98 protein-coding genes and 4 pseudogenes are annotated in these 112,537 nt (G+C 69.3%); 48 read left to right on the top strand and 54 right to left on the bottom strand.

Annotated elements, in window-relative coordinates:
* Positions 1 to 397 precede the first annotated feature (397 nt).
* Together ACZ7M3_RS38270 and ACZ7M3_RS38265 are read right to left on the bottom strand one after the other, a co-directional pair.
* A complete protein-coding gene (locus ACZ7M3_RS38270; protein ID WP_472069706.1) occupies positions 398 to 1,378 on the bottom strand; it encodes a 3-hydroxyacyl-CoA dehydrogenase NAD-binding domain-containing protein in 981 nt (326 codons plus the stop codon).
* Positions 1,379 to 1,465: 87 nt separating this feature from the next.
* Complete coding sequence (locus ACZ7M3_RS38265; protein WP_095857007.1) at positions 1,466 to 2,017, bottom strand: HdeD family acid-resistance protein; 552 nt, start codon at positions 2,015 to 2,017, stop codon at positions 1,466 to 1,468.
* 362 nt (positions 2,018 to 2,379) lie between these two features.
* On the opposite strand from ACZ7M3_RS38265, the gene ACZ7M3_RS38260 reads away from it, so the two are divergent.
* The 7 genes from ACZ7M3_RS38260 (at position 2,380) to ACZ7M3_RS38230 (ending at position 13,366) form a co-directional block, all read left to right on the top strand.
* A complete protein-coding gene (locus ACZ7M3_RS38260; protein ID WP_472069704.1) occupies positions 2,380 to 4,902 on the top strand; it encodes a lysylphosphatidylglycerol synthase transmembrane domain-containing protein in 2,523 nt (840 codons plus the stop codon).
* Between the two features lie 185 nt (positions 4,903 to 5,087).
* Entirely contained in the window at positions 5,088 to 7,775 is a 2,688-nt protein-coding gene (locus ACZ7M3_RS38255) for an AAA family ATPase (protein WP_472069702.1), read from the top strand.
* Between the two features lie 110 nt (positions 7,776 to 7,885).
* Positions 7,886 to 10,555 (top strand): AAA family ATPase, encoded by a 2,670-nt coding sequence (locus ACZ7M3_RS38250; protein WP_472069700.1) that lies wholly within the window; start codon positions 7,886 to 7,888, stop codon positions 10,553 to 10,555.
* A gap of 72 nt (positions 10,556 to 10,627) precedes the next feature.
* Entirely contained in the window at positions 10,628 to 11,623 is a 996-nt protein-coding gene (locus ACZ7M3_RS38245) for a LysR family transcriptional regulator (RefSeq protein WP_472069698.1), read from the top strand.
* 146 nt (positions 11,624 to 11,769) lie between these two features.
* Entirely contained in the window at positions 11,770 to 12,423 is a 654-nt protein-coding gene (locus ACZ7M3_RS38240; protein WP_472069696.1) for a BON domain-containing protein, read from the top strand.
* A gap of 112 nt (positions 12,424 to 12,535) precedes the next feature.
* A complete protein-coding gene (locus tag ACZ7M3_RS38235; protein WP_054228490.1) occupies positions 12,536 to 12,796 on the top strand; it encodes a hypothetical protein in 261 nt (86 codons plus the stop codon).
* 189 nt (positions 12,797 to 12,985) lie between these two features.
* Positions 12,986 to 13,366 carry an SsgA family sporulation/cell division regulator gene (locus tag ACZ7M3_RS38230; RefSeq protein ID WP_472069694.1) on the top strand — a complete coding sequence of 127 codons (381 nt, stop codon included), beginning with the start codon at positions 12,986 to 12,988 and terminating at the stop codon, positions 13,364 to 13,366.
* Positions 13,367 to 13,371: 5 nt separating this feature from the next.
* Here ACZ7M3_RS38230 and ACZ7M3_RS38225 read toward each other — a convergent pair whose 3' ends face one another.
* A complete protein-coding gene (locus tag ACZ7M3_RS38225; protein WP_472069692.1) occupies positions 13,372 to 13,827 on the bottom strand; it encodes a hypothetical protein in 456 nt (151 codons plus the stop codon).
* Positions 13,828 to 14,024: 197 nt separating this feature from the next.
* Between ACZ7M3_RS38225 and ACZ7M3_RS38220 the strand changes: the two genes are divergently transcribed.
* Positions 14,025 to 15,416: an NAD(P)/FAD-dependent oxidoreductase gene (locus ACZ7M3_RS38220; protein ID WP_472069690.1), complete on the top strand. Its 1,392-nt coding sequence runs from the start codon at positions 14,025 to 14,027 to the stop codon at positions 15,414 to 15,416.
* Positions 15,417 to 15,469: 53 nt separating this feature from the next.
* On the opposite strand, the gene ACZ7M3_RS38215 is transcribed toward ACZ7M3_RS38220, so the two are convergent.
* The 4 genes from ACZ7M3_RS38215 to ACZ7M3_RS38200 all read right to left on the bottom strand — a co-directional run bounded on the left by ACZ7M3_RS38215 (position 15,470) and on the right by ACZ7M3_RS38200 (position 20,579).
* Positions 15,470 to 16,921 carry an alpha-amylase gene (locus tag ACZ7M3_RS38215; protein WP_472069688.1) on the bottom strand — a complete coding sequence of 484 codons (1,452 nt, stop codon included), beginning with the start codon at positions 16,919 to 16,921 and terminating at the stop codon, positions 15,470 to 15,472.
* Positions 16,918 to 19,605 carry an MGH1-like glycoside hydrolase domain-containing protein gene (locus ACZ7M3_RS38210; RefSeq protein ID WP_472069686.1) on the bottom strand — a complete coding sequence of 896 codons (2,688 nt, stop codon included), beginning with the start codon at positions 19,603 to 19,605 and terminating at the stop codon, positions 16,918 to 16,920. Before ACZ7M3_RS38210 ends, ACZ7M3_RS38215 begins: the two co-directional genes overlap by 4 nt.
* Positions 19,606 to 19,631: 26 nt before the next feature.
* The gene (locus ACZ7M3_RS38205; protein ID WP_472069684.1) at positions 19,632 to 19,943 is read right to left on the bottom strand and encodes a WhiB family transcriptional regulator; all 312 of its coding nucleotides are present in this window, start codon (positions 19,941 to 19,943) and stop codon (positions 19,632 to 19,634) included.
* A 165-nt stretch (positions 19,944 to 20,108) separates the two neighbouring features.
* The gene (locus ACZ7M3_RS38200; RefSeq protein WP_054228495.1) at positions 20,109 to 20,579 is read right to left on the bottom strand and encodes a DUF1003 domain-containing protein; all 471 of its coding nucleotides are present in this window, start codon (positions 20,577 to 20,579) and stop codon (positions 20,109 to 20,111) included.
* Between the two features lie 367 nt (positions 20,580 to 20,946).
* On the opposite strand from ACZ7M3_RS38200, the gene ACZ7M3_RS38195 reads away from it, so the two are divergent.
* From ACZ7M3_RS38195 to ACZ7M3_RS38185, 3 genes are all read left to right on the top strand, one after another.
* On the top strand, positions 20,947 to 21,423 hold the full coding sequence (locus tag ACZ7M3_RS38195) for a hypothetical protein (RefSeq protein WP_351297299.1): 477 nt from the start codon (positions 20,947 to 20,949) through the stop codon (positions 21,421 to 21,423).
* A 1,452-nt stretch (positions 21,424 to 22,875) separates the two neighbouring features.
* Positions 22,876 to 25,701, top strand: coding sequence for an AAA family ATPase (locus ACZ7M3_RS38190; RefSeq protein WP_472069681.1), 2,826 nt, complete (start codon positions 22,876 to 22,878; stop codon positions 25,699 to 25,701).
* A gap of 146 nt (positions 25,702 to 25,847) precedes the next feature.
* Positions 25,848 to 27,062 carry a PucR family transcriptional regulator gene (locus ACZ7M3_RS38185; protein ID WP_472069679.1) on the top strand — a complete coding sequence of 405 codons (1,215 nt, stop codon included), beginning with the start codon at positions 25,848 to 25,850 and terminating at the stop codon, positions 27,060 to 27,062.
* Positions 27,063 to 27,798: 736 nt separating this feature from the next.
* Here ACZ7M3_RS38185 and ACZ7M3_RS38180 read toward each other — a convergent pair.
* Positions 27,799 to 28,377: a TetR/AcrR family transcriptional regulator gene (locus ACZ7M3_RS38180; RefSeq protein WP_472069677.1), complete on the bottom strand. Its 579-nt coding sequence runs from the start codon at positions 28,375 to 28,377 to the stop codon at positions 27,799 to 27,801.
* 85 nt (positions 28,378 to 28,462) lie between these two features.
* On the opposite strand from ACZ7M3_RS38180, the gene ACZ7M3_RS38175 reads away from it, so the two are divergent.
* Positions 28,463 to 29,344 (top strand): SDR family oxidoreductase, encoded by an 882-nt coding sequence (locus ACZ7M3_RS38175; protein WP_472069675.1) that lies wholly within the window; start codon positions 28,463 to 28,465, stop codon positions 29,342 to 29,344.
* A 281-nt stretch (positions 29,345 to 29,625) separates the two neighbouring features.
* Here the strand turns inward: ACZ7M3_RS38175 and ACZ7M3_RS38170 are convergent, their stop codons facing one another.
* From ACZ7M3_RS38170 to ACZ7M3_RS38140, 7 genes are all read right to left on the bottom strand, one after another.
* Positions 29,626 to 30,624, bottom strand: a complete 999-nt coding sequence (locus ACZ7M3_RS38170) for an NAD(P)H-dependent flavin oxidoreductase (RefSeq protein ID WP_472069673.1) — start codon at positions 30,622 to 30,624, stop codon at positions 29,626 to 29,628.
* Between the two features lie 299 nt (positions 30,625 to 30,923).
* Positions 30,924 to 31,085: a hypothetical protein gene (locus tag ACZ7M3_RS38165; protein ID WP_472069671.1), complete on the bottom strand. Its 162-nt coding sequence runs from the start codon at positions 31,083 to 31,085 to the stop codon at positions 30,924 to 30,926.
* A 502-nt stretch (positions 31,086 to 31,587) separates the two neighbouring features.
* On the bottom strand, positions 31,588 to 31,779 hold the full coding sequence (locus tag ACZ7M3_RS38160; RefSeq protein ID WP_472069669.1) for a hypothetical protein: 192 nt from the start codon (positions 31,777 to 31,779) through the stop codon (positions 31,588 to 31,590).
* 707 nt (positions 31,780 to 32,486) lie between these two features.
* Positions 32,487 to 33,278 (bottom strand): MerR family transcriptional regulator, encoded by a 792-nt coding sequence (locus ACZ7M3_RS38155; RefSeq protein ID WP_472069667.1) that lies wholly within the window; start codon positions 33,276 to 33,278, stop codon positions 32,487 to 32,489.
* A gap of 15 nt (positions 33,279 to 33,293) precedes the next feature.
* Complete coding sequence (locus ACZ7M3_RS38150) at positions 33,294 to 33,440, bottom strand: hypothetical protein (RefSeq protein WP_472069665.1); 147 nt, start codon at positions 33,438 to 33,440, stop codon at positions 33,294 to 33,296.
* Complete coding sequence (locus ACZ7M3_RS38145; protein ID WP_472069663.1) at positions 33,437 to 33,988, bottom strand: ABC transporter ATP-binding protein; 552 nt, start codon at positions 33,986 to 33,988, stop codon at positions 33,437 to 33,439. The genes ACZ7M3_RS38150 and ACZ7M3_RS38145 overlap by 4 nt, the downstream gene beginning before the upstream one ends.
* Before the next feature lie 476 nt (positions 33,989 to 34,464).
* Positions 34,465 to 35,388, bottom strand: a complete 924-nt coding sequence (locus tag ACZ7M3_RS38140) for an SDR family NAD(P)-dependent oxidoreductase (protein ID WP_472069661.1) — start codon at positions 35,386 to 35,388, stop codon at positions 34,465 to 34,467.
* Between the two features lie 133 nt (positions 35,389 to 35,521).
* On the opposite strand from ACZ7M3_RS38140, the gene ACZ7M3_RS38135 reads away from it, so the two are divergent.
* Positions 35,522 to 36,409, top strand: coding sequence for a helix-turn-helix domain-containing protein (locus ACZ7M3_RS38135; protein ID WP_472069659.1), 888 nt, complete (start codon positions 35,522 to 35,524; stop codon positions 36,407 to 36,409).
* Positions 36,410 to 36,544: 135 nt separating this feature from the next.
* On the opposite strand, the gene msrA is transcribed toward ACZ7M3_RS38135, so the two are convergent.
* On the bottom strand, positions 36,545 to 37,057 hold the full coding sequence (gene msrA, locus ACZ7M3_RS38130; protein ID WP_351297335.1) for a peptide-methionine (S)-S-oxide reductase MsrA: 513 nt from the start codon (positions 37,055 to 37,057) through the stop codon (positions 36,545 to 36,547).
* Positions 37,058 to 37,414: 357 nt separating this feature from the next.
* Here msrA and ACZ7M3_RS38125 point away from each other — a divergent pair, with 357 nt between their 5' ends.
* The 12 genes from ACZ7M3_RS38125 (at position 37,415) to ACZ7M3_RS38070 (ending at position 51,072) form a co-directional block, all read left to right on the top strand.
* Positions 37,415 to 39,526, top strand: a complete 2,112-nt coding sequence (locus tag ACZ7M3_RS38125; protein WP_472069657.1) for a DUF8189 domain-containing protein — start codon at positions 37,415 to 37,417, stop codon at positions 39,524 to 39,526.
* Positions 39,527 to 39,712: 186 nt separating this feature from the next.
* On the top strand, positions 39,713 to 41,005 hold the full coding sequence (locus ACZ7M3_RS38120; protein WP_472069655.1) for an ABC transporter substrate-binding protein: 1,293 nt from the start codon (positions 39,713 to 39,715) through the stop codon (positions 41,003 to 41,005).
* Positions 41,006 to 41,007: 2 nt separating this feature from the next.
* The gene (locus ACZ7M3_RS38115) at positions 41,008 to 41,907 is read left to right on the top strand and encodes a carbohydrate ABC transporter permease (RefSeq protein ID WP_355312317.1); all 900 of its coding nucleotides are present in this window, start codon (positions 41,008 to 41,010) and stop codon (positions 41,905 to 41,907) included.
* Positions 41,904 to 42,827, top strand: coding sequence for a carbohydrate ABC transporter permease (locus ACZ7M3_RS38110; protein WP_388525725.1), 924 nt, complete (start codon positions 41,904 to 41,906; stop codon positions 42,825 to 42,827). Before ACZ7M3_RS38115 ends, ACZ7M3_RS38110 begins: the two co-directional genes overlap by 4 nt.
* Positions 42,824 to 44,935 carry an alpha-galactosidase gene (locus ACZ7M3_RS38105; RefSeq protein WP_472069653.1) on the top strand — a complete coding sequence of 704 codons (2,112 nt, stop codon included), beginning with the start codon at positions 42,824 to 42,826 and terminating at the stop codon, positions 44,933 to 44,935. Before ACZ7M3_RS38110 ends, ACZ7M3_RS38105 begins: the two co-directional genes overlap by 4 nt.
* Positions 44,936 to 45,011: 76 nt before the next feature.
* Entirely contained in the window at positions 45,012 to 45,770 is a 759-nt protein-coding gene (locus ACZ7M3_RS38100) for an SDR family NAD(P)-dependent oxidoreductase (protein ID WP_472069651.1), read from the top strand.
* Positions 45,771 to 45,819: 49 nt separating this feature from the next.
* Positions 45,820 to 46,581 carry a FadR/GntR family transcriptional regulator gene (locus ACZ7M3_RS38095; RefSeq protein ID WP_472069649.1) on the top strand — a complete coding sequence of 254 codons (762 nt, stop codon included), beginning with the start codon at positions 45,820 to 45,822 and terminating at the stop codon, positions 46,579 to 46,581.
* A complete protein-coding gene (dgoD, locus tag ACZ7M3_RS38090; RefSeq protein WP_472069647.1) occupies positions 46,578 to 47,723 on the top strand; it encodes a galactonate dehydratase in 1,146 nt (381 codons plus the stop codon). Before ACZ7M3_RS38095 ends, dgoD begins: the two co-directional genes overlap by 4 nt.
* Positions 47,717 to 48,514 (top strand): hypothetical protein, encoded by a 798-nt coding sequence (locus ACZ7M3_RS38085; protein WP_472069645.1) that lies wholly within the window; start codon positions 47,717 to 47,719, stop codon positions 48,512 to 48,514. The genes dgoD and ACZ7M3_RS38085 overlap by 7 nt, the downstream gene beginning before the upstream one ends.
* Positions 48,515 to 48,540: 26 nt before the next feature.
* Positions 48,541 to 49,176, top strand: a complete 636-nt coding sequence (locus ACZ7M3_RS38080; RefSeq protein WP_472069643.1) for a bifunctional 4-hydroxy-2-oxoglutarate aldolase/2-dehydro-3-deoxy-phosphogluconate aldolase — start codon at positions 48,541 to 48,543, stop codon at positions 49,174 to 49,176.
* A complete protein-coding gene (locus ACZ7M3_RS38075) occupies positions 49,173 to 50,078 on the top strand; it encodes an SMP-30/gluconolactonase/LRE family protein (protein WP_472069641.1) in 906 nt (301 codons plus the stop codon). Before ACZ7M3_RS38080 ends, ACZ7M3_RS38075 begins: the two co-directional genes overlap by 4 nt.
* A gap of 10 nt (positions 50,079 to 50,088) precedes the next feature.
* Positions 50,089 to 51,072: a sugar kinase gene (locus tag ACZ7M3_RS38070; RefSeq protein ID WP_472069639.1), complete on the top strand. Its 984-nt coding sequence runs from the start codon at positions 50,089 to 50,091 to the stop codon at positions 51,070 to 51,072.
* Between the two features lie 42 nt (positions 51,073 to 51,114).
* On the opposite strand, the gene ACZ7M3_RS38065 is transcribed toward ACZ7M3_RS38070, so the two are convergent.
* The 4 genes from ACZ7M3_RS38065 to ACZ7M3_RS38050 form a co-directional block, all read right to left on the bottom strand.
* The gene (locus ACZ7M3_RS38065) at positions 51,115 to 52,371 is read right to left on the bottom strand and encodes a low temperature requirement protein A (protein WP_472069637.1); all 1,257 of its coding nucleotides are present in this window, start codon (positions 52,369 to 52,371) and stop codon (positions 51,115 to 51,117) included.
* Between the two features lie 17 nt (positions 52,372 to 52,388).
* Complete coding sequence (locus ACZ7M3_RS38060) at positions 52,389 to 53,345, bottom strand: SDR family NAD(P)-dependent oxidoreductase (protein ID WP_472069635.1); 957 nt, start codon at positions 53,343 to 53,345, stop codon at positions 52,389 to 52,391.
* A gap of 76 nt (positions 53,346 to 53,421) precedes the next feature.
* Positions 53,422 to 54,315 (bottom strand): MBL fold metallo-hydrolase, encoded by an 894-nt coding sequence (locus ACZ7M3_RS38055; RefSeq protein WP_472069633.1) that lies wholly within the window; start codon positions 54,313 to 54,315, stop codon positions 53,422 to 53,424.
* A gap of 99 nt (positions 54,316 to 54,414) precedes the next feature.
* The gene (locus ACZ7M3_RS38050; protein ID WP_383120571.1) at positions 54,415 to 55,398 is read right to left on the bottom strand and encodes an aldo/keto reductase; all 984 of its coding nucleotides are present in this window, start codon (positions 55,396 to 55,398) and stop codon (positions 54,415 to 54,417) included.
* 100 nt (positions 55,399 to 55,498) lie between these two features.
* Here ACZ7M3_RS38050 and ACZ7M3_RS38045 point away from each other — a divergent pair, with 100 nt between their 5' ends.
* A complete protein-coding gene (locus ACZ7M3_RS38045; RefSeq protein ID WP_472069631.1) occupies positions 55,499 to 56,086 on the top strand; it encodes a TetR/AcrR family transcriptional regulator in 588 nt (195 codons plus the stop codon).
* Between the two features lie 319 nt (positions 56,087 to 56,405).
* On the opposite strand, the gene ACZ7M3_RS38040 is transcribed toward ACZ7M3_RS38045, so the two are convergent.
* The 4 genes from ACZ7M3_RS38040 to ACZ7M3_RS38025 form a co-directional block, all read right to left on the bottom strand.
* Entirely contained in the window at positions 56,406 to 57,902 is a 1,497-nt protein-coding gene (locus ACZ7M3_RS38040; RefSeq protein WP_472069629.1) for a long-chain-fatty-acid--CoA ligase, read from the bottom strand.
* A gap of 231 nt (positions 57,903 to 58,133) precedes the next feature.
* On the bottom strand, positions 58,134 to 58,913 hold the full coding sequence (locus ACZ7M3_RS38035) for a crotonase/enoyl-CoA hydratase family protein (protein ID WP_472069627.1): 780 nt from the start codon (positions 58,911 to 58,913) through the stop codon (positions 58,134 to 58,136).
* A 42-nt stretch (positions 58,914 to 58,955) separates the two neighbouring features.
* Entirely contained in the window at positions 58,956 to 60,173 is a 1,218-nt protein-coding gene (locus tag ACZ7M3_RS38030) for a CaiB/BaiF CoA transferase family protein (RefSeq protein ID WP_472069625.1), read from the bottom strand.
* An 82-nt stretch (positions 60,174 to 60,255) separates the two neighbouring features.
* On the bottom strand, positions 60,256 to 61,545 hold the full coding sequence (locus tag ACZ7M3_RS38025) for an acyl-CoA dehydrogenase family protein (protein ID WP_472069623.1): 1,290 nt from the start codon (positions 61,543 to 61,545) through the stop codon (positions 60,256 to 60,258).
* 606 nt (positions 61,546 to 62,151) lie between these two features.
* Between ACZ7M3_RS38025 and ACZ7M3_RS38020 the strand changes: the two genes are divergently transcribed.
* The 4 genes and pseudogenes from ACZ7M3_RS38020 to ACZ7M3_RS38005 all read left to right on the top strand — a co-directional run bounded on the left by ACZ7M3_RS38020 (position 62,152) and on the right by ACZ7M3_RS38005 (position 64,036).
* Complete coding sequence (locus ACZ7M3_RS38020; RefSeq protein WP_472069621.1) at positions 62,152 to 62,592, top strand: nuclear transport factor 2 family protein; 441 nt, start codon at positions 62,152 to 62,154, stop codon at positions 62,590 to 62,592.
* A 234-nt stretch (positions 62,593 to 62,826) separates the two neighbouring features.
* A complete protein-coding gene (locus ACZ7M3_RS38015) occupies positions 62,827 to 63,546 on the top strand; it encodes a hypothetical protein (protein ID WP_472069619.1) in 720 nt (239 codons plus the stop codon).
* A 59-nt stretch (positions 63,547 to 63,605) separates the two neighbouring features.
* Positions 63,606 to 63,908, top strand: a pseudogene (locus ACZ7M3_RS38010) (aldo/keto reductase); the annotation flags it as partial.
* Between the two features lie 17 nt (positions 63,909 to 63,925).
* Positions 63,926 to 64,036 carry a hypothetical protein gene (locus ACZ7M3_RS38005; protein WP_452976184.1) on the top strand — a complete coding sequence of 37 codons (111 nt, stop codon included), beginning with the start codon at positions 63,926 to 63,928 and terminating at the stop codon, positions 64,034 to 64,036.
* Positions 64,037 to 64,132: 96 nt separating this feature from the next.
* On the opposite strand, the gene ACZ7M3_RS38000 is transcribed toward ACZ7M3_RS38005, so the two are convergent.
* Both ACZ7M3_RS38000 and ACZ7M3_RS37995 read right to left on the bottom strand, forming a co-directional pair.
* Complete coding sequence (locus tag ACZ7M3_RS38000) at positions 64,133 to 64,684, bottom strand: TetR/AcrR family transcriptional regulator (protein ID WP_382260704.1); 552 nt, start codon at positions 64,682 to 64,684, stop codon at positions 64,133 to 64,135.
* 107 nt (positions 64,685 to 64,791) lie between these two features.
* On the bottom strand, positions 64,792 to 65,013 hold the full coding sequence (locus ACZ7M3_RS37995; RefSeq protein ID WP_472069617.1) for a hypothetical protein: 222 nt from the start codon (positions 65,011 to 65,013) through the stop codon (positions 64,792 to 64,794).
* Between the two features lie 67 nt (positions 65,014 to 65,080).
* Here ACZ7M3_RS37995 and ACZ7M3_RS37990 point away from each other — a divergent pair, with 67 nt between their 5' ends.
* On the top strand, positions 65,081 to 65,605 hold the full coding sequence (locus tag ACZ7M3_RS37990; RefSeq protein ID WP_472069616.1) for a hypothetical protein: 525 nt from the start codon (positions 65,081 to 65,083) through the stop codon (positions 65,603 to 65,605).
* An 87-nt stretch (positions 65,606 to 65,692) separates the two neighbouring features.
* Here ACZ7M3_RS37990 and ACZ7M3_RS37985 read toward each other — a convergent pair whose 3' ends face one another.
* A complete protein-coding gene (locus ACZ7M3_RS37985) occupies positions 65,693 to 68,491 on the bottom strand; it encodes a SpoIIE family protein phosphatase (RefSeq protein ID WP_472069615.1) in 2,799 nt (932 codons plus the stop codon).
* Positions 68,492 to 68,874: 383 nt separating this feature from the next.
* Between ACZ7M3_RS37985 and ACZ7M3_RS37980 the strand changes: the two genes are divergently transcribed.
* Positions 68,875 to 69,294, top strand: coding sequence for a winged helix-turn-helix transcriptional regulator (locus ACZ7M3_RS37980; RefSeq protein ID WP_472069614.1), 420 nt, complete (start codon positions 68,875 to 68,877; stop codon positions 69,292 to 69,294).
* A gap of 526 nt (positions 69,295 to 69,820) precedes the next feature.
* On the opposite strand, the gene ACZ7M3_RS37975 is transcribed toward ACZ7M3_RS37980, so the two are convergent.
* On the bottom strand, positions 69,821 to 70,267 hold the full coding sequence (locus tag ACZ7M3_RS37975) for a nitroreductase family deazaflavin-dependent oxidoreductase (protein WP_261687984.1): 447 nt from the start codon (positions 70,265 to 70,267) through the stop codon (positions 69,821 to 69,823).
* 120 nt (positions 70,268 to 70,387) lie between these two features.
* Entirely contained in the window at positions 70,388 to 71,002 is a 615-nt protein-coding gene (locus ACZ7M3_RS37970; RefSeq protein WP_472069612.1) for a flavodoxin family protein, read from the bottom strand.
* A gap of 207 nt (positions 71,003 to 71,209) precedes the next feature.
* Between ACZ7M3_RS37970 and ACZ7M3_RS37965 the strand changes: the two genes are divergently transcribed.
* Entirely contained in the window at positions 71,210 to 71,812 is a 603-nt protein-coding gene (locus ACZ7M3_RS37965; RefSeq protein WP_472069610.1) for a TetR/AcrR family transcriptional regulator, read from the top strand.
* 237 nt (positions 71,813 to 72,049) lie between these two features.
* On the opposite strand, the gene ACZ7M3_RS37960 is transcribed toward ACZ7M3_RS37965, so the two are convergent.
* Positions 72,050 to 73,039 (bottom strand): MFS transporter, encoded by a 990-nt coding sequence (locus tag ACZ7M3_RS37960; RefSeq protein WP_472069924.1) that lies wholly within the window; start codon positions 73,037 to 73,039, stop codon positions 72,050 to 72,052.
* Here ACZ7M3_RS37960 and ACZ7M3_RS37955 point away from each other — a divergent pair.
* Positions 72,984 to 73,286 (top strand): hypothetical protein, encoded by a 303-nt coding sequence (locus ACZ7M3_RS37955; RefSeq protein ID WP_472069608.1) that lies wholly within the window; start codon positions 72,984 to 72,986, stop codon positions 73,284 to 73,286. The genes ACZ7M3_RS37960 and ACZ7M3_RS37955 overlap by 56 nt on opposite strands.
* A gap of 401 nt (positions 73,287 to 73,687) precedes the next feature.
* Here the strand turns inward: ACZ7M3_RS37955 and ACZ7M3_RS37950 are convergent, their stop codons facing one another.
* From ACZ7M3_RS37950 to ACZ7M3_RS37940, 3 genes are all read right to left on the bottom strand, one after another.
* Positions 73,688 to 74,296 carry a TIGR03086 family metal-binding protein gene (locus tag ACZ7M3_RS37950; RefSeq protein WP_472069606.1) on the bottom strand — a complete coding sequence of 203 codons (609 nt, stop codon included), beginning with the start codon at positions 74,294 to 74,296 and terminating at the stop codon, positions 73,688 to 73,690.
* Between the two features lie 332 nt (positions 74,297 to 74,628).
* On the bottom strand, positions 74,629 to 75,537 hold the full coding sequence (locus ACZ7M3_RS37945; RefSeq protein WP_472069604.1) for an MBL fold metallo-hydrolase: 909 nt from the start codon (positions 75,535 to 75,537) through the stop codon (positions 74,629 to 74,631).
* A gap of 489 nt (positions 75,538 to 76,026) precedes the next feature.
* Entirely contained in the window at positions 76,027 to 76,185 is a 159-nt protein-coding gene (locus ACZ7M3_RS37940; protein WP_472069602.1) for a hypothetical protein, read from the bottom strand.
* 94 nt (positions 76,186 to 76,279) lie between these two features.
* Here ACZ7M3_RS37940 and ACZ7M3_RS37935 point away from each other — a divergent pair, with 94 nt between their 5' ends.
* The 3 genes from ACZ7M3_RS37935 to ACZ7M3_RS37925 all read left to right on the top strand — a co-directional run bounded on the left by ACZ7M3_RS37935 (position 76,280) and on the right by ACZ7M3_RS37925 (position 78,348).
* Complete coding sequence (locus tag ACZ7M3_RS37935; RefSeq protein ID WP_472069600.1) at positions 76,280 to 76,981, top strand: SDR family oxidoreductase; 702 nt, start codon at positions 76,280 to 76,282, stop codon at positions 76,979 to 76,981.
* 54 nt (positions 76,982 to 77,035) lie between these two features.
* Positions 77,036 to 77,188, top strand: coding sequence for a hypothetical protein (locus ACZ7M3_RS37930; protein ID WP_472069598.1), 153 nt, complete (start codon positions 77,036 to 77,038; stop codon positions 77,186 to 77,188).
* A gap of 95 nt (positions 77,189 to 77,283) precedes the next feature.
* Positions 77,284 to 78,348 (top strand): patatin-like phospholipase family protein, encoded by a 1,065-nt coding sequence (locus ACZ7M3_RS37925; protein ID WP_472069922.1) that lies wholly within the window; start codon positions 77,284 to 77,286, stop codon positions 78,346 to 78,348.
* A gap of 232 nt (positions 78,349 to 78,580) precedes the next feature.
* Here the strand turns inward: ACZ7M3_RS37925 and lpdA are convergent, their stop codons facing one another.
* The 8 genes from lpdA to ACZ7M3_RS37885 all read right to left on the bottom strand — a co-directional run bounded on the left by lpdA (position 78,581) and on the right by ACZ7M3_RS37885 (position 87,805).
* Positions 78,581 to 79,978: a dihydrolipoyl dehydrogenase gene (gene lpdA / locus ACZ7M3_RS37920; RefSeq protein WP_472069596.1), complete on the bottom strand. Its 1,398-nt coding sequence runs from the start codon at positions 79,976 to 79,978 to the stop codon at positions 78,581 to 78,583.
* Positions 79,979 to 80,029: 51 nt separating this feature from the next.
* Positions 80,030 to 80,728, bottom strand: coding sequence for an SDR family oxidoreductase (locus tag ACZ7M3_RS37915; RefSeq protein ID WP_472069594.1), 699 nt, complete (start codon positions 80,726 to 80,728; stop codon positions 80,030 to 80,032).
* A gap of 403 nt (positions 80,729 to 81,131) precedes the next feature.
* Positions 81,132 to 82,073, bottom strand: coding sequence for a D-2-hydroxyacid dehydrogenase family protein (locus ACZ7M3_RS37910; RefSeq protein ID WP_472069592.1), 942 nt, complete (start codon positions 82,071 to 82,073; stop codon positions 81,132 to 81,134).
* A gap of 565 nt (positions 82,074 to 82,638) precedes the next feature.
* A complete protein-coding gene (locus ACZ7M3_RS37905) occupies positions 82,639 to 83,838 on the bottom strand; it encodes a hypothetical protein (protein WP_472069590.1) in 1,200 nt (399 codons plus the stop codon).
* A gap of 270 nt (positions 83,839 to 84,108) precedes the next feature.
* Complete coding sequence (locus ACZ7M3_RS37900; protein WP_472069588.1) at positions 84,109 to 84,897, bottom strand: enoyl-CoA hydratase/isomerase family protein; 789 nt, start codon at positions 84,895 to 84,897, stop codon at positions 84,109 to 84,111.
* Between the two features lie 32 nt (positions 84,898 to 84,929).
* Complete coding sequence (locus ACZ7M3_RS37895; RefSeq protein ID WP_472069586.1) at positions 84,930 to 85,823, bottom strand: alpha/beta hydrolase; 894 nt, start codon at positions 85,821 to 85,823, stop codon at positions 84,930 to 84,932.
* A gap of 60 nt (positions 85,824 to 85,883) precedes the next feature.
* Positions 85,884 to 87,068 carry an alpha/beta fold hydrolase gene (locus ACZ7M3_RS37890; protein ID WP_472069584.1) on the bottom strand — a complete coding sequence of 395 codons (1,185 nt, stop codon included), beginning with the start codon at positions 87,066 to 87,068 and terminating at the stop codon, positions 85,884 to 85,886.
* Positions 87,069 to 87,076: 8 nt separating this feature from the next.
* On the bottom strand, positions 87,077 to 87,805 hold the full coding sequence (locus ACZ7M3_RS37885) for a flavin reductase family protein (protein ID WP_472069582.1): 729 nt from the start codon (positions 87,803 to 87,805) through the stop codon (positions 87,077 to 87,079).
* A gap of 77 nt (positions 87,806 to 87,882) precedes the next feature.
* Here ACZ7M3_RS37885 and ACZ7M3_RS37880 point away from each other — a divergent pair, with 77 nt between their 5' ends.
* Positions 87,883 to 88,332 (top strand): 2-dehydropantoate 2-reductase N-terminal domain-containing protein, encoded by a 450-nt coding sequence (locus tag ACZ7M3_RS37880; protein WP_472069580.1) that lies wholly within the window; start codon positions 87,883 to 87,885, stop codon positions 88,330 to 88,332.
* 95 nt (positions 88,333 to 88,427) lie between these two features.
* Positions 88,428 to 89,024 carry a maleylpyruvate isomerase N-terminal domain-containing protein gene (locus ACZ7M3_RS37875; protein WP_472069920.1) on the top strand — a complete coding sequence of 199 codons (597 nt, stop codon included), beginning with the start codon at positions 88,428 to 88,430 and terminating at the stop codon, positions 89,022 to 89,024.
* Between the two features lie 234 nt (positions 89,025 to 89,258).
* Here the strand turns inward: ACZ7M3_RS37875 and ACZ7M3_RS37870 are convergent, their stop codons facing one another.
* A complete protein-coding gene (locus ACZ7M3_RS37870) occupies positions 89,259 to 89,711 on the bottom strand; it encodes a MarR family winged helix-turn-helix transcriptional regulator (RefSeq protein WP_472069578.1) in 453 nt (150 codons plus the stop codon).
* Between the two features lie 62 nt (positions 89,712 to 89,773).
* Here ACZ7M3_RS37870 and ACZ7M3_RS37865 point away from each other — a divergent pair, with 62 nt between their 5' ends.
* Complete coding sequence (locus ACZ7M3_RS37865) at positions 89,774 to 90,142, top strand: VOC family protein (protein ID WP_020549970.1); 369 nt, start codon at positions 89,774 to 89,776, stop codon at positions 90,140 to 90,142.
* A 60-nt stretch (positions 90,143 to 90,202) separates the two neighbouring features.
* A pseudogene (locus tag ACZ7M3_RS37860) lies at positions 90,203 to 90,403 on the top strand (ISL3 family transposase); the annotation flags it as partial.
* Between the two features lie 450 nt (positions 90,404 to 90,853).
* On the opposite strand, the gene ACZ7M3_RS37855 reads toward ACZ7M3_RS37860, so the two are convergent.
* Positions 90,854 to 91,711: an MBL fold metallo-hydrolase gene (locus ACZ7M3_RS37855; RefSeq protein ID WP_472069575.1), complete on the bottom strand. Its 858-nt coding sequence runs from the start codon at positions 91,709 to 91,711 to the stop codon at positions 90,854 to 90,856.
* 262 nt (positions 91,712 to 91,973) lie between these two features.
* Between ACZ7M3_RS37855 and ACZ7M3_RS37850 the strand changes: the two genes are divergently transcribed.
* Entirely contained in the window at positions 91,974 to 92,822 is an 849-nt protein-coding gene (locus ACZ7M3_RS37850) for an MBL fold metallo-hydrolase (RefSeq protein WP_472069573.1), read from the top strand.
* A gap of 152 nt (positions 92,823 to 92,974) precedes the next feature.
* Entirely contained in the window at positions 92,975 to 93,580 is a 606-nt protein-coding gene (locus ACZ7M3_RS37845; protein ID WP_472069571.1) for a CGNR zinc finger domain-containing protein, read from the top strand.
* Positions 93,581 to 93,664: 84 nt separating this feature from the next.
* Here ACZ7M3_RS37845 and ACZ7M3_RS37840 read toward each other — a convergent pair whose 3' ends face one another.
* Complete coding sequence (locus ACZ7M3_RS37840) at positions 93,665 to 94,318, bottom strand: hypothetical protein (RefSeq protein WP_472069569.1); 654 nt, start codon at positions 94,316 to 94,318, stop codon at positions 93,665 to 93,667.
* Positions 94,319 to 94,550: 232 nt separating this feature from the next.
* A complete protein-coding gene (locus tag ACZ7M3_RS37835; protein ID WP_472069567.1) occupies positions 94,551 to 94,778 on the bottom strand; it encodes a hypothetical protein in 228 nt (75 codons plus the stop codon).
* 269 nt (positions 94,779 to 95,047) lie between these two features.
* On the opposite strand from ACZ7M3_RS37835, the gene ACZ7M3_RS37830 reads away from it, so the two are divergent.
* The gene (locus ACZ7M3_RS37830; RefSeq protein WP_472069565.1) at positions 95,048 to 96,154 is read left to right on the top strand and encodes an alkene reductase; all 1,107 of its coding nucleotides are present in this window, start codon (positions 95,048 to 95,050) and stop codon (positions 96,152 to 96,154) included.
* A gap of 430 nt (positions 96,155 to 96,584) precedes the next feature.
* Here ACZ7M3_RS37830 and ACZ7M3_RS37825 read toward each other — a convergent pair whose 3' ends face one another.
* The 6 genes from ACZ7M3_RS37825 to ACZ7M3_RS37800 all read right to left on the bottom strand — a co-directional run bounded on the left by ACZ7M3_RS37825 (position 96,585) and on the right by ACZ7M3_RS37800 (position 102,662).
* Complete coding sequence (locus ACZ7M3_RS37825; RefSeq protein WP_472069563.1) at positions 96,585 to 97,064, bottom strand: ester cyclase; 480 nt, start codon at positions 97,062 to 97,064, stop codon at positions 96,585 to 96,587.
* A gap of 90 nt (positions 97,065 to 97,154) precedes the next feature.
* Entirely contained in the window at positions 97,155 to 98,024 is an 870-nt protein-coding gene (locus ACZ7M3_RS37820; protein WP_472069561.1) for a carbohydrate ABC transporter permease, read from the bottom strand.
* Complete coding sequence (locus tag ACZ7M3_RS37815) at positions 98,021 to 98,986, bottom strand: carbohydrate ABC transporter permease (RefSeq protein ID WP_472069559.1); 966 nt, start codon at positions 98,984 to 98,986, stop codon at positions 98,021 to 98,023. Before ACZ7M3_RS37815 ends, ACZ7M3_RS37820 begins: the two co-directional genes overlap by 4 nt.
* Positions 98,980 to 100,329, bottom strand: coding sequence for an ABC transporter substrate-binding protein (locus ACZ7M3_RS37810; protein WP_472069557.1), 1,350 nt, complete (start codon positions 100,327 to 100,329; stop codon positions 98,980 to 98,982). The genes ACZ7M3_RS37815 and ACZ7M3_RS37810 overlap by 7 nt, the downstream gene beginning before the upstream one ends.
* Complete coding sequence (locus ACZ7M3_RS37805) at positions 100,326 to 101,324, bottom strand: GNAT family N-acetyltransferase (RefSeq protein ID WP_472069555.1); 999 nt, start codon at positions 101,322 to 101,324, stop codon at positions 100,326 to 100,328. The genes ACZ7M3_RS37810 and ACZ7M3_RS37805 overlap by 4 nt, the downstream gene beginning before the upstream one ends.
* Before the next feature lie 141 nt (positions 101,325 to 101,465).
* Positions 101,466 to 102,662 carry an exo-beta-N-acetylmuramidase NamZ family protein gene (locus ACZ7M3_RS37800; protein ID WP_472069553.1) on the bottom strand — a complete coding sequence of 399 codons (1,197 nt, stop codon included), beginning with the start codon at positions 102,660 to 102,662 and terminating at the stop codon, positions 101,466 to 101,468.
* Positions 102,663 to 103,231: 569 nt separating this feature from the next.
* Between ACZ7M3_RS37800 and ACZ7M3_RS37795 the strand changes: the two genes are divergently transcribed.
* The 3 genes and pseudogenes from ACZ7M3_RS37795 to ACZ7M3_RS37785 all read left to right on the top strand — a co-directional run.
* The gene (locus ACZ7M3_RS37795; RefSeq protein WP_472069551.1) at positions 103,232 to 104,176 is read left to right on the top strand and encodes a LysR family transcriptional regulator; all 945 of its coding nucleotides are present in this window, start codon (positions 103,232 to 103,234) and stop codon (positions 104,174 to 104,176) included.
* Between the two features lie 103 nt (positions 104,177 to 104,279).
* Positions 104,280 to 105,014: a YoaK family protein gene (locus ACZ7M3_RS37790; protein WP_472069549.1), complete on the top strand. Its 735-nt coding sequence runs from the start codon at positions 104,280 to 104,282 to the stop codon at positions 105,012 to 105,014.
* A gap of 452 nt (positions 105,015 to 105,466) precedes the next feature.
* Positions 105,467 to 105,589: pseudogene (locus tag ACZ7M3_RS37785) on the top strand (IS630 family transposase); the annotation flags it as partial.
* Positions 105,590 to 105,776: 187 nt separating this feature from the next.
* On the opposite strand, the gene ACZ7M3_RS37780 reads toward ACZ7M3_RS37785, so the two are convergent.
* Entirely contained in the window at positions 105,777 to 109,151 is a 3,375-nt protein-coding gene (locus ACZ7M3_RS37780; RefSeq protein WP_472069547.1) for a GH92 family glycosyl hydrolase, read from the bottom strand.
* Positions 109,152 to 110,257: 1,106 nt separating this feature from the next.
* Positions 110,258 to 110,848, bottom strand: coding sequence for a chorismate transformation FkbO/Hyg5 family protein (locus ACZ7M3_RS37775; protein WP_472069545.1), 591 nt, complete (start codon positions 110,846 to 110,848; stop codon positions 110,258 to 110,260).
* A 554-nt stretch (positions 110,849 to 111,402) separates the two neighbouring features.
* On the opposite strand from ACZ7M3_RS37775, the gene ACZ7M3_RS37770 reads away from it, so the two are divergent.
* On the top strand, positions 111,403 to 112,080 hold the full coding sequence (locus ACZ7M3_RS37770; RefSeq protein WP_472069543.1) for a helix-turn-helix transcriptional regulator: 678 nt from the start codon (positions 111,403 to 111,405) through the stop codon (positions 112,078 to 112,080).
* A 69-nt stretch (positions 112,081 to 112,149) separates the two neighbouring features.
* Here the strand turns inward: ACZ7M3_RS37770 and ACZ7M3_RS37765 are convergent.
* Positions 112,150 to 112,311: pseudogene (locus tag ACZ7M3_RS37765) on the bottom strand (DUF1684 domain-containing protein); the annotation flags it as partial.
* Positions 112,312 to 112,537: the final 226 nt, after the last annotated feature.

Raw genomic sequence — 112,537 nt, 5'->3', positions numbered from 1 at the left:
GGGGAAGGCGCGGAACGATGAGAGCACCATGTCGAACAGCAGCCGGCTGGGGCTTCTGTAAAGTGACTGACCGCCGTACCACGCACGGGATTGTCGGCGAACTTCGCCGAGTGGACTGAACGGCTTCTGGCAGTACGTGCATTGCCGGCCATGGAGCCTGGTCGTGCAACCGCCCTTCGGGCCGTCCGGGCGCCGGACAGCGGGTTGGTTCCTTGGCGCGGAGGAACACCACCGTACCCAGTACGGTGTGCCGCGAGGACGGGGACGATCATCAGTGAGCGTGTGTCGTGCTCACGGATCGTCCGCGCCCGCGCGGGGTCATCGGCGGGTCAAGTGCCTGGAGCGGCGTCAACCGTCAGGGAGTTCCCGCAGGGAAAGCTGCTCGGTCATCGCATGCTCACTGCTTTCGTGCGGGCTCGATGGCGAGGGACGGTGCGGATACCGCCTGCAGCACCTTGATCTGAGCCTCGTCGCGTGCGCCCTCCAGTTCCTCGATGCTCGCACCGAAACTGGCTTGTCCGGAGAGGAGTTGGACCGTTGACTCGTCGAGTACCGGGGTACCGAGATCCCGCCAGAGGCTCTCGAGGCCGGGGCCGAGGTGTTCGAGGAAGTGGGGCAGGCCGCCGGAGCCGCCACCGAGGTGGAAACCGCGGAACGGACCGGCGACAGCCCAGCGCAGGCCGACGGAGGAGGTCACGATGGTGTCGAGTTCCGACTCGGTCACCACGCCCTGTACGACAAGGTTGACGGCCTCGCGAAACAGCGCCGCCTGCAGCCGGTTGGCGGCGAATCCCGGCACCTCCTTGCGCAGGACCTGCGGCTTCTTGCCGAGCGACGTGTAGAAGGCGACAGCGCGCTCGACCACCTCCTGACTGGTCTTCTCGCCCGGGACGACCTCTACCAGCGGGATGAGGTGCGGCGGATTGAACGGGTGCCCGATGACGAGTCGTTCGGGCTCCCGCAGCGCTTGTGCGATGTCGGTGGCGCGAATGCCCGAGGTGGAGCTGAGCAGCAGGGCGTCGGGACGTGCGGCGTGCTCGATCCGGGCGAAGAGGTCTTGTTTGACGTCCAGGCGCTCGGGGCCGTTCTCCTGCACGACGTCCGCGTCCGCGACCGCCTTGCCGAGATCGGCTTCGAAGCGCAGGTTGCGGTCGAGGTCGGCGGTGGGAAGTCCGAGTGCGCGAAGGGTGGGGATGGCCCGCTGAAGTTGGTCGTGTACCTGCCGATCCATGTCGGGCAGGGGGTCGGTGACGGTGACGGTCAGGCCCTTGGCGAGGAACAGGGCGGTCCATGAGGAACCGATGACCCCGGCCCCGACCACGGTGACGCGCCGATGGGCGTCCAGAGTGCCGTGGGTGGTGACGTGCTTTTCGTTCATGATGGCTTTTCCTGGGTATGCGGGCCGGAGGACTTCAACCGGCCAAGGGGACGTACCGGGTGATGGTGTGTCAGGAGTGATGTCGGCTCAGGTGTGTGCCGGCTGCGTACCGCCGGTGTCCTTGAGGACGCGACGCTCCTGGAAGGACGCGACGGTGCCCGCGGTGCCGTAGAAGATGCTGAACAGCCCGAAGACGCTGGCCAGCGAGACCGCGCCGATGTCCGGCCGGACGAAGAGCACGAAGGCCAGCGCGACCGACACGAGACCGGTCAGCACGAACAGCGCCCGCTCGCCCGGCTTTTCCCCGCGCTGGAATGCCAGGGCGATCTCCATGGCGCCCGTAGTCAGCGCCCACGCGCCGATCCAGATCGTCAGAGCCAGGGCCGTGATGCCGGGCCACGCCAGCGCGACCACACCGGCGACGACCGACAGCAGGGCGAGCAGCAGCCAGCCGAAGACCGGGCCCACCCGGTCGCTGCTGAAGGCTCGCGCGCTGTCCGTCGCCGCGCCGATGAACGCGTAGACGGCGAACAGAATGACGAATGCGCCGATGGTGATGCCGGGCCATGCCACGGCGACCACTCCGACGGCGATCGCCAGCAGGCTGCGCCAGAGCAGTGCGTTGGGCGAGTTGAGCATCGTGATCTCCCAGGGTGAGGGTGTTGTCTCGTTCCTGACAGGAAGCGAGGGAGAGGCGAGGCATGCGTGCCGGTGCGCCCGACCTTGCTCGAGGTCGCCTTCTCCCCGTCGGACGCTAGGCGGGCCGGCCCGGATGGGGATCCGTCATCCGACTGCGGTCCCTACCTCGGCACTGCGTGCCGGCAGGCGGACCGGACCATGAGCGCGTGGCGGCCAACTGTTACGGGACGCAATGCAGTCATGTGACGGATGCGCGAACCACGTTCCGGAGACAGCATTCGGTGCCGCCCGAGTGGGGGAGGAGGCTTGGAGGGGGGTGCGGGTGCCGCATCCTGGCTTTCGGCCCGTCGACGAGGAGCCGCGTGATCAAAGTGATCGAAGACCATGGCAGCCAGTGGGCTTCGGACGCCGTTGGCGCGTCGGAAGGCTCCTCGGCGCCGGTGATCGATGTTCCGCCCCGACGGGCCGTCCGCCGGACGGCCGATCTGTGGCGGCTGCTGGTGTCGCTGGCCTCACTGGTGGTGACGGTGCTGCTGGCGGTCGCGACGCGCGATGTCGCCCGTGCGGTGCAGCAGGGACTGCTCAGCACGGCGACCGCGCTGCCTCCGGCTCTACGGGACGGTCTCGTGGGAACGGTGCAGGTGGTGGCCATGCTCGCGCCGATCGCCGCCGTGGCGGTGTGGTCCGTACGGCGGCGGGTCGACCCGGTTCTGCGGGTCGTGCCCGCGGCGGCGCTGGGCGCACTGGTCGCGTGGTCGCTCACGCACCTGGCGTTGGTGCGCAGCAGGCCGGACGCGTGGCCGGAGGTGCTGGTCGGCCGGGGCGGTCTGGTGCAGGCGGGCTGGCCGTCGGCCGTGTACCTGGCGGCCTGCGCGGCGGCGGCCTGCGCGGCGGGCCCATGGCTCGGGGCGCGTCGGCGGCGGGCGCTGTGGACGCTGACCTTCGCGTGTGCCGTGTTGAGCGTCGCTGCCGCGGGGATCGTGCCGCTGGACGCCGTCGCCGCACTCGCCGTGGGCGGCGCGGCCGGGTCGGCCGTGCTGCTGCTGGCCGGGGCTCCGGCCGACCGCCCCGCGGCGCAGGCGGTCGCCGACGCCCTCGTCGTCTCCGGAGTCCCGGTGGCCACCCTGCGTGAGCTGCCCGCCGACGAGCAGAGGCCGGGGGAGGGGACCGTCTACCGAGCCGAGACCACCGCCGGCTCCCGGCTGGCGGTACGGGTGCTCGCCGCCGAGGACCACAACCGTGATCTGTTCCACCGGCTCGCCCGTCGGACGCTCCTGCGCCATCCGGCCGACGCGACCGCCCAGTCACCGCTCGGGGCGGCCGAGCACGAACTCCTCATGCTGGTCTTCGCGGCCCGCACCGGCGCCCGGGTGGACGAACCCGTCATGGCGTATCCGGTGGCCGGGGGCGGCGCGCTCGTGGCGACCGTCGAGAAGGACGCCCGTCCGCTGTCCGCGCTGACGGACGAGGAGATGACCGACCACGTCCTCATCGGGGTGTGGACGTCAGTGGCCCGCCTCCAGGACCACCGACTGGGACATGGGGCACTGCGCCCGGAGCACGTCCTCGTCGAACCGGGCGGTGAGAGCCGGCTCTCCGCGTTCGCGCGCGCCCAGCTCAATGCTCCGCCCGAGGTGCTCGGCAGCGACATCGCCGAGCTGCTGGCCACGACCGCGGTACGGATCGGCTCCCAGCGTGCCACCGCGTGCGCACTGGCCGGCCTGGGACCGGCACTGCTGGCGACCGCCCTGCCCTACCTGCAGCCGCTCGCGCTGATGGGCCCTGCGCGGCGTGAGGTCGCCCGGTACGACCAGGCCCGCGCACGGGCGGCCAGGGAGAGCGCCCAGCGGCGAACACTGCGCGCAGGCGGTCGTCCCAGTCTGCTGCGAGATCTCTCCGACGAGGTCCAGACGGCCGGCGGCGCACAGCCGGTTCCGCTCGCGCATCTGGCTCGCTTCACCTGGAAGAGCGCCCTGGGCCTGGCGGGCGCGTTCCTGGTTCTCCACCTTGTGCTCCCGCAGTTGGCCAACGCTCCTGCGGCCGTCGACGCGCTGCGCGACGCGAACTGGTGGTGGGTACTCGCGGTGCTGCCCGTCACCTTCGTCTCGCAGGCGTTCTCGACCTGCCTGCAATGGGGCACCATCCCGGACAGGCTGCCGTTCGGCCCCACCTACCAAGTGCAGTTCGCCAGTTCGTTCCTGAACAGGATCACTCCGAGCAACGTGGGTGGCATGGCGCTCAATCTGCGCTACCTGCAGAAGACGGGGATCGAGACCGGGGCCGCCACGGCCTCCGTCGGGTTGCAGAGCCTGGCCGGTGCGGTCTCCAACGCCGTCGTCGCCGCTGTCTTCTTCGCCTGGGCGGGACGGCGCCACTCCGGAGTGCATCTGGACCTGCCCGCGAGCCGGTATCTGCTGTGGGCCGTCGCCCTGGCGCTCGCCGCCGGGGGCCTGCTCGCCTTCACCCCGCCCGGCCGTCGCTTCCTGCACGACAAGGTATGGCCGTTCCTGCGTGCGGCCGGGTCGACCGTCACCGGGATCGCGGCCCAACCGGCCAAGGTCGTCATGGGCGTCACCGGCGCTCTCGGCCTGCCCCTCATCCAGATCGTCGGTCTGGCCATGAGCCTCCACGCGCTGGGCGGCGACCTTCCCTTCATCCAGGTCGGTGCCGTGTACATGGCAGCCCGCCTGATCGCCAACGCGGCTCCCGTGCCGGGCGGTCTCGGCGCGCTGGAGGCCGGACTCATCGCCGGTCTGACGACGCTCGGCGTGGCGGCCGGGGCGGCCACGTCGGCCGTGCTCGTGTACCGGCTGCTCACGTTCTGGCTGAACGTCCCGCTGGGCGCCCTGGCCCTGAGCGTGGTGAGGCGGCGAGGCTACGTCTGACGTGTGGGTTCGGCGATGGGTGCCGACGCGGCGTTCAGGGCGCACCCGCGCGTCGTACGCTGCGTGGTCTCGGTATCGACGCTTTGTGGTTCTGGGTCCCGTCACATGACTCAAGCCCTGCCGCCGTGGTTCACCTACGATCCAGCTGAGAAGGCGTGACGCCTACCGGAAGACTGGGGAGACGCGTGTACGAGGCCGGGCTCCTTGGCCGCGATGAGCAGTTGAGAGTCCTGCAGGAACTGATGGGAAGGCTGCCCGATGCCGGTGGCGCCATGGCACTGGAGGGCGGCCCGGGCGTCGGCAAGTCCGCGTTGTTGCGGGCCGCGGCCGATCGCGCCCGGAGGATGGGATGGCAGACGCTGGAGGTTGCCGGGCGCTCCGGTGACACCCCCTTCAGCGGTCTACGCGAGTTGTTGGGGCCGGTCCTCGACACGGCGGACGCCCTGCCCGCGGATCAGGGCGGGATCCTGCGTACGGCCCTCCAGATCGGTTCCGGGCCACCGCCGGAGACCTCAAAGGTGGCCCTGGCCGCTTTCAACCTGATCACCACGAGGGCGGCCGAGCAGCCCATGGTGCTGATCGCCGACGATCTGCAGTGGCTCGACAGGCCCACCCGAGACGTATTGGCGTTCATGGCGCGCAGGGCGAGCGACAACCCGATCGTCGTCCTCGTTGCACTCCGCAGAGGGCGGAACATGCCGGATGTGGCCGTACTGGACGTGCCGGTGCTGGACGAGCCCTCGGCGCGACGGCTACTGGCCCGGCATGCGGCCATGCTGCCTCCTGCCGTTCGGGAGCGGATACTCGCGGAGGCGCTCGGCAACCCGCTCGCGCTGGTTGAACTCCCCGCAGCGTGGCGCCCGTCGGGGCCGCCGGGTTCGTGGGCCCACCTGCCGGTGAGCTCCGCCTTGGCGACGGCGTTCGCAGCCGGGCTCGGCGAGCTGCCGGCGCAGGCCAGGGACGCCCTGTTGGCCGCGGCCGTCGACCAGGTCGGAGACCTCGCGGAGATCCTGGCAGCCGCCTCGGTCCTGGCAGGGCGCGCCGTCTCGGTGGACTTTCTCGACCGCGCGGTCGAGGCCTCGTTGATACGAATCGACAGGACGACGCTGCGCTTCCTCCATCCGGTGGTCCGGTTCGCGGTGCTGGAGGCGGAGACCCCGGCCCGCCGGCAGGCCGCCAACGCCGCCATGGCGCGGGTACTGGCCGAGCACCCGGACCGGCGCACCTGGCATCGTGCCCAGTCCGTGAACGGCCCCGACGACGAGCTGGCGGACGAGCTGGCGGATGCTCACGCTTCCTTGCTCCGGCGTCACGGCGTCGTCGCGGCCATCTGGGCGTTCGAGCGGTCGGCGCAGCTCACCGCGGACTCCGCCACCCGGGGTCATCGGTTTCTGTGTGCGGCCGAGCATGCGTACGGTCTCGGCCGCACACGACTGACCCACTCCCTGATCGACGAGGCAGACCGTCAGGACCTCAGTGATGCGGACCGGGCGAAGGCCTGGCGGCTGCGGGACATCTCGGACGCTGACCCGCAGCCCGCTTCGGCCCGGACGCGCGTGCGGGACATCACCGAGCTGTCGGCAGGCGATCCCGACCTGGCTCTCGACGTGCTGCTGAGCGCGGCGCTCCGTGCTCACAGGACCGGTGCCGACCCCGCTCTGCGGGCCGGCATCGTCGCGGCCGCCGAGCAGCTGACCGGCACGAGCGACCCACGGCACATCGCGGCTCTGGCGCTGGCTGAACCCGTGCTCCGCGGTCGGGCGGTGGCCGACCGGCTGCCTTCGAACGAGACGGTGTGGTACCTCCCTGACGCCGACGGCCTCCGGCTGTTCGGCATGGCCGCGCACGCGATCGGTGATCCGGTCCGCGCGGTCGACCTGCTCGGCCGGGCGGAACCGATTCTGCGTGAGCAGGGCCGGCTCGGTCTGCTGTCGGAGACACTCCTCACCGAAGCTGCCGACCTGCTGCTGCTCGGGGACTGGCCGCGTGCCGCTCATCTCACCGAAGAAGCGCGCAGGATTCTCGCCGAGACTCGACAGCCGGCCCTGGTCGCCGCGCTCACCGGCACGGACGCGGTCGCCGCCGCACTGCGCGGGCAAGCCGAGATCGCCGTGGAGCTGGCCGACACCGTGGCAGCATGGCAGCGCGCCGATCTCGTCCCTACGCTACGGCTGGCCCGCGGCGTGGCGCGGCTCGGTGAGGGACGGTACACCGAGGCGTACGAAGAACTGAGGCCGCTCGTCGACCAGCCGCACGAGGGCCTGCGATGGCAGGGCTTCGCCGCGGTGATGCCGTTCGTCATGGCAGCGGATCGTGGCAGCAGCCGTCATGAAGCCGCGCACATACTTGCGGTCCTGGAGGAAGCGGCACGCGTGACTCCCGCCCCGCTGCTGCACGTCCAGCTGCCGTACGCGCGAGCCGTGCTGGCCGCCGACGCGGCGGCCGAGGAACTGTACATGGTCGCGTTGGGGCAGGACCTGGCCCGCTGGCCGCTGGTCAAGGCACGGACGGAACACGCCTACGGACAGTGGCTGCGGCGCCGTCGGCAGGCCACTCGCTCGCGCACGATGCTGCTCTCGGCACGGACCGCCTTCGAGCTCATCGGAGCCTCCGACTGGGCGGGCCGCAACGCTGCTCAAGCAGCTGACAACCCGCCGCCGTCCGTCACGGAGCTGTTGTCACCCCAGGAGACACTGATCGCCCGGCTGGCTGCGGAAGGGCTCTCCAACCGGGAGGTGGCGGAACGACTGCATCTGTCACACCGTACGGTCGCCGCCCATCTGTACAGAGCCTTTCCCAAGCTCGGAATCACCTCGCGCAGTGAGCTGGCGCCGCTGTTGAAACTGCCGGAGTCGGCCGCGCGCGACCACTGAACCTGCGCTCGCCGCACCGCAGGATGCGTGGGCGGGATCAGTCAAACGACGCAAGCCGCCGATGGTCCGGAGTGATTAGCGTGGAGGCTCCGGGGAGTTGGGAGGGAGCCATGGGCGCGGCGGTGCTGGTGGGAAGGGATCGGGAGATCGCTGTGCTGGCGAGGCTCCTCGAACGTACGCCGCCGAGCGGTGCGGTGCAGCTGATGCTCGGGGACCCGGGTATCGGCAAGTCGTCGCTGCTGCATGAGGCGGAGACCAGGGGGCGGGCCCGGGGTTTCCGGGTGCTTCGGCTGGCGGGTGTTGAGAGCGAGGCGAGCTTTCCCTTCGCTGGGTTGCATCAGATGGTCGATCCGGTGCTCGATCATGTCCCGCGGCTTCCGCGGCACGAGGGGGAGGCGTTGTTGGTGGCGTTCGGCCTGGTCGAGGGGCCGGCACCGGATCCGTTCCTGATCGCGCTGGCGGTTGTGGACCTGCTGGCGGCCGTGGCGGTCGACGGGCCGGTGCTGGTAGTGGCCGACGATGTGCAGTGGCTGGATCCGCAGTCGCATGAGGTGCTGACGTTCGTCGGACGGCGCGTGGCGGGACCCGTGGTGATCATCGCCGTGATGCGTCGTGGCCATACGGGCCCGTTCCTCCAGGCCGGCTTTCCGGAGCTGACCGTGGGCGGCGTGGACGACGATGCGGCAGCGCAGATCCTGTCCGCCCATGCTCCTGGCTTGACTCCGGCCGAGCAGCGGCGCATCCGGCGAGAAGCGCTCGGCAATCCGCTGGCGTTGCGCGAGTTGCCGATCGCGATGGCGGCCGTGCCTTCCGGTGGACTGCGTCCGCTGACCTTGTCCGACCGGCTGGAACACGCGTTCGCGGGGCGCGGGGCCGAACTGCCCCCGGCGACCCGGGACGCCTTGCTCGTCGCGGCCGTCGACCCGGCGGACGACCTCGCCGAAATCATCGCCGGGACCTCGGCCCTGCGCGGCGAACCGGTCACTCCTGAGGTGTTCGACCGGGCGCAGGCGGTAGGGCTGGTGACTGTGGAAGAGGGCCGGGTCGCCTTCCTGCATCCCCTGGTGCGTTCGGGAATCCTCCAGGCCGAAAGCCTGGCCCGGCACCAGTCGGCCCATCGGGGGCTGGCGGACGTACTGGAGGATGTGTACCGGCGGACCTGGCACCTCGCTGAGTCCATCGTGGGTCCCGACGACCGGATCGCCGACGCTCTGGAGGCCAATGCCGCGCAGGCGTTGAGCCGCGGCGCGGTGTTCTCGGCGATCAACGATCTCGAGCGGTCGGCCCAGCTGACGAGTTGGTCGGCGCTGCGCGGGCACCGGCTGCTGATGGCCGCCGGGCACGCCTTCGGAATGGGCCGGGAGGACGTCGTCCACGAGTTGCTGCAATCGGCCGCGAGGACCGACCTGACCGACCTGGACCGGGCGCGTATGGAATGGCTCAGCGAGATGTTCGACCGCACTCCTGGGGGCGCCGCGCGGGTGAACGAGTTGTGCGACCTCGCCCTTCGGTCCGCGCCTGCCGATCCCGATCTGGCGCTCGACATTCTCCTGGCGGCTGCCTTGCGAAGTTGGTGGGGCGACACCGGGCCGGCCGCCCGGGCTCGTGTCGTTGCCTGCGTCGACCGGCTGCCCGAGATGGCGGGTGACCCGCGCTACGTCTTGGCCCTGGCGGCGGGGGAACCGGTGCTGCGCGCTCGGCAGGTCGTCGAGGCACTGGCCGGGATGCCTCCCGGCGGCGATGCGGACGCATTGCGGCTCTGGGGCATTGCCGCGCACGGGGTAGGGCACATGGCCTTGGCGGCCGAGCTGCTGGCCCGCTCAGAGGGGACATTGCGTCGGCAGGGCCGACTGGGACTCCTCTCGCATGTGCTGACCACGCAGTCGTTTACGTACGTGCTGCTCGGGGACCTGGTGTGGGCGGCCGACACGGCCGAGGAGGGGAGGCGGCTGGCAGCGGAGACAGGGCAGCCGGCGTGGGGAGTCACACAGCTCGTGTGCGACGTCATGCTGAAAGCGTTCGTCGGTGATGCGCAGGAGGCACTGCGGGGGGCCATCGAGGCCGAACTGGGAGAGGCTCGCGGCCGGAACGTGATGCTGTCGGCGCTTCAACTCACCCGTGGACTGGTGTCATTGGCAGCCGGGCGGAACCGGGACGCCTACCGGACGTTGCGGGCGATATTCGATCCGGCCGAACCCAGCTTCCACCAGCGGCACGGTTTCCTGAGCCTGATGTTCCTCGCGGACGCGGCCGTACGCGCCGGACACCGGGAAGACGCCCGAGAGCTGGTGGCGGAGCTGGAGGTGACAGCACGGGAGACGCCGTCGCCGATTCTGCACGTCCACCTCTCGTACGCCCGCGCCGTCCTGGCCGCCGACGGGGACGCCGAGGACTTCTACCTGACGGCGCTGCGGCAGGACCTGTCGCGCTGGCCGTACGCCCGCGCGAAGGTCGAGCTGGCATACGGCTCCTGGCTGCGCCGCCGGAACCGGCTCCACGAGGCACAGTCGCTGCTGACCTCGGCGCAGTCCACCTTCGACCGGATCGGCGCGCTCCCGTGGGGTGACGAGGCACGACTCGAACTGCGTGCAACGGGCGCCCCGATCGACTGGCCCGAGTCGTCCGCCGAGCGGCTGAGACAGATCACCGAGCTGTCCGCCCTGCGGCTCGCGGACGACGAGATCGCCGAGCGGCTCAGCCTGCGCAGGGCGGTTGTGGCGATGTATCGCGGTAGGGCACGGCCCGACACCCCCGGTGAGGACATCGCGGCAGTCGGATGACGCAAGCCCGGCAGTGGGACCTCCGGCAGCATGACATGAGTCCGCTTCTCTCGAGTGGCCGGATGGGACTGCATGGAAAAAGCCGAGAACGGATCGATTTCCTCACTCGATTCCGATAATTCGGCACCCCAGGGTGTCGAACTGCGCCACCTGCGCTATTTCGTGGCAGTGGCGGAGGCAGGAACCTTCACACATGCGGCGGAGCGCATGTATGTCGGGCAGCCAACACTGAGTCAGCAGATTCGGCGGCTGGAGGAATTCGTCGGCACGCCGTTGTTGCAGCGTCGGCGTGAAGGAGTTCGGCTGACCGAAGCCGGCACCGTATTGCTGGAGGAGTCCCGGGCCGTTCTCTCCCTCGTCGATCACGGCGTCAGTCGAACCCGACGGGCGGCGGGTCTTGGCCGGTCGCGCCTGCGTTTCGTCGTTCAGCCGTATTTGCCGCCCACGCTCGCCGCGGAGGTCGTCTCGCGGTTGCGATCCGCGGCCCCCGAGGTCGATGTGACCTGGTTGGAGACGTCGCTGGACGCCGATTTCTCTTCGATCCTCCAGAGGCGGGCCGACGCCGCTCTGGGCTGGATGAGCCCGGCGAACCGTGCGCTGCCGGACCCCCTCGACGTGATGGACATCGGGTCCTTCGAACCCGACGTCTGGATTCCGGCACCGCACCGGGGGGCGGCGAACGGGGCCATCGGCCTCGACGAACTCGCCCGCATGCGCATCATCCACGGTCCTCGTCACGCCGACCCCGGAACGTACGACGCATGGCGTTCGGTGCTGCGGACCAGGAACCCGTCCTTCGACTTCATCGACCCGCCCTTTTGGCAGTCGCTGCCCATGACGCTGGCCTTCGCCGCGACCGGGAGAAGGCCGAGCGCCGTCCTGACGGGGCCGTGCCGCCTGGTGGGGATCGCTCCGCAGTCGACGGCGGATGCAGGCGGTCACCAGATGGTGCCCGTTCGCGTCGAGGGGTCCTCGCTGACCGCCACCGCCGGTCTGGTGTGGAGCACGGACCTCCCTCGTGAATTGCAGCAGGTACTCTTCGAAATCGCCGAAAAGATTGCCCCCTGAACCGCTACCCGGCCTCTGCCATGGAATCCATAGCGCAGACCAATACCAGAATCGTTCCCATCGCTTTTACTGGCACCGAGGTTTCGCGATGAACTGATGACGAAGCGGAAATTCGCCGCTCTCACCGGAACGGAAGGATCCCCCCGATGAGCAAGACAAAGGACATTCGCCAGTCGGTCGACGCGGAACTCGTCTTCGACCCGCTGGTGGACGCGACGGACATCACCGTTCACAACCTGGCGGGTGAAGTAAGGCTCACCGGCACCGTCCCGAGCTACCTCCAGTACCTGGAGGCCGCCGCTGCTGCGCAGCGTGTGTCCGGCGTCACCAAGGTCCACAACAACCTGGAGGTGGTGCTGCCGGCCGCGCACGAGCGCGGCGACGCGACGCTGGCCGAGACGGCGAACAGCGTGCTGCTGATGAACATCGCCGTGCCGGTCGGTGTCGAGGCGACCGCGAGCAACGGCAACCTGAAGCTGACCGGCGTCGTCCGGTACGGCTCGGAGCGGCAGGCCGCGGAGAACGCGGTCGCCGGACTCACGGGAGTCCGCGGTATCAAGAACAAGATCGAGATCTCCGACGACGCCGACCCGCTCGACGTCACCCTGCTGGTGTCGGACGCACTGGACCGCAACGCGCTGATCCTCGACGACAGTGAAGTCGCCGTCACCACCGAGGGGAACACGGTGATCCTCACCGGCCATGTCCGCACGTGGGCGGAGCACGACGCCGTGATCGCGGCCGCCTGGATGGCGCCGGGCGTCTACGACGTACGCGACGACCTGTACATCACCGGCTGACACCGAGCCGCATCAGGAGCTTCACAAGGGCCGGTCCTTCGGGAAACCCCGCGGGACCGGCCCGCTCCTCTTCTCAGGACCATCCGAACCCGACCGAGAGGCACAGGACGCCATGCACGACGCGGCTCGATCCACGAAGAAGGGCACCGGCCGGTTCCGCGAGCCGGCCGCCGAGCTCGAAAACCTGCTGCGGGACGCCCTGGCGGTGGTCGCCGGTACGAAGGCGGTCTCCCGCACACCTTCCCACCCTCACTGGTTCCGGGACGCTCCGCGCCACAGGCTCACCCGCTCCGCGGGCCACCTGTTCGGCTACGCACTGCTCGGCTACATCGTCGTCCACCAGCGGCGGAGCCTGAAGAACCCGGCCGTCTGACGAGGGAGCCGGCTGCCCGGCGCGGCGCGAGGGGCACATCCTCAGGCCGCGCCGGGCGCTGCTCACGCGCCCCGGCACAGCTCAGCAAAGAAAGGCAAACACATGGCCCGCTCGCACAACGAACCAGCCAGGGACGTACGTTCCTCAGAACAGGGCTGCGCGGATCTCTCCCTGAGGATGTGGCGGCACGTGTCCCTGTACGAGACACTGCCGATTCAGGCCCGCTTCAGCTACGACCACGCCCAGCCCCTCGAAGTGCGCGTCGAATTCTTCAACGACGTCGGGGGTGCCGTCACCTGGGTGCTCTCGCGAGACCTGCTCGTGATCGGCCTGCACCGACCGAGCGGTGACGGCGACATACGGATCTGGCCGCCGTGCCAACACCATGGCGGGGACAGCCTCTGGATGTTTCTCGAGGGACGGACCGGCGTGGCACTCCTCGAAGGCCGCGTCGAACCCCTGCGCGCCTGGCTCGAAGAGACGCTCAGATCCGTGCCCTTCGGCACGGAAGGCCTCTCGATGGACTGGGACGAGGCATTCGCGCACGTTCTGGCACAGCGGGACCGCTGACGGTCCTACGGTGCCCAGTAGGGTGCCACGCCGTCGACGGCCTGGGCTCGGTGACGCAGATCCAGGCCATCGACAAGGGCGGAGTCGGACCGGCGCATCCGCCCCTCGCGGGTACGCAACAGGGCGAGGACGATCTGGTCGAGTCCGGTGCGCCGGGGCAGCACGTCGACCAGTCCATGACGCACTGCCCGCACAAGCTGGGCGCGCCCCACATACTGAGCCACCAGCACGATGCGCGGCCGCCCCTGTTCCCCGCACACACCGCGCATGAGCGCGAGTGCCTCCTCGTCGAGCTGCGTGGCCAGGACGAGCAGGGCCTCCGCGCGTGCCTCCTGCTCCGGTCGCAGCAGGCACAGGCGGGGCCGGGCGCGCAGGGCGGTGGAGATGTCACAAGCAAGCCGGAGGTCGCCGGACTTGACGGCCACGGTCACTGGAGAGGCCACTCGTTCCGTTCTTCTCATGATTGCGAAGCTAGGCGGCCGGCGGCCTGTCGGGCTTCCGTCGGACGACTGCCCGACAGGCCGTACGGCGGTCGTGCGAGCCGTGCCCGTCGCGCGGTAGGCGTTTGCGTCATGCGACGGAAGCCGCTGTTTCCCCACCCGGACCACGATGGCGGCCCGCGGCCCCTCGGCCCTGCTCAGCCGCTCGGAGGAAGTTCATGACCAGTCCGATCAAACCGACCCGTCCCCGTGTCCTGATCGTCGGCGGCGGCTTCTCGGGCGTCGCCTGCGCCCGTCGGCTGGAACGGGTACTGAAGGCCGACGAGGCGGACATCATCCTGGTGACGCCGCTCGACTACGAGTTGTACCTGCCGCTGCTGCCACAGGTGGCGGCCGGGGTGCTGACACCGCAGTCGGTCGCCGTCTCGCTGCGCAGGGTGCTGCGCCGCACCCGGATCGTCCCCGGTACCGCCCTGGGCGTCGACCTCGACTCCCGGGAGTGCGTGGTGCGGTTGATCACCGATCAGGAGGTCCGGGAGGGATACGACATCGTGGTACTGGCCAGCGGGAGCGTGACGCGCTCGTTCGACATCCCCGGCGTGCCGGAAATCGCCCACGGCATGAAGAACCTGGCGGAGGCCGTGGCCATGCGCGACCACGTCATCGCCCAACTCGACCTGGCCGACGCTGCCGTGTGCCCGGCGGAGCGGGACGCGCGGCTGCGGTTCGTCGTCGTGGGCGGCGGATACGCGGGCACCGAGACCGCCGCCCATCTCCAGCGACTCACCGTCGCGGCGACCTGCCGCTACCCGGGGCTGATCCGGCAGTCGATCGAGTGGCACTTGGTCGACGTCTCGCCCCGGCTGATGCCGGAACTGGGCTCTCGACTGGGTGACAAGGCGCTGGCCCGGCTGCGACGGCGCGGCATCGAGGTCTCCCTCGGCGTGAGCGTGGCAGCGGCCGGGCCCGGCTGGGTCGAACTCACCGATGGTCGCCGACTTCCCACCCACACCCTGGTGTGGACCGCGGGGGTCGCGGCGAGCCCACTGGTCGCGTCGACGGGGGCGAAGACCGTACGGGGGCGGCTCGCGGTCACCGCGGAGCTGACCCTGCCGGGCCACGACGAGGTGTTCGCCCTCGGCGACGCCGCCGCGGTACCGGACCTCGCCGCCGGCGGGTACGCGATCTGCCCGCCCACCGCGCAGCATGCCCTGCGGCAGGGCAGGACGGCCGGCAACAACGTCGCCGCGCGGTTGCGCGGCCGGAGTCCGAGCCAGTACCGGCACCGCGATCTCGGCCTGGTCGTCGACCTGGGCGGCCTGGGTTCCGTCGCCCGGCCGCTGGGCATCCCGCTCAGCGGCCTTCCGGCACAGCTGGTGACGCGCGGCTACCACCTGCTGGCGCTTCCCACGCTCGTGGCCAGGATCCGCGTCGCCACGAACTGGATGCTGCACGCGGTGGCGGGAGACGATTTCGTCCGCACCGGATTCCTCGCCGGACAGCCGAGCACGATCCGGGCGATGGAACATACCGACGCCCATCTGACCGCTGATGAGGTCCACGCCGCCGCCGACCCCGAGAAGCCCGCAAGGACACGACAGGCGTCATGAGCGTCATGAGGAGGAGGCTGGCCCCGGCGGCCCAGCCGCAAGGGCCCCGTCGCCTACCGGCTCAGCGAGAGCAGGTGCCAGTGCCAGGCGTCGAGGGCGACGAACAGGCCCGGGTCGACCAGTTCGTCGCCCTCTCGTTCGTAGGTGTTCTCGGCGAGCAGTTCGGTCAGTTTGCATGACTGCCCGTGAAGGTCGGTCCAGGGCAGTGGAACCCGCCCCTCGGCGGGCCGGTCGGAGTAGTTGATCACGACGAGGTACCGTTCCCGGCCGCCGGTCCAGGACCAGGCGAGCAGGTTGTGGTGGGTGTCGTTGTCCGGCCACCCCGTGCAGGTCAGCAGCTCCCAGTCGCCCTCGCGGACGGGGGCCGCGGCGGTCACCAGGCGGTCGTAGAAGTCGTGCAGGGACGCGTCGGCCGGTTCCTGGGGCCGGCGAGAGAGGAACACGGGCGGGCGTACGCGGCGCCCTTCGAACTGGCCCTCGTGCCAGAGGGTCGCGCCGGGCAGGGTGGCGACAACCACGGCCGCGGCGCGTTCCCGTCCGTCGGGCAGGGTGGCGGCGGCCCGGGGTTCGTCGTGGTTCTCCAGGAAGCGGACGAGCCGGCGCTGGTAGGACAGGCTGGCGCCGAGGTGGGCGCGGACGGAACCGGCACCCTCGTGGACCAGGCGGTCGTAGAGCCGTTTGTCGTAGCAGTGGTCGAAGCCCTGCTGCTGGAGGTCCCATTCGAGGTCCCAGTACGCCTCCGCGACGAAGAGGAGATCCGGGTGGCGCTCCCGCACACGGGGGATGACGTACGGCCAGAAGTCCTCCGTGGGGCCCGTTCCCGCGAGGTCGCCCCATGTCTTCGCGAACACGTCGTTCATGAGGAGCATCGCCATGTCGCAGCGCACTCCGTCCGCCTGGTCGCCGATCGCCGCCAGGGTGTCCACCGCCGCCGCCCGCAGGTCGTCACTGAAGGCGTTCAGCTGCACGACGTCCGGCCACGGCGGGAAGTACGGGTCACGGCCGCGCGCGTACACCTGCCCGCCCGCCTCCAGGAAGGCCTCGGGTGCGCGGGCCAGGTCGTTCGGCGTGCCCCGGACCAGGCAGTCCGGGCGCTCGGCGAGCCAAGGATGGTCGGGGGCCACGTGATTGGGGACGTAGTCCAGGATCAGGCGTAGGCCCCGCGCGGCGAGTTCGGCCCGTGCCGCGGCCAGTCCCTCGCGGCCGCCGAGGCTCTCGTCGACGACGTAGTCGCGTACGCAGTACGGGGACCCGGCGATGTCCGCCGGGGTGAGGTCGGGCAGGGCGTCGCGGAAGGAGGCGAGCAGACGGTCGTCCCGCAGGGCGATGCCAAGTCCCGCCGGGCTGCGCTCCCATACTCCCATCAGCCATACGGTGTCCACACCCGGCCGAGCGACCCCGTCCCAGACCTCGCCGGGCACGTTGCCCAATGCGACGGGGCGTCCGTACCGATGCCCCAACTCGCGAAGCCAGACCATGGTGTTGATCTCATGTATCACCGTCATGACAGGGGTTCCTCCCTCAGGGCGCCCCAGTCACCGTCGCCGACGAGATGGAACAGGGTGGCGGTGACCGCGGCCAGACCGGTCCAGCCGGTCTGGTGGGAGGCGCCGAGGCCGGTGCCGGTGTCTCCGTGGAAGTACTCGTGGAACAGGATCAGATCGCGCCAGTGCGGGTCCTTGGCGAACTTCGGCTGAGCGCCGTGCACCGGGCGGCGGCCCTCGGCATCGAGCAGGAAGGTGGCGGTGAGCCGGTCCGCGATCTCGCGCGCGACCTCGTAGAGGTTCATCCGTCGGCCGGAGCCGGTCGGGCACTCCACGGTGAAGTCGTCGCCGTGGTAGGCGTGCAGGTTCAGCAGGGCACGGACGAGGAGGAGGTTGACCGGGAACCACACCGGGCCACGCCAGTTGGAATTGCCCCCGAACATGCCCGAGTCCGACTCGGCGGGCAGATAGCCGACCCCGTACGGCTCGCCGTGCACCTCGAAGGTGTACGGGTGCTCGGCGTGATACCGCGACAGCGAGCGGATGCCGTGCGGGCCGAGGAACTCGTCCTCGTCGAGCATGCGGGACAGGATGCGCCGCAACCGGTCCTCGTCGAAGAGGGCGAACAGGTGATGCCCCGCCGCGCCCGGCCCGAGGACGTGGTGGGAGGAGACAAGGGCTTCGACGGCCGGGTGCCCGCGCACGAACTCCCGTGCGCCCTGGACCAGCTCCGGGAAGCGCCGATCCGTCCAGCCGCCGATCACGCTGGTCGCGGCGAGCGGGATCAGCCCGACCAGGGAGCGGACCTTCAGCCGGGTCGCGCCGCCGTCGGGCAGGCGCAGGACGTCGTAGAAGAAGCCGTCCTCCTCGTCCCACAGGCTCTGGTTGTCGTCGCCGATGTGGTTCATCGCGACCGTGATCCAGGCGAAGTGCTCGAACAGGGTCTGTGCGTGCTCGACGTAGACCCGGTTGTCGTCAGCCAGTTCGAGGGCGATCTCCAGGAGGTTCTGGCAGTACAGGGCCATCCACGCGGTGCCGTCGGCCTGGTCGAGGTGGCCGCCGGTGGGCAGCGGGGCGCTGCGGTCGAAGACACCGATGTTGTCGAGACCGAGGAAGCCGCCCTGGAAGACGTTGTTGCCGTCGACGTCCTTCCGGTTGAGCCACCAGGTGAAGTTCTTCATCAGCTTCTGGAAGGCGTTCTCCAGGAAGGTGCGGTCGCCGCGGCCCGTGCGGTGTTTCTCCAGCTCGTAGACGAAGAGGACGGCCCAGGCGTGCACCGGCGGGTTGACGTCACCGAAGTTCCATTCGTACGCCGGGATCTGGCCGTTGGGATGCAGATACAGGCGCCGCAGCAGCAACTCCAGCTGGGACTTGGCGAAACCGATGTCGACCATGGACAGGGAGATGGCGTGGAAGGCGAGGTCCCAGGCCGCGAACCAGGGGTACTCCCAGGTGTCGGGCATCGAGATGACCTCGTCGTTGACCATGTGGTACCAGGAGCTGTTGCGGACACGGGGGTCGGCGGCCAGCGGGTCGACGCCGTGCTCGGCGAGCCAGCGCTCGACGTCGAGGTAGTAGTACTGCTTGCTCCACAGCATTCCGGCGAGCGCCTGCCGCACCATGCGCCGTTCGTCCTCGGCCAGCCCCTCGGGGACGACGCCCTCGAAGAACACGTCGGCCTCGGTCCGTCGCGTGTCGATCACCTGGTGGAACTCGGCCCACGGGTCCGCGAGTTCGGTGTCGGTCAGGCGCAACCGTACGGTGGCGCTGTCGCCGGCGGGCACGGTGAGCACGTGGTGGACGGCGGCCTTCGTGCCGGTCTGCTGCGGGTTGACGGCGCCGGTCTCGTCGTGGACGACGTACCGGTCGATGCCGTCCTTGACGTACGGGGTGGTGTTCGGACTGCCGAAGACGCGCTCGTTGTCGGTGTCGTTCTCGGTGAACAGGGTCTCCGTCTCGCCGGTGAAGTACAGCCACCGCGTGCCGAGTTCGTCGTGAACGGCGCGGATGGCGCCCGGGGTCCGCCGCAGGCCGGGCACGGCGGTGCCGCCCGCCCACGACCACGTGTGCCGGAACCACAGTGTCGGCAGCAGGTGGAGGGTGGCCTCGTCGGGGCCGCGGTTGTACGCGGTGATCTCGATCAGCAGGTCCTCGGGGCCTGCCTTGGCGTACTCGACGAACACGTCGAAGTAGCGGTCCTCGTCGAAGACACCGGTGTCGAGGAGTTCGTACTCGGGATCGTGCCGCCCGCGGGACCGGTTGACGGTCACGAGATCGTCGTACGGGAAGGCGCCCTGCGGGTACTTGTAGAGGTACTTCATGTACGAGTGGGTGGGGGTCGAGTCGAGGTGGAAGTAGTACTCCTTGACGTCCTCCCCGTGATTGCCCTCGGCGTTGGTCAGGCCGAACATCCGCTCCTTGAGGATCGGATCCCGGCCGTTCCACAGGGCGAGCGCGAAGCACAGCCGCTGCTTGTCGTCGCTGACGCCCGCGATGCCGTCCTCGCCCCAGCGGTAGGCCCGTGAGCGGGCCTGGTCGTGGGTGAAGTACGACCAGGCGTCACCGCCGGGGCTGTAGTCCTCGCGGACCGTGCCCCACTGCCGCTCGCTCAGGTACGGCCCCCAGCGCCGCCAAGCCGCCCGCCCCGCGTCGGCCTCCGCCAGCCGCAGTCGCTCGGGGTCCGCCGCACCGCTTTTCGCTGCCATCGAAATGCCCTCCCCACACAGCACCTTCACTCAAGAATCGGACTTTCCGGACTCGGTCGCAATGATTCCGCGGGTCGGAGCTGCCGAAGCCGTCTGCGTTCCCTCTCGGACATGCCTCCCCAGACGCCGTACGGTTCAGGACCGCTCATCGCGGTCCAGGCACAGGCCTCGATCACTGGACAACGCCCGCAGACGGCCTGGGCCTTCTTCTCCCGGGCCTGCTTCTCGGCACCCTGCTCGCCGGACGGAGAGAAGAAGACGGAGCTGTCCATGCCCCGGCAGCGTGCGTGCTGTTGCCAGTCCCAGTAGGAGAGAAAAGGGCGATGTCGCTGGATCATGACGCTTACTCCCGGTGACAGGTCGATCCGGTGCAGGTCATCGTCACCGCTGGGTGGGCGTCGTGGCTTCAGTCGATTGGCTCATTGGCGGACGGTACGGGGATGCGGGCGGGGGAAGGAGGGCGCCGGCTCACGCTGCGGCTCCACGCTTCTGCCTCACCGCATCTATGGAGATGACTGTTCAGTGCCGCTCATCTTCGCCTGGTTCTGCGCGAGGAGGGTCTGCACCTCCTGTTCGACCTGCGTGGGGTCGACTCCGAGGGCATGTCCGATGTGAGCCGACCACACCTCGGAGCGGATATTGGTTTCGAAGTCCAGGTCGGCGCGGACCTTCTCGCGCATCGCCTGGCGGTTCTGGCTCACCATGACGAAGGTGGACAGAAAGATCGCCTCAAGGCTGACGATCATGGTGAGCAGTCCGAAAGGGTACGGGTCCCAGACCGCGGAGTGGCCGAACAGCCCCTCGTTGAAGGCAATCCAGACCGTGAACCACGCCGCGTGGATGTACACGAATTGCATCGTTCCGGCGAAGGTGGTGATCGCGTCCGCGATCCGGTCCTGGGTCCCGCGCATCCGTGCGAGAACGGCCTGTTCGTTCGGAAGACGTACGTCGAACCCATTGTTGCCAGGGGCCATGGCCACTCCTTGATCCGCTGTTCACGAGAGACGGCCGCCAGCGTACGCGCGGGGCAGGTGCCTCCCTTGGGTCAATCGACTGCCCCCAAGGCCGAATGCTCGTCCGTACGTCGTTCATTGAGTCGATTGACCCAAGCGAGCCGAGTCGGCCCTGCGGCAGAGTCACGGCAGCGCCGCTTCCGCCAACAGTGACCGCATCGGCCCGGTAGCCGGGTATCTGCTCCTCGCCGCTCTGTCCTTGGCCGCGGCTTTCGGCTCGCTGACATGGCCGGGGAGGCGACCCGCCCGGTCCCACTGATTCCCCCGGGATGCACCTCAGCACGTCCTGTCATCGCACAGCACACATCCGTCAAGGAAGGGATGAATCATGTCAGACCCGACGCCGCAGAAGAACCAGGCGCCTGGCACCACCTCGGACGGCCAGGTCGGCCGCCTCGACGAGCTCTCGCAGAAGGCGCAGGAAGCGCAGCGGACCGTGGCGGCAAGTGTCGCGGAGGACCGGCAGAAGCTGTCCGCCGCGGTGGCCAACGCAAAGGACAAGGCCGATCAGGGCGCGCAAAGGCTGCAGGCGAATGGGCAACGGGCGAAGGCGAACGTCGCCGGCACCTGGAACCAGGTGCAGACTTCCTGGCAGGAGCATGTGGACTCGGTCCGCGAGAAGCTGGAGGAGCGTAAGGCGGAGCGTGACGTGAAGCGTCTGCAGAGCGCCGCCGACGACGCCGAGGAGTACGCCGCCGCCACCATAGACTTCGCGATCGCGGCCATCGAGGAGGCCGAGTACGCCACGCTGGACGCGGTTCTGGTACGGGCGGAGGCGGACGAAGCGGCCGACGCCGCGAAGTAGTCGGTTTCTGACGTGCCTGCGGGTGCGAGCGGCTGAACGGCCGGGCAGCGGGTCGTGGGACAGTGCCACGACCCGCTTCCTGTTGGCCGGTTGGTGCGGCGAAGCGTCGCCCCCCGGCCCGATCGCCCCGCGACAGTCCCGACGGTGACTCGGTGGTGGCGCGCCAGAACGCGGATGGCATTGAGCACGCGCAGTCGGTGAGCGGGAGCCTGGCCCCGGAACGGTCGGCCATCACCATGAAGCCGAGCTCTGTCGCTCAGCGCAACGGGATCGCCGTCAGTCACTTGCTGACGAAGCGGGCGAGACATCCGTGGTGGCGACAACGAAGTTCACCCGCGCCCTCGCCGGCCCCGGGCCGACGACCTTCGGGCAGCTGAACGAAAGCGCCCGGCGGGGGAGAAGCGGCGTCTCGGCGGGGCGCTGACGGGACCCTACGGACCGTTCAAGAGCATGCCCGGCTCGCCGCGCCGATCCTTGGCGATGCCTGCGAGCGCGTCGTCGCCACGCGCATCAGGCCGTGACCCGGGAGCTGACCCGATACGCGGGCAGGTCCGGCCAGGCGCAGTTGAACGCCATCGCCGCGTCAACCGTCAGTTGCCTGGCGAGATCCGGATCGGCCATGCCCAGCGCACCTGATGCCCCGCGGCCGGTTCGGGGCCGCAGCGCAGACCGGTGGGTTGATGTGCGCGACGCGAGGCGGCAATGAGGGAAAGCGGATCCCGTCCCCGCTCAGCACCCTGCCGGTCGGGATGTCCCAGATCACGGTGGCCTTGTCCAGGGCCGTGATGCGGCCGAGCTCTGTCGGCCTGCGGAGCGTGTGCGCAATCGGAACGCTTGGCCCCGCCCGGCGAGCGCTCGTGATCAGCTCCTGTGGGGCGGGGCACGGTCTGCGTGGTGCCGCGGGGCCAGGAGGTCCCTGAAGCCGCTGCTGACGCTGAGCGTCAAGGGAGCTGATTCGGCCTCCGCTGGCGCATTTCATTGCCATCCGCCGGATATGTCTACGATCCCCGGTCGGATGCCTCGTGGTGACCATGTGGCCGGCCACTGCCGCGGTCGCCGATTGCTGTGGCCGCGAACATCGACCACCGCTCCTCAATTCGAGATGATCTTGTTGTCGATGTGCAGCGGACGTGTGCCCGCATGGGGGCGGTTCTGCCTGCTGTGGGGTGCGCGTGTTGCAGGGCTGCGCCTGTCCGTGGTCGCTGCGAGAGGAAGTGAACCTGAACCCTGCTCCGCCATGGCGTTACGCGAGGACATCGTTGTCAGCGCATGAGTCGATGTCGGGGGTGGTCGGCGTCGCTGAGCCTGGTGGCCGGGCCGAGGACCGACTACGAGCCGGGTCTTGATCGTCACAGTTGGAATAAATCATAAGGATGCTCTTTCTTGTCAATCCATCATAATTTTTCCGGCAACCAATCTGATGGCGGGAAGTCTGCGAACTCACGGGCACGAGTGGACCTGGCTGGGCGCACGGCCGAGCTGGAACTGATGAACTCGCTGTTTGCCGGACACGATCGGGGCGGCACCAGCCTGCTGCTGCGTGGCGCCCCGGGGGTGGGAAAGACGGCGCTGCTGGATGCCGCCGCGGAACGGGCCGCAGACGTCGGAATGCGGGTACTGCGCGCCTCCGGCGTGGAGTTCGAGGCCGAGATGAACTTCTCGGCGCTGCACCAGATGCTCTGGCCGTTGCGCCGGCATGCCGACCGGCTCGCCGGCCACCAGCGAGACGTCCTCGACCGGATCTTCGGTCTCGCCCCGGGACTGTCGCCGGACCCGCTGGCCGCCTCGACGGCGGTACTCGCGCTGCTCGGCGAGGTGACCGTAGAGCGTCCGCTGCTGATGATCGCCGACGACATGCCGTGGATCGACCGCGCCAGTGCGACCGCGCTGGGCTTCGTCGTCCGCAGGATCAGCGACGACCCGGTCGTCTTCCTTGCCGCCGCCCGAACGGGAACCGAGGGCCTCTGGCGCCAACTCCAGCTGCCCGTACGCGAGATCGGGCCGCTGGCTGCGCAGTCGGCGGCCGAGCTGCTGGACGCCCGCTGGCCCGGACTGGCGCCCACGGTACGGCGGCGGTTGCTGGCCGAGGCTGCGGGCAACCCGCTCGCGCTGCGGGAGCTGCCGGCGGCGTTGAGCAGCCGACAGCGGTCAGGCCGGGACCCGCTGCCCGCGCTCCTGCCTCTCTCCGGGCGGCTGGAAGCGGCCTTCGCCTCTGCCGTCGAAAGGCTGCCTGCGCCAACCCGAGAGGTGCTGCTCGTGGCTGCGCTGCACGCCGCCGCCGACCTGGCCACGATTCGGAAGGCCACGCAGGATTCCACGGGCGTCGACGACCTCGCCCCGGCGCAGCAGGCGAACCTGGTAGATGTCGATGCGGCCGTCGGCCTCATGTCGTTTCGCCATCCGTTGATCCGCGCCGCGATCGTGCACTTGGCATCCCCTGGTGACCGCCGGAGCGCGCACCACTCCCTGGCCGTGGCCCTGGCCGACTTCCCTGACCGTCGGGCGTGGCATCTGGCCGAGGCCGCGACCGAACCGGACGAGGCGGTGGCCCGGGCGCTGGACGAAGCGGCCCTGTCCGCCTGGCGTCGCGGCGCAGTGTCCGGCGACGCGGCCCGGGCCTCGGACGAGGCGGCCGTCTCCGACCGGCGGCGCGGCGCCGCGTCCGCCGCGGTGGCCGCGCTCATGCGGGCCGGTGAACTCAGCCCGCATCCGGGCGACCGGTCCCGCCGACTGGTCGAGGCCGCCTACCTCGCGACCTTCACCGGTCAACTCGAAGACGTTCCAAGGCTGTTGGCCGATGCCGGTCAGGCACTCGACACGCCGACCGGGCTGGTCTTCGCCGCCACCGCCCACCTCCTCACGAACGATGAGGGCAATGTCGATGCCGCCTACCGGCTCCTGACCCGGGCGCTCGACGACAACACCGACACCGCCAAGAACGACAACTGGGATCACTACGGCATCCTGTACGCGTTGCTGCTCGTCAGCCTGTATGCCCTCCGCCCCGAGCCGTGGCAGCTTCTCAAGACCGCAATGGCCCGGTTCGAACCGGCCGCGGTATCACCGTTCAGGCTGTGCCACGACGCGTACGTCGACCCCACTCGCGCCCCCGATGCGTTGCGGATGGGCCTCGCCGACGCCTTCGCGGCACTGCCTGCCGACGCGGCACCCTGGCAGCTGATCCCCCTGGCCTTCGCGGCGGTCGCGATGGACACCCTGTCCGACTACAGGTACCTGGTCTCTCGCGTGATCGAACGGGAACGTGACGGCGGCGCGATCGCCATGGTCATTCCCGCTTTCATGCTGCTCTGCCACGACTCCTACGTCCACGGACAGTGGGACGAGGCCGAGAGTCTGGCGCAGGAGGGGCTGGACCTGGCAGTGGTCTACGGCTACCACTTCTGGGAACGACAGATTCGGGCCCTGCTGGCATCAGGCGCGGCTCTGCGTGGCAACGCTGAGCTCGCCCGTACTCGCAGCGAGGAGACCACGACCTGGGCGGCGCCCCGCGGCATCGAGGTGACGGAGGGGTATGCCCGGTCGGCCCGCCACCTTGCGGCCATGGGCCAAGGCGACTACGAGGAGGCCCACGTCCAGGTGGCCAGGGCCGATCCATCCGGCGCACCGTGCTCCGGTATTCCGGGCAGGTGGATGGTCCTGGACCTGGTCGAGTCGGCGGTCCGTACCGGCCGCATGGACGAGGCTCGCGCCCACGTCGCCGCCGCGCAAGAGGCAGGCATCCACCGCATATCCCCCCGCGTCGCGATGATCACCGCCGGGGCCGCGGCTGTGGCTGCCGGTGAGAAGGAAGCCGGCCCCCTGTTCGAGGCAGCCCTGTCTCTGCCCCAAGCGGCCCGGTGGCCGTGGGAACACGCGCGCATCCAGCTCGCCTATGGGCAGTGGCTGCGCCGCACCCGCGACCCCCGCGCCCGCCTGTACCTGAGCGCCGCCCTCGAAACCTTCGACCGGATCGGCGCGAAAGCCATGGCCCAGCGGGCCCGCAACGAGCTACGCGCCACTGGCGTCGCCACCACCACCGGGCCGGACGCACCGACAGTCTCGTTGACCGTGCAGGAACGCCAGATCGCCGAGCTGGCGGCCATCGGCCTGACCAACAAGCAGATCGGCGAGCGGCTGTTCCTGTCCCACCGCACGGTCGGCTCCCATCTGCACCGGCTGTATCCCAAGCTCGGTATCACCTCACGCGCCGCGCTTCGCGCCGCCCTGGAGGCGATGGCACCCGGCGAGGACCAACCCCGTTCGGCCACGCATGACTGAACGTCACCGAACCGCATAACTGGTTGGTCCGCATACTCATCGTTACGGCATGTCGAGTTGGTCCATGGTGACTCGGGCACGGTGCGAACCGACGCTCCGGCGGTACTGTAGAGGAAAGACTCCTGATCGGTGAGCCGGAGAAGACCTTGGTCGAGAAGGAGATCAACGCCTTGGCGACCGTGTTGCTCGAACGCGTCGGGCAGCTGGCGAAGGAGATGGCGGCGCGGATCCGTGCCGGCTCGCGCGACCACCACTACGACGTGGTGCCCGCGGAAGAGCTGGAGGAGGCTTGCCGGACCCACCTTGGCAACGCGCTCCGGGCGCTGACCGGACAGGTACCCGTGGACACCGAGGCCGCGGCCCGCATCGGCCGCCGCCGCGCTCTGCAGAATGTGCCGCTTCCCGCCGTGATGACGGCCTACCGCATCGGCGTGAAGTACTTCTGGGAGGCTGTACTCGCCGAAGCCACCACAAACCCCGAGGTGGGGAGCGACATGCTGGTCGCGGCGGCCTCGGCGATGTGGGTGCTCCAGGACGGCATCACCGAGGCCATGGTCTCCGGATACCACGACGCGGTGGCCGAGCGGCTCGTCGCCCATGAGCATGAGCGTTCGGCGCTGGTGGAGGCGCTACTGGAAGGCAGGAGCATGGACGCCGACGCCGCGTGGTCCGCGGCGGAGGTTCTGGGTGTGCCGCGCAAGGGCCCGTTCGCCGTGGTCGCCGCAGAGGTACCGCACGTCGGTCGGCAGGCACTGCCGGAGGCTGCGGCCCTCCTGAGTCGGCGCGGAATTCGGTCCGCCTGGCGGCTGCGCCCCGATATGCAGCTGGGCATCGTGTACCTGCGTACCCCGCGGGACCTGAACGACCTCGCCGAGGTGTTGCGGCAGCACACGAAGCAGCGGGTTGGGGTGAGTCCCTCCTATGACGACCTGTGCCGCACGGGGGAAGCCCTGCGCTTCGCCAAGGTCGCCATGCGCGGCGGCGACGCGGAGAGCGGCGCCGTGACCGTCTTCGACGACTCCCCGGTTGCGGTCGCGTCAGCCGGCGCCCCCGACGTCATGGCCCGCGTCGCCACCAACGTCCTCGGCCCGATCGAGGCCCTGCCGGCCGGCGATTGTGAGTTGCTGTTGGACACGCTGGACGCCTGGTTCGACTGCGGTGGATCGGCCGAGGAGGCCGCCAAGCGTCTGTACGTTCATCCCAACACGGTGCGCCTGCGCCTGCGCCGCATCGCCGAGCGTACGGGCCGCTCCCTTACCGATCCGCGCGGCATCACCGAACTCGCCCTCGCGCTGCGTGCCGTGCGTCAGACGCCCAAGCCCCCGTTCTCGACCGGCACCGCGGATACGGCGGACAACTGAGCCGAACGGTGCCACGGAGGGAGTTGCCCCTGCATCCTTGCCGCGTTCGTGAACTGCTTGTCCGTTGATGCCGTCCAGGGCCGCTGACGGACTGTCTCCTCATCCCCCTGCTCAGCTTGTTCGTCTATTTCATGGGGTTCCTCGATGAGACGCGGGGGAGCCGGTGGGCCCGCTGATTCCCTCGGGAGGGGCACAGCCACCGCGCCGGGCCGCGGTAGAGCCGGCCCGAAAGCGCGGCGACGCCCCGAGGCATGGCATTGATGAGCTTGCCGCCGTCGAAGCCGTGGCTGTCGGATCCAACGGTCCAGCCGTGAGGTGGCCTCGGCCATGCCCTACCGCGAACCGACCTCACTCGCTGGATCGTCCTCGCCCCTGAGGCATGCGAGCTGTATGCGGACCGGGGAAGATCGTGGCGGAGATGAGCGCGTCCTGCGTCTGGACGTCGGCCGTCATCCCGATTCCTCTGTCTGCCCGCCTCGGACCGGACCTCGCAGGAAGCCTGGCGACTGTCGGCCGGCTGGAACGCCCGCGAAGCCGGCGCACGACCCCATGCAGCGACAGGCGTGCGTGCGCCTGTTCCGGCGGATCAGAGGGGGGATCGGGAAGCCTTCGTGTGGGTCCCGCTATCGCGGAGGGCCCACCGCGACGACGCCAACGGCTCCGGAAAGTGCGAGGACTCTGGAATACGGCTGTGACCGCAGTTCTGTGAACGACGGGTGAGGTTTGTCCCGGTCGGTCAGCCCAGCGATGCGCTCGCCGAGCGCAGCTCGTCCAGGGCCGCCAGGGTGTACTCGGCGAGTCCGTCCTTGGCGTCGCGGTCGCCCTCGGACCATTCGGCGTACCCCCGTTTGAACGCGAGGACGCCCAGCTCGCCCGCGAGAGCCGCGGTCGGATCGGGTACGCCGCGGGCGACCAGAGCGACTGTCATCGCGGCCGCGAGGCTGACGCTCTTGAGGGCGTCACGTTCTTGAAGTTCGGCGCTGGCGGCGACGGCCGCCTTCAGGCGCGGGGCGAGCTCGCGATTCATGGGGCCCATCGCGCTCGAGGCACGCTCAAGACCGGCAGCGACCGCCTCGAGCGGGCTGGCATCACCGGGCGCCTCGGCGATCCCCTCGGACAGCAGCCGGCTCAGCGTCTCCTGTCCGGCCACCAGCAGCTCGCGCTTGTCGGGGAAGTGCCGGAAGAAGGTGCTTTTGGTGACTCCTGCGCGCTCGGCGATCTGCGCGACCGTCGTGGCGTCGTACCCCTGCTCGGTGAACAGGTCGACGGCGGCCATGACGAGGCGTTCGCGTGCGCCTGGTTCCCATCGACCCATGGGGCCATCGTACGTGATGGGACTCTTGTCCCATCGCCCTGCTATGGTGATGGGACAAGAGTCCCATCACTTTGGGGAGAGTTTCATGCGCGTCTTTGTCACCGGTGGCACCGGTCTGATCGGTTCCGCCGTCGTCGCCGAACTGCTCGGCAACGGCCACACCGTCCTCGCGCTCGCCCGCTCCGACGCGTCCGCGCTGGTCGCCGAGGCGGCCGGCGCCGAACCGCTCCGGGGAGGTCTCGCCGATCTGGACGTCCTTCGCGCCGGAGTTGCTCAGGCCGACGGGGTGATCCACCTGGCATTCGCCAACGACTTCAGCAGCCCCGACGCCCTCGCAAAGGCGGTGGCCGAGGAAAGTGCGGCCCTCGCGACCCTCGGCGAGGAACTCGTCGGCAGCGACCGCCCCTTGGTCACCGTCTCGGGTACGCCCTACGCGCCGGGCCGGGTCTCCACCGAGGCCGACCCGCTGCCGACCGACGGGCCGGTCGGTGGTCGCGGTCGCGCGGTCACGGCGGTCCTGGGCTTGGCCTCGCGCGGAGTCCGAAGCACGGCCGTACGCATGCCGCGCACGGTTCACAACCAGGGCACGGGCGGGTTCGCCGGTCTGCTGACCGGCATCGCACGCCAGACCGGAGTGTCCGGCTACCCGGGCGACGGCGCACAGCGTTGGCCGGCCGTGCACGCGCTCGACGCGGCAGTCCTCTTCCGGCTCGCCCTGGAGCAGGCGCCGGCCGGTACCTCCTGGCACGCCGTGGACGACGAGGGAGACAAGGTGCGGGACATCGCCGCGGTCATCGGCCGACGGCTGGGCCTGCCCATCGAGGCGGTCCCATCGGAGACGTACGGCCCTCTCGGCCCGATCTTCGCGACCGATCAGCCCTCGTCCAGCACCCACACCCGGCAGGCACTGGCCTGGGAGCCGAAGCACCCGCGCCTCCTGGAGGACCTGGAGAACATCCAGCCCTGACCGGCGACAGGGAAGATCGGGCAGACCGCTGCCGACGTTCACGCCGGCAGGGGAAGACCCTCACCTACGTCGGCTCTGTTTCCGTGGCTCCGTGGATCCCCAGGTGAGCGGCGAGAACGGGGGGATCGTTTCGCGGATGATCGCGGTCCTGGAACGCATTCGCGTGGCCACGCGCGCTGACCAGCGGGCATGTGTCTGCCACGGCACCGTGACCCTTGGTGTCAGCGCCACACGGTTTGGGCGTGTGCGGCCGTTTCCGTCGGGGTCGGCTGCCACGCCGATCAGGTTGTCGGTCGGCCGAGTAGCGAGCGAGGCCGCGAAACCAGGATCGCTTCGGCCTCGTCGCTGATCACGCGGACCACGTCGGCGGCCGGGCGTACGCCATCGACGAAGGACGCCGACTGGCCGTAGATGATCTCACCCGTGTCGGGGTCGGGCGGGGCCCCGAAGGGGTTGGCAGCTTCCTCAGGCTTCAATTCCTCCGCACGGTCCCGCAGGGTTGATTCGCGCTCCGCCCACTCGTCGGTGAACCGGTTGCGTCGGACGCGTTCACCGATACCGGTCGGCCACGGCAGCCCTGACACGATGTCGTAGGCCCGTGTCCATACGGTGTCGCCGCCGTCGCTCTCGACGATCAGGCGCTTGTGGATGTCGTGCACCTCGACCGCCTCGGGTGTGGCAAGGAATGCCGTGCCCAGCCAGGCACCGTCCGCGCCGGCGGTGAGGACGGCCGCGAGCGTTCGTCCGTCGCCGATGCCGCCTGCGGCCAGCACCGGGACATCGGGATACCTGCGCACGATCCCGGTCAGGAACGGCAGCAGACCCATCGTCCCGGTGTGACCGCCGGCCTCGTTGCCCTGCGCCACGAGGACATCGGCCCCCGCGGCAACCGCCGCCTCGGCGTCCTCGTAGTTCTGGACCTGGCACATCACCCGGGCTCCCGCGTCCTTGGCCCGGGCAAGCCACGGCTGGGGATCGGCGAACGACAATGCGACGACCGCCGGCCTCTCCTCCAGCGTGGCGTCGAACAGCGGCTCGGTGAAAGGGAGGAACGGCGTGATGAACCCGACTGCGAACGGCCGGTCCGTCGTGGCACGGATGGTCGCGATCTCCGCACGGATCCAGTCGGGTCCCTGCCAGGGATGTGTACCCCCGAAACAGCCGAGGCCGCCGGCGGCGGAGACCGCGGCAGCGAGTGTCCCGCCGCTGTGCAGGGCCATGGGGGCCGACATCACCGGATGAGCAAGCCCGAACATATCGGTGAATCTCGTCTGCAACATGGCCGCACACTAGCGGACTGACGAAGCGCCAACGGGCGGCATGCCAAGACGGCCGTTGGATGTCCGAATCGAATGCGACCCATCGGACACGTCCTGGCTCCGCCTGGGTACACCCAGGTCGCCGTCTCCCTGATTGACGCAGGTCGGCGCGGGCACGCGGACGGTGGACTGGACCAGGAACTGTGTGCCCCGCGCTCCTGGACCTGCGGCCCAGACCGCTGTTCGGGATGCCGGAGTTGGCGAGGAGATCGCCGTCACGACCGAACCGGAATTGGCCACCCGCATGATGGGCCGGTTCCTCACGCCGACCACCACGCGTCGTGGACCACCGGCGACGAACGGTATCCGCCCTGCCGGGTGTAGTTGGTGCGCAGCTTGCCGTGCACGGTCGTATCGACGGCCCATTCGACCTGGTTCGGGGTCGGTTGCAGCGCCTGCGCGTTGACGTCGTCGCGGGACACGGAGCATCAGCGGTCGCCGCGGTGCGCGTACCAGAGATGAGGACCGGGTCGTGAACAAGGCGGCTGCCGTGTGCGTTGACGTGTTGCACGAAGGGGCGAAGTAGGCCAGCGACGCCGTGCACGGCAGCCTTGTCACATGCCCAGTGACCAGGTTGACGACGGCGGGCGCGGCCTGGACCGGATCGCCGGTCAGGACCGCGCAGGCCACAGTGGCTTCTGCTGCTGGGCTCGCATGCGAGGGCGACTCATGTGCGTCGTCAGTCGTCGATCAGCCGGAGGGAGACGGACCTCAACGGTGCCTTGATCAGCCGGTGTTCAGGCACGAGCGCGGGGCAGCGCACCCCTATGGGTCCACTGGGCGCGTTCTATGGCGGAGCAGCCTCTGATTGCCTCTCAAGGCCCCACTGAAAGGCGAAGAGCTCAACTGAGACCAGTAGTGCGCCCGGGTTTCCATGCCGTGAGACAGTATGGAGCCCTGGGCTTGCGGCTGGTGCAGCGCTGTCTAGTTGCAGTTCGTCGAGTCTCGAACAGCGTTGACGAGGTACATGCTTGAGCTTGAGGTGTTCTTCATCAGCGCGGTGACCGTGCCGGAACCGCCGTGGGCGCGGTAGACAGGTCCTGCGTACTGGCTGAAGTTGCACTCGTCACTCGCACAGCCCTCTGCCGTGTAGTTCGAGCAGAGCTTGAGCTTCATCCACTTCGCGCCACTCGTGTTGTTATCGAAGATGGCGCACGTAGGAGCGTGCGGCTGCTACGACTGCAGCGGGATTCTCCGCTGCAATTGCCCTGGCGTTCTTGTCGGCCTTGGCCGAAATGCTGGGAATCGGCCGGTCGGCTGCCGCGACCTGCGGAGCAGTCAGGCCGAGTATGCCCAGGTTGGCTGCGGCCGCTGAAAAGAAGATTCATGCTGCGTGCCGGCTTCGCACGGTCATGAGATCCCCCTCTGGAAATCATTCAAGTTGCCGCCCAAGAAACTCAAGAAACATGGATGGGCGAAGCGAATAACAGCGGTGAGAGCCAATCAGATCGCCCCTCGTGCTGTCTACGTGGATTTCTGAGAGGAAACGGATGCTGTTGTTCCGCTGTGACCCTATGCGCGTGGACCTTCCTCTCTCGAGGGGAAGAATCAGGCAATCGTTCGACCGGCTAGTTACCCGTAGTCCCGACCGGGAGGTGAGTTGAGTGGTGCACGTCACGTCAAGGGAGAAGCTGCCGGCATGCCTGTTTTTGGCCATTGGCCGAAGGTCGGCGGAAGTTCGCCACCACTGATGCCAGGCGTGGATGTCAGGGCAGGAGCAGGGGCCTCGGACAGCGCCCTGCCAGGCGATCTGCACGGCAGGATGCCGCCCCGGCCGGCACGAGCACCCCCGAACAGCGTCACACCAGGTCACTGACCTGCCTTCAAGGTGGCGGCAGTTCAGTGTTGAGCCTGTCGGCAGGCACCCGCTCGATGCGGGTCCAGCCCCTCCAGCCACGCTCCTCCAGGATCGCCAACACCCGCTCGGCACCCGGTGAGGACTCGACCATGGTTGAGTCCAGCAGGTCGACGAACTGGTCGTCGAAGCCGTCGGCACCCACCTCGCCGGCCTCCACGGCGCGAATCCTCAGGCGCTCCAGGATGTCGGCGACCTCGACGACCCGCGGATCGTCGGCCGGCCAGTCGAGCGCTCCTCTGAGAAAGCTGTAGAGCCTCACCATGTCGGGGTCGTCCAACTGCTCGTGCTTCTTGGCGATCACGGCGTCGATCAGGTGCGGCACCTGGGCGGCGATCATGATCCAGGCATCCCGCTCCAGCTCGATGTACCGCTCCTCGACATCGAGACCGCGCAGCCGGTCAAGGTAGTCCACGACGCTCTGGGGGAGCGCCAGTTGCTCTCCGGCCGCGAGCCGGGCGAGCCGTCTGCGTGTGCCCTGCAGCCGCCGGATGTCGGCACGCAGGTCCTTGTCGATCTCCTGGACGCCATCGGCGAACTCCTCCGGGCCGGCGTCGAGGAGTTCCTGCACCCTGGCCAGCGGTACGCCGGCGTCTGCCAGGGTGTGGATCCGGATCAGTCGCACGACCGCGGCAGCGTCGTAGGTCCGGTACCCGGACCGGTCGCGTGCGGGCTCCGGCAGCAGGCCGATCTGGTGGTAGTGGCGTACCGCCCGCACTGTCACCCCGGCGTACGCCGCAAGCTGGCTGATGGTGAGCATGGGTCTCAGACTGCCTCAGGCGATCTTCCGGCGATAGGCGACCATCGCGAAGACGTACGCCACGACGAGGATGCCGACGCACCACACGAGTGCGATCCAGATGTCGTCGCCGACCGGCTTCCGGGCGAACAGGTCGCGGATCGTGTTGACGATCGACGTCACCGGCTGATGCTCGGCGAACCAGCGCACCGGGCCAGGCATGGTCTCCGTGGGGGCTCGTCCAGGAAGATCACCGGCGAATTCCCGATGAGGCTCATCGCGATATCCAGCCGGCGGCGCATCCCACCCGAATACGTCGACACTCTGCGCGCGCCCGCCTCGGTCAGCGAGAAACGCCTCAGCAGGTCGTCCGCGATCGTGCCCGGGTCCTTGAGGTGGCGCAGCTTGGCGACGAGTACGAGGTTCTCCCGACCGCTGAGGATCTCGTCGACCGCCGCGAACTGCCCCGTGAGGCTGATGGACTCTCGCGCGTTCCCCGGTTGGTTGGCGATGTCGAAGCCATTGACGCTCGCCGTCCCCGCGTCGGCCTTGAGGAGCGTGGCGAGGATCCTCACGGTCGTGGTCTTGCCCGACCCGTTGGAGCCGAGCAGGGCGAAGATGTTGCCCCGCGGCACGTCGAAGTCCACGCCGCGCAGCACTTCGAGCTTTCCGTACGACTTCTCGAGACCCTGCACGCGAATCGCCGGACCGGCGATCGATGGGGCTGTCATGGTCACCTGCCTCCTTTGCGGAGCTGTTCCATGCGACTGCGAGGAAGCTCCTGCCGGAAGGATGGAGGGTTGACCCGGCGTCAGGGTCAAGCCCGCTCCGACCACGGCATCCGGGCCGTCGGCGCTGATGCGGGTCGTCCCGTGATTCGTTCCCATCGGGCAACGGCTGGGCGTAGCTTCTCCAGCGTCGAAGAAGTCCGCGATCAGTGCGAACGTCGCCTCGGGCGAGGGGCGGCGGCGGATCACGAGGTCGATCACCTGCTGGCTCAGCGCGATCGTGCCACGCCTAGCTCGCAATTGTTCCAGCGTCTTTCAGAGTCAGGGTCCGTCATGAGCCGGATCGTAGGAGCGGCACCGGCGACGATGAGCGGAATACCCCGAAACCGCCCTGCCAGACGATCTGCACGGCAGGCTGCCGGCCCCGGCCGGCACGAGCCCCCCGAACAGCGTCACACCAGGCTCCTGACCTGCGAAGGTCAGCGGACGATGTCGCTCGCCAGTTCCCACAGGCGCTCGGCGTTCGCAGGGTCCAGTGCGTAGGGGGCCACACCGGGGACGCCCAGCTGGGTGGGTCGTGCGTGGACGAGAGGGGCCTCGTTGACGTCCTCGAAGTAGCGGCCGCCGACGCCTTCGACCAGCGAGGAAGCGGCGAGGAACACGGTGGTCGCGGCGCCCTGCTCGATCGTCTTGCGGTAGGGCTCCGGGGTCCGCAGGCCTCCGGTGTGCCGCTGGAGGTTGGTGGCGATCGCACCCGGGTGCAGGGAGTTGGCCGTGATGCCGTCGCCGGACCAGCGGCGCTGCGCCTCGACGGCCAGGAGGACGGCGGCGGTCTTGGACTGGCCGTAGGCGATGAGCGCGTCGTACGGGCGGAAGCGGAAGTCGATGTCGTCGAAGACGACGGGAGAGAAGAGATGGCCGCTGGAGGAGACCGAGACCAGGCGCGCTCCGTCGCCGTCGGCGAGGGTGCGGTGCAGCCCCAGGGTCAGGGCGAAGTGCCCCAGGTAGTTGGTGGCGAACTGCTGCTCGTGGCCGCCGATGCCCCGCTCGAGCTCCGGCGGCATCATGATGCCGGCGTTGTTGATCAGGATGTGCAGCGGACCCTGCCAGTCGGCGGTGAACGCTCGCACCGATTCCAGGTCGGCCAGGTCCAGGCGGGCGACGTGGATCGCGTCGTTCCCGGTGGCCTTGCGCAGGTCGGCAGCGACCTGCTCGCCGGCTTCCGGACGGCGGAGGGCGAGCGTGACCTCGGCACCGCCTGCCGCCAGAGCGCGGGCGGTCTCGACTCCGATGCCCGAGCTCGCGCCCGTGACGATCGCCCGCCTGCCTGACAGGTCGACGCCTTCGATCACCTCCGAGGCGGTGCTGTCGCGGCCGAGCGGGGTCGTGAAGAGCTGGGACATGTGATGCATTCCTCCGGTCGTTCGAAACTGCGCCGTCATACTGCGCCGAAGGCTGTGGGGCGAACCAGGACGGGGTGAGACTGGGACTGACAGGGCCACCCATGAACCGGGAACGCGTTCGTACGCTGGAAACATGACAGCCGCCGGAGACGCCAACGCACTGGGCCGGTATCTGCGCGCCCGCAGGGAACTGGTCCAGCCAGACGAGGCCTGGGATCAGGGCAACCGGCGCGTCCCGGGGCTGCGCCGCGAGGAGGTCGCGTTCCTCGCGGGCATCAGCTCCGACTACTACAACCGCTTGGAGCAGGGCCGCGACAGGAACCCCTCGGAGCAGGTCCTGCGCAGCATCGCCCGCGCCCTGCGACTGGACGAGGAGGCGACGACGTACCTGCTGGAGATCGCCACACGCAAGAGTCCGCGGCGCAAGCGGCCCCGCAGGCCGGAGCAGGTCGGTGACGGTCTGCGCACGCTCATCGACTCCTGGCCATTGACCCCGGCGTACATCCACGGCACATACATGGACGTCCTGGCCGCCAACAGCCTCGCCGTCGCGCTCTCACCGTTCAACGCGCCGGGGCGCAACGGCATTCTGGCCGCGTTCCTGGAACCGGAGATGCGGGAACTCCATCAGGACTGGGAAGACATGACCGCCCGGGTCGTCCCGTACCTGCGCTCGGTCGTCGGCGCGGGCATCGAAGACCCGCGCCTCGTCGAGATCGTGGGAGAGCTCTCCCTGCGCAGTGAGCGCTTCCGCACGCTCTGGGCCCGACAGGACGTCAAGCACAAGACCACCGGCGTCAGCCTGCTTCATCACCCGGAGGCCGGCCCTCTGGAACTGCACTACGAAAAGCTGCTGGTCCCGGGCACTGGCGGGCAGACACTGGTCACTTACCACGCGCAGCCGGGCAGCGCCTCCGAAGAACGCCTGCGTCTGCTCGCCAGCATGCACGCCCCTGACCAGGTCGGCGGTACGCGGCCGGTCGGCGACCAGGCCCGAACGCCCGGACGCGCCATGCCTTGACATGCTCCCCGGACATCGGCGACCGGTCCGGTCGCCGATGCACTCGTCGTTCTTGCTCACGCTGCATGAGCTGGTTGCCGCCTCGTGCGGTCAGCCCTCCGCGTCAGCCCTCCACGCGGTCGGTCCTCCGCGCCTTCAGCCCTCCGCGCGGGTGGGCAGCCGCCATCCCGGGCGCGGGAAGTGGCAGGTGTAGCCATCGGGGTAACGCTCCAGGTAGTCCTGGTGCTCGGGCTCGGCCTCCCAGAAGGGGCCGACCGGCTCGACCTCGGTGACGACCTTGCCCGGCCACAGTCCGGAGGCGTCCACGTCCGCGATGGTGTCCTCGGCGATCCGCTTCTGCTCGTCGTCCACGTAGTAGATCGCCGAGCGGTAGCTGAGACCGATGTCGTTGCCTTGGCGGTTCTTGGTGCTCGGGTCGTGGATCTGGAAGAAGAACTCCAAGATCGTGCGGAAGTCGGTCTTCTCGGGGTCGAAAAGGATCTCAATGGCCTCCGCGTGGGTGCCGTGGTTACGGTACGTCGCGTTCGGCACGTCACCCCCGGTGTATCCGACCCGGGTCGCTGTCACGCCCGGGAGCCGGCGGATCAGGTCCTCCATCCCCCAGAAGCATCCGCCCGCCAGTACGGCCCTCTGCGTCTGCGCTGCCATTTCGGCCCCTCCAATGTCTGTCGCCTCGGTCACTCGGGCTGCTCGGCTCGCACACCGGCGGCATCCCATGCCCTCTGGCTTCATCAGCGCGTGAGGGTCCCAAACAATTCCGCGCCCGCCCGCCCTGCCGGCCATCAGTCGGGGGTGGGGCACCGCCGCAGCCTGCGGAAACCGTCCCGGGGCGGTGCCTACGTCACCGCAAGATCCCGTTTTTAAGTTAATTAGCAATTAATATTGACAGGCCTGAGGGGCCTGGGCACAGTTTCCGCCGTGGCACCGGCGCCCAGGCAGGACCGGAGCGGGGTGCCTCGTACCCCCAACTCTCGGGAGAACTCAGTGGCTTCGCATCGTGCAGGGATGGCGCGACCGCGGCGGACAGCGGTGGTGCTCGGTGCCGTGGTGCTGGTCGGGTCGGCGGTGCCGGCGGCACACGCCGCGGACGACCAGGGCGCGCCGCAGTACTACGACAGCGGTCTCGCCTCCACGCCGTACATGGGATGGAACACCTACTACGGGCTCGGCGCCCCGACGGAGGACCAGGTCAAGAAGGTCGCCGACCACCTCGTCAGCAGCGGGCTGCGCGACAGCGGTTACAACATCGTCTGGCTGGACGGCGGTTGGCAGGCGGACCAGCCGCGTGATCCGCAGACGGGCCGGCTCGTGGCCAACGCCACCCGCTTTCCCTCCGGCATCCCCGCGCTGGTGACGTACCTTCACAAGCGGGGCCTCAAGGTCGGCATCTACACCGACGCGGGTGAGTACGACGGCGGGAAGTGGTGCGGCCTGGGCAGCCGCGGTCACTACGAGCAGGACGCCCGCCAGTTCGCCGGCTGGAAGGTCGACGCCATCAAGGTGGACTTCCTCTGCGGCATCGGCGCGGGGCTCGATCCGGGCCCGGCCTTCAAGGAGTTCAGCGACGCCGTCGCCAAGTCCGGGCGGAAGATGCTGCTCAATCTGTGCAACCCGCTCACCGACGACTGGGGCATGCCGCACACCCCGGAACAGGACGCGCACAACACCTTCGTCTACGGTCCGACGGCGGCCGACTCCTGGCGCACCGGCACCGACATCGCCTGGGGCACCCCGACCGCGGGGGAGTGGCCGAACATCCTGCGCAACATGGATGCCAACGCCTGGCACCCCGAGGCGCAGGGGCCCGGGCACTGGAACGACCCCGACTACCTGATCCCGATGCGCAAGCTCGCCGAGGGCGGCTACGAGCTGACGGAGGAGGAGTCCACCACTCAGTTCGTGATGTGGGCCGAGATGGCCTCGCCGCTCGTGCTCGGCAGTGACCCGCGCACCCTGGCGCAGTCGATGATCGACACCCTGCGCAACCCCGAGATCATCGCCGTCGACCAGGACCCGCTGGGCATCCAGGGCGCCCGCGTGGCGACCGACTCGGTCGGCGACGCCTACAGCAAGGTGCTGCAGGGCGCGGGCAAGCGGGCGGTCGTCCTGCTCAACCGCTCCGACCAGGCGCAGGACCGCACGGTGACCTTCGCGGACGCCGGCCTCGCGGGCAAGGTTGCGGTGCGTGACCTGCGGGCCCGTGCCGCGCGCGGCACCTTCACCGGCTCGTACACGGTGCGCGTCCCCGCGCACGGCACGGCCTTCCTCAAGCTGACCGGCACCGACGAGGCCCCCGGCACGCAGCTTCCCGGCCGCTCGTCGGCGAGCCCGGCCCTGGTGCGCGACGGTGACACGCTCACCGTCTTCACCCGCGGCACGGACGGCGCGCTGCGCGCGCAGACCGCGCGCGGTGGTGACTGGGCCACGTCCCGGACCACCGATCTGGGTGGCCCGACGCGCGGCCGCATCCTGGGCCAGCCCGCGGCGTACGCCTCGGCCGGGGGGCGGATCGACGTCTTCGTACGCGGCACCGACGACACCTCTTACCGGCGCGTGTACGTGAACGGGCACTGGGGGCGCTGGCAGAACCTCGGCGGGACGCTGACGGACGCGCCGACCGCGGCCTTCGCGGGACCGGACGACTGGACCCTGTTCGTGCGCGGTGCGGACGGCAATGTGTGGTCGCGCGGCCCGGCCTCCGGCTGGACCTCGCTCGGCGCCCCGCAGGGCCGGCCGTTCTACGGACGTCCGTCGGCCGTCGTCGACGACGCCGGGCGGCTGCACGTGGCCGTGCGCACCCCCGACGACTCGGTGTGGTCGCGCACCCGCGACACCTCCGGCACCTGGTCGGACTGGACGGCACTCGGCGGCACGACCAGTGGCAGCCCGACCCTGGTGGCCTCCGGCGGCACCGTCCACCTGTACGCGCGGGCCGGGGACTACACGCTCTGGACGCGCAGGTGGACCGCCGACGGCGGCTGGGCCGGCTGGAGCAAGGACACCGACTTCGTCAGCGGTGCCTTCGACGGCGCGCTCGGTGCCGTCGCCGGTCCGGACGGCGGCGTACTGGCCGCCTACCGCGGGGTGGACGGCCGCGTCCACCAGACGGGGCTCTGAGCTCCGCGCGCTCGCGTTGATGTGCCTCCGGGCCTTGTCCGGCCCGGAGGCACATCCCCCGAGAAATAAATTAGTAATTAATCTTGACGGTATCCGTACCCCTGCGACAGGCTGTGCCTGCCGCAGGCGGAGCCGGGCCGTCAGGGGGCCTCAACTCTGTTCCGCAGGCACTTAGGGAGTGCACAGATGACCGTTTTCAACGCCACCCGCCGCAGATTCCTCGTAGGAACAGGCGCAGTCGGCGCCGGCGCGCTGCTCAGCGGCTGCGTCACCCAGACCCCGTCCACCTCCGGAGGAAAGTCCGGCGGCCCGGTGACCCTGCAGTCCAACCTCTCCTCTCCGCAGGCCAAGACCGCGATGCAGGCGGTCGTCGCCGCCTACGACAAGCGCGGCGACGCCAGGGCCCAGCTCAACACGGTCGCGTCGGAGACGTTCCGCACGCAGCTGCCGACCTACCTCACCTCGGCCAACCCGCCGGACGCCTACACCTGGTACCCCGGCTCCGTCGCCGAGTCGTACGCCAAGAAGGACCTGCTCCTCGGCCTCGACGACATCTGGGAGAAGCCCGAGCTCGCCGGCTACTCCGACGCGCTGAAGAAGCTGTGCACCTCGGCCTCCAGCGGCAAGAAGGTCTTCGTGCCCACCAGCTACTACTGGTGGGGCGTGTTCTACCGGAAGTCGAACTTCGCCAAGTGGGGTGTCAAGGAGCCCAAGACGTGGGACGAGTTCCTCGACCTGTGCGACAAGCTCAAGAGCAAGGGCGTCGCCCCGATCGGCCTCGGCGCCGGCGGTGACACGCCCTGGGTCGCCTCCACCTGGTTCGACTACCTCAACATCCGCGTCAACGGCGCCAAGTACCACCGCGAACTCCTCGCGGGCAAGCACCGCTTCGACGACCCCGAGGTTCGCAAGGTCTTCGACAAGTGGGACGAGGCCCGCCCGTTCTTCGACCCCAACGGCACGGCCATCCCCTTCCAGGACGCCACCACCGCCCTCCTCCAGGGCCGCACCGGCATGATGCTCATCGGCACCTTCTTCGCCGATGCCGCCCCCAAGGACGCCCTGGGCGACCTGGACTTCTTCCAGTTCCCCATCATCGACCCGAAGGTGCCGGTCGCCGAAGAGGCGCCCACGGACGGCTACTTCGCCAGCGCCCGTACCAAGCGCGCCGACGGCGTCAAGGAGCTGCTGCGCTACCTGGCCTCCGCCGAGGCGCAGGAGCTGTACCTCAAGAACTCCTCCGGCACCGCGCTGCCCACGCACCCGGACGCCAAGGACGCCGGCACCCCGCTCGTCCTCAAGGGCCGCAAACTCATCGAGAGCGCCACCGACGTGACGCAGTTCTTCAACCGGGACTCCAGCGACGCGCTCCAGCCGACCGCCGACACGGCGCTCGTGCACTACCTCGCCAAGCCCAAGGAGATCGGCTCCATCCTCACCACGTGGCAGCGCAGCGCACAGAAGATCTGGAGCCAGTGACAATGGCTTTGCTCGGCTCCACACGACGGTCCAGGGCCACGCGGGTGCCCCCGGTGGTCCTGGCCTTCGTCCTCGTCCCGCTGCTCGCCGAGGCGTTCTGGGTCTTCTGGCCGGCCCTCCAGGGCTTCTACCTCTCCCTGACCTCTTGGGACGGTCTGTCGGCCCCGAAGTTCGTCGGCCTCGGCAACTTCAGCGAGATGGTGCACGACGAGGTCTTCCGCACCGCCGCGGTCAACACGGTGCTGTGGCTGCTGCTCTTCGGCGGGCTGTCCGCCGCCCTCGGGCTCGGTGCCGCACTGCTGCTCCAGCAGGAGCGGCGCGGCATCGGGTTCTACCGGGCGGCGCTCTTCCTGCCGGTGGTCTTCTCACTGGTCGCGACCGCGCTGGTGTGGCAGGCCATGTACCAGCCGGACGGCCTGATCAACAACGTGCTGCAAGCCATCGGCCTGGGTGGCTGGAAGCACGCCTGGCTCGCCGACCAGGACACCGCCTTCTACGCGGTGATCGTGCCCGCGCTGTGGCGCCAGGTCGGCTACGTGATGGTGCTGTACCTGGCCGGCCTCAAGGGCATCGACCCCGTGCTGTACGAGGCGGCGAAGGTCGACGGCGCCACCCGCCTGCAGCAGTTCCGGCACATCACCCTCCCGCAGCTGCGCAGCGTCAACGCGGTCGTCCTGTCGGTGATCGTCATCGACTCGCTGCGCTCGTTCGACGTGGTGTGGGCGCTCACCCGCGGCGGCCCGTACCACTCCTCCGAACTGCTGAGCACCTACATGTACTCCACCGCGTTCCAGTCGCTGCGCCTGGGATACGGCTCCGCACTCGCCGTCGTCATCTTCGTGCTGGCCTTCGGCGTCATCGCGAGCTACCTCGTGCGCGCCTTCCGGGAGGCCGACTCATGACCGCCACCCACGCCACCACGGACCTCAAGGACGCCGAGGGCCCGGCGGGCCGGACCGGGCCCGCCAAGGTCGCGGCGCCCCGCCGCCCCGCCCTGAGCGGCCGCGCCCTGCGCACCGCCGGCTTCCACCTCTCCGCGGGCCTGCTGTCCGCGCTGTGGCTGCTGCCGATCGCCCTCGTCCTGGTCACCAGCACCCGGACGTTCGACGACATCGCCGCGCACGGCGTCGGCAGCTGGCCGCACTCGTTCACCTTCGACAGCTTCCGGCAGGCGTGGGTGGACGGCGGCCAGCAGCGCGCCCTCATCAACAGCATGCTGGTCACCATCCCCACCGTGCTGCTCTCGCTCGGCCTCGCCTCCATGGCGGCCTTCGCGCTCAGCCGTTACGACCTGCCCTTCCGGCGCGTCCTGCTGCTGCTCATGCTCGGCGGCAACCTGCTGCCCCCGCAGATCCTGCTGATCCCGGTCTCCAAGCTCAGCGAAATGCTCGGCATCTACGACCAGTTGTACGCCCTGATCGGCGTGCAGGTCGGCTTCGGAGTCGGCTTCTACGTCTTCGTCCTGCACGGCTTCATGCGGGCGATCCCCGGCGAGATCCAGCAGGCCGCCGTCATCGACGGCGCGAACCCGTGGCAGATCTACTGGCGGATCATCCTGCCGCTGGCCCGCCCGGCGCTGGCCGCGCTGACCGCCCTGTCGTTCACCTGGATCTTCAACGACCTGCTGTGGGCCATCACGGTGCTGCGCACCGACACCCAGATGCCCATCACCGCCTCCCTCATCGGGCTGCAGGGTCAGTACGTGTCCATGTGGAACGTGATCGCGGCCGGCTCGGTGATCGCCGCCGCCCCGACGGTGGCCGTCTTCCTTCGCTTCCAGCGCTACTTCGTGGCCGGACTGAACCTCGGAGCCGTCAAGTGACCCCGCACGACCGGTGGCTGCTGCGCACCGACACCACCACCTACGCGGTCACCCTCGGCGGCGACGACCGCTGGGCCGAACTCGCCGCCTGGGGTCCGCACGGCGTCGAGGACGGGCCGTCGCCCATGGGCTGGTCGCGGCGCACCCACTTCATCGTCCCCGCCGACGCCGCCCCGGCCGAGTACATCCCGTACGGCCTGCGGCCGTTCACCGGCGCCGACCTCGTCGCCTCCCGCCCCGGCGGCGATCGCGGCAGCTGGTGGCGATTCACCGGCGCCACGCAGGACGGCGACCGGGCGCTGCGCCTGGAGTTCGCCGACGACATCCTCGGGCTGCGCACGACGCTCCGCTACGAGACGGTGCCCGGCACCGACGTCATACTGCGCTGGACGGAGCTGACCTGCACCGGCGAGGACGAGGTGCGCCTGGAGCGCTTCGACTCCGCCGCCGTCAATGTGCCCATCCAGGGCGGTGCGCGGCTGACGTACCTGGCCGGCCAGTGGTCGCAGGAGTTCCAGCTCAAGGACGTGACGCTGGAGCGCGGCCGCTTCGAGATGGAGAGCACCCAGGGCTCGGCCGGGCACGCCTACCACCCCTGGCTCGCGGTCCAGGACGCCGCCGCCCCCGCCGAGGGCGCCACCCCCACGTACGGCATCGCCCTGGAGTGGTCCGGCAACTGGCGGATCACCGCCGACGCCGAGCCCGGCGGCGCCGTACGCGTACGCGCCGGCCGCGTGCCCCACGAGGGCGCGGTCCGCCTCGCCCCCGGCGCCACCCTCGTCACACCTCGGCTGGCCTGCGCCTTCAGCCCGGACGGGCTCGACGGGCTGGCGCGCGTGTGGCACCGCTACGAGCGGCACCTCACCGGCGAGCGCATCCACCGGCCGCGCAAGGTCCTCTACAACTCGTGGGAGGCGACCGGCTTCGACGTCGACGCCGCCGGGCAGCTGGAGCTCGCCAAGACGGCCGCGGACCTGGGCGCCGAACTCTTCGTCGTCGACGACGGCTGGTTCACCGGACGCCCCGACGACACCGGCGGCCTCGGCGACTGGGACCCGGACCCGGCCGAATTCCCCGGCGGATTCGACCGGTTCGTCGAGGACGTCCGCGCTCTCGGCATGGACTTCGGCCTGTGGGTGGAGCCCGAGGGCATCAGCCCCCGCTCCAGGCTCTACGCCGAGCACCCCGAGTGGGTGTACCGGATCGAGGGGCGGCCCGCGACGCTCGTACGCAACCAACTCCTGCTCGACCTCGGCCGCGAGGACGTCCAGGACTTCGTCATCGGCACGCTCGACCGGCTGCTCGGCTCGTACGCCATCAGCTACCTCAAGTGGGACATGAACCGGCCGCCCACCGAGCGCGGCCGCCCCGGCCACCCGGCCGGTCCCGACCCCGAGCTCCAGGACCTCGACGCCGCCCATGTAGCCGGCTACCAGCGCGTCCTGGACCACCTGCGCAGCGCCCACCCGCACGTCACCGTCGAGGGCTGCGCAGGCGGCGGCGCCCGCGTCGAGCACGCCACCCTCGCCCGCACCGACGTGATGTGGCCCAGCGACAACACCGCGCCCATGGACCGGTTGCGCATCCAGTACGGCTATCTCCACGCGCACGCCCCGCACACCATGAGCTCCTGGGTCACCGACGCCCCCGGCGTCTTCGACCCGCGCCCCCGCTCCCTCGCCTTCCGGTTCGTCAACTCCATCGCCGGAGTCCTGGGCATCGGCGCCGACATACGCCACTGGACGCCACAGCAGCGCGCCGAGGCCACCGAGTGGATCGCCCGCTACAAGGAGATCCGCGACATCGTCCACCACGGCGAGGTGAGCCTGCTCCGCAGCCCCGCTGACCCGACCTGCGGCATCCAGTACGAGGAACCGGGCGGCGCCCGCCTGGTGGTGACGGCCTGGAACACCGGCCCGCTCGACGGCGCGCCCCTGGTGCCCGGCCGGGCCGCCCGGCTCCGACTGCGCGGCCTGAGGCCGGACGCCGGCTACACCGACACCGCGACCGGCACCCGCTACAGCGGCGCGTACCTGCTCCACTCGGGGCTGCCGTTTGCCTGGACCGCCGGACACGACGCGGAGCTGACCGTGCTGGCCCGGCAGTGACGACAACGGAAGAATTCGCCCCATCTCTCGAACATCTGCACCCCACCTCCCTCTCGAACAGGAGACGACCCACCTCATGAACCCAGCCGCCCGCTTCACCAACCGCGTCGCCGTCGTCACCGGCGCCGCGTCGGGCATCGGCGCGGCCACCGCGGCACGCCTCGCCGCGGAGGGCGCGGCCGTCGTCCTGGTCGACCTCGCCGCCGAACGCGGCGAGGAAGCCGCCGAGCGGCTGCGCAAGGACGGCGCCCGGACCCTGTTCGTCGCCGCCGACGTCGCGAGCGAGGACGACTGGCAGCGGGTGATCACCGCAGCCCACAGCTTCGGGCCCGTGGGCGTCCTGGTCAGCAACGCGTACACGGTGGCGGTCGCACCGGCCCACGAGACCAGCCTCGCCTCCTGGGAACGGCAGCTCTCGGTCAACCTCACCGGCGCCTTCCTGGGCGTCAGGGCGACACTGCCCGACCTGCGCGAGCACCAGGGGGCCGTGGTGCTCGTCTCCTCCGTCCACGCCCACCGGGGGATCCCCGGCCACCCGGCGTACGCGGCGAGCAAGGGAGCGCTGCTGTCGCTGTGCGGTCAGCTCGCGGTCGAGTACGGCCCCGGGGTTCGCGTCAACGCCGTGCTGCCGGGACCGATCCTGACCGCCGCCTGGGACCGGGTCCCGCAGGCCGAGCGCGAGCTCAGCGTCGCCGAGACCGCGGCCCGCCGCTTCGGCACCCCCGAGGAGGTCGCCGCCGCCGTCGCCTTCCTCGCCGCCGACGAAGCCTCCTACATCACCGGATCGAGCCTGCTCGTGGACGGCGGCTGGAGCGTCAGTAAGGCCTCCGCGTGACGGGACCGACCGCTCCAGCCACCGACCGACCAGCAAGAAAGGCAAACACATGACGCCATACGCGCGCCGCGGAGTGCACGGCCAGACCGTGGAGACCCTTGCCCGCCGGGTGCTCAGCGGCGAGATCGCCGAGGGAGCGACGCTCGACATGGCGGCCCTGCAGAGCGAACTGGACGTCAGCCTGACCGCCCTGCGCGAATCGCTCAAGGTGCTCGCGGCCAAGGGCATGGTCGACGCCCGGCAGAAGCGCGGCACGTTCGTCCGGCCCCGCTCCGACTGGAACCTGCTCGACGCCGACGTACTGCGCTGGCAGTTCTCCGAGAGCGACGGCACCGGCGCCGACCCCGCGCTGCTCCGCAACCTCGGCGAGGTCCGCGGCATCATCGAACCCGCCGCCGTGCGGCTGGCCGCGGCCCGCCGCACCGACGCCGACCTCGAGGCGTTGGAGGGGGCACTCACCGCGATGGGCCAGGAGGGCGGCGCGAGCGACGCCGTCGAGGCCGACCTCGGCTTCCACCGGGCGCTGCTCGCGGCCACCCACAACGAACTGCTGGAACGCATGGAGATGGTCATCGAATCGGGCCTGGCCCAGCGCGACCGGCTCGTGCACAGCGCCCCCCACAGCGAGGACCCGGTCCCCAGCCACCGAGCCGTCCTCGACGCCGTGCGCGACCGGGACCCCGACGGCGCGGAGCACGCCATGCGCGCCCTGCTCGACCAGGCGACGCGCGACCTCGACAAACTCAGCGGTCCGTCCGCGCCCGAGGGCGCGGACGGCTCCACCGACGAGAAGGACGGCCAGGCACAGTGAAGATCGCGCGCGTCGAGACCTTTCTCGTCCCGCCCCGGTGGCTGTTCTGCCGCATCGAGACCGACGACGGCGTCGTCGGCTGGGGCGAGCCGGTGGTGGAGGGCCGGGCCGAGGTCGTCCGGTCGGCCGTCGAGGTGCTGGCGGAGTACCTGGTGGGCCAGGACCCGCTGCGCATCCAGGACCACTGGCAGGTGCTGAGCAAGGGCGGCTTCTACCGGGGCGGCCCGGTCCTCTCCAGCGCCGTCGCCGGCATCGACCAGGCCCTGTGGGACATCGCGGGCCGCGCCCTCGGGGTGCCGGTGCACACGCTGCTCGGCGGCCCGGTCCGCGACACCGTCCGGGTGTACGCCTGGGTCGGCGGCGACGAACCCGCGCGGCTCAAGGAAGAGGTCACCGCCCAGGTGGAGGCCGGCTTCACCGCCGTCAAGATGAACGCCGCCGGGCGCACCCCGCCGATCGGCAGCCCCGCCGAGACGGCCGCCGTCGTCGAGCGCGTGGCGGCCGCCCGCGAGGCCCTGGGCCCGCACCGCGACGTCGCCGTCGACTTCCACGGCCGCTTCAGCGCCGCCAACGCGCGCCGCGTACTCAACGAGATGGCCCCGCTGCACCCGCTGTTCGTCGAGGAACCCGTCCTGCCCGAGCAGGCCCACCTGCTGCCCGGCCTGGTCGCCGCCTCGTCCGTGCCGCTGGCCACCGGCGAACGGCTCTACGGGCGGGCCGACTTCCTCCCGGTGCTGACCGCGGGCGTCGCCGTGGCCCAGCCGGACCTGTCGCACGCCGGCGGCATATCGGAGGTCACCCGGATCGCCTCGCTCGCCGAGACCTTCGGGGCCCACCTGGCGCCGCACTGCCCGCTCGGTCCCATCGCGCTGGCCGCCAGCCTCCAGGTCGCCTTCGCCACACCCAACTTCCTGATCCAGGAGCAGAGCCGGGGCATCCACTACAACAAGGACGCCGACCTGCTGTCCTACCTGGTCGACACCGAGCCCTTCCGCTTCGTCGACGGCCAGGCGCACCGCACCGGACTGCCCGGACTCGGCATCGCCGTCGACGAGGTCGCGGTCCGCGCCGCCGACCGGTCCGGCCACGCCTGGCGCAACCCCGTCTGGCGGCACGCCGACGGTTCCTTCGCCGAATGGTGAGCGCCACGCGGCTGCCCGTCCGCGTCGCCACCGACCCGGACCACGGCGGACGCTGGACGTCGCTGACCGCCGGTGGCCGCGAGTGGCTGTGGCACCGCGAGGAGCCCCGCCGCCGCACGGTCCGGCCCGGTGACCCCTTCGCCGACGCCGGCGGCCTGGAGGAGTGCGTGCCCACCGTGCGCGGGCTGCCCGACCACGGGGACACCTGGTCGCGACCCTGGCGGAGGGCGGGGGAGGAGGACGTCGTGGAGTGTCCCGACTTCCGCCTGAACCGGCGCATCGGTGAGCGAGGGGACGCGGTCGTCGTCGACTACACGCTCGCCGCCGAGCCCGGCTACCGCTTCGTGTGGGCCGCCCACGCCCTGCTGGACCTCTCTCCGGCCGCCCGGATCGGCGTCGTCGGCGCGGCGGTGACCCGGCTCTACCCGGACGAGGGCGACCGCTGGGTCGCCGGCAACTGGCCCAGCGTCGACGGCGTACCGCTGGACCGGCTCGGCCCGGACGACGGGAGCGCCGTCGGAGCGGTCGTCCTCACCCCCCGGGTGTCCGTGCACGACGGCGCCGACACGCTGTACCTGTCCGTCGAGGCCGACGGACAGCCCGTCGCGGTCGCCCTCTGGCGCAACCTCGGCGGCTTCCCCCGGGGCGCGCCGTACCGCTCGATCGGCGTCGAGCCGATGCTCGGCCGCGTCTTCGACCGCGCCGCGGCGGAAGACGGCGACACCGCCGTGGTGCCGCCGACCGGCGAGGTCACCTGGCGGCTCACCGTCACCGCGACCCGCCGCACCTGAACCACCGTCACCAGAAGGGATGTCGGATGAAGCTGCTCGCCGCGCTGCGCGCCCACCGGCTGCTCGCCATCGTCCGGGGCAGCGACCCGGACGCCGCGCTGACCACCGTGCTCACCCTCGCCGAGGAGGGCGTCACCCTCATCGAGGTCTCCCTCTCCGGGCGCGACGCGCTCGACGTCATCGCGCGGGCCCGCGCCACGCTCGGCCCCGACGCGACGCTCGGCGCCGGAACCGTGCTCAGCTCCGAGGACGCCCGTGCCGCCCAGAAGGCCGGCGCCGCCTTCCTCGTCACCCCGGGGGTCAGCGACGGCATCGCCACCGGGCGGGAACTCGAACTCCCCGTGCTCGCCGGCGTGATGACGCCCACCGACATCCTCCAGGCACAGCGGCTCGGCGCCGACGCCCTCAAGCTCTTCCCGGCAGGCAGCGCCGGGGGCCCCGGCTATCTGCGGGACCTGCGCGGGCCCTTCCCGGACCTGCCCTTCGTACCCGTCGGGGGAGTGGACGCGGCGGCAGCCGCCGACTACCTGCGCGAGGGAGCCATAGCCGTCGGCGTCGGATCGCCCCTGATCGGCGACGCCGCCGAGGGCGGCGACCTCACCGCCCTGCGTGAGCGCGCCCGCGCCTTCCTGGACGTCGTCCGCGCGGACGACCGCCCGTGACCGCCCCCGCGGTCCTGGGGACCGACCGCCTCGAGTTGGGCGAGGGCATCCGCTGGACGGACGGCCGCGCCGTGCTGACCGACATCCTCACCGGCCGACTGCTCGCGGTGCCCGACACACCCGACGCGCCGCTCGCCCCGATCACCCGACTGCCCTGCCCGCTGGGCGCCGTGGCACCGGTGGAGGGGCACCCCGGGCACTGGATCGCGGCGGCGGGCCCCGGCATCTGCCGCATCGACCCCGCGGGCCGCGTCGACTGGATCGCACGCCCCGAGGAGGGCGCACCCGTGCCGATGCGGATGAACGACGGCGTAGCCGACCCGCACGGCCGCTTCTGGGCGGGCAGCATGGAGTACGAGGCCACCCAGGACGCGGGCTCCCTCTACCGCCTGGACCGCGACGGCCGCGTCACCCGCGTCCTGCGGGACGTCACGATCCCCAACGGCCCGGCCTTCAGCGCCGACGCCACCGTCATGTACCTCGCCGACAGCGCCCGGGGCATCATCCGCCGCTATCCCGTCGACCCCGAGAGCGGCGACCCGGGCACCCCAGAACCCTTCGTCACCCTCGGCTCCGGCAGCCCCGACGGCATGACCACCGACATCGAGGGCTGCCTGTGGACCGCCGTCTGGGGCGCCGGGCAGGTCCACCGCTACCGCCCCGACGGGGGCCTCGACCGGATCGTCGACCTGCCCGCCGGGCAGCCCGCGGGACTCTGCCTCGGCGGCCCCGACGGCCGTACGCTCCTCGTCACCAGCGCGCACATCGGCCTGCCCGTCCCAGGACCCCTCGACGGCGCTGTCTTCGCGCTCCGGGTCGACGTTCCCGGCGCCCCGGCCGCCCCGTACCGCCCGGCGGCCCCCTCCGTTCCGGCCCCGGCGGACCGCGCCGACACACCCTAGGAAGCCCACCATGAGCACCCACCGGCCACTGCGCCCCGGCCCCGTGGTCTGCGTCGGCGAGACCATGGCCGCCCTCGCCCCCGACCCCCTCGGGCCGCTGGACGGCGCCGACCTGCTGCGCGTCGACATCGCGGGCGCCGAGTCGAACGTCGCCCTCTACCTCGCCGACCACGGCATTCCCGCCCGCTGGGTCTCCGCGGTCGGCGACGACCCCTTCGGCCGCCGCGTCCGCGCCCGGATCGCCGCGGGCGGCGTCGACGTGAGCGGCGTCCGCACCGACCCGCAGCGGCCCACCGGACTGCTGCTCAAGGACCCGGGCCCGCGCGGGCACGGCACCCGCGTCCACTACCACCGCGCCGGATCCGCCGCCTCGGCCCTCACCCCCGACGTGCTCGACGATCCGGCGGTGGCGGGCGCCGCGCTCGTCCACCTCAGCGGCATCACCCCCGCCCTCTCGCCCGGCTGCCGCGCCCTCGTCGAACGCGCGCTGCGCCCCGACCGCCCGTGGCCCGTCAGCTTCGACGTCAACCATCGCCCCGCGCTGTGGGACGGCCGCTCCGCCGCCGACGTGCTGCGGCGGCTCGCAGACCGGGCCGACATCGTGCTCGTCGGTCTCGACGAGGCCCAGGCCCTGTGGGGGGACGGGATCACCGACGCCGAACGGGTCCGCGATCTCCTCTCCGGCCCGCGCGTGCTCGTCGTGAAGGACGGGGACCGCGCCGCCACCGCTTTCGTGGGGGCCGCTGCCCACAGCGTGCCCGCTCTGACCGTGCGCGTTGCCGAGCCGGTCGGCGCCGGCGACGCCTTCGCCGCCGGGTTCCTCAGCGGCCTGCTGCGGCAGCTGCCCGTGGACCGCGCCCTGCGGCTGGGCCATCTGACCGCGGCCTCGGCCCTGAAGGTCGCCGCCGACCACGGCCCGCTGCCGGACCCCGCCTTCGTCGCGGCGCTTCTGGACGCCGACGAGGAGACCTGGCGGGCCGCCGTGATCGACTGATGCCTCCGGACAGAACCGTCCGGGGTGCTTCGAGTGCAGGCCTCAGCGCCGCTTGTCGTCCTGATGCTCCGCCACCGTAGACGCTTCCTCGGCGGCGGATTCCTCTTCGTGGGACAGGCGGTATGCCACGGCGAGTCCCCAGGGGACACCGAGGAGGACGACGAGGGCGAGGCCCAGAACGAGGGGAGCCGGGCGTGCCGCACCGACTCCCACACACATGACGGCCACGACGACGCAGGTGCGGGCCAGCGGCCGGTAGAGCCCGCGGTCCAGGTGCCAGACGCGCAGGGAGGTCGCGAGCACCATCGTCGCGCAGAGCACGACGGCCGCGCCCCCGCAGAGCACCCAGGCCGTGGCGGCGGGGATCCGGCTGTCGTGGGCGTGCTCGACGAGGCCGACCATCGCGGCGCCCATGGCGGCCACCGCGGCCGTGAGCGGCATGTGAACCAGCATCCACTGCACGGTGCTCGCACGAGTGGGCCTCGGCCGCCGGTGCCCGGCGAAGTCGAAGTACGTCCACCAGGCACCGAAGCCGATGACGACGGCGACGAGCCCGACGGCGAGGGTGAGCGCGTTGGTCGGCTCGTGGGCCAGTCCGTCGACGACGCCGGTCACGGTCTCGCCGAGCACGATGATGATGAACAGCCCGAACCGTTCGGTGAGCGCGGCGGTCACGCTGAGCGCGACCGCCTGTACCGGGGTGGCCGTACCGATCATGACCGCGAACCCCGCCAGGTAGGCGACGGCCAAAAGGCCCCACGTCAGCACGCGGACGTCCGCGGGCAGAGCGGCGCTCGCGGCCAGGACGACCGCGCAGGCTGCCGTCCCGGTCACGAACAACCTGCTGGGGCGGCGGAATTCGGGGCTGTCACCGCGTGCGGCGAGCAGCCACAACACCGCCAGCACCGCGAACAGCACCCCCGCGGTCACGGCGAACGCGACTCCGCGTGCGCCGCCCGCCTCGGGGATGAACGCGCCCAGCGGGACGAGCACGAGGATCTGCAGCAGGAACATGCTCCGGCCGCGGGCATCCTCGTGCCCGTGCAGTTCGTGGTGGAGGGTGCCGTTGAACCAGGCGATCCACACCAGTGCGAACACCGCGGCGAACAGACCCAGACCGTGCCAGTCGAGGTCTCCGGCCAAGTGGTGGGCGGCCTGGGCGACCAGCACGACCACGACCAGGTCGTAGAACAGTTCGAGCGGGCCGACCACGCGCTCGCGCGGCTGCTCGCCATGGGCACGCGGAGGCTGCCACAGCTGACGGCGCAGCCGGGTCCACTGCTCGTCTCGTGAGGTCATGTCGGCAGCGTAGAGCTCTAGCCGACGAGAGCTTCGGACACGGTCCACAGCCGGGCGGCGTTCTCCGGGTCCAGGGCGTACGGCGCGACGCCGGCGACGGCACCGGCTCGCTCGGCGACCGGCTCGGACGGTGCACAGTCCTCGAAATAGCGGCCGGTGATGCCCTCCACCGACGGTGAGGCGGCCAACAGCACCGAGGTCGCGGCGCCCTGCTCCACGGTCTTCTGCGGTGGCAGTGCGAGTTCGCCCGAGGCGATGAAGTCGGCCACCTGCTGCATGTCCATGTGCCGGGCCAGGGACGTGTCCGCGATGTTGCCCGGCATCAGTGCGTTGGCGGTGATGCCGTCGTCGGCCCATCGCTCGGCGGCACCGACGGCGAACAGGATGTTGGCGGTCTTCGACTGCCCGTAGGAGGTCCAGGGGTCGTAGGGGCGGTACCGGTAGTCGAGGTCGTCGAAGACGACGGGGGAGAAGAGGTGGCCGATCGAGGCGACCGAGACGATCCGGGCGCGGTCCGCCGCCGCGAGTGCCGGGTGGAGGCCGACGGCGAGGGCGAAGTGCCCCAGGTGGTTGACGGCGAACTGCGTCTCCCGACCGTCAGGTGTGCGGATGAGTTCCGGCGGAGCCATCACTCCGGCGTTGTTGACCAGGATGTCCAACGGGCCGTGCCAGGCCGCCACGAACGCGGCGACCGTCGACCGGTCGGCCAGATCGAGCCGCCCCACTGTCAACTTCCCTGATTTGGAGGGCAGTTCAGCCTCCAGGCGCGCCACTACGCGGGCACCCGTGTCGGTGTCCCGCACGGCCAGGGTGACGTCGGCGCCCGCCGCGGCGAGCGCCCGGGCCGTCTCCACCCCGATTCCGGAACTGGCTCCGGTCACCACGGCCCGGCGGCCGTGCAGGTCGACACCGTCGATCACCTCGGCGGCGGTGGTGCTTGCCCCGAAGATGTGGGGCGTCTGAGGCACAGACATGAGGTGGGTCTCCTGATGTGAGTGAGCTGGGTTACTTGAGTGATTTGAGAAAACCGAGGGTGGCGATGTGTGTGACTCAGTCGCCGATCGCGTTCGGCGCCTCGCCGACGGGAGCCCAGGCGTGCGCGTCGCCCACCGACGTGACACGGCCGAACACGTCGTCCGTGAAGTGCCCGGCGGCGATCACGGTGTCCGGCCGTGCCAGCACGCGATCGCGCACGGCTCGGGCCTGGTCCGGAGCGACGTCGGAGGAGAACACCAGATCGGGGTCGCCGACCTGAGCCGGGGAGTGAAGGATGTCTCCCACGATGTAGGCGGATTCGGTGCTGCCACCCGACGGATCCCGTACGACGATCGCCAGATGCCCGGGGGTGTGCCCGGGCGTCGCCTCGACGGTCACCCCGGGCGCGATGCTGTCGCCGCTCCTGACGAACTCGACGACGCCGTCGAGCGGCTTGAGCACTGCCTCGGCGTCCGGTCCGCCCATGGCCGCCGCCCTGGTCGACCAGTACTGCCACTCGGCTTCCGACATGAGATGGCGTGCGCGGGCGAAGGTGAGGCCCGTGGGCGAGTCCGTCGTGGGCGCGTTCGGGAGCGGCGCGACATCGCTGGTCCAGCCGACGTGATCGAGGTGCAGATGGGTGAACACCACCGTGTCGATGTCATCGGCGGACAGCCCTTCCTCTGCGAGGTTCCGCAGAAGCGAACCGCCCTTGAGCTGAGCGACGCCGGGCACGTCCACGTCGAGCTTCCCTGCGGCCAGATCCACGAGAATCCTCTGGTCCCCGGCGCATATCAGGAAGGAGCCGAACGAGAGGATGAGCTGCCCGTCTTCGAGGAAACCGGGGCGCGTCGTCCAGTCCACGCCCGGGAACAGGACGTCTGGATTGTGCGCGCCGAAACCGTCGGGGAGATAGGTGACCGTCGTTTCGCCGATGGTGATCCGGGACCGTATGGCCGGCTGGGGCATGGGGGCCTTTCGACACGCGAGGGCTTGGGGCTGTGTGTGGGGGCGGGGGCAGGAGTCTTCTGGACCCGCGAGGGGATTGTGTGAGGCGCAGGCCGGCTCTCAGCCGTTGAGCGTCCCCATGTACTCGGGTGCGTAGCGGTCGCCGGTGACCACGCCGTGCGGGGCGACCGCCTCGATCGCGGCGATGTCGTCGGTGGTGAGCGTTACCTCGGTCGCGGCGACGTTCTCCTCCAGGTAGGGGCGGCGCTTGGTGCCGGGAATGGCGATCGCGCCCTGGTGCTGGACCCAGGCCAGGGCCAGCTGGGAGGGCGTGACGTTCTTGTCGGACGCGATGCGGCGGACCTCGCGTACGACGTCCAGGTTGCGGTCGAAGTTCTCGCCCTGGAACCGGGGGTCGGTCCGGCGCCAGTCGTCAGCGGCGAAGTCGTCAGGGCTGGTGATCGCGCCGGACAGGAAGCCGCGGCCCAGCGGGGAGTAGGCGACCAGGCCGATTCCCAGCTCCTGCAGCGTGTCGCGCACCCCGTCCTGTTCGATGCCGCGCTCGAAGAGCGAGTACTCGGTCTGGACGGCGGTGAGCGGGTGGACGGCGTGGGCACGCCGGATGGTCTTCGCGGAGGCCTCGCTCAGACCGATGTGGCCGACCTTGCCCTCGGCGACCAGCTCGGCCAGCGCCCCGACGGTCTCCTCGATGGGCACGTTGGGGTCGATGCGGTGCAGGTAGTACAGGTCGACGTGGTCGGTGTCCAGGTGCCGCAGTGAGCGTTCGAGGGCCCGGCGGACGTACTCGGGCCGGCCGTTGAGGCCGAGCGCGCGGCCGTCGTCGGTGATCTCGACGCCGGTCTTGGTGGCGACCACGGCGACATCCCGGCGCCCTGCCAGCGCCTTGCCGAGGAGCTGCTCGTTGACGAAGGGGCCGTAGCTCTCGGCGGTGTCCAGCAGGGTGACGCCGAGCTCCAGCGCGCGGTCGATGGTGGCCAGCGACTCGGCCTCGTCGGTGGCGCCGTAGAACGCGCTCATACCCATGCAGCCGAGGCCTTGGGCTCCGACGGTCAGGCCTTGGCTGCCCAGTGCGCGGTGTTCCATGAGGGGGGTTCCTTCCATAACTAACTGGATAGATACATCACCGTAGACCCGCGGTTTGTGAGTGTCAATAACTAGATAGTTACTTGCTAGGGTGGCACGTATGCCACGGGACTCCAGCGCCACCAAGGCCCGGCTGCTCGACGCCGCCTTCACCGAATTCGCCACCTACGGCATCGCCGGTGCGCGAGTGGACCGCATCGCGGAGGCCGCGGGGGCGAACAAGCGGCTGATCTACGCCTACTTCGGCAACAAGGAGCAGTTGTTCGACGAGGTGTTGCGACGGGCGATGACGGCGGGAGCCGAGTCGGTACCGTTCGACGTCGAGGACCTGCCCGGATACGCCGGCGCGATCTTCGACCATCTCGTCGCCCGGCCGGACCTGATGCGCCTACGCCTATGGAAACTGCTGGAGCGCCCCTCCGCCACCGGACTCGAACCGGACGCCTTCCGGCGCAAGGCCACCCAAGTGGCCGACGCGCAGCAGCGTGGCGAGCTCGCCCAAGGGATGGAGTCCGCCGATCTCCTGACCATGGTTCTCGCCGCGGCTCAGGCGTGGTTCTGGGCCGCCGAGGACGTCGGCCCCGAGGAGGTCATCCAGTCCTGGTCGCCACAGCGTCTGGCCCTGCACCGCTCGGCAGTCGTCGAGGCCGCGCGCCGGATGAGCGAGCCGAAGGCCGCCGGGGAGTAGCGGTCCCTGTGGGCAGGCTCGCCTGGCGTATGGCGGGGTGTGTCCCTCAGGTCGGGAAGCGCTACGGCGGTCGCGGGCAGTCGCGGGCGGGTTCTGGCGACTGCACGACATCGACGGCGTCAGCATCGGCCGCCGCACCGCCGCACCGCCGCACCGCCGCACCGCCGCACCGCCGCACCGCCGCACCGCCGCACCACTGCACCGCGGTCTCGCCGCACCGCCGCACCGCCGCACCGCCGCACCGCGGTCTCGCCGCACCGCGGCCTCGCGGTCCCGCGCGGGCGGCCTGCGCCGGGAGATCCGCCCCGGCCCAGTCGCCTCATCGCCTGCCCAGCTCGGGCGGCGGGACGATCTGCCGCTTGAGGATCTTGCCGGTCGGTCCCTTCGGCAGCGCGTCCGTGATCCACACCTTCCGCGGGTACTTGTAGGCGGCGACCTGATGCTTGACGAATTCACGCAGTTCCTCGGCCGTCGTTCGGGCGCCCGGCTTGAGGACGACCGCCGCACCGACCTCCTCACCGAGATCGGAGCTGGGGAGGCCGATGACCGCGGCGTCGGCGACGGCCGGATGCTCGTACAGCACATCTTCGACCTCGCGGGGGTACACGTTGTAGCCGCCCCGAATGATCACGTCCTTCGTCCGTCCGATGATCCAGAAGTACCCGTCCTCGTCGACCCGGCCGATGTCGCCGGTGTACAACCAACCGTCCCGGATCGTGGCGGCGGTCTCCTCGGGGCGTTGCCAATACCGTTTCATCACGTTGTGCCCGCGAATCGCGATCTCGCCGCTTTCCCCTTGCGGTACCTCCTTGCCGTTGGCGACCACCCGCATCTCGACGCCCCGGATCGGGGTGCCGACCGAACTGGGCTTGGGCCCGGCCTGCAAGCTGTTGAACGAGGCGATGGGCGAGGTCTCCGACAGCCCGTACCCTTCGAGCACGACGCAGTCGAACGCGGTCTGGAAGTCGTGCAGCACCTGGACCGGCATCGCCGCGCCGCCGGTGAGGGACACACGTAGCCGGGAGACGGGGTACGCGTCCCGGTCGGGCTCCCCCACCAGCCTGCTGAACACCGTCGGCACCCCGGCGAAGACGGTCACCCCGTGCTCGCCGAGGATTCCCAGTGCTTTCCCGGCGTCGAAGCGCGGCAGCAGGGTGAGGCACGCGCCGGAGCCGACGGCGGCGTTGAGGGTGCAGGTCTGTCCGAACGCGTGGAACAGGGGCAGCCCACCGAAGATCACGTCGTCGGCGGTGAGCTGGACCAGTTCGCCGGCGATGTCACAGTTGCGGGTGAGGTTGGCGTGGGTCAGTTCGGCGCCCTTCGGCTGACCGGTCGTTCCCGAGGTGTAGAGAATCACCGCGGTGTCGTCCTCGTGCAGGTCGGCCACGTCCTCGACGGACGGGGCGGACGCGAGCAGAGAGTCGAATGCGCCGGGACTGACGACGACCACCTCGGCCTCGGCCTGCTGCGCACCGGCCCGTGCCTCGTCGGCGAAGGCGTGCCAGGCGAACAGGAGCCGGGCGCCTGAGTCGCCGAGGTAGTAGGCGACCTCGCGGGACTTGAGCAGGGGGTTCATCGGGACGACGATGCCACCGGCCCGGAGTACGCCGAAGTACGCGAGGGCGAACTCCGGGACGTTGGGCAGCATGATCGCCACTCGGTCCCCGGGCTTCACACGATGATTGTCGAGCAGCCCGGCCATGTGGGCGCTGCCCTGGTCGAGCATGCGATAGGACACGACGGCGTCCTCGAGACGGAGTGCGGCGCGATCCGGATGAGTCCGGGCGCTGCGCACCAAGTGGGATGCGAGGTTCATGCCAGCTCCTCTCCTCGACTTTCTGGGTCTTTCGGCCGCGCAGCCCCTTGAGTACCTCGGCTCGAACCCTCCTTCGCGTCAGCCCCCATGACACGCACCGGTGATTCCGTCACTGGCGACGGCAGCGCGCAGCTTCTCCGTCACCGGGGGCGCGGGCCGGCTCGCAGGACCGGGCGACGCGACACCTGCGCGCAGGTGTCGGCCATCGCAATGACGGAGCCGGGGCAGGTGTCAGCGGCCCTGCCAGTGCGGTGAGCGCCTCTCGGCGAAGGCATGGGCGCCCTCCTGCGCGTCGTGGGACGCCAGGACCGGTGCGACGATCCGGTCCTGCTCGGCAAACGCGTCCTCATCGCTGAACGCTCGCCGCTCGTTGACGACGCGTTTGATGGCTGCCACGGCCAGGGGCGCGTTGTGCGCGATGCTGGTGGCCAGTTCCAGGGCCCGCTGCAGGGCCTGGCCCGGTACTGTGAGGTGGTTGACCAGGCCCAACCGCTCGGCGCGTTCGGCGGGCAGAGGCTCGCCGGTCAGCAGTAGCTCCGAGGCGATGTTGCGCGGGATGCGCTCGGGCAGGCGAAGCATGCCCCCTTCGGGTGGCACGATGCCGTAGTGGACCTCGGTCTGACCGAAAGTGGCGTTCCGCGCGGCCACGATCATGTCGCAGGCGAGCGCCATCTCGGTCCCGCCGCCCAGCGCGTAGCCCTCGACGGCGGCGATGAGCGGGGTCTTGATCCGGGCGCGGGTGATGCCGGCGAAGCCACGTCCTTCGACGATGGGCTTGTCTCCGGCCGCGAAGGCCTTGAGGTCCATACCGGCGCTGAAGACACCGTCGGCACCGGTGAGGATGCCGACCAGGAGGTCGTCACGGGACTCCAAGTGATCGACGGCTGCTGCCAGCGCCCTGGCGGTGGCCCCGTCGATGGCATTGCGAGCCTGCGGCCGGTCGATCGTGATCACGAAGATGCCGTCGTTTTCCTCGGTTCGTACGGTCGGCGTGTCGTTGGCCGTAGTCATGATGATGTTTCCCTTCTTCCGTCGCGTTGCTGAGTCGTGGCTTCAGACGACTGCTTCGGCCTTGCGCAGCTCCTCGATTCCGGCGGCGTCGAAGCCGAGGTCGCGGAGCACGGACTCGGTGTGTTCGCCCAGGTCGGGGGCCGGGCCCGGACGGATCTTCTGTTCCTGGTCCAGTCGGACGGGGCTGTCGACGGTCAGGTGTGGGTCGTCGCTGCCGTCGTCGATCGGCACGAACACCCGGTTGGCGAGGAGCTGGGGGTCCTGGGCGCACTCGTCGAGCGTCTGGACGACCCCGTACGTGAGGCCCGCGGCGTCGAGCACCTCGCGCCACTCGGCCAGGGAGCGAGTCGCGAATGTCTTGTCCAGCACGGCGACGATCTCGGCGGCGTGGGCGCGGCGGCTCGGGGTGTCGGCGTAGTGCGGGTTCTCCGCCGCCTCGGGATGACCGATGGCCTTGAGGAAGAGCGGGACCTGCTTGTCCTCGTTGGCGAAGCCGAGGACGATCCAGCGGTCGTCCGCCGTGCGGTACATGTTCACGAGTGCGTTGGGCGGGTCGGACCGATCGATGGGGCGGGGGGGCTTCGCCCCGACCAGTACGGCTTGCAGCCACATGCTGGCCGCCCAGGCGCCTTCGGCCAGCAGCGAGGCCGTGACGCGCGCGCCCTGGCCGGTCTTCTCCCGCCGGTACAGCGCGGTCATGATCCCGGCGAACAGAGTGATCGCCGTGGAGTGATCGCCCGATCCGAACGCGTTCGTCGCCGGCGCCACGTCCCTTTGGCGTGTGAGGTCCATCAGGCCGCTGCGCGCCCAGTACGCCGTCACGTCGAAGCCGGGCAGATGCGCATCCGGACCCTCCTCGCCGAAGCCGGTGACATCGGCGTAGACCAGCCGGGGATTGAGGGGGGCCAGAGCGTCGTATTCCAGGCCCAGCTTCGCGCGCGTCCGCGGCGGGAAGTTCGTCACCAGCACATCGGCCCACCGCACCAGACTCTCGAGCACGGGCCGGGCGCTGGGCGACTTGAGGTTGAGCGCGATGCTGCGCTTGTTGCGGTTGTCCAGCTGCCAGGGGTAGTTGACCCCTTCGATCTGGGGGTTGGGAGGGATGCGGCTGAGCGAACGGTATGCGTCGCCCGTGTGCGGTGGTTCCACCTTGACGACGTCGGCGCCGAAGTCACCGAGGACGGTGGCCGCGGCGGGTCCGGCAATGAAACTGGCGAGATCGACGACGTGCAGTCCCTCCAGGAGGGGTGTGCTGCTCATGACTACTCCTTGTCCTCCGTGGGGTCACACGCGGTGCCCGGGGGTGACCCGCTGTCACGGGGCGCCGCGATACACACCGGGATCAGTGGCTCGGCGCCATGGGCACGAAGGCGTTGTAGCCGGTGATGTCGCGGCCGACGATCAGCGCCTGCACGGTGTCGGTGCCCTCGTACGTGTCGATCGCCTCGATGTCGCACAGATGCCGGGCGACGTGGTAGTCGAGCAGGATGCCGTTGCCGCCGAGCATGTCGCGGGCGTCGGCGAGGATGGCCCGGGCTCGCTCGGTGTAGTGCATCTTGGCCAGCGCGACCCGGGGCATCGAGTACTCGCCCTCGTCCAGGAGTTGGCTGAGCCGGAACTGCATGCACAGCATGTCGGTGATGTCGGCCAGCATCCGGGAGAGCCGGTACTGGACGAGCTGGAAGGCGGCCAGCGGCATCCCGAACTGCTTGCGCTGCTTGGCGTAGGCCAGAGCCGTCTCGTAGCCCGCGACGGCGGCGCCGATCGACTCCCAAGCCACGCAGAAGCGCGAGGCCAGCAGGACTTTCTCGGTGTCGCGGAAGGTCTTCACGTTCGCCAGCCGGTTCTCGGCGGGCACCCGGACGTCGGTGAGGGAGATCTGCGCGTTCTGAACACAGCGCAGAGCCGTCTTGCCCCTGATGACCTGGGCGTCGAACCCCGGTGTGCCCGTTTCGACCACGTAGCCGCCCACATGCCCGTCGTCGCCGCGGGCCCAGATGATCACGTAGTCGGCGAAGGACGCGTTGCCGATCCACCTCTTGTAGCCGTTGAGGACGTAGGAATCACCGTCGCGGCGCGCGGTCGTCTCCAGCTTGACCACGTCCGTGCCGTGCGCGGGCTCGGTCAGGCCGAAGGCGCCGATCTTTTCCAGACGTGCCATCGGCGGCAGGAAGCGCTCCTTCTGCTCCTCGGAGCCGAGCAGTCCGATCGACGTCATGGCCAGGGCCGAGTGGACCCCCATGAACGTCGACATGCTCAGATCGCCCCGGGCCAGCTCGAGGATCACCAGGCCGGCCGTCAGGTTGCTCATCCCGGGGCAGCCGTGGCCGGCGATCTGAAAGCCCGCGATGTTCAGCTGCGCCAGCTTGGGCACCAGCTCGAAGGGGAACTCCGCCCGTTCCCAATACGGGTTGATGATCGGGGTGACCTCCTGGTCCATGAACTCGCGGACCCTTTTCCGAAGGGCTCGTTGCTCGTCGGTGATCAGGTTGTCCAGCAGGTAGTAGTCGGAGTGCTCCGGTCCGCCCAGTACCGGCGGCTCCACCCCGGACAACTTTCCGTTGCCGCTCGGGGAAGCGCCGTTCGGTACGGTCTGGCCCGGGTCGACCGCTGAGCTCTGTGTCGGCTTCATGTTCCGCTCCTTCAGATCGATCTCGATCGAGGATCCGATGGCGTCAGTACGTACGACGCTAGGTCGGAGCAGAGGCGTAGCCACTGGACGCGGAATACCACGTTTCTGACCTATTTGGTGCCCTCGTGACAGTTTGTCTTTCGATCACCTCGCCCGCGGCTCAAGGAGTGGATGGACCGCCGGGTTCAGGCCGTGATCGACTGCGACGTCCAGGGCCTGGAGGCCGCCTTCGTCCACTGCCGGCTCAAGAGCGGCCAGGGGGCGAATGCTTCCGTCGTGAGGACGTCGTCTTCGAGTGCTCACCCCGCTCGACTGCTACGTGGCGGTGGGGCCGCGCGATGTTCGGCGTAAGTGGCCTCGCACACGCACTCCGCAGGCGGGACAAGGAGCGGTCCACCCGGCGCCCGGCATCCCCGGAACCTCCCGATCGGGCTCCCCGGTATCTCAAACGATCGGCCTCTCTGAGCCCCAGCAGGTGCTGTTGATGGGCGACGTGGTGGCGTCGATCAGGGCAGGCCGAGCCGGGGGGGCGATTTGTTGACCGATTGGACCACATCGTGTTTCGATAGTGGTCCAATCGGTCAACAAACCTAGTGGAGGATTCCGATGCACCAGACTCAGACTCAGACTCAGACTCAGACTCAGACGGAGCGGAACAAGGCCGTCATCCTCGAGATCCTGACGACCGCGTTCAGCTCCAAGGACTTCACCGCGCTGGACCGGTACCTGCACCCGGACTACGTGCAGCACAACGCGTTCATCCCGCCGGCCAAGGCCGGGCTGCGCGGGTTCATCGCCGACCTGCCCGACACCACCCGCTACGAGCCGGGAGCGATCATCGCCGAGGGGGACCTGGTCATGGTCCACGGCCGGTACTCCGGCGGATTCGACAAGCCCCTCCTCGGGATCGACATCTTCCGCTTCGAAGACGGCCTGGTGATGGAGCACTGGGACGTCCTGCAGGACGAGGTGGCCGCGCAGGACACCGTCGCGGGCAACCCCATGTTCACCAATCCTCAGGCCGGCCAGGTCGACCGGCAGGCGTGACTCGCAGACGCGACGGCTCGGGTGCGCACTCCGAGTCGGCGCCCCACGTAAACCCGACACCGACCCCGGCGAGACCCCGCCGATCCCACGGCACGCCGACCTGACGCCGGGGCGGGCGTCCACGCCGCTGCTCGCGGCGGCTTCCGCCGCATGCGCACCGAACGCGCGCCACAGGCGAACGCGGCATGAACATCGACACGCAGACAGTGTCACTCACCCCACGGAGGCCCACCCATGACGAATCTGTTGGACCTTGTTCTTGAGGCCCATGGCGGCCTCCGGCGGTGGCAAGAGGCAAGAACCATCCATGCCAAGGGGTCCATGGGCGGGCTCCTGTGGACCCTCCGCGGCCAGCAGGGAATCCTTGCCACGGCCGACATGACCGTTGACGTACAGCAGCAGCGAGTGGTCTTCGAGGACTTCACCGGCCCGGAACTGCGCGGCGTATTCACGCCCGGCCGAGTCGCGATCGAGAGGCGGGACGGCGAGGTCGTGGCCGAGCGGACCTCCCCACGGGAAGCCTTCGCCGGCCACGGCCCGGACGCCCCCTGGGACCAGCTCCATGTGCTGTATTTCGCGGGCTATGCCATGTGGAACTACCTCACGGCTCCCTACCTGCTGACGCGCCCCGGCGTTGCAGTGCAGGAACTGGAGCCGTGGCAGGAAGCCGGCGAGAACTGGCGACGGCTGCGGGTGACCTTCCCTGACGCTCTCGCCACACACGCCAGGGAACAGGTCTTCTACTACGACACCGCCGGGCTGCTGCGTCGTCATGACTACGCAGCCGACGTACTCGGCGGCGCGCCGGCCGCGCATCTGTGCGAGAAGCACGCAACAGTATCGGGACTGGTCTTCCCGACTCACCGGTACGTCCTGCCCATTCAGGAGGACGCGCGGGTCCTGCCCGAACCGGTCCTCGTTGCCATCGATCTCACTGAGATCTCTGTTGCCTGACCGCATTGCCTGACCATGGCACGAGTGCACCCCGCCTGCGGCGGACCGTGCCGCGTGGCTTGCTCGGAGCGGCGGTCCCCGTCAATTCCCCCGCCCTGGCAGCCGACTCACTTCGTTTCAATCGGCTCGGCTACGGTGCGATGCAGCTGACGGGCCCCGGAGTGTGGGGGGAGCCGAGGGATCCCGAGGAGGCCGTGCGGGTGCTGCGTCGGGCCGTCGAGCTGGGGGTGGACTTCATCGACACCGCGGATTCCTGCGGCCCGTTCGTCAGCGAGCAGCTCATCCGCAAGGCGCTGCACCCGTCCCCCCAGGGCTTGGTGATCGCCACCAAGGGCGGGCTGTCCCGTTCGGGCCTGGATGACTGCGGCGCTCCCCGGTGATGCTGCCCATTCCCGGTACCTCCCGTGTGGCTCACCTGGAGGAGAACACCCGGGCCGCGCAGGTCGCATTGTCCGACGCCCAGTTCAGGACACTCGGCCAGGCCGTCTGACCACCTGATCTGTGCGCCGCACTCATCGGGCTCCCAGGAAGGTCGACCCGAGCGGGCGAAGACGGCGACCGGTGTCGCCGGTTCGCGTGATGGGGATCAGGTGGAGCGGTCGCAGAGTTCGTCGACGTAGGTGCGCGCATCCGCCTCGGGCAGTGTCCAGGGCAGGAAGATGGCTCTGTAGATGATGGGGGCCACCAGCAGGTCGATGACCTGGTCGCCGGTGAAGGTGCTGCCGGGGCGTGCGGCGAAGCCGGCTGCTTCGGTCCGGCGGTCGCGCAGGCAGTCCGATTCGTCCTCACCGGCCGCGGCGGCCCCGCCGCGCAGGAGGGCGGCGTTCACCGGGACGCTGTAGTGGCTGATCAGCTCCTGTGTCCAGGTGGTCAGATCGGCGCGCAGGTCCCCGGTGTCGGGAAGGCCGCGGTCCGGGTCGAGTCGATAGGTCGCCAGGTCGTTGATCATGGTCCGGGCGTCGCCCCACCGTCGGTAGATGCTGGAGTGATTCACTCCCGCACGCTCCGCGACCATCGGGATGGTGACGGCGTCACTGCCCCGTTCGGCGATCAGTTCCTCGACGGCCTTCCTGATGGACGTCAGCACCAGGGCGCTGCGGCCGCCGGTGCGCCGCCGCGGGGACGATTCTGCAACCATCGACCCACTATAACGCACACCACTTGGCATTAAGTCTCCTCCAGGTTTACAGTGATACTAATGCACAAAACTTGGCCTTAGGGGGCTCCGGGGTGTCCCTCACCGAATCAAGCCCCGGAACGCCACAAGAAGCTCGGCACCATCAGCACCAGCATCGCTCCGGCGGGCGGGCTCGGCCTGGGCGCCCTGCTGACCGGCGCGGCGGTCCAGTTCAGCAGCCATGCGACGGCGATCGTGTTCACGGCCCTTGCCGTGATCATGGTCGTCGGCACGGCCGTCGCCGCGTTCTCCGCGGAGACCGTCTCCAGGCGTCCCGAAGCGGCACGCACTCTGATTCCCCGCGTCTCCCTTCCCCGGGCCGCGCGTGGTGAGTTCCTGGCGAGCATTCCCGTTCACATGGCCGCATGGATGTCGGCCGGCCTTTTCACGGGGCTCGTGCCCACCATCATCCGGGACCTGCGGGGCCTGCACAGTGGTCTCCTGAACGGTGCGACGGCTTGCATCGAGCCCGCGGCAGCCGCCGTGGCCGACCTCTTCCTCGGCCGTCTGACAGCACGCCGCACCATCTTCGTCGGCGGTGCGGGTGTGCTGCTGGGAACCGCGGTGATCGAGGCCGGTGTCGCCAGTGGAATGCTGCCTCTGCTGTGGGTGGGAGGGATCATCGGCGGCGTGGGCTTCGGCGCCTCGTTCTCCGGGGCCGTCCGGACCATTGCCCCGCTCGTGCAGCCTCACCAGAGGGCAGTGCTCTTCGCATCCATCTACCCGGTCGCCTACCTGAGCTTCGGAGTGCCGGCCATCGTCGCAGGACTCCTGATCGCTCCGGTCGGTCTGCAGGGCACCGTCCTCGGCTACGGCGTCGCCGTCCTCGTCGCCGCAACCGTTGGCCCGGTCGCGCAGTACCGCGTCCATACACGCAGCTGACCCGGCGAGCGCGCAGGTTGCTGGCGGCGGTACGCCCGGGGGCAGGCGCGCGGCTGGTCGACGTCTGCATCGGGATGGGGAGCCCGCTCACACGGACTCGTACGAGATTCGCTCACCGAGCGGGTCGGTGGACAGGAGCTGCTCGGTCCAGATGCACTTGCCGTTGCCTGTGTAGCGGGCGCCCCACCGGCTGGTCACAGCGGAGATCAGCTGGAGCCCGCGGCCGTTCTCGTCGGTGTCAGCCGCTCGACGGATTCTGGGCATCGCGGGGCTGGCGTCTGCGACTTCGCATATGAGGGTGCGGCCGCGCAGCAGCCGAAGGGTGATCGGTCCTCTTGCATGGCGGACGACATTGCCGATGAGCTCGCTGGCGACGAGTTCGGTAGTCATGATCAGCTCATCCAGGTTCCAAGCGGCCAGTTGGGCTCGGACATGCGCGCGGGCCTGGCCTGCGGCTGTGGGGTCGTCGTGCAGCTGCAGGCAGGAGATGTTCTCGGGAGCCAGTGCCTGGGTGCGGGCCACGAGCAGTGCGCTGTCATCGCGGCTGCGCGGGTCGGGCAGCAGGGTGGCGATCAGACGGTCGCACAGGTCGTCGAGGGTCTCTGTCACCTGAACGTGAGCGGGGCGAAGTTGGCGGGCGAGGCGGCCCATGCCTTCGGCGATGTCCAGTCCGCCGGATTCGACGAGGCCGTCGGTGTAGAGCGCGAGGATCGCGCCGTCGGGCAGGCTGAACTCGGCTGTGTCGAAGGGCGGGGTGGCGGCGCCGAGTGGGGGGTTGACAGGCAGGTCCGGAAAGTCGCAGGTTCCGTCGGGCCGGAGGATGACGGGCGGAGGATGGCCGGCGGTGATGGCCTGGCACATGCGGCTGACCGGGTCGTAGACGATGCAGAGGCAGGTGGCGTAATAGCCGTCCCCGAGGCCGCTGACGATTTCGTTGAGGTGGAAGAAGAGCTCGTCCAGAGGCTGCTCGAGATCAGCGAGCGTACGGCCCGCGGTGCGCAGTCGGCCCATGGTGACGGCCTCGGACACGCCGTGGCCCATGACGTCTCCAATGACCAGAGCAACCTGCTCGGCCGACAGGGGGATGACGTCGTACCAGTCGCCGCCGGCCTTCGTGCCGTCACCGGCGGGTTGGTAGCGGGCGGAGGCGGTCACAGCGGGCAGGGCCGGCAGACGCCGCGGGAGCAAACCGCGCTGGAGTTCCTGGGCCCGGCGGTGCTCGGCGTCGTACAGCCGTGCACGCTCCATGGCCTGGGCGACCATGCCGCTCATAGCGGTGAACAGGGTGCGTTCCTCGTGGCTGAAGGCGTGCGGATGCTCATAGTTGACACAGGAAGCGCCCACGGTGTGCCCGGAGGCGATCAGCGGCAGGATCGCCCATGCCTGGGCCCCGCTCGCAGCGGGCAGGTCGGCAAGCGTTGGGAAGCGGCTGATGAATTCCTCCGCGGAGGAGATGAAGTCCAAGGTGCCCCCGATGAAGGCTTGGGCAGACGCCGGAAGCTCTGCGATGCGGGCGCCTTCGAAGCGGCGGAGGCTCTCCTTGGGGCCGGCACTGCCCATCAGAAACGCTCGGCCGTTTTCGTGAGTCCAGACGCTGACGCCTTTGGCGCCGAACAGGGGAGCCATGTGGGTGGCCATCACGTCGGCCACGTCATGTCCGGTGACCGCACCGGCAAGGGCTCGGGTCAGCTCCACGATGCGCATGGTGCGTTCGACGGCAGCGCCTTCGGCGGAGGCCTCGTCGGCTTGCGGGTGCCGGATGCTGCTGATGTCGGTGATGCACAGGGTCAGGCCGTGCGACAACGGGGCGAGTCGCACATGCAGCCGTCGGCCGGTGTGCTTGCGTGTGTCCAGTTCGGTCGGTCTGCCCGCGGCCGCTGCTTGCCTGCCGACTTCCTCCATGCCGGGTGAGCACAGCGCCGGAACCGCATCCCACAGCACCTGCCCGAGCCACTGCCGCGACGGGGCAAGCAGGCGCTCGGCCTCCGGATTGGCAAAGATGATCCGCCAGGAGCGGTCGACGGCCAGGAATCCGTAGCGCACAGGCCGCAGGGCTTGCTCCGCCGGTCCCTTGGCCGGGTGGCCCGAGGTGATGTCACGCACGATCCCGGCCAGGCGCGGGCCGGAGCCGTCGCCGGCACTCGATGCCTGGCCCCGGACCTCCACCCGGCGCATGTCGGCATCCGGCCGGCGGACCCGAAATTCCGCCTGGTAGGGCGTGCGGGCGCGGATGGCCTCGTCGGCGCGGGCCAGCAACTGCGGGAGATCCTGCGGGTGGACCAGTCGCCGCCAGGTACGGATCTGCCCGTCAAACCCCTTCGCGTCGATCCCCAGGATGCCGAGCGCGGCATCGTCCCAGATCACCGTGCCGGTACCGAAATCCCAGCCCCAGAATCCGACGGGGAGTTCCGTGGTGTCGCAGTCGGCCGGGCGTTTCGCATCCTCAGGTTGAGGAGGGCCCGGACTGTTGCCCAGGCAGTCGGCGATCCAGCCGGCCACGGCTGTCAGTTGCTGGTGCAGGGCCGGCTCCTCCGGCGTACGGGTGAAGACGGACAGTACGCCGAGCGGCTCGTCCGAGCCCGGTACGCGTACCGGTACCGAGAGCAGTCCGGCTCCTGAGGGCACGCCAGGCCAGCACGCGACGAATTCGGGGCTCGTCGGCGCCGTCCATGCCGGGGCGTTGGTGCGTACCGCGTATGCGGGAGCCTGCGGCGAGCGGCGGTCGACTTCTTCCCAGCGTTGCGTTGTCGGCCCCTCGACGTTGTTCTCCACCGCCAAGTACAGGCCGCTGCTCCCCAGGGGCCCGAGGTGCACCATGCCGCCCATGGCCTCAGCCACTGCCACCGCGCGGTTCAGCCCGAGCCGTAGCGTGTCGTAAGTGTTCAAATCCGCACTCTGTGCGGGCGGCAAGGGGGAGTGAAGGGCCTGCGCCGGGGCGCCGGAGAAGGATCCTTCCGCCGCCTGCGGCTGCGGGGTACACCTGCTCTTGCCTGACATCGTCTCCCACCTGTAATCCGGCAAGGAAAGTTATAAACAAACCTATCCGAATGGGTGGAATGCCGAAGATTCCAGTTTTCGTGAGGTTTGGTCTGCTCCGACGTCAGAACAACCGCTTTCAGATCAGAACGCCGCACGGCCCCAACTGGCCCGCGCCTCCGCGGCGGCATGGGCTCCGAGCGAGAAGGGCGCTACCCGGCAAGAGCTCGCTGGAGACCTTGACTCCAGAAGAGTCTATGGGGAGCTTTGGTTTCCTGGTATAGAATGCGGTCATGGTGGAGCAGGAGCGGTCAGTGACCATCGGCTCGGACCGGCCGATGGACATCCTCGACGCGGCCTGTCCCAGTCGTGATGTCTTTGTGGACCTGGCCGACAAGTGGGCCCTGCTCATGCTGGCGAGCCTGCGGGAGCGTGGCGCCCAGCGGTACTCGGAACTGCACCGGTCTCTGGGTGGGATCAGCCGGAAGATGCTGTCGCAGACCCTGCGGACGCTGGAACGTGACGGCCTGGTCCTGCGCAGCGTCGACCCTGAGGTCTTGCCGCCTTTGGTGCTCTACGGGCTGACCGACCTCGGCGGTGAGATCGCCGAGGAGACCCGGGCCCTGTGTTCCTGGACCGAGAAGCGGGCCTCGCGCGTGCACGCGGCCCGCGTCGCCTACGACCAGCGTCACGCCTCCGACCAGAGCGTGTGAGCCGAATCGGGCGGTGAGTGGCCGGGACCGGACCGCGCGGGCTGTTCCGCCGTGTGGTCCGGTGCCGAGCAAGGTAGTGATGCGGTCCAGGTATGCCTGGTAGAAGCCGCCCACCACCGGAACCGGGCCGGAGTCATTGAAGCGGAAGTTGTGGAATCACTTCCCCTCGTCGATCAGCTGCTCGACGAGGCGTCCGGGTGGTGCGGGGTCAGGCGGGTGGCGAAGCCGCGATTCACCGTCGTATCGCGGCGCGCGTTGCCTTACACGTGGGTCGTGTGAAGGCATGCATGCGCTGTGCAGCGGCGGTTGACCACCGAGGTGAGGCCGGCCACCAGGCCTCCACGCGCTGAGCGTTCAGTGCCTGCGCAGTGTCAGCGAGGCTGTCGTCGAGGACCGTGCATCGCTGTCGATGCCCTCGGCCTGAGGGGCTGTCAGCCGGACTGACACCGTCGTGTCGCCGTCGCGGGTACGTGGGTGTCCGGGTGGAGCGGTGCCGTTCGGTGTGCCCCACCCGGGTGAGGGTCGGTCAGTGCTTGTCCGTGACCGGTTCGAGGACGAAGAGCGGGATGTCGCGGGCGGTCCCGGCCCGGTACTCGACGAAGGGTGGGTAGGCGGCGTCCGCGCGCTTCCACCATTCGGCCTTCTCCTCGCCGTGGAGCTCGCGGGCGATCATGTCCTGCTTGACCGCTCGGTCCTGCACCTCGACAAGGGGATGGGCGACGACGTTCTGGTACCAGGAAGGGTGTGTGTCGGCGCCTCCGTTGGAGGCGGCCACCGCGTAGGAGCCGTTGTGCTCGACGCGCATCAGGGGCATCTTGCGGATCTTTCCGGACTTCACGCCCTTGGTGGTCAGGATGATGACCGGCAGGTCCAGGAAGGTCCCGCCTTCCGCGCCGTCGGTGGCCTCGTACTGGGCGACCTGGTCGCGCACCCACGAGGTGGCGCTCGGCTTGTACTCACCGTGTAGAGGCATTGCTCGTGCTCCTAGTCGTTCTTCATGGCACGGACCGTGAGGAGCCTCGTGATTCTGGTACGGGAAAGGCTTTGCACCAGAAGGCCCCTGGAGTGCCGGGAATTGGGGTACAGGGATGGGTCAGACAGTGACTTCGGCCAGGGCGGCCCGGCCGAAGGTGAGGGCTGCGGCCTGTGCGGTGACCCGCGCCCCGAGATGCTCTGCGGTGGCGACGTCGGCTTCGTGCACCGTCTCGATGCCACCGTCCTGAGGAGTCTGGGCGCCCGCACCGACCCAGAAGCCGAGCCGGTTGAGGTCGTTTTCGCTGGCCTGGAGGGCGTTCCAGCCCGGGGCCAGTCCCAGGCCCACCCAGATCATGTGGTGCTGGGCGGCGAAGGCGGCCAGGAAGTTCAGGGTGTTGAGCTTGTCCCCACTCTTGGAGGCGGAGTTGGTGAAGCCGGCAGCGATCTTGTCCGCCCAGGTGCCGTTGAGGTACCTGCCGCTACTGGCCTCGGCGAACGCGTGGAAGCCCGCGGATGCGCCGCCCATGTAGGTCGGCGCCCCGAAGATCACTGCGTCAGCCGTGTCCAGCTCGTACCACTGCTCGTCGGTGATGGCGTCCACCGCGACGAACGTCACGTGTGCGCCGGCCTTCTCGGCACCGCGTTGGACGGCCTCGGCGAGGACGGCGGTGTGTCCGTATCCGGAGTGGAAGGCAACAACCACGCGCGGCTGGGGGGCAACAACCTGGGACATCTGGGACTCCTTGGTAAGTCGAACGAAGTGGTCTATGGGGTGGTCTCCAAAGTAGACCACATCTCTATTGGTGCTCAAATAAAAAATTGAGCCTAGGTATCCAGTGAAGTTCATTAGGCCGGTCCGAGCCGAGAGGTGTTCCGTGCGTCGTGAGCGGGTCACCAGCCGTAGTGGTCCAGGTGGACCACAACGGCGTACCCTGACGGCATGGGAAGAAGACGAGGCTTCGACGAGGACGTTGTACTGAATGTCGTACGCGACCAGTTCTGGGCGACTGGATTTGCCGGCACGTCCACCTATGACCTCATGGAAGCAACTGGGCTGGGCAAGGGCAGCATCTACAAGGCGTTCGGCAACAAGCACGACCTGTATGTGCGTGTCTTCTCCGACTACTGCCGAGACCTGGTCGCCCAGGCCCGCGAGCAGCTGCAGGGCGGCCCGAAAGCGGTGCTTCCCTCACCGATGGCGCGACTCGAGCACTACCTCGTCTCCCTCGCCAGCACCTTCGCCGGCGAGTCGCCCCACCGTGGATGCTTCCTCACCAAGGTCACCGCGGACCGTGCCGGTGAGGACGAGGAGGTGGCGCAGACGGCCCGCCGCGCGTTCGACGATCTCGCCGGCGTCCTCGCGGGCGCGATCCGCGACGCCCAGGACGTAGGGGAAGTGGCCGACCGTGTCGACTCCTCGGCTCTGGGGTATCTGCTGCTGAGCGTCATCAGGGGCATCGATTCCATTGCCAAGGCGGATGTCGACGCCACGACGCTCGAGCAGGCGGCGCGGTCCGCCGTGGCCCTGATCCCGAGGGCATAGTCACCTCGTGCGGAGGTCTGACCCCCGTCGAAGCGCCCGGCCTGCCGCCGACTGCGTCCGCGCACCTCGATTGTCGACCGGGTGAACCAGGCCCCGTGACCGCGACCGCCGCATCGTCTGCGCGACGCACGCGATCGAGTCGGTCAACACGCGCATCCGCCGGGAGGTCAAGGCACGCAGGCCGTTTCTCCAACGAGCAGGCCGAGTTGAAGCGCATGGGTCGTGGGTCGTGGGGCGTCAGTGGGTGGCGGCAGTGGCTCGCTGCGGGTTGCGGGCGGCCGTGAGCAGTCCGGCTTCGAGCGTGACGGTCTGGTGGCGCCGGGTGAGGTGGCGGTCCAGCAGAGTGCTGCCCATGGCGGTTACGGCGAAGGCTGCGCCGATCCAGGCCGTGCCCGCCAGTCCCAGCCCCGTGTTGATGACGAGACCGGAGATGATGGGGGCGGCGGCGATGCCGATGTTGAAGGCGGCGATGTTCACGGCGCCGCCCAGCGTTCTGGTCTCGCCCAGGATGGAGAACACCCTGGCGTTGACGGCGGGGGTGACGGAGAATTCGGCCGCGCCGAGCAGCACCACGAGCGGGATCGCCGCCCATGCGCTGTTCGCGGTGACGGCGAGTACGACCGCGACCGCGGCGAAGGAGCCCATGCCGGCAAGCAGGGCGGTGAAGGGGGCACGGTCGGCGTTGCGTCCCCCGATGGTCAGGCCGACCAGCGCGCCGACTCCGTAGAGTCCCAGCACGAGGGGTATGAGGCCGTCGCTGATGCCGGTGACGTCCTCGAGGAGGGCGCCGAGGTAGGCGAAGATCGCGAAGTTGGCGGCTACGGACAGTGCGGTGGTGGCGTAGGCGACCCACAGCCGCGGCACCCTCAGCGAGCGCAGTTCCGTGCCCAGGTGGGGCTGTGCCGCCGTGGTGTCACGGCCGCCGGGCAGGACGATCAGCAGCGCGACCGCGGGGAGCGCGGTGATCAGGGCCACGGCCCAGAAGGCCGCCTGCCATCCGGCGTGCTGGGCCAGCAGGGTGCCGCCCGGGACGCCGATCATGGTGGCTACGCTCAGCCCTGAGACGACCACCGATATGGCCCGGCCGCGCTTGGTGGCGTCCACGAGTGAGATGGCCGCGACCGAGGCCACGGCCCAGAACCCGGCGTACGCCGTGGCCGACATCACGTGCATGACCAGCAAGAACCCGAAGTTCGGGACGAGTGCGGCGGCGACATGGGCGGCGATGAAGACGAGCTGGAAGCCGATCAGCGCGGCGCGGCATCTTCAGGGTGGCCAGGCCCAGCAGGGGTGCTCCGGTGAACACGCCGATGGCGAAGGTGGACACCAGCAGTCCGGCGGCGGAGAGGGGGACGTCGAGATCGTGGGCGACGGAGGGCAGCACCCCGGAGAGCATGAACTCCGAGGTGCCCTGAGCGAAGATGCCCAGCCCGAGGTCATAGATGACGATCGGCATGATCCAACTGCTCCATAAGGTGGTCGAAAAGGACCGGACCCCGGGTCAACGACCGGCAGATCTGGCCGGTGTTCGGCGAGCTGGCCGTGACCACAAGCGGCCGAGCCCGGCACCTCGGTACGCACTGCCTTCACCGCTGGCCCGAGCCAGCACCGACGCCACTCTCTCCCGGGACATACTCGATACCGCGGCGGTGCCATGTGTCGGCCGGCGTGTGATGCCGCGCGTCGAGCGCCGCCAGTTCCTCCAGCGGCTCGTTGGGCAGACCATTTTCGGGACGCCGGCACAGGCCTCACGCACAGGCCCTCAGCCCTCTCGTCGGCCCGACAACACGGCCTCAGCATGTGCCATCAGGTGTGACTCCTACGTGACGTCACACCTGATGCATGGCACTCCCCACACCACCGGCAGTGGCAGAACTATCGCGTGGGTCGGGTCCATCGGGGGTCCCTGCCGGTCAGGCCCAGCGCGCGGTCGAAAGGGGGCGCGTGGGTCTCTTTCGGCACCTCGTCGGCGAGCAGGCCCAGGCCGCGCATGCGGGGTGCCTCGCGTGCGTAGGTGTCGAACGCGGCGCCGGCCAAAGATGCGGGGACGTTGATGGGCTGCCCGGTGGCTACTGCCATGTCCCAGGCATGGATGGCGAATTCGGCGATGAGGATCTCGCCGAGCGCGGTGGCGGCCATGGGTGGTCCGCCGACGCTTGCCTCCCCTGCCCACGCCGACGGCGCGGACCAGGCACCTACTGCCGGACCCGCCCTTTCAGTCATCAGCCCAGCCCAGTCGGACTCCGGTCGTCCGGCGAGAAAAGGCATCGGGTCGGCAGTCAGCAGGCTGGAATCCGGTGCCGCCCGGCTGCCCGCGTCCCTCGTCATCAAAAGCATCATGGCGATGTGATTCACAAGGTCTCGCACCGTGAATTCCGAACACGGGGTTGGATCCTGGTACTGGTCCACCGACACACCGCTGACCACGTCAAGGGCCAGATCGATGCTCTGCGCCAACAGGTCCACCTTGGTCGATTGCCTCATGCGGCGTTCCTCCTTGTTGTGCCCCAGACTGGGGCGAACGGTCCTGATGAGAGGGTCTGTCAGACGATGTCGTACGTGGTGATCGCACGTTGGGTGCGTATGGCGCTTCGTCCGAACGGCTGGCGGGTGACTGCCAAGTCGCTGATTCCGCAGGCCCGTCCGGCGGATCATGCCGGAGACGCGGGGTGATGAGGCGCCGTTACCTTCCTCCGACCTGATCCGCCGGACAGGCCCTACTCCCCGTCACGCCCCGGCAACGACCCGGCCTCGGACCTGCCGCGGTCCTCCGCCGCTACGCACACCACGTTCCCTCACCGCGCAGGGCGCTCGTGTCAGTCGAGGAAGAGGCTCCATGCGACGGCGTTGAGGTTGTCGGCGAGGAAGATGTCGGTCCCTCCCAGGCGCTTGTCATAGTTCGGCATCAGCTCGGCCGCGCGGGCGACGACCGCGTCCATCCAGACCTTCAGTTCGGCCTGCTTGTTGTTCGCCGGCACCTTGAGGGCGGCCGCGGCCTCCTTCAGATCGACCGTCTGCAGCGCCTCGGCCGCGGACTTCCGCAGGTCGTTGATGTAGTCACGGTTCGTCGCCACGTCCTCGGGCGTGCCGTACAGGGACATGTGACCGCTCACGATGGTGTCGAAGTCGTACTCCAGCAGCTGATCCATGGCCTCGAAGTACGCGGGCACGTGGGCGGAGAAGACGAGGCGGAAGAACGGCGGCTTCTTGACGGAGAAGCTGTCGACCGCCGCCATCGTCCTCAGTTCCGGGACGTGTATGAACAGGTTGCCCGCCTGGTGCCAGTCGCCCGTGTAGTCGAGGGTGAACCGGGTCCCGTCGATGTCCAGCGCCTTGTGCGGACCGCTGAAGGTCACGTTCGGCAGTGGACGGCGGTCGTCGTGCGCCTCCTCGATGAACCGGCCGGTCAGCTCGTGGCCGATGATCTGCAGACCGTCCCGGTTGAGCTGGTGAGCCGCACCGATGTGGTCGGCGTGCGAGTGGCTGTAGATCAGGTGTGTGAGCGGCTTGGGGGTGACCGACTCGATAGCCGCCAGCAGATTGTCGCCCCCCAGGGCCGGAGGAGCGTCCACCAGGACGACACCCTTCTTGGTCTCCAGGAACATCGTGTTGACCATGCCCTGTGTGACACCGTAGGCACCGCCACCCAGATCGGTCACGACAAAGCCGGACTCCGGGATGTCCGGACCCAGAGCGAACTCGGGCATGGGCTTGAATGCGGTCATCAGGGGTTTCCTTTCCGTGCCACCCGTCCGGCAGACGGGTGAAATGGTGGGACAGGGAGTGGAAGGTGACCGAGGGCCCTGTGTGGTCACAGGCCCAAGGGCCTGCGGCAGTCAGGCCCCCGATCACGTTCATGGGATTTCAGGTCCGCACGGTCGTTGGTTGCCGTGTGGTTGCCCGACCAGTCCGGCGGTCGCTCAGGCGGTGGCCGGACCGGGCAGAGCGGCGCGGCAGCGGCGCTGCCATCCCGGTTCACATCCAGCGTCGCGCCCTTTACGCCCTTGCGTGCCCCCGACGCGCGCCTTGCTGAACCTAGGTCCAGGTAGTCCACCTTCACCGAACACGTCAGGGCACTCCAGCCGTACGAGCGATTGCATGGATCAGACCGGCAACCGGGTCAGCCCCGCTGCTTCTGAATCTCGGGGTCCCTTCTGAAGGCGGGGCCTGGTGGGTCCCACGGCCAGTAGGGCGCAGCCCGGACAGCAGCCGGATCAGGGCAGGGGCTGCGAGAACCGGCCTCGTGCGTCCAGCAGTGTGGTCGCGGTGGCGACCGCCAGGCCGTGCAGAGGCTGAGCCTGCACGACGGTCCGGACGCAGGATCCGTCGAAGACGACGCTGAGTCGGCGCGCGGCGGGGGAACTCACGTACATGCCGGCCAGGGAACGTCGTCGACTTGCCTGTGGAAACCGATCGGTTTACGGTGATCTGGAACCGATCGGTTTCCATTGTTTGGGGAGCAGGCGCATGACCGTAATCGCGGGCTCGACCGTCCTGGTCACCGGGGGCAGCAGGGGCATTGGCAAGGCACTGGTCGAAGACCTGTACACGCGGGGCGCCAAGAAGGTGTACGCCACCGCCCGCGACCCGAGGACCGTCACCCACCCCGACGCCGTCGCGCTGGCTCTCGAGGTCACCGACCCGGCCTCGGTGGCCGCCGCCGCGGCGGCCGCGCCGGACGTCACGATCCTGATCAACAACGCGGGCGCGGCCGTCGCCGCCTCCTACTTGACGTCGCCGATCGAGGACGTGCGCCGCGAGTTCGAGACCAACTTCTACGGACCGCTGTTCACCACCAGGGCCTTTGTCCCGATCATCGAGGCCAACGGCGGCGGCCACCTGCTCAATGTGCACTCGGTTGTGTCCTGGACCTCCCTCGGCGGCTCCTACAGCGCGTCCAAGGCCGCGTTCTGGTCCCAGACCAACTCGCTGCGCCTGGACCTCAAGCCCCGCGGCATCAACGTCACCGGACTGCACGTCGGCTACGTCGACACCGACCTGGCCGCCCGCATCGACGCCCCCAAGTCTTCCCCCGCGAGCGTCGCCGCGCTGGCCCTGGACGGCGTCGAAACCGACGCCTATGAGGTGCTGGCCGACGAGGTGACCCGCCAAGTCAAGGCCGGCTTGTCCGGCGACCTCGGTGCGCTCTACCCGCAGCTTGCGCACTGATCACTCTGAGCCCAGGTCGGGCCTCGAAAGCCACTGCGGAGAAGGACGCCATCCGTGAACTCCGCAACCACCACACAGACGTTCGCCGAGGAAACCATCACCGCCGACATCGCCGCTCGGATGGTCCCTCTCTGCCGGGGCTGGGAGAACCGCTGCACGCTGTGGCACTCGGCCACGGCCGCCGTCACCCGCAAGATCGGCCAATAGCGGCCGCGCAACACCGTGTCGGCGCGCACGCCGCGCCGTTCCCGATCCTGTGGGCAGATCCCGCCCCCGAGCAGTCCCCTGGAGCCGTGACAACGATGACGACGACCGCCACACCTGCTGCGGAGACAGAGCCCGAGGGGCCGCACCCGGTCTGGCGCGTGCTCACCGAGCGCGCACAGGCCGACAGTCGGCCCGGCGCACGCGCCGAGGGGTACCGCGTCGCACTGGCCATCGAGGGTGGCGGGATGCGCGGCATCATCGCCGGCGGGATGGCCCTGGCGCTGCACGAACTCGGCCTGGCCAATGGCTTCGACGCCGTCTACGGCGCCTCCGCTGGCGCCGCGTCCGGAGCGTGGCTGCTGAGCAGCAGCCCGCAGTCGCTGCGCTTCTGGGCGCACCCCCGCTACGCCAGAACGGCGATCCGGCACTCGAACCCTCTGCGCGGGCGGCCACTCGTAGACCTGTACGCCTTCTACGAGGTGCTTTACCGCTACGGCGACCAGGACTTCGCGCCGATGGACTTCGCCTCGATCCTGGCCAGCGATATCGAGTACCACCCGCTGGCCACCGACGCCGCCACCGGGGAGTCCACCGACCTGCGGCCCTTCATCGGCGACGCCGCGGAGTTGCGCCTGGCTCTGCGGGCCAGCGCCGCCCTGCCGCTCCTGGCGGGCGACCCCGTGATGCTGCGCGGGCGCCGGTTCTACGACGCGGGCATCTCCGAATCCGTGCCCTACCGAACCGCGCTGGCCCAGGGTGCGACCCATGTCATGGTGCTGCGATCCCGGCGTGCGATCGACGCGGCGCGCCCCTCGCGCTCCGCCCCGGTCATCGCCAGGACTTTGCTGCGCCGTGAGCCTGAGGCCTTGCGCAGGGTGTTCCTCGACCGCGAGGCGCGCCTGGCCGAAGACGACGCCTCCCTCGCCCACCACCCGACGATCGTCTCGATCCGCCCCGCCCCGGGCACACCGCCGGTCGGCCGCCTGGCTCGGCAGGGCGACCTCCTCGAAACCGCACTGGAAGCCGGGCGCGCCGCCGTCCGCGAGGCTCACAGTCACCTGAACCGCCTTCAGCCCCACGAAGGCACTGTCGATGGTCGACAGCGTGAGTTCGACGTCGTCGGTGAAGGCGGATGCGAAGTCGTCCCGGGAAGCGGGTGAGGATCGCCCTTCACTGCTCGCCGGGCTGAGCCGCGTGGCGAAGCGCCGGCGGTCGGCATCGGTATGGTCGCCGGTCGTCTGGTCGGCGGCATGCAGGCGATTGCCGACGCCCGGACCGAAGTCCTCGCTGACGAGCCCAGAGCGTGAACCGCAAGTTTCGAGCGACCAGGATCACTGGGAAACGTCACGACAGAGGCAAACTCAACGCTGAAGGCAGGCTAGTACCGTAAGTTCACAGGTTGATCATGTGGCCGGCGAGGCCGTGGAGGGCGTCCTGGACCGCCTCACTCAGAGTCGGATGTGCGTGGACGTTCCTGATGAGCTCGGTCACCGTCAGGTCCCATTTCTGAGCGAGGGTCAGCTCCGGGAGCAGCTCGGTCACGTCCGGGCCGATCAGATGGGCGCCGAGCAGTTCGCCGTAGCGCGCGTCACTCACGAGTTTCACGAAACCGACCGTGTCGCCGAACCCGTGTGCCTTGGCGTTGGCCGTGAATGGGAACTTCGCCACCCGGACGTCGAAGCCCTGGTCACGGGCCTCGCTCTCCGTCCAACCGAAGCTGGCGATCTGGGGCTGGCAGAAGGTCGCGCGGGGAACCATCCGGTAGTCGAGTTCCATCGTCTCCACACCGGCGATGCTCTCCGCGGCGATGACACCCATCGCCTCGGCGGCGTGGGCGAGCATCAACTTCGCGGTGACATCGCCGATGGCGTAGATGTGCGGCCGGCTGGTGTGGCAATGGCCGTCCACGTCGATCGCACCGCGGTCGGTCAGCCGTACCCCCGCGGAGGCCAGCCCATAGCCGGCCGTACGCGGCTGGAAACCCGTGGCTTGCAGGACCCTCTCGGCCTCCAGGACCTCTTGTTCGTCGCCCTGCCGGACCACTACACGGACACTGTCCGCGGCCTCTTCGATGGACTCGACGCGGGTGGAGGTCAAGACGCGGATTCCCTGTCGCTTGAACCGCTTGGTGAGCTCAGCCGACACCTCCTCGTCCTCCAGCGGTGCGATCCGGCCGAGGAATTCGACCAGCGTCACCTCGACACCGTAGGACCGCAGCAGATAGGCGAACTCGACGCCGATGGCGCCTGCTCCGGCGATGATCAGGCTGGAGGGAAGGCTGTCGGAAAGGATCTGCTCTTCGAACGTCACGACGCGCTTGCCCAATGTCGTGCCGGGAAGCAGCTTCACGGTCGCGCCGGTGGCGATGACGCAAGAGCGGAAGGAGAGCGTCGCCTCGCCGTCGCGCAGGCGCACTTGCATCGTGTGCGGGTCGATGAAGGTGCCCTTGCCCTCGAACTGGGCGATCTTGTTCTTGCGCATGAGATAGCCGACGCCCTTCGCGCGGCCGTCGGCCACCACCCGGCTCCGCTCGTAAGCGCTGTGATAATCTAGGCTCACGTCCCCGCTGACCTTTACGCCGAACTTCGCCGCGTCGTGCAGGATCAACTGTGCGACCTCGGCGTTGCGCAGCAGCGCCTTGGCCGGAATGCAGCCGATGTTCAGGCACACCCCGCCCCAGAAACGGCCCTCCACGATGGCCGTACGAAGCCCCAGCTGCGCGGCGCGGATGGCAGCCACATATCCGCCGGGGCCCGCACCGAGGACGACGACATCGAAGTCGGTGTCCATTCCAGCTCTCCATTGGTGTCGGATGGCCTGGGGTAATCCCCCCGTCGCTGTTCAGGGCGCTGGATCCAGGAGCTCCACAGGGCCGGACAACGCCGCGCGCACCCGGCGGGAGACCTCGTCGACCAATACCTCGGGCACGTCGCGGCTGATCGCGTCCATGGTCTGCGACGCCACCTCCGCAGCCGGCACCTTCGGCACGTCGAGACCCACGGTGGCGTCGGTGTCCACAAGGCCCACATGCACCCCGACGACCAGCGTCCCCTGCCGTCGCAGACCAACGCGCAATGCATTGGTCAGCGACCACTCGGCAGCCTTCGACGCCGCATAACTGGGCCACCGCTTGTTCACCCGCCACGACGCCACCGACAGCATGTTCACCAGAGCTCCGCCGCCGTTGGCCGCGAGCACCGGAGCGAAGGCCCGCGAGACCGCCCAGGTGCCCAGGTAGTTCACCTCCAGCTCGCGCCGCGCGCCCGCCAGAGATCCCTCCAGCAGGCTCGGCCCGGCCTGGATGCCGGCGTTGTTGATCACGATGGTCGCGTCGGACGCCGCCACCGCCGCAGCCGCGATCTGGTCCTCGTCGGTGACATCGAGACGCAGTGTCTCGACCCCCGGCTCCCGGACGCTCTCGGGGTCGCGGACACCCGCATACACCTTGGCTGCGCCCTCGGCGAGCAGAGCACGGGTGAACGCCAGCCCGATACCCCTGTTCGCGCCGGTCACCAGCGCGACCGATCCTCTGACCTCCATGGCCGGACACCTCGTTTTCGTAAGTTTCCGCCGTGCCGAAAGAACCGCGGGCCCCGTATCTGGAACTCTGCGAGCCCGTGGCGCCCCTTCCTAGGAAGCAGTCGCGCGACCAACACAGCCCGAACACCGGCGCCGCTCGCCGTCTGACGAGCAACCGGGGACTCAACCCAGGGTTTCGCATCAGAAACGGCACCGCATCATGTGGGGCACGTGGTTCCGGCGCCTGCTGCGCGCAGGGGCCGAGGGTCAGCTCCAGTTCGGATCCGGCAACCTCATGCCCGCAGGAACAGCGCAGCTCCCGGAACTGCCATGACCGTTGCGGGGCGGCTGGCCCAGGACGTCATCGGTGCCGACCGGGACCGCCGGTAGTGCTTCAACACTCCGGCTGCAGCCATGTGCACCGTCAATTCAGCGTGCGAACAGGCGTCCCGGCATTCCATGCGGCGATGTCCTCGACCGCGTCCCGATAGAAGACCTCGTACAGATCCCGACTTACGTAGCCGATATGAGGTGTCACCACAGCGTTGTTGAGTGAACGCAGAGGGTGATCGGCAGGTAGGGGTTCGCGATCGAAGACATCCAGCGCCGCTGAACCGATCCTCTTCTCGGCCAACGCCCTGAGCAGCGCCGCCTCGTCCACCACAGGCCCGCGCGAGGTGTTCACCAAAATCGCCGTCGACTTCATGAGGCCCAGTTCGCGCTCACCGACGAGGCCTCGAGTGCGCTCACTGAGTACTACGTGAATACTCAATACGTCGGAGCGCGTGAACAATTCGTCTCGCGACACGTATGTCGTTCCTTTCGCCTGCGCGTCCACGGGTGTCAGGTTCTTGCTCCAGGCAATGGTCTGCATGCCGAAAGCGCGTCCAATCTCCGCTACCGCAGTCCCCAATCGTCCGAGGCCCAGAACTCCCAGAGTGGCTCCCCTGAGGCTCGACCCCAACCCCTCTTGCCATCCACCTCGGCGAACGGAGGCCACCTGCTGTGGGATCAAACGTGCTGCGGAAAGAATGAGCCCCCAGGTGAGTTCGACCGTCGGGTACGAGAAATACCCCGTACCGCACACGGTGATACCCGAACGGTGTGCGGCATCCAGATCGATTGCCGCGTTGACCGGCCCGGTGGTGACGAGCAACTTCAGACGTGGCAATCCATTCAGGGTTGAGGGCGGAAAGGGGGTCCGCTCTCGCATCGCCACGACTACCTCATACTCGGCGAGTGCCGTCACAACCGCCTCCTCGTTTTCGAAGGCTTCAGTGAAGACATGCACCTCGGCGTGGAGCGAATCCCAGTCGGCCAGGCCCAGCGCAACGCCTTGATAGTCGTCCAGAATCGCGATTCGCATGCGGAATCCTCCCATTTTTGCCACGCGGTCGTGTCCAGCCGCCCGCGGGGGAAGGAGGCGAACGGGCGTCCGGAGAAGACCGATCCGGTAGGAAGAGCGTGTTGTGACGGCACAGGGGTCAGACGTTTCGACGCATTCCAGGTTCGCACGCTACGGACCATCGCGGCCGGAGCGTGAGCGGCAGTCAGCCGCACTGACGTCATCCGTAGGTCCGTCCGGGTCGTGGCAGTTACCAAGGGCTGACGAGGGCGGCGCCTACCTTGCCGGGCCGTACCACGTGCTCCACGGCGTAAGCCGGCTCGCCGATGCCGTACGTCGCGGCGACGTCGAACTGGTCGTGGAGCGCCAGCGCGATCCGCTTCGAGGCGGCGACGCGGGATGCCCGCCTCTCCGCGCCGGCCTCGGACTGCCCAGCGGCCGACGTCCTTGCCTCGCGGCGTCAGCGACTTGTGCCCAACGTCGACGCGTGCAGAGAGATGGGCCCCTCGGCAGATGTCCGCACCTGACCGGGGCGGGTGGGCGTGCTGATGGTGCCGTGGCGTTCTCCTCGTTGTTGTCACATCGGTCAGACGCAATCGGACGAAGCTTTCAGCATCGTGTCGGGCTCTTTCGGCGGCATGGTGAACGCCGGGTGCCGTGTGGTGCCGTCGCCTGGTGCGGAGTGTCGTTCGTCGGTGTCGGCCCAGTGGGTTGTGGGTGTGTGGTCGGTGGTGGCCCGGTGTGGTGTGGGGCGGTCTTCTCCGGACCGGTGCGGGGTCGGAGCGGTCTGGGGCTGGGGCGTTGCGGGGGCCGCCGGGCGTTGTTTGGTGGTGCGGAAGGCCAGCAGGACTGCGGAACCCGCGGCCCACAAGATGAGCGTCGCGAGCGGGGCGAGGACGTGGGAGCTCTGGAAATAGCTGAGGTCGGCGATGGCGCGGACGGCGGCGCCGGGGGGCAGCAGTGCCGACACGGTCCGGGCTCCGCTGGGCATCAGGTCGGTGCCGATGGTCGCGCCGCTGGTGGAGTTGCCGACGGTCAGCAGCAGCAGGGTGGCGAGGGGGATACCGAGGGGGCCGACGTAGGTGGCCAGCATTTTCGTGGTGAACGCTGCGGCGGCGGCCAGCAGGGCCAGGACGAAAGCGAGGGGGAGATACGGTGCGGGGACGGCGCCGAGGATGGGGCCGGCGATGGCGGCCGCGACAAGGCCCGACGCTGCGGCGAACACGGCCATCAGGGTGAAACGGTGCCGCAGATGGAGCAGGCTGCTGAGTCCCACGACGTTCTGGGCGAGGGCGAAGCCGGAGAGGGTCACCCCGAAGGAGACGTAGAACCCGGCCAGGCCGCGGGCGTCATACCGGTCGAGCGGCACGATGTCGGAGACGCTGAGGTGCTGGTCGGCGCCGTGTGCGTAGGCGGTGACGAGTTTGGTGACCGCGGTGGTCGTGGACAGGCCGTTCGCGCTTGCGACGTCGAGTTTCAGGTCCTTGCTGTGGGGGCCGGTGCCGAGCGCGGCCACGATGTCGCGGTGGCGCAGCGCATCGAGTGCCTCGGTGCTGGAGTCGGCGCGCCGGACGTCGATCGAGTCGCCCAAGGCCTGCTGGACCTTGTTCGCCAGCTGCGGTCCCGTGACCGCCACCGGGATCCGGTGTGGCTGGGGGTCGCGCATGAGTCCGACGTAGCAACTGACGAACGCCGAGACGATGACCAGGCCGATCACGAACGGCTGCAGCCAGATACGGATGGGCTGGCGGCGCCTGTGATGCGGGGGGTGGGGCTGGGGATGCACTCCGGGTTTCTCCATGACTGGTGGTGGCTCGCGGCCGGCCGGCCGGGACGGGCAGGCGCCCGGGGCGACGTGTCGGCGCCGTGCACTGTCGTACCGGTGCCGTGCTGCCGTGCTGCCGTGGTGTCGGGGGCCTTGCGGCCGGCCCGGCACACGCCGTGGCGCGGCCGCCCTGCCGGACCTCGGTGCCGGGGCTGTCGGCGGCAGAGGGGCGCGGTGCCTGGGGGTGGGGTCCTGCGATCTTCTGTGGTGGTGAGGGTGGGCCCGGGCCGGTCAGCGGCCCTGAAAGTCGACGGCGGGCCGGGGCTGCTTTGCCTTGAAGGCCTTGACGGCTGAGGCGAGACCCTTGTTGACGTCGTCGGTTTCGAACAGTGGCATGGCGATGTCGAACATCGCCTCGTCCGCGGCGGAGACGCCTCCGACGGCCCAGGCGCGCAGCAGGGCCTTGTGTGCGGCGTAGGCGCGAGTGGGTCCCTTGGCTGTCTTGCGAGCGAAGGCGGTGGCCTCGGCCAGCAGGGTGTCGTCGGCGACGACACGGTTGACGACACCGGCGTCGGCCATGACCCTGGCGGGCACCTGCTCCGAGGTGAGCGCCCACTCCGCGGCGCGTGCCCGGCCCGCGCGCTCGGCGACCCGGTAGATCCCGCCGAGCAGGGTGACGATGCCCAGAGTCTGTTCGGGGTGGCCGAAGCGGGCCGTCTCGCCGGCGAAGATCACGTCGGCGCGGAGCGCTAGTTCCAGACCGCCGCCGAAGCACAGCCCGTGGACGGCGGCGATCACCGGCAGCGGGAGCCGCTCGAGCTGGTTGAAGACCTGCATGTAGCGCTCGAAGAGGGTTCGCAGTTCGCGTACGTCCGTATCCGGCCAGTCGACGATGTCGCCGCCGAAGCTGAAGTCCGGGCCCTCGGCGCGCACCAGGACCGCGCGGGCGTCGCTGTGGCCGATCGCCTCCAGCGCTTCGGCGAGGTCGGTGGCCATCTGCGGGTCGATGCGGTTCTGCGGCGGGTTGGTCAGGACCAGCGAGGCGAGGCCGTCGTCGATGGAGTAGGTCAGATGGGGCATGGTTCGTCCTTGCACTCTGTCGGGGGCGCTCGTCAGGAGAGGTGCCGGCGGAACCAGTCGAGGGCGCCGGTGCTCGCCTGGTCGAACTCGGTGGCGTACGGGTCGAAGTGGCCGCCGGGGATCAACTGCAGCCGCTTGGGCTCCAGGGCCTGCTCGAAGGCCGCGAGCCCCGTGTCGGTGAGGGTCACGGTGTCGTTCGCGGCGACCACCATGAGCAGCGGCGTGGGGGAGATCCGGGTGACCCAGGTCCCGGGCTCGTACATGCGGGCCAGCCGGTTGGAGCGGACCGTGACCTCATTGGTCCACACACCCTCCGGTACCGGCTGGAGGTAGAAGTCGATGGCTTCCTGCGTGCGGTAGGAGGCTGGCACGGCCGGGTCGTCGCCGACGACGGCCTGGGTACGGGGAGCCTCGCCGCGGGCCTGGGCGCGCTCGTCCTCGTCGAACGCCGCCTCCAGCTTCGTGACCGCTTCCGGCGCGATGCGCCGCCGCCCCTGCTCGAAGCCGCTGATGGTCGGCACCTGGGAGACCACGGCGCGCAGCCGGCGGTCGGTGGCGCCCAGCACGATCGCGTGGCCGCCGGCGTAGCTGGTGCCCCACAGGCCGATCCGGTCGGCGTCGACCTCGGGGCGGCTCTCCAGGTAGGAGATGGCGCGGCGCCAGTCGGCGATCTGCCGCCAAGGGTCGATGTCCTGCCGGGGAAGGCCGTCGCTGGCGCCGAAGTTGCGATGGTCGTGCAGCAGGACGACGAAGCCGGCCTCGGCGAAGGCCCGCGCGAAGGGCTCCAGGCCGTGGTCCCTGACCCCGGCGTAGCCGTGGGCCATGGTGATCGCCGCGTGGGGGCCGGGACCGTCCGGCAGGAAGAGCCAGCCGCGCAGCGTGACCCCGCCGTCGGCGTCGAATGCGACATCCTCGCGCTGGACCATGGAACAACCTCCTCGGTTCGACCGGGGCCGGGCCCTGGCCGGAATGGTGGAAACGGGGGCTCAGCCCCGGTGGAAGTACTCGGCGTCGAGCACGCCGTTCAGCCTGCGGCCCAGTTCCGCGGAGAACCGGTGGACGGCACCGAGCGGCCGGTGGTGGATGGCGGCCCGGACGATCTGCCCGTCCGCGTTCTTCGTCAGGATCGTCACACCGTTGATCTGCGTGCCGCCGAACGCGGTGGCCTGCCACTCCAGGTAGCTGCGCTCACCGCTGACGGTCTCCTGGGTGAAGACGAGCGAGTCGTAGATCGTGCTCGCCGCTGCCATCACTTTCTTGACGTGGTCGCGGCCCTCGACCGTGCGGGTGAGGGCGCTCGCCTCCAGCGTCACGTCGGCGGCGAACGCGTCGCTGAACGCGTTGGCCGACTTCTCCTCGAAGGCGTTGGTCCAGGCAGACGCCCGCACGGCGGGCAGCGCGCGGACCAGGAAGTGATCGAGGTGGCCCGCGACGAGGGTCGGCTGCTCCAGGTGGGCCCAGTGTCCGGCCTGGCCGACCACCACGGTCTCGGGCGCGGCGAACCGCGGCGCGACCCCCCGGGCGACCGACTCGTCGGTGACGAAGCCGTCGTCCTCGCCGCGCACGATGAGCACGGGCCCCGAGTGCCGGCTGGGCTGCTCGCCCGCCGGGTGCCCGTTGTTCCAGCAGTCGGCGGCTTCCCGGACGGTCTCGGGACGCATCCGCGTGCCGCTCACCACCAGCCGGTCGAGGTCCGCCTCCGCCAGCGCGGCCGACAGTTGCGTCCTGACCGCGCGCTGTGCGTCGCCGTCACCGCCCAGGGAACGGAAGGTGTCCATCACCTCGTCGGGCTGCCGGGTGCTGGCCAGCGGGACCGGGGTCACCAGGACCAGACCGAGAGCCCGGTCGGGGCGCTGTGCGGCCACCAGCTCGGCCACCCCCGATCCCAGGCTCTGCCCGACGATCACGAAGGGCTTGCCGAGGGCGTCGGCCACGGCGCCCACCTCGGCGGCGAACCGGTCGTAGGTGAACGGCCCGCTCGCCTGCGTGCGGTCCCCGCTCCCGGCCAGGTCGAGGGTGACGCATTCGATGCCGGGGGTGGTGAGTTCGCCGATCAGGTCGTCCCAGACGTACTGGTCGTCCAGGAAGCCGTGGACGAACACCACAGCGAAGTCTCCCTCGCCCTGCCGCCGGAACCGCACATCGCTCGTTCCGACCCGCTCTGTCCTCATTGCCGCGCTCACTTTCCGGGAGCGACCCTGACCTCGCCCGAGGCGGACCATTCCTTGGTGTTGATCGGGGACCAGTCGGCGGGCCGTCCGTCCAGACGCTGCATCCGCCGGTCGTGCCGGGCTTCGAGCAGTTCCTTGTCCACGGGGGTGGTGAAGACGTTCTCGACCAGCGTGTACTCGGCGGCCAGGCGTCCCACGGCCGGGAGGGCGGCGGTGTCGATCCGGCCCCGCTCCAGGTAGAGGTCGTCCCGGACGTGGAAGCGCACCACCCGGCCCCACACCACGTGGTCGACCATGTCGTCCCCGACCGGGATGATCCGGTCGACGACGCACTCGAAGGAGATCGGCGCGTCCTTGACCCGGGGTGCGCGCACGACCTCGGACGGCTCCTTGCCCAGGTCGAGCGCCTCGAACTCGTCCACGTCCGGCTCGAACCCGTACGCCGAACCGTGCATGGCGTCCGCCTGCGGCAGCGTCACCAGGTTGGTGACGAACTCGCCGGTGTCACGGATGTTGATGAAGGTGTCCTTCAGTGTGACGCCGTCCGCCTGCGGCTGCAGGGTGATCGAGACCATGGGCGGCTTCCTGCCGACGGCGGTGAAGAAGGAGATGGGCGCGAGATTGGCCACGCCCTCGGTCGACACCGTGCTGACCCAGGCCACGGCGCGCGGAATGATGCTTCCGATCAGCAGTTTGTACGCGTGGGTGGCGTCGAGTTCCGCAGCGTCAATGATCATCGTCAGACCTCCATCGGTGGGAGCACGGCAGGGGGACAGCGCTGCACGCCGTACGACCACTGCCGAGAGAGCGGCTCATGGGTGGCGCCGGAGGGAGGGGGCGCTGCACCTCGAGCTCCCGTTGGAAACAAGCGTATGCCTTTTGGCTATGTCGCGCAAGTCGGACATTATGGTACCTGACTGCCACAATGGGAAAGCGCAAGAACGTAGCTGTGTCGCAGTTGCCTCTGGCGGTAGCGCGGCAGCGTCCGCTGTGGCGACGCCCCGAGCGGGGTTGGCCGTTGAGGGTCCTGGTGGTGGGTGCAGGCGCGAAGGGCGGATACTTCGGGGCCAGGCTCGCGCGGGCCGGCCGGGACGTGACCTTCCTGGTGTGGGCCGAACGCGCGCCGCTACGGCCGGAAAGCGACGTACCCAGCCCTCTGACCAGCGAAGTTCATCCGATCTGCGCAGACGCGACCTCGACCGTACCGAGGACGCGGAGCGCGTTTGAGGTCTACTTCCGCGCCGGTTCTGGTTGGGCAGCTTGATCGGCATGGATCGGGGGCGGGTAGTTGAAGCGTTTCGGCTTGAGGCGGGGCAGCTCGCGCAGGCGATGACTGGGGTTTCGGCGGCCGAGTGAGGTCTGCCGACTCGGTGTGCACCGTGGAAGGTGAGCGACTTGCTGGCTCATGTTCGGGTGGTGATTGCCTGGCTGCCGGGCATGCTGGCCGAGCCGGCGCCGCCGACCTGTGCCGAGGTCTCGGCAGTGGAGTACTACCGGCCCGACGACCGTTTCGCTCCGGGCACCAACGCGGCTCGGATCGCTCTGGCCCAAGATCATGCGGCCGAACAACTCAGTGGTGCCGCACTTGCCGACGACTTCAATACCACTTGGCAAGAGGTGGACCGACTGTGCCGGGCCGAGCCTGAAGGGTGTGTGGTCCGCACCCGGCACGGCGATCCGATGCTCCTGTCGGAGTTCCTGCTGACGCGCGTGGTTGAGGTCGCCGTGCACGGCCTGGACCTGGCCGACGCCCTGGGGTGCGAGCCGTGGCTGACTGCCGAGGCCGCAGATTTGGTGCAGGGTCTTCTGCTCGGCCCGGATGGGGCAGCGACACGGGAGAAGCTGGGCTGGGGTCAGCTTCGCTTTCTGCGCAAGGCGACGGGGCGTGAGCCGATCACCAGGGAGGAAGCATCGGACGTCAGCCGCCTGGGTATCCGATGGCTCACGCTGGGTTGAGAACGTCGCCAACTGAGGCCACCCAAAAGGCGGTTCTCGATCGCGTCCTCATGGCCCGGGACGAGGCCGGGGAATATGGCATTGCTTCTCCAGACCCCTGGCCAGCGAAGTTATCAGGCTCATCGCAGAAGAGGGTGCAGTCGGGGTCTGTCGGTTTTCGAGATCGACGGCACGGATTTTCACGCTCGGCTGCACTCCTGTCCGGGCGCGACGAGACGTGCGCCGGGGAACGAGCTATGCACCGTCGTTGCCATCGCGCAGGGAATGGATCATGCTCTGCAGGATCCGGAACGCGCCTGACTGCTCGGTCTCCGTCATGCCGGCCAGCATTCTGACCTCGACGGACCGGACCGCTACGGTCGCTTTCTCGAGGCTCCGTCGGCCGCGAGGCGTGAGCCGCGTGGGAAGAACCTTCCCGACGGGTGCCTCCGCAGGCCTGGTCACGTAGCCGTCTCGTTCCAGTGCCTGGAGCAACACGTTCATCGACTGCCGTGTCACGAACGCGCCCCGCGCGAGCTCGGAGTTCGACAAGCCCGGTCGTTGGGCCAGCAGCTCGAGGCAGGAGTAGTGCGTCACGCTCATCCCGAGCGGCCGCAGCACCTCCTCCATGGCTGTGCGGAGGACGCTCGACGCCTCTTTCAGCAGGTAGCCCAGTGACGTCTCCAGGTCGACACCGTCTTGATTCATGTCAGCATTCTGACATAGGTTGCCTGTGTCAGAAAGCTGACACGAAACGAAGGAGCATCATCATGCCCGCCACCGGCCCCGACTTCATCTCACTTCAAGCGCGCGACCTCGACGCTTCGCAGGCGTTCTACGAGCAGTACCTCGGCCTCGTCCGCTCGCAGGCCGGACCTCCGCACGCCGTCGTCTTCGAGACGAAGCCGATCGCGTTCGCACTCCGCGACGTCGTTCCCGGCACCGATCTCGCATCCGTTGCTCAGCCCGGCATCGGTGCCGCGATCTGGCTCCACGCCACAGACGTCCAGGCCATTCACGATGCTCTCGTTGCCGACGGTCACACCATCGTCTCCGCACCGATCGACGGCCCCTTCGGCCGGACATTCACCTTCGCCGACCCCGACGGCTACCAGGTCACTCTCCACGACCGCGCCTGATCGGCCAAACGCCACCGGACGATCACCGATCCCCGAGGACCGCGGTCGCGCCCTAGGGTCGTGCGTGACGCTACCTTCTGCCCTGCTGACCTGACGACGTTCTGCTGGCTAGATGACCTCGGCTTGGAAGTGGTCGGCCAACAGCTGCATCCCGGCCACGCGGTGTTGTTCTGTCGAGCGGTCGACCCTGATGACTGGTGCCATGCCTGCGGCTGTCCGGGGGTGTCGCGCGACAGCGTGCTGCGCCGACTGGCGCATGAAGCTGTGCGGAGCGTTGATCTCGGCCAGTTCGAGCGTGGCCTGCCAGGAGGTCATGTCGGAGAAGCGGCCGAGATCGGCCTCGGGGACGAGGGTTTCGTAGTGCTCGCGGGCCGCGGCGTAGGGAGTGGCGAGCCCCACGACAAGCCGCCGGGCGGCGTGGTCGATGACGTCGGTACGCGTGGTCATCTGAAATTCCTCCGGGAAAAGGCAATCGGGCTCCTGCAGAGCGGGGCGGGGAAATTCGAACGCCGCCTTCCACGTCTCGAGGTCCGCAGCCCGCCGCGTGGCCTGCCGCGGCGACGAAGCTGCGGTGTCTGTTGTCGACCTTCGACTTCCTGGCCTGGTGGACCACCCGGATTGCGTAGCGTGAAGTTACTCAGGTGACCGGCGTTGTCCTGCCGGCACCGTTCGTGTCAGCCTCTGCACTGTCGCCACGACGGCTCTTCCTGGTCACTTTCCCAGTAGCCCGACCGCTCCGTACCACACCGGACCTGGGTTGAGCAGATCCGGGTAGAGCCCTGTCATCCGGTCGAAGAACTCGCGGGCAGTCGGGCTTTCGTCGAGCAGCCGGATGGCGTCCAGCAGGTACTGCCGGGTTCTGTCGAGAATGGCGGGATCGTCCGGTAGATCTTTGTTCTTGTGGCCGGCCACAACCGTGCGCGGCTCGAGCGCGGCGACGCGATCGATGGCCGCAAGCCATTTCTGCAGGCCGCCATTGCCGCCTTCGAGGATGTACTGGTGCACCCCGTTGTAGGCGACATCGCCGGCCACTATGAGGCCGATGGACGGTACGTGCAGGACGGACGTCTCGTCGGTGTCCGTGTGCCCGACCTCGACGGCCTGGATGAGGTTGCGCTCCAGCTGGAAGCCGTCGGCGGGAATGGGCTGGGCCAGAACCGGGCTGTCGGGGATGAGGCCGGGGAAGCGCTTGTCCCACATCTGTTCGCGCCCGTCGGTGGCCTGCTGGTGCATGACCTCGATGGTGCCGCGGGTCGCGTAGACAGTGACGCCGGGGAATCGCTTCACGAGTTCCGCGGTACCGAACCAGTGATCGCCGTGCCCGTGGGTGGAGTAGATGTGGGTCAGGCGCCTGCCGGACCGCTCGACCCAGTCACCGACCTGTTCGGTCTGTTCACGGGTGAAAGGCGGATCGACCAGGACGGCGTCCTCTTCCCCGAAGATCAGCGTCGAGGTCAGGGGTGAGGAAACGAGCCGGTCACCGTTCGGCAGACGTTCCTCGCCGGCCCGGGGTGTGCCGTCCGAAACGAAGGTCTCGTACTCCAGAGAGCTGGGCGCGGATGCGGTCATGATGACTCCTCCCTGAGGGGCAACGTGCGGCCCGCGCGGTCGTCTGGCCACGTACCTGCCGCGGCGGACCGCTTGCACAGCGAAATTCAATGCCTACACAATGACGACTATGCGACATAATCATACACGCATTGACTCTGTCGTTTAGGCGAGTTAGTTTCGGCTGGAGAAGTACGACAAGCCAGGCAGTATTCGCGGGTATCGACATGGCTGATCGGTTACAGCTCTCTCGTAGCTGCCTCTGAGTCCCAAGGAAGCGATCATGCCCGGAGCGCAACTGAGCTGGAGTGTCCACGTGGCGCCGTCGATCCCCACCGAGATCGCGGACCTGCCGCCCGACATCCCCCGGCGCATGTGGTCGCCCATCACGGCCACACTGATCAAGGGCGAGCGGGATGCGGTGCTGGTCGACGCGTTGATGACCGCGGAGCAGGCCGACCGGCTGGCCGATTGGGTGGCGGCGAGCGGCATGAACCTCACCACGGTCTTCGTGACCCACGGGCATGGTGACCACTGGTTCGGGCTGGGCACCCTTCTTGAACGCTTCCCGGGAGCGCGCGCGGTGGCGACGCCGGCGGTGGTGGAGCAGATGAAGAAGCAGATGGCGCCGGAGTTCGTCGCGTCGTTCTGGGACAAGCGCTTCCCCGGCCAGATCCCGGACAGGATCGTGGCCGCGGAGCCGCTGGCCGGCGATCGGCTGGAGCTGGAGGGCCACGATCTCGTAGTCGTGGGACTCGGGCACACGGACACCGATGACACCACCTGTCTGCACGTGCCGTCGATCGGCCTGGTCGTGGCCGGAGACGCCGTCTACAACGATGTTCACCTCTACCTCGCGGAATCGCCCGCCGAGGGCCGCCGAGCCTGGCTGGACGCGCTCGACATCATCGCGGCATTGGAGCCGGAAGCGGTGGTCGCGGGACACAAGAACCCCGATCGTCCGGACGACCCGAGGGCAATCGCCGAGACCCGGCGCTACATCCACGACTTCGAGGCGGTCGCGGAGCGGACCGCGACCACTCTCGACCTGTATCGCGGCATGCTGGAACTGCATCCTGGCCGAGTCAACCAGGGCGCACTGTGGGGCTCGGCGAGGTCCGCCAAGGGCTGAGCGGCACAGCCTGCGTGGGCGAACCCGTCGGGCCCTGCGCGGAACTTCGGGAAGCCGACACTCGTCATTCGGAGAGTTACACTTTCAGACGTAATAAGTAAATAGGCTATGGACATGTTGCTGTAGCTGCCGTCACCGAAAGAGATCCGCGAATGTCCTGGACTGCGACAGCCCGATACGGCCTGGAGCCCGCCACGGGCGGGCTGGCCTTCGTGCAGGATCTGCTCAACACACTGTCCGCCGGCAAGCCCCGGGAGCCCGACCTTCTGCAGACCGCTGAGGGCGCCCGTGCTTGGCTCGACCAGGCGTTGAAGAGCTGGAGTGGCGTGTCCCGCCGGCCCGCACCCGGCATCGAACTGACAGCCGAGGACGTGCAGGGCCTGCGCGACTTCCGTCATGACCTGGGTCAGAGCCTCCACGCCCAGCTCGGTGACTCGGCGACGGAGCCCGGCCCGGCGGCTTCACTGATGACCTTGCCCACCGCACTGCGGCTCGATGAACACGGGGCCATCCATGCCGAGCCCCGCGGCACGGGATGGCGGCAGGTGGCGTCACTCGCCCTCATCGAGGTCTACCAGGCGCAGTGCACCGACACCCTGCGCCGCCTGAAGTCGTGCCGAAACACGCGTTGCCTGGTTGCCTTCTACGACCGCTCCCGCAACAACAGCGGCGTCTGGCACGACGTCCACGTCTGCGGCAACGCGGCCAACCTGCGCAACTATCGTGCGCGCAAGCGGGCCGGCGCCGACCAGGTCTGACAGCCGGCCCTCCGGCGAGCAGGGCTTGCCGTCACTCGGATGCGCTCCTCGGCGAGGAACCAGGGCTCCGCTTGGCTGGTGCTGTCAGGAGTAGTGGACGTCGCGCAGGTCGATACTGACCATGAGGTGATCGCGGTCGGGACGCCCGTCGGACCGGCGGAGGTACGCGCGACGCCTGGTCGGGAACTTGATTCCGTCTGCTTCATCGATGTCGTAGACGTACTGCGCGGCCGCGAAGCCGCCGGCGATGTCAACGTGGTAGTCGTGGCGCCTGAGCAGACAGTCGTCCCCGAAGTAGAAGTCCTGCACGGTGCTGTGGCTTGCGATGTCGTCCGGGAAGGTGACCCGCAGATGACGCCATCGCTCAGTCGGCGACTCGTTCCACGGTTCCGCCTCCTCTACGCCCATGCCGTTCATGGTCGCGAAGAACGGCGTGGTGAGGTACGTCCATAGGGCGTAGCCGTTGAAGTAGGCGCGGTCCAGCGGATCCCAGGGCGTTTCCAGGGTGTGTCCACGGAACGACGCTCGTGGATGGAAGCGTTCGGCTACGACGGTGCCGTCGGCGCGTTCGATCGCGATGCGGTCGGGTGTGAAATCTGAGCGCTGTTCGGGAGCCCCGAAGGGGCGCACTGAAGCGTGTTCCTTGTGCATGTCGACAGTCATCCGGCGCGGCTGGAGGTCCTGGGGCAGGCCCTTGGCCGCAAAGAGCTCTCCGTCACTGACGATGGTGGCAGTCACGGTTGCGAGCCGATTCCATCGCTCCGTGCCGCCATGAGCCTTGAGAACTGCTGAGAGCAGGTTGGTCACATCTCCTCCAACGGCCGGCGAGCTGGGTGCTCGGTTCGCGCCTCACGGAGCCTTGAAGGGCCGGAGTTCTTGGAAGGGCCCGGAGTTCTTTGATGCCGAGGGCTCTGCGACTCAGCGGACTGGTTTGTGGCAGCGCCGGGACCGCCCGGACGAGCCCTGCCTGTCAGGTGAAGTATGCGTCTTCGACGTCGATCGCGAGAGAGCTGGACTCGCGAGCCCGGGTCCCGGGTACGACGATGCCGTCAAAACGTCGGTGCAGCGAGACGTAGTGCCAGAGCGCCTCGCGCTGCCGATCGGGCAGCTTGGGGAGCTGGGTCAGGTGCGGGCTGAGCAACTGGTGCAGTGCGGCGAAGCCCAGCTCGGCCTCGGATTCCGCGGCGTCGAAGCGCATGTTCCCCTTCTGGCCCTGTGGCGGTCACCCCTGCGCACACATTCGCACGGGCTATGTGCCCCACGGGATCCCTCGGCCCCGCGCGACGGGCCCGACTGCCGACGGCGGGGGTCCCCTTGTAGCACAGATATTGGCTTTAGTGTGGACGAGTGCTACGATCGAGCTAAAGCACAATTCCGTGCCTTAAGGAGTCGGTATGGCGCCGCACGAGATGCCGCCCATCGCCTCCCGGGATCTTCCTGGCCCCGCTCTCACATCAGGAGTCACATATGAGCTCGACACAGTCCTTGCTTCTGCCGTACCAGATGCGCGACGTCTCTCTGACGAACCGCGTGGTCATGGCCCCGTTGACGCGGAGTCGTGCACGTAATCGCGATCTCCTGCCCACTGATCTCCACGTCGAGTACTACGCTCAGCGGGCATCAGCCGGCCTGATCATCTCCGAGGGCGTGTGGATCAGCCGTGACGCGGTCGGATGGCATGACGTTCCGGGGTTGTTCACCGATGAGCAGGTCGCCCACTGGAAGCAGGTGACAGATGCGGTCCACCTCGCAGGTGGTGTCATCTTCGCTCAGCTGTGGCACACCGGGTCCGCTTCGCACCCCGACTTCTTCGACGGCCGTCCGCCTCTTGCGCCTTCGGCCGTCAACCCGGGGCTACTGTCCCCGACATCGGCTGGCCGCAAGCCCACCGTGGAGCCCCGGGCAATGTCGGCGTACGACCTCCGGCAGACGATCGCCGACTATGCGACGGCGGCTCGCAACGCCATGGCGGCGGGATTCGACGGGGTGCAGCTGCAGGCAGGCTTCAACTACCTGATCAGTCAGTTCCTGAACCCCCGCACCAATCTGCGCACGGACCACTACGGCGGCTCGATCGAGAACCGCGCCCGCTTCCTCTTCGAGATCATCGAGGCCGTCGGTGAGTTCGTCGACCTGCGGCGTGTCGGTGTGAAAGCCGGACCCGCCTGGTCCGAGACAGGAGAATTCGTCTCCGGGCACGAGGCGCTGGCCGACAGCGAGTACGTGCTCGAACGGCTCAACGACTATGGACTGTCCCATCTCCTGCTCATGGGGATGATGGTCGACCCCACCGGAGGACCGTTGGAGGAACTGGCCGACGATGGCATGTTCCGGCACTTTCGGAAGGTCTATCGAGGCACCATCATGGCGAACGTCGGGTTCGACCAGCACCGAGGGAACGCGATTCTGAGCGACGGCCTGGCGGATCTGGTCGCCTACGGGCAGCCGTTCATCGCCAATCCGGATCTGCCGGCCCGGATCGCCTCCCACGCGCCGCTCGCCGAACCGAAGAAGGACCTCTTCTGCGGTCCGGATGCCGCCGGCTACACCGATTACCCACTACTGGAAGGGTGAAAGCGGGACCGAACCACGGCCAGGCCGGGTGGCCCTGGTAGATGGATGCCAAGAGTCCTGTGCGATGACCCAGCCGCGGTGGGCGAGAGCGGCCATGAAATTGAGGGTGTACAGCTTGTCGCCGCTCTTGGAGGCGGAGTTGGTGAAACCGGCGGCGATTTGATGATGGCGTCGGCGGCGTCGTTCCGCTGTCCCGACTTCTCGGCGCCACGCTTGACTCCTTCGGCCCGCACGGCGGTGTGTCCGTAGCCGGAGTGGAAGGCGGAACCCGCGTCCTCCGCGCCTGGACCCACAACCGCGCCGCGCAGGTCCACGCCGCACGCGCCGCCTATGACCAGCGCACCGCCACGACGGCAGGGGCCTCCTCGGAAGGGACCCCCTCCGTGGCGCGATGCGCCCGCCACCCCGGGAGCTGTCGACCGGTACTTGATCAGGTGAGACCGAGCTGACGGAGCATGCCGAGCTCATCGCTGCTACCCCAGCGCTCGACCATCTTCCCGTCGGCGAACCGGCTGATCTGCATGCCTCGGTAACTCACCGTCTGTCCCGTCGGACTGTGCCCCATCAGTTCACCGAGATGTGTGCCCGTGATGGTGTAGGCGAACGCGATTTCGTCGTCGGTGGCCATGACGTGCTCGACCTCGATGTGCAGATCGGGGAAGGCCCGCCTCATCGTGGCGAACATCTCCTCATAACCCTCCGGTCCCGGAACCTGTCCTGGGGCCGGGTCGTGGTCCACAGAGCCGGGCGCCACGTATTCCTCGAGCTCGCCGAGGTGGTCAGTGTTCACCGCTGATCCGAAGGCCTCCAGGACGGCGGCGTTGCTGCTGCGCGACATGACGCGCTCCTTGACGTTGCAGCCCTGGGCGTACACATCGACGATGCGCAGTCGCCCCTTCCTCCCCTCCACGATAGGTGTGGCGGTGTGAGGCGGCCTGCTGGAACGGGAAGTGATGACCCTCGGTCGTCTTCGTTCCCGTGCCGGACATCGATACGCTTTCTACTTGAGGCCGCTGAGCATGACGCCGCGGATGTAGTACTTCTGGAGCAGCAGGAAGAGGATCAGGACCGGCAGGATGCTCAGGACGAGGCCGGCCATGACGATGGGCATCGTGCGGGTCGGGTCGACGTAGTCCTGCAGGAGCTGGATGCCGACGGGCAGGGTCATCACGTCCGGGTTGGCGGTCGAGACGAGCAGCGCCCAGATGTACTCGTTCCAGGCGTCGACGAACGTCAGCAGCCCGAGCGTCACCATGACCGGCTTGGTCTGCGGCACCACGATCCGCCACCACACGGCGAACTCACCGGCCCCGTCGATGCGCGCGGCCTCGAGGACCTCGTCCGGGATCGAGACCATGAACTGGCGCATCAGGAAGATCCCGAAGCCGTTGACGAGGAACGGCATGGCGAGCGCCGTGATGCTGACGGTGAGGCCGGCGCCGCCACGCCCGAACAGGTCGTTGCCGCCCGCGAGCGGCCAGTGCGCCAGGATCAGGAAGTGCGGGATGAAGAAGAGGAACGGGGGGAACATCATCGTCGACAGCACAAGGCGGAAGATGAAGTTCCGGCCGGGGAAGCGGAGTTTGGCGAGCGCGTAGCCGGCGAGCGACGACGTGAGCAGCACCGATCCGGTGATCAAGGCGGTGGCGATCACGCTGTTGCGGAAGAGCACCGGCAGATCGAGCTGGTCGATCGCCGCCCGGTAGTTGGACAGGTCGAACGCCTCGGGCAGGAACCGGTACGGCAGGGTGCCGGACTCGCCGGGCCCCTTGAACGACGTCATCACCATGTCGAGGAACGGCACCACCGTGAGCACGGCGCCGGTCACGACCACCAGATACGAGAACCACGGGAAGCGGCGGCGGATCATGTGTCCTCTCCCTTGCGCCGGAAGATCCACAACTGCACGAGGGTGACCACGAGGACCACCGCGAACAGCACGAAGGCTGCGGCGCTCGCAGTGCCCCAGTCGCCGTACGAGAAGGCCTGGCGGTACATCTCCAGCGCGGCGACATTGGTCGCGTCCCCCGGTCCGCCCTTGGTCATCACGATGATCAGCGCGAACGACTGCAGGCCGGTGATGAACTGCGTGATGCACACGAACAGCAGGGACGGCCGCAGCAGCGGCAGTGTGATCTTCCAGAAGACGGTGACGGGCCCGGCACCGTCCAGCGCGGCGGCCTCGTAGTACGACTCGGGAATGGACTTCAGCCCGGCGGTCAGGATGAGGATCGCTGTGCCGACCGAAGCCCATGCCTGTACGACCACGACCGCGGGCAGCGCGGTGTCCGGGTCCTGGAGGAACGCCACCGAGCCGAGCCCGAGTGCGTTGAGGACGCCGTTGACGAGGCCGCCTGGCTCGTACATGTACTTCCATACGTTGCCGATGGCGACGACGGTCGTGACGATCGGCAGGAAGTACAGGGTGCGCCACAGCCCTTGGAGCCGCAGCTTGTCGATGGAGTTGGCGACGAGCACGGAGCCCGCGAGCGCGAGGGCCACGGTGCCCAGGGCGAACAGAAGCGTATGGGTGAGGATCGGCGCCAGGAACGTCGATCCGTCCACGAAGAGGTCGGCGAAGTTGTCCAGGCCGACCGGATCGATGTCGCCGAGGTCGAACCCGGCCCAGCGAGACATCGACAGCAGCAGTGCGAAGCCGAGCGGCAGGATCAGGAAGACCGCGAAGAACAGCAACGTCGGGGCCAGGAAGAGATAGCCGACGACCGCCTGGCGGCGTCGGGGCCGGGTCCGGCGGCGGCCGTCGACGGTGGACCCGGCGTCCCGCGGGCTGTGCGCCCGCTCGGTCGTTTCCGGCGCCAAGGCGTTCACCATGAGCGCGACACCTCCGGATCGACCTGACGGCGGATGGTGCGCAGTGACTCGTCGACCGACTGCTGACCGGTCCACAACGCCTCGATGTTCTTGCGCAGCAGCGACTTGGCCTGCTGCGCGCCCGCTACGTTCGGCTCCGGCACCGCGTACGCCAGCGCGTCCAGGAACGGGCGCAGGTTCGGATCGCTGCCTTCGCTCAGGAGTGTCCGCATGTCCTCGGCGCGGCCGGTCAGGGAGCCGACCGACACCTGCAGGGAGCTCATCCGGGTCGCCGTCGCACCCTTCTTGGCGCTCTTGAAGCTCACCTCCTCGGTGTTGAGCCAGCGCAGGAACTCCCAGGCCTCGCGCGGGTGTTCACTGGCCGTGTTGACCCCCAGCATGAAGCCGGTGGAGAGCGTGGCGCGCCTGTCGTCCGCCTCAGGGACGGGCAGCGGCGCGACGCCGACATCGCGGTAGTCCTTGCCCATCTCGGTCTTCAGGCTTCCGGTCCACCAGCCGGCGCTGACCACCATGGCCACCTGTCCGGACTGGAACGCCTTGTAGACGTTGACGCCCGGGGCGCTCGCACCTTTGACGACGAGGCGGTGCTCCAGATCGAACACGGCCCGGCCGGCCGGCGAGTCGATGGCGGTGCTCCTGCCGTCCGCGGAGACGAACGTTCCGCCGGCGGCGTTGAGCAGGGCGAGCGTCTGGCCGACGGTGGTGGAGTCGTCGTAGGTCGACAGCCCGAACCCCTGGACCAGCGTGTTGCCGTACCGGTCCCGCCTGGCGGTGCGGTAGGCCGCCTCCTCCAACTCAGGCCAGGTGCGCGGAGGGCGCGCGATGCCGGCCTCGCGCAGCAGCCGCTTGTTGTAGTAGAGGGCGTACGTCTGCACCTCGGTGGGGTAGCCGTAGATCTTGCCCCCCACCGACGAAGCGTTGACCGCGGCCCCGCCGTAGCCGCGCCTGATCTCCTCGGCGTGCTCGGACGGAGCGGGCCGCAGGACGCCGGCCTGGACGAGCTGGCCGTTCCACAGACAGTACGGATGGAGGATGTCGGCGCCCTGGCCGGCGGCCTGCCGGACCATGAACGTGGTCAGGAGGTCCGTGAACTCGACGGCCTTCGTCCGCACCTTGACCCGGTCATGAGTGGCGTTCCACTCGTCGACCGGGCGTTGCAGGGCCTCCTTGAGCGTCCCGCTCGCGTAGTGGGAGAGCAGGGTGAGGACGATCGGATCCCCGGGCCGCCCGGTGCCCTGGTGCGGCGCGGCGCATCCGGAAGATCCGCAGGCGAGCAGCGCCGAGGGGAGCGCAAGCGCGAAGTGACGGCGGCTCAGGCCGCCGGTGCGGTGTGACGGCGTCATCGGGCGGCCTCCCGGCGCATCACGCGAAACACCCGGGTCGTGGTGAAACCGCTCTTGCGGTACAGGTGGCCCGCCGGGGACTGCTCGCCGGTCCACAGGAACCACGCGGAGTGCGCGCGGCGCGCCCGCATCCGCTCCAGGACCAGGTGGAGCAGGACCTTGCCGATTCCGGTGCCGCGCATCTCCTCCAGCACGCCGAACGGCCCGAACCGCTCGTCCACCGAATCGAACGTGCCGTGCATCGCCCAGCCGACCAGGCGGCCCGAAGGGGCCCGGGCGACGACGATCCGGTCGAGCGGTGTGCCCGCGGCCAGACACTGCCGGATCGTGCACGCCCAGTCAGGGCCGAAGTGGTTCCCGGCGAGTGCGAACAGGTCCACCAGGTCGTCGTCGCACGGAGTGGCGAACCGGTAGCCCTGCGCCGTCAGTTCGTCAAGGCGGCACGCGACGTCCTCCGGGATGCGATAGCCGACCAGCCCGCGGTCCATCGCCGCCGCCTCGTACAGCGTGCGAAAGCCCAGGGACTCAAGCAGCCCGGCCGCTTCCGGGTACGCCTCGGCGTCCAGGCCGGGGAGGACGTAGTCCGGGGTGTACGAGGAGAAGTCCACCCGGGTGCGGCCGTGGCTGCGCAGCCAGTCGAGGACATCGGTCAGCAGCCGGCGGCCGAGGCCGCGCCCGCGGGCGGCCGGGTCGACGAAGAAGAACGGGATCCAGCCCTGCTCCGGCTCCAGGTCGGTGCCGGTCATCGGCGTCAGCCGGCGCACCGCGTAGGCCGCGCCGACGACACGGTCGCCGTCGACGGCGACCCGAAGCCCCTCCGGATCGAAGTTGGCGTCGAGCAGCACCAGGGAGCGGAAGCGGTCCGGGGTGATGGAGTCGGCCGGCGCACTCCGGCGCCACGCCTCCACCAACCCCGGGCCGTCGCCCGCGCCAAAGCCACGAATCTCGACCCGGGATGTCGTCGTGCGATCGGTCGTCGACGGGGTTGTCGTCATGAATGGGGTTGTCCTTCCATACGCGGATCACGGACGGCGTCGAACGTCGTCCGCGGCGTCGGCGACAGCGTCGGCGACGGGGCTGGGCGTGGCGTTGGTGATGACAGCGGGCAACGCGTCGCGGCGGCGGGCCAGGAGGTCTCAGGAGTAGAGCAGCACGTCGTCGTCGGCCCACCGACCGGGCGGCGCAGGTGGATCGCACAGCGGCAGCGGGTCGTCGCCCGCGTCCACGGCGCGCCGCAACCGGTCGGACCCCCACAGCAGATCGATGAAGTGACGGTGGCCGGTCCCCTCCACGCCGCCGTCCGAGGTGCGCCAGCCGAAGTCGTCCGGGTACAGCCGCCGTAGCGTGGCGAGCATCGCGACGGCGGTACGCACGGGCGCGAACACCTCGCGATCGGTGATGTGGAGCTGGACCCCGCGCAGCGGCCGTCCGGCGTGTTTGTGGAAGGTCGGTACGTACCGCAGATCACGGAAGTGCACTCCAGGCAGGGCGAGCTCGGCGAGCGAGGGCGCGAACCGCGCGTCGATGTACGGGGCCCCGACGATCTCGAAGGGCTGCGTGGTGCCACGGCCCTCCGAGAGATTCGTCCCCTCGAACAGGCAGGTGCCGGGGTAGTACGTGGCAGTGGCCGGCGTCGGGATGTTCGGCGAGGGCGCGACCCACGGCAGGCCGGTGGCCCGCGCGTCCATGGCGCGCTGCCAGCCGGCCGCTTCGATCACCATCAAGTCAGCGGCACTGCCCGCCACTTGGGGCACGGTCGAGGCGTTGAGATGCCGGGCGAGTTCACCGCAGGTGAGGCCATGGCGGACGGGTACCGCCGCGCGCCCGATGAAGCTGGCCCACGCCGGGTCGAGCAGCGGGCCCTCGCTGACGAGTCCGCCGAGGGGATTCGGCCGGTCGGCGACCACGAACCGTACGCCCGTACGAGCCGCCGAGACCATCAGGTCGAACATGGTCCACACGTAGGTGTAGAACCTGGCCCCGATGTCCTGCAGGTCGTACACGAGGGCGTCGACGCCGCTGTCGACCAGCAGTTTGTCGAGGCGCTCTCCGCTGCACCGGTATGTGTCGTGGACCGGCAGGCCGGTGGTGGGGTCCGCCTGCGCGGCCTCGCTCTCGCCGGCCTGTCCGGTCCCGTGCAGCCCGTGCTCGGGACCGAACAGGGCGACCAGTCGCGCGCCGGCCTCGAGCAGCGCGGGCGCGGCCGGGCGCAGGTCGGGGAGGACACCGGTGTGGTTGGTCACCAGCCCGAGCCGTCCGGGCCCGGCCAGTCCGGGCGACGCGTGCAGTCGTGCGATTCCGGGCGTCACCGCGACGCGGTCGGCCGTGCTCATCCCTCGGCCCGTCTGCCGATGCCCTCGCGAAGCAGTGCTCGGAAATGTACGTGCATGTCCCGGAATGTTGCCATGATTTAACGCCAGTTCGTGCCAAGAGCGGCCGCGGGAATCTCTTGCGGCGGCCGGGGCGGTGCGGCGGTGCGAGGAGTGTCGGAACGCCTCTGAGGGGAAGCCGCGAGCGGCGCCCCTCACCTCGGTCCCGAACCGAGGGGGCATGTCGAGCCGGACTCGCCCTGACGGGACGTCATTTGTCTGGCGTCGTCACCCACGTGTGACGAGACTCCGGACGCCGCGTCGCGACCGGCCAACTTGCCCCCGCCGCAACTTGGTTGGAGCACCACCAGTTCCGCCTCGGCCCGAAGCTCACGGAACCGCGCATCGCGGCGTTCGAGGCCCTGGAACTCCGCTGGGCGGGTGCCGAGGAGTAGCAGTGGCCGGGCGTGCTCCTGGAAATGACGGGGCTCCTTGGGGGTCGTCCGACGGCAGTGCGACGGCTGGTCTGGAACAATCAAGCGGCCCCATACATGGTTCTTCTTGTATCGATCGGTGTAGGAGATGGGCGTGGGATGGATCTGAGGCACCTGAAGTACTTCCTCGCCGTTGCCGAGACGCGTAACTTCACCCAGGCCGCGGCGAACTGCTACGTCGCGCAGTCCGCGCTGAGCCAGCAGATCGCCCGGCTGGAGAAGGAGGTCGGCGCCCAACTGTTCAGCCGTACCAGCCGCTCGGTACGGCTGACCGCCGCCGGTGAACTGCTCGAACCATTGGCCCGGCGCATCCTGGCCGACGTGGACAACGCCCAGGCGGCACTCGACGCACTGGCGGGCCTGCGACGCGGGCGGCTGCGCCTGGGACTCATGCAGACGCGCGCCTCCTCGTTCGACCTGGTCGAGGTGATGGCCGAGTACCACTCCCGGCACCCGGGAATCGACTTCCACGTGGTCAACGCACCGAGTTCCGAGATGGCCGCCGCAGTCCTGTCCGGCGCACTCGACCTCGCCGTGGTGGGCCTCGGCCCCCAGCAGGTACCGGAAGGGCTCGACCGTCGAATCCTGGCCGACGACCCCCTCGTCCTGATCGTTCCAGCCGACCATGCCCTGGCCGACCGTGACGTGGTGCACCTGGCCGACCTGCCGGAGAGTCACCAGCTCATCCAGTTCACGACGGGCACCGGGTTGCGCCGCCAGGTCGAGGCCGCCTTCGCGCGCGCCGGGGTGGAACCCGGCCGGCACTTCCAGGTCGGCCAGATCCACGACATGATCCGGCTGGCCGCGCGAGGCATCGGCGTGACGGTCGTACCCCGCTCGACGGTCTTCGGGGCCGGCTCGCTTCTGGGCTCCAACCCCGACGACGTACTGCCGTACGGCGCCCGCGCGCTCCGTCTCGCGGACGACGCGGCGGTGCACCACGTCTGCGCGGTCTACGACAGCAAGCGGCTGGCACCAGCTGCCGCCGCGTTCCTCGACGTGATGGGACGGCACGCCGCAAAGGGGCAGGGAGAGGCCTATTGATCGGTGTGAACGATTGCTGCGGCCGCATCCATATGTTGGACGAAACGCTCGTCGCGCCAGAGGCTGAACGGGAACCGCCCGCCTCACGAATCGGAGCGTTGTCATGCTGGTCGTACTGCGCGACGCATGGGCCACCGTCGTCCCCGACGGAAAGGACCGGCACGGCCCACTCCCGCCGCTGATGCTCGCGCTGACGGTGGTGACCGGCCTCGTGGATGCCTTCAGCTACCTCGGCCTGGGGCATGTCTTCGTCGCCAACATGACCGGCAACGTGGTCTTCTCAGGCTTCGCGATCGCCGGTGCCGCGGGCTTCTCCCTGGCCGCGTCGCTCGCCGCGCTCGCCGCGTTCGCGGTGGGTGCCCTGCTGGGCGGTCGCGTGGCCCATGGGGCGCGTGCGCACCGCGGACATGTACTGCATCTGGCCCTCGTCGTGGAGACGGTTCTGGTCCTGGCGGCGTACGTCGTCGCCCAGGCCGCCGCCACCCCCTACGCGGGCACCAGCCAGTACGCGCTGATCGCGCTGCTCGGCCTCGCCATGGGCGTGCAGAACGCCGCCGCACGCGCGCTGGCCGTACCCGATCTGACCACGACCGTCCTGACGCTCACCATCACCGGCATCGCCTCCGACAGTCGTGCCGCCGGAGGCCGTGGCAGCAAGGCCGGCCGACGTCTGCTCTCAGCGGCGGCGATGTTCTCCGGCGGCCTCGTCGGCGCCGTCACCATCCTGCACGGGGGCCCGGCCCTGCCCCTGCTGTTCGCCGCGATACTCCTCGCGGCCGCAACCATCGCCGCGTTCACGCTGACCCGGTCCGACGCCGCCTGGACCGACCCGCTGTGACCGACCTCGAGCGCCAGGACACCGCGTGTCCGGTGCCCGCGTCCTTCGCATGGCGGCGCACCTTCCGGGCAGCCGTGTTTGAACTCACCATGACCACAGTGTCGTAGCCCTGGGGCAAGGCGACCGGCGGTCACATCAATCCCCCCGTCACCCTCACCACGTGATGCCCGGCGTAGGGAGCCAGTGGCGCAGTAGGTATCCAGAGTCTCCAGATCTTCGGCGGGGCGATCCGGGCGATGGCGGTGACGTCGGCGTTGTCCCGCACGGTGTCCTGGGACACCTCCGCGAGCGGCGCCAACGCTCCCAGTCCTTCGTAGCGGACGACCGGTTGGCGTGACGAGGTGCAGCGGAGGGCGGTACGCAGCCGAGCGGGCCGTGCGCGGCACCTGAGACGTGTCCGGCGGATCAGGGCCGGACCGGAAGGTGGCGGGCCGGGAGAGAGCCGTCGGCGGACTTATGCACCAGACTTGAATCCAGTGAAGGGCGTCCGATCGTTGTCACGGCGTGGCTCGCCGGCCAACACCGCCTTTACCGACGACGAGCATCTTGAACGCACCCTTCGACGGGGACTGCGCCCATTCGGGTCCACCCTCCGCGCATCCCGCCCACCCGACCTCCCGGGCGGCGACCTGCCCGGTAGCAGGAACGCGGCCACGAACGGTCCCGGGTAGGGGATGGCCGGGCGGGCTTGCGCCCGTGTGGGGCCGGTTCCTGGGCTTGTGCCCGGGAACCGGCCCGCATTCGTCGGCGCGTGCCGAGTTCTTACTGGCCGAAGCCGTAGGCGAACAGGTGGTCGGTGCCCGTGGAGCCCGTCACCGGCAGCGTGATCGACGCCACCTGCTTGGACGCGTCGAGTGAGACCTTCGTGGCGAAGACATAGGTCTTCACGTTGTCCCGACCCCCGCTTCCGGTATTGCGGTAGGCCGTCGTGACGGCCGTCGTGTCACTCGCGAGCGGCTTGCTCGACCCGCCGTTGAGTGTCCAGTCCGAGAAGCCGACGGTCGCCCGGGAGGTGGTGCCGTCGGTGTAGGTGACGGTCACCGTGCCCGAGACCCCGCTGCCGTCGGTCGGCGCGTTGGCCGCCGAGCCCAGCAGGCCCAGCGACGCACCCGACGTACCGGCCGGCATCGGGATGGTCTGACCGGCCATCTCCAGGTTGTCGAGCTGACCGGACGTCACCGTCGGCCAGGTGTAGGAGATGCCGTCGACCGTGAGGGTGGAGCCGCTGGTAACTCCCGCCGCCGACAGCGCGTTCTGCGAGAACGCCCAGCCGCCGCCGTCGAAGCCGCCCGAGTAGCCGGTGCCGTCGGGGTAGATGCCCTCGTTGGTGTCGTACGGCCACAGCGCACCGGCCTTGGCCACGGCCACGCGGAGGGTGGCCCCGCTGAGCGCCGCGCCGGTGCTGTGGTCGGTCAGCGCGAAGGTGACCGGGAAGGTTCCCTCGCTCGTGCCCGCCGTCACATGGACCTTCGCCTCGGCGCTGCCCGAGGCGGGCACCGCCACCGAGCCGGACGCCGGGTCCAGCGTGATGCCGGAGGGCGCCGTCGCCTTCCAGTCGACCGTGACGGCCTTGCCGCCGAGGTTGGTCAGGTCGAGCGTGCCGTCATCGGACGCGCCCGGCTGGAGCACCAGGCCATCGCTGGAGGGGCCGGTCGCCGCCAGGACCCGGTCGCCGCCCGTGGTGTCGGACGGCGGTGCCGCCGACGGGTCGGACGCCCAGGACTTGTCGGGTTCGGTGCCGAGGGTGAAGTCGACTGTGCCCGCGCCCGCGAATTGCTGGTACGTCAGCCAGGAGGAGTTCCACTCCTTGCCCTTGACGTCGAGCGACTGCACGTACGGAGCGTCGGGCGCGGCCTGCGGAGCGTTGATCCGCACCGTCTTGCCGTTGCCGAAGGACACCTTGGCCACCGGGAACGCCGGGCTGCCGAGCGCCAGGGTGTCCGTGCCCGGGGTCTCCGGGTACATGCCGAGCTCGGACCAGACGTACCAGGAGCTCATCGCGCCGAGGTCGTCGTTGCCGAACGAGCCGACCGGAGCGTTGAAGTACAGGTTCTGCTGGGCCTCGCGGACGGCCGCCTGGGTCTTCCACGGCTGGCCGGTGTAGTCGTACTCCCAGGGGATCTCCACGCTGGGCTCGTTGCTCAGGTCGGCGTCGGTGTTGCCGGGATGCGTGATGTTGTCGAGCAGGCCGTCCAGGAAGGACGAGTACGCCTTGGCACCGCCCTGCGCCTGGATGAGCTGCCGCAGGTTGAACGGGACCATCGGCGTGTACTGGGCCGAGGTGCCCTCCACGAAGCCGTTGGAGGTGCCGGGGGTGAAACCGGTCGCGAACTGGCCGTCCTTGTTCTTGCCCTGGATGTAGCCGGTCTGCGGGTTGAAGACGTTCATCCAGTCCTGGGCGCGAGTGGCGAACTTGTCGTAGACGGCCGTCTTGCCCAGCGACTTCGCGAAGGCGGCGATGGCGTAGTCGGCGGAGTCGTACTCCAACTGCGTGGAGACCGGGCCGTAGAAGTTGCAGCAGCCGTAGTCGTTCTCGTCCAGTGGGAGGTAGCCCTTCGCGTCCCGCACCGACTCGCCGGGGCGGTCGTTGTTCGGGGCGGTGGCCTCGTGCTGCAGGGCGGCGAGCGCCTTGTCGGTGTCGAAGCTCCGGGCGCCGAAGGCGTATGCGTCGGCGATGATGCCGGCGGCGGGGTCGCCGACCATCACATAGCTCTCGCCGTTGTTCGAGGCCCACTTGGGCAGCAGGCCCGTCTGGTCGTAGCCGTTGAGCATCGAGGTGACGACGTCGCTGGTGACCTTGGGCTCGACCATCGCCATCAGCTGGGTCTGGGAGCGGTAGGTGTCCCAGCCCGAGTAGTTGGCGTACTGGGCCTGCTGGCCCTTTGCCAGCTTGTGGACCTGGTTGTCCATGCCCATGTACTGGCCGTTGTCGTCGGAGAAGACGTTGGGGTGCAGCAGCGCGTGGTAGAGCGCGGTGTAGAACTGCACCTGCTGGTCCGAGGATCCGCCGCCGGTCTGGATCTTGTTCAGCACCGCGTTCCAGGCGTCGTGGTTCGCCTGCTCGACAGCGCCGAGGTTCCAATTCTTGATCTCGGTGGCGAGGTTGTCCGCGGCGTTGGCGTCATTCGTGTACGAGATGCCGACCTTCGCGCTCACCGTCGGGGTCGAGGAGGTGTCGAAGGTCAGGTACATGCCGTTCGCACCCGTGGTGGGGGGCTGGACGGACTTGCTCGCGGCGGACGTCCGGGGCGCGGCGTCGGCGCTGGGCGCCGGGGATGGGGTGCTCGTGGACGTGGGGCCCCTCCCGTGCACGGTCGGGGAGGGCGCCGCGGGAACGGTGAAGTGCTTCTCCTTGAGCGGTTTCGACGGGTGTGCCTGCAGGGTCTGCTGGGCCTTGCCCGCCTTCAGTGACGTCGCGCCGGAGTTGATGGTGCTGCCGACCCAGGTGCCGCTCGCGGTGAACGGCTGGTCGAACTTGATGTCGAAGTGCAGCGTGTACCTGTTGCTCGCGCCGCAGAAGTGACCGCTGTCGATCGAGCCGCGGATCTCCTTGTCGTTCACCACCTGGACGCGGGTCCCGTCCACCTGCGTGGCGCCCCCGCTGAGCTTGAACAGCAGGTTCGCCTGCCGGCCCGTGGGGAAGGTGAAGGTGCCCAGGCCGGCCCGGGTGGTGTCGCTCAGCTCGGTCTTGACGCCGTTCGCGTCCGTGACTTTGTAGTACCCGATGCCCGCCTGCTCGTCGTCGTGGCTGAAGCCGACGGACGCATCGCCGAGGTTGCCCGACAGCGCACCGGTCACCGGCAGGATGGGCAGGTCGCCCGCGACGCCGCAGCCGGGTCCCGAGACGTGGGTGAGGCTGAAGCCGGAGATCTTGTTGTCGTTGTACTCGTAGCCGCCGCCCGAGGGGCGGTCGGGTGTCGTGTCGGGACCCCACTGCACCATGCCGGCCGGCATGTCGGGGCCGGGAAAGGTGTCCACCGCGCCGGAGGTGCCGATGAGGGGGTTGACGAGGGACGCGGGGTCCTTCACCAAGGCAGGCGTCGTGGCGCTCGCGGCATGGGCGCCTCCGATCGCAGGGAGTGGGAGTACGGCGATGCCCAGGACGGACACCACCGCCAGGCGTTGGCGGAATCTCATTCGGTCACGTGGCGCCGTAGAACGTCGAGGTCTGACCATCGGTTGCCTCCGCAGCGGTTCACGATTCGTACATCGGTGCTGACGTCCTCGGGGAACGAGGAACGCCGGCGGGGGCAACGGTGCCGGGTCGCTCCGACGGCCTGACAACGTTGCCATGCACGAGTGTTGAGTGAAACGCGAGTGCTTGCGGCATGTCAACGAGGCCAACAGGACTTTCTGAGCGCGAAGTTCACAGCCGGGCGCTCTGAGTGTCGTGATCCCGAGGCCGGTGAGTGGTCACGCCTCCCTGGACCGGCGAGCGGCCCCGGGCCCCCGGCGTGTCTGGCGATCAGCCACGACAGGCCCTCACGCGCGGGTCCCCGCGGTCGAGGATGCAGACCTGCTCCCTTCGCCGGACCAGCCAGGAGCCGGGCCGAGCCTTGGGGGAGTTGCCGTCTCTCGGCGAAGACTCCGTGCGCCCGCAGTCACGAGCGCACGCCATCAAAGACACGGGCAAGGCAGGGTTGTTCCGGTCGCGAATGGCATCATCCGCAGCCTGTCCCGCCCTGTCCTGCTCGGCGCACGCCCACCCTTCGGCGCTTCAGTCCTTCGCAAACGCGTCGGGTGGACGGCGCCTTGCCCCGGACGGTCGTAAGGGGGGCGCGGAAGGATAAACGGTACAAACTGGCCGTCGGTGCTCCGCACTGCTCCTCCGCGCCGCTTCCGTACCCCCAGCCGTCCAGTGAGCCCAGCCGTGTGCCGGAGTGGCACGTCCACGCCGTACGCATGCATCGTCCAAAGCACGGGGGACAGTTCGGCATGCCGTGAGCGGCGCCCCGACGACATCTCCCCGTCAGCTGCCCGCATGGGAGGGGCCGTCCTGCTCGACGAGGACATGGTGTCCAGGGCGGGTACCACCGGAGTCGGCGAGCCACCGGAGCCGGCCGGCCGGCCGGCCGTGGCGCTGCTGTATGCGCGTACATCTAATGTTCTTGACACCTTCCGGGGTCGACGACGTAGGTTGAAGCGATCGCTCCCGGACGGGTGGAGGCCCCGATGCGCGTACGTGGCGCCGCACCACACGGTGCCGGCACGGGGACGCGGCTGATCATCCGGCGGCACGTCGACTACTGCCGCACCGCCTCCGCCGTCTGTCCTTCCGCACGCCCCTGACCCCGTCGGCCCGTCGGGCCGGCCGTCTCGTCGTGCCCTCGGTAGGACCCCATGTCCGGCCCTGCCCTGCGGCTCGCCGTCGAACTCGACGGTGACGGCGCCCACCCCGCGGCCTGGCGCCGCGCCGCCCACTCACCCGACCACCTGCTGCGGACCAGGTCGGTGTAGCCGCGCTCCCAGGTGAAGCGCAGGGCATTCTCGTACAGTTCGCGGACCGGTCGGCGGTACACGGGCTGGGGGCCGAGGCGCACCGCGTAGAAGAGGTGCTCGCCGTCCTCGGCGAAGACGGCGTCTCCGGCGACGCCGGCCCGTACGGGCCGGCCGGTTCGCCAGATCTCCTCGACCGCAGTGACGTGTTCGTTCGTCATGTGGGTGGTCAGAAGGGGAGTGGCGTCGACGGGAGCGGGCTCGGTGGGCGCGTCCGTGAAGCGGATTCGCCCCAGCACGTTGCCCTGCGGGGCCGTGGGCGCTTCCGACGGAACGGCGACCGGAACCAGGTCGGACCAGAGGCCCTGTAAGCGCGCCTCGGGCTGACGGTTACTCATGAATCTCCTTGTCTCTGCCGCAGTTGTCCGCAGCATGGTGGACGCGGTCGGCCGACATGCGCTGCCCGGGTGTTGCGGGAGCGTGAACAAAGCGCCCCAGGGTCGGGTCCGTGGCCTGTCTCCGTTGAAGAATCACTGGCAGGCGCCCTCGCCGGGCACCCGCCGACTTGCGTCAGGCACGATTACGAGGGGGAGACGAACCGCGAACATCGACGGCATAGCGGATCTGCCGGACATCCCGCAGGCGGGCACCGCGGCAAGCGAGGTGTACACGCTCGCTTTACGCAGCGAGTACGTCGACATCCAGCGGTGTGTACGAGATCTCGGCATCTCCGAGGCGGAAGCCGCCGCGGCCATCGAGGATCTCGTCCAGCTGCGGCTCCTTCACCTGGTGCACGGCTGCACCTACGCCTACGTTGCCGTCAGCCCGATGTCCGCCTCCTTGCAACTGCTGGCGGTGCAGGACGAGGCTCTTCGCCGACGTCAGAACGAACTGGAGCGGCTGCGGCAGCAGATGCACAGCCTGCTGCCGCTGTACCGGGCCAATTTCGCGGGTGAGCCACAACATCCGTACGTACAACGCGTCGAGGACCCCCGAGCGGCCCCGGGGGATCCTCACCACGATCACCGTCGAGGCGGAGCGAGAGATCCTGCTGTCCCTGCCGACCCGGGATCCGTGGGAGGAACGCGCGGACCTGGACGGCGGGGCGTTGCCGGGGTACGCGGGGACGCGTTCCGATCTCCTCCGGGTGCTGCTGCCGGAGGCCGCCAGGTTCGACGTGCGGGTGCGGGAGCAGACGGAGTCACTGCTGCGCGACGGAGGGCAGGTGCGCACGGCCGTCTCCCCTCCGGCGTGGCTGCTGGTCGTCGACGCCGAGGTCGCCGTGGTCCCCGTCGGGGAGGGGCAGGGGATCAGCCTCGTACGCGAAGAGTCCGTGGTCGCAGCGCTGTGGCGCACGCTCAGCGGCGCATGGGACGAGGCACGGCCCTTCGACGGCAACTACGACCACGACAGCGCGCGCTCCACCTCCGCCCTGATCGACGAGGCCATTCTGCGCCTGCTGCTGAACGGCCTCGAAGACAAGGTGATCGCCCGGCGGCTCGGCATCTCCCTGCGCACCTGCCAGCGGCGCATCGCGGATCTCATGGACGCCCTGGGAGCCAGGACACGCCTCCAGGCCGGCTACGTGCTCGGACAACGTGTGCGAACCGGCGAGCGGAGGGCGGCGTAGTGCGGGGTGAGTGGCCGCACCGCCGCAGCTGGGCTCATGCCCGAGCCCAGCTGGAGAGGGTTCCGCCGATCAGGCTCGGCTTCGCTCAAGGGGCGTCTTCCGCCCGGCCTCGATGGCCACCGGCAGCCGGTTCTCCACCGGGGGCAGTGGGCAGGTGGCCAGGTCGGTGTGGGCCGCCCGCTCGTTCAGTGTCCGGGCCGTGCCGACCAGGGCAAGAGCGCCTTCGGCGGCACGGTCAGACCTGGTGATCGGCGCTCCCGGCCGTGGGGTGCCTCAGGCGCGGTAGGAGTGCCGCTTGTCGGCGCGGGCGCCGAGGCGCGATGCGGTGTATCCAGGACATATGGTTTCTCGGCGACTCGGTAAAGATCACGGTTTGTCAGGGGAGCCACGTCGTGCCCTGCTGGCGGTACCCATCGCGTTGATCGCGGCTGTCACGGTGGTCGACATACTCGCTCCG

The organism is Streptomyces sp. NPDC111656 (assembly GCF_055656965.1).
This window is presented reverse-complemented; position numbering and strand designations above follow the sequence as displayed.

Bases quoted from the DNA above. Each gene is read 5' to 3' on its own strand.
- ACZ7M3_RS38070 (WP_472069639.1), top strand. From the start codon at position 50,089: ATGAGCACCCACCGGCCACTGCGCCCCGGCCCCGTGGTCTGCGTCGGC.
- ACZ7M3_RS37855 (WP_472069575.1), bottom strand. From the start codon at position 91,711: ATGACCGCATCCGCGCCCAGCTCTCTGGAGTACGAGACCTTCGTTTCG.
- ACZ7M3_RS37955 (WP_472069608.1), top strand. From the start codon at position 72,984: ATGACCAGCAAGAACCCGAAGTTCGGGACGAGTGCGGCGGCGACATGG.
- ACZ7M3_RS38170 (WP_472069673.1), bottom strand. From the start codon at position 30,624: ATGTTGCAGACGAGATTCACCGATATGTTCGGGCTTGCTCATCCGGTG.
- ACZ7M3_RS38120 (WP_472069655.1), top strand. From the start codon at position 39,713: ATGACCGTTTTCAACGCCACCCGCCGCAGATTCCTCGTAGGAACAGGC.
- ACZ7M3_RS38270 (WP_472069706.1), bottom strand. From the start codon at position 1,378: ATGAACGAAAAGCACGTCACCACCCACGGCACTCTGGACGCCCATCGG.
- ACZ7M3_RS37885 (WP_472069582.1), bottom strand. From the start codon at position 87,805: ATGATCATTGACGCTGCGGAACTCGACGCCACCCACGCGTACAAACTG.
- ACZ7M3_RS38240 (WP_472069696.1), top strand. From the start codon at position 11,770: ATGAGCAAGACAAAGGACATTCGCCAGTCGGTCGACGCGGAACTCGTC.
- ACZ7M3_RS38015 (WP_472069619.1), top strand. From the start codon at position 62,827: ATGACGAATCTGTTGGACCTTGTTCTTGAGGCCCATGGCGGCCTCCGG.
- ACZ7M3_RS38250 (WP_472069700.1), top strand. From the start codon at position 7,886: ATGGGCGCGGCGGTGCTGGTGGGAAGGGATCGGGAGATCGCTGTGCTG.
- ACZ7M3_RS37975 (WP_261687984.1), bottom strand. From the start codon at position 70,267: ATGCCTCTACACGGTGAGTACAAGCCGAGCGCCACCTCGTGGGTGCGC.
- ACZ7M3_RS38100 (WP_472069651.1), top strand. From the start codon at position 45,012: ATGAACCCAGCCGCCCGCTTCACCAACCGCGTCGCCGTCGTCACCGGC.
- ACZ7M3_RS38085 (WP_472069645.1), top strand. From the start codon at position 47,717: ATGGTGAGCGCCACGCGGCTGCCCGTCCGCGTCGCCACCGACCCGGAC.
- lpdA (WP_472069596.1), bottom strand. From the start codon at position 79,978: ATGGACACCGACTTCGATGTCGTCGTCCTCGGTGCGGGCCCCGGCGGA.
- ACZ7M3_RS37950 (WP_472069606.1), bottom strand. From the start codon at position 74,296: ATGAGGCAATCGACCAAGGTGGACCTGTTGGCGCAGAGCATCGATCTG.
- ACZ7M3_RS37820 (WP_472069561.1), bottom strand. From the start codon at position 98,024: ATGATCCGCCGCCGCTTCCCGTGGTTCTCGTATCTGGTGGTCGTGACC.
- ACZ7M3_RS38080 (WP_472069643.1), top strand. From the start codon at position 48,541: ATGAAGCTGCTCGCCGCGCTGCGCGCCCACCGGCTGCTCGCCATCGTC.
- ACZ7M3_RS38205 (WP_472069684.1), bottom strand. From the start codon at position 19,943: ATGATCCAGCGACATCGCCCTTTTCTCTCCTACTGGGACTGGCAACAG.
- ACZ7M3_RS38110 (WP_388525725.1), top strand. From the start codon at position 41,904: ATGACCGCCACCCACGCCACCACGGACCTCAAGGACGCCGAGGGCCCG.
- ACZ7M3_RS38000 (WP_382260704.1), bottom strand. From the start codon at position 64,684: ATGGTTGCAGAATCGTCCCCGCGGCGGCGCACCGGCGGCCGCAGCGCC.
- msrA (WP_351297335.1), bottom strand. From the start codon at position 37,057: ATGGCAGCGCAGACGCAGAGGGCCGTACTGGCGGGCGGATGCTTCTGG.
- ACZ7M3_RS37815 (WP_472069559.1), bottom strand. From the start codon at position 98,986: ATGGTGAACGCCTTGGCGCCGGAAACGACCGAGCGGGCGCACAGCCCG.
- ACZ7M3_RS37965 (WP_472069610.1), top strand. From the start codon at position 71,210: ATGGGAAGAAGACGAGGCTTCGACGAGGACGTTGTACTGAATGTCGTA.
- ACZ7M3_RS38180 (WP_472069677.1), bottom strand. From the start codon at position 28,377: ATGGGTCGATGGGAACCAGGCGCACGCGAACGCCTCGTCATGGCCGCC.
- ACZ7M3_RS37910 (WP_472069592.1), bottom strand. From the start codon at position 82,073: ATGCGAATCGCGATTCTGGACGACTATCAAGGCGTTGCGCTGGGCCTG.
- ACZ7M3_RS38050 (WP_383120571.1), bottom strand. From the start codon at position 55,398: ATGGAACACCGCGCACTGGGCAGCCAAGGCCTGACCGTCGGAGCCCAA.
- ACZ7M3_RS37850 (WP_472069573.1), top strand. From the start codon at position 91,974: ATGCCCGGAGCGCAACTGAGCTGGAGTGTCCACGTGGCGCCGTCGATC.
- ACZ7M3_RS37835 (WP_472069567.1), bottom strand. From the start codon at position 94,778: ATGCGCTTCGACGCCGCGGAATCCGAGGCCGAGCTGGGCTTCGCCGCA.
- ACZ7M3_RS37990 (WP_472069616.1), top strand. From the start codon at position 65,081: ATGGCCGCATGGATGTCGGCCGGCCTTTTCACGGGGCTCGTGCCCACC.
- ACZ7M3_RS37810 (WP_472069557.1), bottom strand. From the start codon at position 100,329: ATGACGCCGTCACACCGCACCGGCGGCCTGAGCCGCCGTCACTTCGCG.
- ACZ7M3_RS37980 (WP_472069614.1), top strand. From the start codon at position 68,875: ATGGTGGAGCAGGAGCGGTCAGTGACCATCGGCTCGGACCGGCCGATG.
- ACZ7M3_RS38040 (WP_472069629.1), bottom strand. From the start codon at position 57,902: ATGAACCTCGCATCCCACTTGGTGCGCAGCGCCCGGACTCATCCGGAT.
- ACZ7M3_RS38175 (WP_472069675.1), top strand. From the start codon at position 28,463: ATGCGCGTCTTTGTCACCGGTGGCACCGGTCTGATCGGTTCCGCCGTC.
- ACZ7M3_RS37805 (WP_472069555.1), bottom strand. From the start codon at position 101,324: ATGACGACAACCCCGTCGACGACCGATCGCACGACGACATCCCGGGTC.
- ACZ7M3_RS38045 (WP_472069631.1), top strand. From the start codon at position 55,499: ATGCCACGGGACTCCAGCGCCACCAAGGCCCGGCTGCTCGACGCCGCC.
- ACZ7M3_RS37945 (WP_472069604.1), bottom strand. From the start codon at position 75,537: ATGACCGCATTCAAGCCCATGCCCGAGTTCGCTCTGGGTCCGGACATC.
- ACZ7M3_RS38095 (WP_472069649.1), top strand. From the start codon at position 45,820: ATGACGCCATACGCGCGCCGCGGAGTGCACGGCCAGACCGTGGAGACC.
- ACZ7M3_RS38145 (WP_472069663.1), bottom strand. From the start codon at position 33,988: ATGACAGCCCCATCGATCGCCGGTCCGGCGATTCGCGTGCAGGGTCTC.
- ACZ7M3_RS37780 (WP_472069547.1), bottom strand. From the start codon at position 109,151: ATGAGATTCCGCCAACGCCTGGCGGTGGTGTCCGTCCTGGGCATCGCC.
- ACZ7M3_RS37935 (WP_472069600.1), top strand. From the start codon at position 76,280: ATGACCGTAATCGCGGGCTCGACCGTCCTGGTCACCGGGGGCAGCAGG.
- ACZ7M3_RS37940 (WP_472069602.1), bottom strand. From the start codon at position 76,185: ATGTACGTGAGTTCCCCCGCCGCGCGCCGACTCAGCGTCGTCTTCGAC.
- ACZ7M3_RS37790 (WP_472069549.1), top strand. From the start codon at position 104,280: ATGCTGGTCGTACTGCGCGACGCATGGGCCACCGTCGTCCCCGACGGA.
- ACZ7M3_RS38055 (WP_472069633.1), bottom strand. From the start codon at position 54,315: ATGCCCCAGCCGGCCATACGGTCCCGGATCACCATCGGCGAAACGACG.
- ACZ7M3_RS38245 (WP_472069698.1), top strand. From the start codon at position 10,628: ATGGAAAAAGCCGAGAACGGATCGATTTCCTCACTCGATTCCGATAAT.
- ACZ7M3_RS37775 (WP_472069545.1), bottom strand. From the start codon at position 110,848: ATGAGTAACCGTCAGCCCGAGGCGCGCTTACAGGGCCTCTGGTCCGAC.
- ACZ7M3_RS38065 (WP_472069637.1), bottom strand. From the start codon at position 52,371: ATGACCTCACGAGACGAGCAGTGGACCCGGCTGCGCCGTCAGCTGTGG.
- ACZ7M3_RS37915 (WP_472069594.1), bottom strand. From the start codon at position 80,728: ATGGAGGTCAGAGGATCGGTCGCGCTGGTGACCGGCGCGAACAGGGGT.
- ACZ7M3_RS38005 (WP_452976184.1), top strand. From the start codon at position 63,926: ATGCTGCCCATTCCCGGTACCTCCCGTGTGGCTCACCTGGAGGAGAAC.
- ACZ7M3_RS37880 (WP_472069580.1), top strand. From the start codon at position 87,883: ATGGGTGGCGCCGGAGGGAGGGGGCGCTGCACCTCGAGCTCCCGTTGG.
- ACZ7M3_RS37890 (WP_472069584.1), bottom strand. From the start codon at position 87,068: ATGAGGACAGAGCGGGTCGGAACGAGCGATGTGCGGTTCCGGCGGCAG.
- ACZ7M3_RS37845 (WP_472069571.1), top strand. From the start codon at position 92,975: ATGTCCTGGACTGCGACAGCCCGATACGGCCTGGAGCCCGCCACGGGC.
- ACZ7M3_RS38210 (WP_472069686.1), bottom strand. From the start codon at position 19,605: ATGGCAGCGAAAAGCGGTGCGGCGGACCCCGAGCGACTGCGGCTGGCG.
- ACZ7M3_RS38035 (WP_472069627.1), bottom strand. From the start codon at position 58,913: ATGACTACGGCCAACGACACGCCGACCGTACGAACCGAGGAAAACGAC.
- ACZ7M3_RS38030 (WP_472069625.1), bottom strand. From the start codon at position 60,173: ATGAGCAGCACACCCCTCCTGGAGGGACTGCACGTCGTCGATCTCGCC.
- ACZ7M3_RS37900 (WP_472069588.1), bottom strand. From the start codon at position 84,897: ATGCCCCATCTGACCTACTCCATCGACGACGGCCTCGCCTCGCTGGTC.
- ACZ7M3_RS38060 (WP_472069635.1), bottom strand. From the start codon at position 53,345: ATGTCTGTGCCTCAGACGCCCCACATCTTCGGGGCAAGCACCACCGCC.
- ACZ7M3_RS37865 (WP_020549970.1), top strand. From the start codon at position 89,774: ATGCCCGCCACCGGCCCCGACTTCATCTCACTTCAAGCGCGCGACCTC.
- ACZ7M3_RS38220 (WP_472069690.1), top strand. From the start codon at position 14,025: ATGACCAGTCCGATCAAACCGACCCGTCCCCGTGTCCTGATCGTCGGC.
- ACZ7M3_RS38135 (WP_472069659.1), top strand. From the start codon at position 35,522: ATGACAGCCGCCGGAGACGCCAACGCACTGGGCCGGTATCTGCGCGCC.
- ACZ7M3_RS38160 (WP_472069669.1), bottom strand. From the start codon at position 31,779: ATGAAGCTCAAGCTCTGCTCGAACTACACGGCAGAGGGCTGTGCGAGT.
- ACZ7M3_RS38025 (WP_472069623.1), bottom strand. From the start codon at position 61,545: ATGAAGCCGACACAGAGCTCAGCGGTCGACCCGGGCCAGACCGTACCG.
- ACZ7M3_RS37830 (WP_472069565.1), top strand. From the start codon at position 95,048: ATGAGCTCGACACAGTCCTTGCTTCTGCCGTACCAGATGCGCGACGTC.
- ACZ7M3_RS37870 (WP_472069578.1), bottom strand. From the start codon at position 89,711: ATGAATCAAGACGGTGTCGACCTGGAGACGTCACTGGGCTACCTGCTG.
- ACZ7M3_RS37970 (WP_472069612.1), bottom strand. From the start codon at position 71,002: ATGTCCCAGGTTGTTGCCCCCCAGCCGCGCGTGGTTGTTGCCTTCCAC.
- ACZ7M3_RS38140 (WP_472069661.1), bottom strand. From the start codon at position 35,388: ATGTCCCAGCTCTTCACGACCCCGCTCGGCCGCGACAGCACCGCCTCG.
- ACZ7M3_RS38225 (WP_472069692.1), bottom strand. From the start codon at position 13,827: ATGAGAAGAACGGAACGAGTGGCCTCTCCAGTGACCGTGGCCGTCAAG.
- ACZ7M3_RS37800 (WP_472069553.1), bottom strand. From the start codon at position 102,662: ATGAGCACGGCCGACCGCGTCGCGGTGACGCCCGGAATCGCACGACTG.
- ACZ7M3_RS38265 (WP_095857007.1), bottom strand. From the start codon at position 2,017: ATGCTCAACTCGCCCAACGCACTGCTCTGGCGCAGCCTGCTGGCGATC.
- ACZ7M3_RS38195 (WP_351297299.1), top strand. From the start codon at position 20,947: ATGTCAGACCCGACGCCGCAGAAGAACCAGGCGCCTGGCACCACCTCG.
- ACZ7M3_RS38235 (WP_054228490.1), top strand. From the start codon at position 12,536: ATGCACGACGCGGCTCGATCCACGAAGAAGGGCACCGGCCGGTTCCGC.
- ACZ7M3_RS37895 (WP_472069586.1), bottom strand. From the start codon at position 85,823: ATGGTCCAGCGCGAGGATGTCGCATTCGACGCCGACGGCGGGGTCACG.
- ACZ7M3_RS38200 (WP_054228495.1), bottom strand. From the start codon at position 20,579: ATGGCCCCTGGCAACAATGGGTTCGACGTACGTCTTCCGAACGAACAG.
- ACZ7M3_RS37925 (WP_472069922.1), top strand. From the start codon at position 77,284: ATGACGACGACCGCCACACCTGCTGCGGAGACAGAGCCCGAGGGGCCG.
- ACZ7M3_RS38020 (WP_472069621.1), top strand. From the start codon at position 62,152: ATGCACCAGACTCAGACTCAGACTCAGACTCAGACTCAGACGGAGCGG.
- ACZ7M3_RS38115 (WP_355312317.1), top strand. From the start codon at position 41,008: ATGGCTTTGCTCGGCTCCACACGACGGTCCAGGGCCACGCGGGTGCCC.
- ACZ7M3_RS38215 (WP_472069688.1), bottom strand. From the start codon at position 16,921: ATGACGGTGATACATGAGATCAACACCATGGTCTGGCTTCGCGAGTTG.
- ACZ7M3_RS37795 (WP_472069551.1), top strand. From the start codon at position 103,232: ATGGATCTGAGGCACCTGAAGTACTTCCTCGCCGTTGCCGAGACGCGT.
- ACZ7M3_RS38125 (WP_472069657.1), top strand. From the start codon at position 37,415: ATGGCGCGACCGCGGCGGACAGCGGTGGTGCTCGGTGCCGTGGTGCTG.
- ACZ7M3_RS38155 (WP_472069667.1), bottom strand. From the start codon at position 33,278: ATGCTCACCATCAGCCAGCTTGCGGCGTACGCCGGGGTGACAGTGCGG.